We start from the raw sequence: 114,994 nt of genomic DNA on the forward strand, positions 1-114,994 counted from the left end.
AGCGTCGCCTGACCGAGAACGAAGCTCTGCTGAAGAAACTGGCGCGCCTCGAATCGATCACCGTATTGGCTGCAGGCGAAGAAGCACCGCTGTCCGCCACCGCGCTGGTCGGCGAGATGGAAGTGCTGGTGCCAATGGCCGGCTTGATCGACAAAGGTGCGGAACTGGCGCGTCTGGACAAGGAAATCCAGCGTCTGCAAGGTGAAGTGCAACGAGTCGGCGGCAAGCTGTCCAACGCCGGTTTCGTTGACAAGGCGCCAGCCGAAGTCATCGAGAAAGAACGCGCCAAACTGGCCGAGGCCGAACAGGCCCTGGGCAAATTGGCCGAGCAGCATGCGCGGATTGCCAGCCTGTAACGGCAAATCGCAATGAAAGAGGGAAGCCCATGCGGCTTCCCTTTTTTATGCCTGCCACTTTCTTACATCCAATGAAGATTCCCTGTGGGGGCGGCGGTGCGGCGATCCCACATTAGATCGGTGTTGCCCCACAGATGTGGGACAATGCTCGCCACTTTCAGCCATACCCGAATCGACCACCGCCATGACCGCCCCCCGCTCCCCCAAGCCTGCGCGCAAAAAGCCTGCCCCGAAGACCCCGGCCACGGCCGTCGCCCCGAAGGAAAAGGCCAGCCTGCATCCGCGCAATCGCCATCAGGGTCGCTACGACTTTCCGACGCTGATCAAAAGCGCCCCGGAACTGAAGAAGTTCGTGATCATCAATCCGTACGGCAAGGAAAGCATCGACTTCGCCAGCCCGGAAGCCGTGCGGGTGTTCAACCGGGCGCTGCTCAAGTCGTTCTATGGCATCGCTCACTGGGACATTCCGGCCGACTACCTGTGCCCGCCGGTGCCAGGCCGTGCAGATTACTTGCACTTCCTCGCCGACCTGCTGGCCAGCGGCAATGACGGTGTGATTCCCCGTGGCGCCGCCGTGAAAGTGCTGGACATCGGCATGGGCGCCAACTGCGTGTATCCGCTGATCGGTTACAGCGACTATCGCTGGCAGTTCCTCGGTTCCGATATCGATGCGACCGCCATCGCCGCGGCAAAGGCCATCATTCAATCCAATGGCCTGAACAAAGCGATCCAGGTACGCCAGCAGAGCAACTCCAAGCAGATCCTCACAGGCCTGCTGGAGAGCACAGAGCGCTTCGACCTGACCATGTGCAACCCGCCATTCCATGCCTCGCTGGACGAGGCCACGCGGGGCAGCACGCGCAAATGGCGAGCCCTGGGCAAAGCCGATCCGAAACGCAAGCTGCCGGTGTTGAACTTTGGCGGGCAGGCGGCGGAGTTGTGGTGTGAAGGCGGTGAAGTACGCTTCGTCACGCAACTGGTCAGCGAGAGCGTGCAGGTGGCGCAACAAGTGCTGTGGTTCAGCACGCTGGTATCGAAGGCTTCGAACCTGCCGGCGATCCAGACCGCCTTGAAAAAGGCCGGCGCGTTGGACAGTCGGGTGGTGGAAATGGGCCAGGGCCAAAAACAGAGCCGCTTCGTCGCCTGGACCTTCCAGACCGAAGCGCAGCAACAGGCCTGGCGTCAGGCACGATGGTCGAAAGCTGCAGCTGAGTAAAAGCCAAACGAACAAAAGCCGTGCCCGGATGATTTCTGGACACGGCTTTTAACAAACCTCACCGGTTAACAGTAACGCTCAGATCTTTAGCTACTAACTGCCTGACAATTCTTCTGCAATGTCGATAACAGAAAATTCTGGATATCTACATCCTGGAGTTTGTACGAACATTCTCTTTGAATGCACAGGCTCGCGACACTTTGCTATCGCAGTAATACTGGCCATACCATTCCTCCCATGGTCCGCCGGTATCAATACTTACGATTGTTCCCTCCCGCTTGTATCTCATATCCAGCTCGCCTCCCTGTTGTAGCATGTAACCACAACGCAGGATTTCACCGGCAATGGTGACGCCCCCGGCTGCTACGCGAGGTACGAATATCGCCAGTTCAAAATCGGCTACCGGCCCACGTCCGGTTTGCGAAACGCCGTACCATTCCCCGTCGCCACTTGCTGTCGGCGCTTTATACGTACCGACTCCAAACTCCTTGATGTCAGCAGGACTTGGGCAGTACTCGGTAACATTTGCCAAAGCCTGGCCGGACACCAGAAGCGATACACACATCAACAACTGTTTAACTTTCATAAAAACGTCCTTGTAACCAATAACTGAAATTTGGTTTTGGCTGATTACCGCAAAGCCAAGTGCTACGCCTATTGATAGTACCGACCCAAGGCGCACACTCAACTAGCAGTTCTGTAGGAGCGTTCGTTTTATACAGAGAGAAAAGTGCTATTCAGTGCAACCGCGCCATCCCTATCCGGCGGGCATGTAACAACTACTTTCAAACAAATGGACTACTTCAATAATTTACCTTGCGTAAATTGTTTCCAGCGCCCACAAAAAAACCGTGCCCGGATCGCTCCGGTGCACGGTTTTTTTTAACAAGTCTTACTTGTTAACAGCGTCGGTCAGGCCTTTGGCCACAACCAGCTTGATCACTTTCTTGGCAGCGATTTCGATGGCAGCGCCAGTCGAAGGGTTACGGCCAGTACGGGCAGGGCGCTCAGTCACTTTCAGTTTGCCGATACCTGGCAGAGTGATTTCGCCGCCGTTTTCCAGCTGATCGGCAACGATTTGGCCCAGTTGGTCCAGAGCGTTACGCGCGGTGGTTTTCGGCGCGTCGATAGCTTCAGCGATGTCGGCGATCAGTTGGTCTTTAGTAAGAGCCATTTAGTGTTCCTTCCCTATCAAATTCATATGGATTGCACAGTGCAATGTCAGCTATCGAGCCCGATCTTCTGGATCTGGCACCCTCGGCCAAATAACCTCGGGATCGGGGTTATAGATACCGAAATCAGGGTTTGGTTCGACCTGACAAATGCTGACTGCACGCTTAACGCAGTGACTTCGCGCAAGACCGGGCAAAGCTAGCACACAGACGTGGAAATATCCGCCTCTAGCTACCCATTTGGTCAGCTTTATTGCGCTAAAACATGAAAAAAACGCATAAGCGCCGCCGGTCGCCCGCCAATTGCCCTTCGCACCGCGCCAAAACCAGTGGTTGCGGTACACTGGGCGCTTTTTCGGGGGAGCACGCCCTCCTCTCTTCATTCAGCCGAGAAGCCCATGCCGATCCGTCATTGCATCGTCCACCTGATCGACAAAAAACCCGACGGCACACCTGCAGTTCTCCACGCCCGTGACTCTGAACTGGCTGAGTCCGCAGCCATCGAGAACATGCTCGCCGACCTCAACGAAAGCTATAACGCCAAACAGGGTAAAGCCTGGGGCCTGTTCCATCCGGAATCCGGCGCGTTCCCGTTCAGCGGCTGGCTGAAGGAGTACCTTGAGGGTGGCCAGGATTTCACCGCGTTCAGCCGCGTGGCGGTCGAGCATCTGCAAAAGCTGATGGAAGAATCGAACCTGTCGGTCGGCGGCCATGTGCTGTTCGCACACTATCAGCAAGGCATGACCGACTACCTGGCCATCGCCCTGCTGCACCACAGTGAAGGCGTGGCCGTCACCGACGAACTGGACGTGACCCCGTCCCGCCACCTCGACCTTGGCCAGTTGCACCTGGCCGCGCGGATCAACGTTTCCGAGTGGCAGAACAACAAACAATCCAAGCAGTACATTTCGTTCATCAAAGGCAAGAACGGCAAAAAGGTTTCGGAGTATTTCCGCGACTTCATTGGCTGTCAGGAAGGCGTCGACGGTCCGGGTGAAACTCGCACCCTGCTCAAAGCCTTCAGTGATTTCGTTGAAAGCGAAGACCTGCCGGAAGACGACGCCCGCGAGAAGACCAAGACCCTGGTGGATTACGCCAGCAGCCAGGCCAAGCTCGGTGAGCCGATGGGCCTGGAAGAGTTGTCGGGGCTGATCGACGAAGAACGCCCGAAAGCCTTCTACGATCACATCCGCAACAAGGATTACGGCCTCTCGCCAGAAATCCCGGCCGATAAACGCACCCTGAACCAGTTCCGCCGATTCACTGGCCGCGCCGAAGGTTTGTCGATCAGTTTCGAAGCACACCTGCTGGGCTCGAAGATCGAGTACGACGAAGAAGCCGGCACGTTGATCATCAAGGGCCTGCCCACTTCCCTCACCGATCAGCTGAAGCGTCGCAACTGATGCTCGGCGGCGTACTGAAGAAATTCCTGCTGATCCTGCTGGTGGTCGTGGCCTACCAGAACTGGGGCAAGATCGAGCGGGTGTTCAATCCATCGCAAATGGTGCCTGCGCAGACGCAGGCCAAGGCCAACGTCGTGCTCTACGCCACCGAATGGTGTGGTTACTGCAAGCTGACCCGGCGCTTCCTCGATCAGAAAGGCATCCCGTACAAGGAGTTCGATATCGAGAAGGATGCCGTCGCGCGCGAGGACTATCAGGCGCTGGGCGGTGGCGGCATTCCAATTATCGATGTGAACGGGACGCTGATTCGCGGGTATGACCCGGATGCGATTCTGGCTGCACTGAATTAATTGTGGGAGCGAGCTTGCTCCCACAAGGTTTTTTTCAGCAGGCTTCGATCCGGAAACCAAATCGCGGGAAGTGCACATGCACCACACCGCCACGCTCGTCCTCTCGCCGTACAATCAGCTCCTCGCGGCCGGCAAACAGCAATTCCCCCGCCACCGGATCCACGCCGTAGTCCGTGGCGGCGATCACTACCTGCTGCCCCGCCTTGAATCCATTGGGATCGACAAACTGCTCATCCGGCAAGGCCGTTGGTGTGGACGCGCGCGCCATTGCCAGGGCCTCCTCGGAACTCATCTCGCTGGATGCACCATGACCGAAGCCCAATACCCGCTCATGCCATGCATTGACTGCCGGATAAGCTTCGACCAGCGGGGCCGTCACCGGCGTGGCCTTGAGAAACCAGAGGCAATGAGCCAGGGCGAAATCGGCAATCGACGGCTCGCCAAACAGGTAGTCACCCTCCTCGCGCTGCAACTGTTGCTCCAGACGCGACATGATCGTTGGCCACTGATGTTTCGCCTGTTCGGTAGACAATTTTGTCGCGCTACCACCACTGAACAAACCGGCACGGTCGGCCAGAAACGCATTGATCGCTTCCGGCGACAAATTGCCAAAGCGCACCGCAATCGATTCCGGCTGGAACACCAGGCTCACCGCATGCTGGAACACCACGGAGTCGGCCCAGGCTGCAAACGATGCGGTGATCATTTCCTGACCTTCCGGGAAGAACGCAGGCAAGGCTTTTTCCTGCTCCAGTCGCCGGGCAATCAATGCCGTGTCGCAATAAATATCTGCACCGACCTGCAATACCGGTGTCTTGCGGTAGCCACCGGTCAACGCCGTGAGATCCGGTTTGGGCATCACTGGCGAGATCTTCACCGAGCGCCAGGACAAGCCCTTGAAACCCAGCAGCAGGCGAGCCTTTTCGGCAAAGGGGGACGTCGGGTAATGATGCAGAATCAACTCGGACATGCTCGGCTCCGCCGCAAGGATCAGGAATCCGCAGCTTAGCGCGCAATCACCTGGCAGCCTACAGATCTGCCTGATGGGAACTGATCAGTCAGAGTGATGAGACAGGGGCGGCACTCGCCACCAGGCATTCCTTGGCGCTCTTCTTGAGTTTTTTGATCAGCCGCTCCTGACGCAACGCATCGCTTTTGTCGCGACAGCGTTCGGTGTAGACCAGGGCCATGGCAGGACTGGAAAGAAAGAATCGTGCGCCCTTGCCGCTTTGATGCTTGGCGAAGCGACGCACGGGATCATCGCTGATCCCACAATAGAGCGAACCGTTGGCCGCGCGAACGAGGTAGACGAACCAGGTTTTGCTCGTGGGGGTGTCGGCGTCGACAGGGCTTTCGCTGAGGGTGGTCACGTAACGATCAGGGCTTGAAGGAAAACAAGCCGCGATCTTATCAGCGACTGGCCTGGAATGCCTTCAGCCCCTTCAATGCCTGCGCGCGAACGGCGTTTCTCACCAGCGGCGTCCAGCCCAGCAGCAGGCCTTTGAAACCCAACGCCTGACGCGACCAGGTCCATAGATCGAAACTGTCGTGATGTTCGCAAATCTTGCCGTCACGGAAGATGAAACGCGCCTGGATATCGTTGACCACGGTATTGCCGGTCTGACTGAACAGATAGGTCGCGACCCAATGGGCACCGCCGGTGCGCTCGTCGGCGCGAACATGATCGAAGGTCAGGGAAAAATCCTTGGCCCGCGTGGTCAGCATGCGCCACATGTCACTGGCATCGCGACCGCGAAGCTCGCCGAACGCAGGGTCACTGAACACCACATCATCGGTGTAGCAGGCAGCCATGGCTTCGGCATCCAGGCGCTGGAAAGCCTGGTAGAAACGGGTGATCAAGGCGCTATGGACTTCACTCATTTGCGGGTTCCCCTGGATATGCACAATGGCTTCGAAAGATTGCCTGCACGATAGTCTGCAACTGCATCGAACACTATCGGCATTCATGAAGAAAATAACGCGGTGATTATTCACGTCATTTCAGTACGACATTCCGTTGTTCCGGGCGTAGGAAAAAAGATCAACGTCCGTGGAAATACCCAGCCTGTGCATGGCCATGTTCTTTTGTTTACTGATGGTCGACACGCTGCGTTTGAAGTGAATGGCGATTTCGCTGACGGTCATGCCACTGGCGAGCATTCGGACCACTTCGTGCTCCTTGGCCGACAGTGGCGATTCGTGCAGCTGATTGCGAGTGTTGGCCAGCAGCGTGCGCAGGGACTCGCTGAGGTAGCGGCGCCCTTGCTGCACCGCATTGATTGCCAGGGGCAACTCCTTCGCCGATGCAGTTTTGGCGACAATGGCCATCACCCCTTGAGCCAACGTAGCCCTTGCCGTCGCCACACTGGTAAACATCGTTACCAGAATGATCGGCAAGGCCGGGTAAAGGCGTTGAATCGTACTCAACATTTTCAAGCCATCGGCCTGCTGCCCTCCCGGCATGGAGAAGTCAGTGATCAGCAGGTCGCAAGACGTGCTTGAAAGCAGATTCATCAGGCTGTCGGCACTGTCGGCCTCGCCGACGATCACACATTGCCTGCTGCCGTTGATGAGTATGCGGAGCCCGACTCGAACGACGGAATGGTCGTCAGCAATAACGACTCGCATTGTGGGATACCTCCTGTTGGTAGGGAGAAAGCGCGGAAAATAGCGCCGTTATTCCTACTTCCACAACTCCTCCGAAAACACGCCTGACTCCTCCCCCTCAATGTATTCAACGGAATCTCCATTTGCCCATTTGACAAACAGATGGTTCCTACGCAGCAGCGCAATAAAGACTACGCAGTAGAACTACAAACCATAGAAAACGTCACGTAATCCGCAACACATATTCATACACCCCCTCCTCTCTTTTCGTATTAGTTGCATACCAACCAGTAACTTCGATCGATAGATTGAATCCTTTCCGCACCACCCCGGCATTTACTTATTTACGAAACGCTCAACGAGACACGTCATGATGATGTTTTCAACAATCACACGTCGCCTGCTCAGTTCCGGCATCGGCACACTTACTCTCCTCCTGACCGTGCAGGCCCAGGCCGATGGCATGGTGCCGAATACTTCCGTTGTCATCATCAACGAAGCTGACGGCGAAGCGTCCGTTTCAGTAACCAACACTGATTCCACACTCGCCTTGATGCACGTGACCATCGAAGACATCCCCGAGGACACCGAGCCCCTGGTATTTGTCACGCCACCGCTGGCGCGTGTCGAAGCGTCGAAAACGCAATTGGTTCGGTTCATTCTTCAAACGGAAACCCCCTTGCGCACCCAGCGTCTGAAACGGGTGATCTTCGAAGGCATTCCCCAAGGCAAACCTGCAGTCGAAGCCGGGCATGCCCGTGTGGGTGTGACAGTGCGCCAGAATCTGCCGCTGATCCTACATCCCAAAGGCCTGGCGCCTAATCGCGCGCCCTGGACCGACCTGCAATGGTCGCTGAAGGACGCGCAACTGACCGTGCGCAACGACACGCCCTACGTGGTACGTCTGGGCCAGGAAGTGACATTGCTACCTTCTGCCAGCAATGTCCTGCTGCCTAAAACCTATGTATTGCCCGGTGAGCACATCAGTGTTCCGGTGCCAGCAGGTGCCGCCACGCAAGTGCGCTTTCAACCGGCCACCGTCTACGGCTTCACCGTGCCTCACCATGAGGCGCCCATCAAATCCTGAAAACACAACCATTTCACAGCGCCCTCCGAAGGACAGTGAGTGCCGATGTTTCAAGGCGACGGCCCTCTAGCCATTGCCAAGAGCGTGTCTGAAGCCAGAGCAAAACAGGCGAGCACGCCGACCTCACCCAAGCGAACCCGATGAACACAGCATTAATTTACCGTGATGGCGAAGCCGTGCCCGCCATTCAAGCCGCTACTCGCCCTCGTCTATTAGGGCGACCGGCCCCGCTGGCGCTGCTGCTGACCAATGCGTTGGTGATACTCAACGCCCAGGGAGATGTTTCCTTGCCTACTTCGTTCGACAAAAACACGTTGCTGCAGCGAGGCATTGATCCTGCGTTGGCCACGTCGCTGATTCACGCGCCGCGATTCACAGCCGGAAAGCACCCGGTCACCCTCACGGTCAATGGCCAGCGCCATGGTCGGGTAGACGTCAGCTTCAACCGCGAGGGAGCGTTGTGCTTCGATCGCGCCCTGCTTGATGCGGCCAGCCTGAATGTGCCCAGTCGGCTGCTGGATGACAGCCAGTGCCACGATTTTCTCGGCGCCTGGCCGCAGACCGTCATCGAACAGGATCCGGCGAACCTTGCTCTGGCATTGATCGTGCCCACCGACACAATACGTTCCACTGCCCGGGATTTTTCCGGGTATCGCACCGGCGGCTTCGCCGGCCTGCTCAATTACGACGTCACCGGTCTGCACAGTCGTTTTGGCGATCGATCGAGTCGCTACACAGCGGCCAACACCGAAATCGGTTTTAACGCCGGGGACTGGATCGTGCGCAGTCGCCAGGTGCAGAGCTGGCAGGACGAGCGATCTCGAACGACTCATATCGCGGCATATGCCCAGCGCACGTTCGTCAGCCAGGAGGCCGTGCTGCAAGCGGGTCAGATCAACCTCTACAACCCGGTCCTCGCCGGCGCGCAGATCACCGGGGCGCAGATACTCAATGAGCGCGCCTTGCAGGTGGCAGGACAAAACGCCGTCATCGAAGGCGTTGCCAACAGCCAGGCGCAGGTCGAGATTCGGCAGAACGGCTCGCTGATTCATTCGACGGTGGTTCCCGCCGGCCCGTTTGCCTTGAACAACGTGCGCCGCCTCAACAGCCGCTCCGATGTGCACGTCACGGTCAGGGAAACCGATGGCAGCGAGCGCAGCTTTACCATTTCCGCGGCCATGCTCGGCATCGACTTGCCGGCGCCCGGTTATTCGCTGGCGGCTGGCCAGGTTCGCAGTACAGGTGCCGAACAGGGCGATGATCCTTGGGTGATCAGTGGCGGCTGGAGCGCTGCAATCGCTCCGCAAGCGCTGTTCAGTGCAGGCCTGACCGGTGCGGCCGACTACCGCGCGGCAGGCGTCGGCGTGGGTTTGCTGCCCTCGCCCGGCACCCAGGTTCAAGCCACGCTTTCAGCTGCTGACGCCACTGGCAACAAGGCCAGCCAGGGACTTCAAGCCGACCTTAACGTCACCCACCGCTTGAGCGATCAATGGGCGATCAATGGAGGAAGCGCCTACCGAACCTTTGGTTACCGTGAGCTGGAAGATACGGTATTCGACCGCACCTCCGGCTCCAGTCAATCCCGTTACCGCGACCAACAAAGCGCCAGCTTCTCCTGGTCGCATCCCGAGCTCGGCACTTTCAGTGGTGGTTTGAGCCGGTCAAGCACGTTTGACGGCCAAAGCAGCAGCCGCGCCCTCGCCTCTTGGGGCACCCGCATCGCCAGTGTTTCCGTGTCGACGACCGTCGAATGGCAGATCAGTGGCATGAACCGCGCAGACAACAGCGCCTACCTGAATCTAAGCATTCCTTTGGGGGAGAACCGCCGGGCGCGCACCTGGGTACGCAGCTCTGCTGGCGAATCCCGCAGCGGCGTGGGCTTGAGTGAGCAAATCGGCGATCAGTTGGCGTATCGGGTCGGCGTCGAACGGGACACGCGCGACAGGCAGGTGCAATCCACCGCCGGTGTTTCGTTGCTGCCGCGCTACACCCAACTGGACCTGAATTACACCCGTTCCGATGCCGAGCGTTCCAGCTATCAGGCCAGCGCCCGAGGCGGTGCCGTGCTACACGGTGGTGGCCTGACGCTGTCGCCTTACCCGGTGAGCGACACCTTTGCACTGCTTTCGGTCGGTGACATGGGTGCCATCAAGGTGACGACGCCCAGCGGCCCGGTCTGGACCGACTGGCAAGGTCAGGCAGTGATCCCGCAAGTGGCGGCTTACGGCCGCAGCAAGGTGGAAGTCGACCCCAAAAGCCTGCCGCGTAACGTCGACATCCACAACGGGCTGGCGATGATTACGGCCGGTCGCGGTGCCGTCGACAGCGTCGAGTTCGGCGTCAGCCTCACCCGCCGGGCATTGCTCAAGGTCACCACCGCCAACGGCGTGCCCTTGCCGCGCGGCGCCGCGGTGAACACCGTGGATGGCGAATTCATCACCCTGGTGCAAGACGGCGGCCTGGTGTTCCTGCCCAACGCCCTTGACTCCCGCACGTTGTGGGTCACCGCGCCGGGGCTGGAGCGCTGCGAACTGAGCTTCGAATTGCCCCAGGACGTCGACCCCCAGGCGTATTACGAAACCGCCTCCGCCAAGTGCCGAACCCTATGAGGAGGACTTTTATGAATCCATTTGGTTATTGGCTGCCAACCCTCATGTCCCTGGCAGTGAGCGGATTCACCTCGTTCGCCTCGGCGTCCGCTGACGACTGCCAGTTCAACCTGAGCCAGCCATTGCTCGATTACGGGCTGATGAACCGGGCGCTTCGCCCCGATTCGGCCCCGGAGCGAAACCTGGGCGAGCGTCAGCTGAGTCTGAGCCTGAACTGCTCACATCCCACCGATATGAGTCTGTTTTATCGGGCCCTGGCCGAGAATGCCGAACGTTTTCACTTTGCTGAACGCGGCAGCTATCAGATCCGTATTCGTGAAGCGGTGCTGGATGGTCAACCGGTAGCGATCGGGTTGATTGCCGGAGTCGGTCAATCGCCCGCAGAAACGGCGTCGAGCCTGATCTGGCGACCGGCGCACGGGATCGTTCCCGTACTCGCCGGCATGCCATTACAGGGCCGTCAATTCTCGGCGCAGCTTGAGCTGACTGCGTGGGTTCAAGAGCACGGGCTGCAAGTGCGCGACGCGGTCACCTGGCAGACCTCCGGTGTATTCGATGCAGTGGCTATCGGGCGCACCCCGGAGATTACTTTGCGTGCCCGTTTCGCTCCGGCGGCCTGTGAGCCAACGCTGTCCGACGGTGGCGTGGTCGACTTCGGCACGCTGTCCAGAAACGACCTGAACACTGACACAAGCACTCGCCTGCCGCCCAAGTCCCTGACGTTGAGTGTCAGCTGCGATGCGCCCACCGCATTCGCCCTGAGCATGCACGACAACCGCTCAGGCTCGGCAACGGTCAGCAGCGACAGTGACTACGGTCTGGGCACCGACAACCGCAACAACAAGATCGGCATGTATTCAGTGAGCGTCGAACCGACCGGCGCCAGGGCCGACAGTTTTGCCAGCCTTTATCAAACCCACTCCACTACCGCTGGCGCGGCCTGGAATACGTCCAGCATCAACGCACGCTCAATCGGAAAAACCGGTTACCTGGGCTTTACCGACACTGTCGGCACTGGCTCGGGCCCGATCCCGATCCAGAACCTCAGCACTACCTTGACCGTCGACGCCGTCATTGCACCAACCAATAGCCTGGACTTGAGCAGCGCCATCGATCTCGATGGCGCGGGGACGATCGAAATTATTTATTTGTAACACCCAACCCAATCCTGCGGAAAACGGGGCGAAGCAAGCCTCTCGGACCAGTCAGGAAAACAACCACAAAAGTGAGTAAAAAAATGAAAAAGTACTTTGCAGCACTTTCAACCACCGCACTGATCTGCGCCGCACCGCATGCCCTTGCGGCGTCGCATACTGACCTGACTGTCACGGGCAGCATCACGCCGGCCGCTTGTGATATCAGCTTGGCTAGTGGGGGGATTGTCGACATCGGCAAGAAATCGGTGAATGACCTTCATCCCACCAACAACACCTTGATAAATACGACAGCGATGCAACTGACCATGGCGTGCAGTGAGTCGATGCTATTCATGCTTAACCCGATCGATAACAGGCCAGGTACTGCAGCAGGACTAGGCGATTACTTTGGCGTGGGATTGACCCCTAAAGATGAAAAACTCGGCTTCTTTGATATAACGATCAAAGATTCCATCGCAGATACAAACCAGGTACAGGCGATTGGCTCTACTGATGGCGGGGCAAACTGGATCAAGCAAGACCGCATAATGAAAGGCAATCAGTCATCGGTTGCCGCTACCAGTGATCACTCCACGCGAATTGACGTCAAGGATCTCACCATGGACCTGGAAATCAACACCTACATTGCCGGTAGAGATAACTTGACCATAGACAGCGAAGTCCCTATCGACGGCCTCGCAACGATTGAGGTTTGGTACAAGTAAAGTCATGACGCTGAACCGCTCTCAGCGTCAGCAAACGTGAGCGGTTCAGCGCCTGCAGGGACAACCCACTCAAATGAATGAGCATCCATGGATGAAAAATCACTTCGCAGCACTCGCGCTCACAGGGTTGATTGGCCTGGCGCCTCATGCCCTCGCCGCGTCGTCCGTTGAATTGACCGTCAAAGGCTTCATCACCCCACTGGCCTGCACACCCAGCCTGTCCAACAGCGGCCTCGTGGACTTTGGAAAAGTCCCCCGGTGGGATCTGAATGTCGATAAGCGCACGCGGCTGCGTGACCAGGCACTCGACTTCAGCATCCAGTGCACGACCCCCGGCCGCTTCGCCCTGCTCATGCGTGACAACCGCGAGGGCTCGGCCATCGTCAACAGTCAGATTTATTACGGTCTGGACTACGACGGCAGCGGCAACAAAATCGGCTTGTATTCATTGAATTTCAATCCTGAAAATACAGTCGTGGACGACCTGTCGCAGGTCTTTCGCACCGATTCGACCACCGGTGGCTTGGCCTGGAGTACATCGAACGACCGCCCCATACCCATTGCTGCCAGGAGCTATCTGGGCTTCACCGACAGAGCAGGAAGCAACGCCGGCCCGATCGAAATCCGCCATCTGACGAGCCGGGTCATCGTCGAAACCGTTATTGCGCCAACCTCCGAGCTGGACCTGAGCACCGATGTACAAATCGATGGCAAGGCGACGCTGGAGATTGTTTACCTGTAGCGCCGTACTTCAGACTTTCTCGCTTTGTACCTGAACGTACAGCGAACGGCCGGCACCGAGCCCGGCGATGATCGCACCGAGGCCAATGACGCCAAAAATCCAGCCCACGGCTGTCCAGCCGCCGGTCCGGTCATGCACGATACCGACCGCGAACGGCCCCATGGACGCCAGGGTGTAACCGAAGCCCTGGGCCATGCTCGACAGATTCGCCGCAACGTGGGAATCCCGCGAGCGCAGCACGATCAGGGTCAATGCCAGGCTGAACGTGGCGCCCTGCCCCAACCCCAGCACGATCGCCCAGCCCCACAGACCTTCAATCGGGGCGTACAGGCAACCGAACAAACCGCCGAGGGTCAGGGCCATCACGATCACAATCGCCAGGCGCTGATCCTTGCCGCGTGTCGCCAGCCATGGCGCGGCGAGGGAACTGACCAGTTGAACGATCACCGAACCCGACAGCACCAGTCCGGCCTGGGTCGGGGTCAGGCCGCGACCGATCAGGATCGACGGCAACCAGCCGAACACGATGTAGGCCAGGGACGATTGCAAGCCCATGTACAAGGTCACTTGCCAGGCCAGCGGATCGCGCAGCAATCCCCGAACGCGATAGGCGACGTTGTGCGCGCCGTGTTTCTGGCCGACTTGCGGCAACCAGAACAGTGCCGCCGCAAATGCCGGAATAACCCAGAAGCCGAGACCCAACGCCCAGCTCTTGTCGAAATGCTCACTGAGCGGCACGGTCGCACCTGCCGCCATCGCCGCGCCCAGGCACAGGGCCATGGTGTAGACACCGGTCATGGTCCCGGCCTGTTTCGGGAAATCGCGCTTGACGATGCCCGGCAGCAACACGCCGATCACGCCGATGCTGGCACCGGCCAGCACACTGCCGGCAAACAGGCCGATCTCACCGAACGAACTGCGCAGGATGATCCCGCCCGCCAGGGTCAACAGAATGCCCAGCACCACCCGCTCCGCACCAAATCGCCGCGCCAGCACGGGTGCCAATGGCGCAAACAGGCCCAGGCAAAGCACCGGCAACGTGGTCAGCAATCCCGCCGCGGACGCCGACAAGCCAAGGGACTTCGAGACCTCGCTGAGCATCGGCGCCATGCTCGACAGCGCCGGGCGCAGGTTCAGCGCCACCAGAATCAGGCCCAGCAGCAACAACCACGGCCGGCGCAGAACCGGGTGGGTTTGCTGGACCTGTTCGTCATCGGCCTCGGCGTCGATCAGCAGCTCTTCCAGCTCTGCCGAAAGCTTTGGGGCTGTGGATAAATCACTGCGGTGCATGGACTTCTCGGTTTCAAGGTTCATTGATCAACTGCCTCGACAGGGCTTTGGCCCGTTCCGGGTCGCGTTGCTCGACGGCATCGAGCAACTCGATGTGCAGGTCGAACACTTCCTGGCGGCGCGGGACGATATTCAGGGTCTGACGCAATTGCGCGCCGACGATGCTGGAGAAATAGCGATACAACTCGCTGAGCGTCGGGTTGTGCGCGGCGTCCACCAGGCGGCGGTGAAACACCAGATCGCAGGCGATATAGGTGTCGAGATCGCCGTGATAGTGGCTACCGCTGACACCCAGTGCCTCGCGCAATGCCACCAGGTCTTCATCGGTGCGGCGCATGGCTGCCAGGCCGATGGCCTCGACTTCGAGGATGTGCCGGGTTTCGCGAGCCTGTTCAAGAGAACAGCGTGATAGCGCCTTGAGCGTGTCCAGTGGATCGACCACTGCCCGCAGGTAACTGCCATCACCCTGACGAATTTCGATCAACCCGGAAAACGCCAGCACCCGCATGGCTTCGCGCACGGTGTTGCGGCTGATGCCCAGCTCCGCCGACAATTCAGGCTCGGTGGGCAAACGCTGGCCCACGACCCACACGCCCTGGTTGATGCGCAGGCGCAACTGGTCCAGAGCCTGATCAACCAAGGATCGTTTTACTAATGGAGAGATTTCAGACATGGAATTCGCTCTTTCATCCAATCATAGGATGAATTTTCTGACATGGTAGTCAGCTTCATCCAATCAGGCAAGCCACCCTCTCTCGCGTCTCACCCTGAAGCCTGAAGTCTCCTTAAGGCAGAAGATGAAATTCCTGACGACTGAAAGTGATTTCCCACCCAGGCCACACGAAAGAGCTGACATCTGAAATTGAGACAGACCATCAGACTTTCGGACTTTGAATGCGGGCACTTACGCTCGAATATCCAAAGGGAATGGGAGCAGCCAATGGAAGAAGTCATTTTCGGCAAGAAGCACAGCCGCCGTTTTTTACTGGAAAAGGATCGGCAACTGCTCGTTGTACGCAGTCAGGCCGGGAGCAAGCTTGATGAGACGTTACGCTGCGAAAAAGCTCGACAGGCATTGGCCAACAGTGAGTTGGTACTGCACATCGAGGACGCCGACGTTCAGCTATTCAAACTGCCGGACAATTCGGACGTCCGCCAATGCAAGGCGTTGCTGCGCGAGCTACCAGACGTACGCTTCGCCGGCAGTGCTCTGGTCGATCCTCATACCCGGGAACCTGTTTTCTACACCGAAAACATTTTCCTGAAATTCGTCGATCGACTCACTGCGACAGAGTGCCTGGGTATCCTCGATGAGTTGGGTCTGACCATCAAACAGCAGGCTCCCTACGCGACCAATGCCTTCTTCGTACATCACACACATTGTCGCGGCACTGAAGTCTGCTCATTCACCCTTCAATTGCTCGAACGTCAGGACGTCGACTACTGCCACCCGGAAATACTGCGTCCTGGGCAACGCCGGGCGATCCATGACAACCAATGGCACCTGAAGAAAACCACCGTCACCTATCAAGCTCAGGTCGATGCCAGCGCCAATGTCGAGGCAGCCCATGCCTTGGCCCTGGGTGAAGGCATCGTGATCGCGATCATCGACGATGCCTTTGATATCGATCACCCCGAGTTCGCCGGTACCGGCAAAATCATCGGCGCGAAAAACTTTGACCGTCGTAACGCCAGTCAAGACCCACGGCCGAAAAATCCCCTTGAGCGCCACGGGACTGCGGCCGCCGGTGTTGCATGCGCCAATGGTGAAGCCGGCGTCAGCGGCGTGGCCCCTCGAGCCAGTCTCATGCCGTTGAAACTGACCAGGCCACTAGGCACCCGGGCCGAAGCAGACGCGTTTTTCTGGGCCGCGGACCAAGGGGCCGATATCATTTCCTGCAGTTGGGGGCCGCCGGAAGGACATTGGGCTGACCCTACCGACGCGAGACACTCTCAGGAGTTTCCGCTGGCCGCGAGTACCCGCCTGGCCATAGAGTACGCCGCGACCAAGGGCCGCCAGGCTAAAGGCTGCGTCATCTTTTTTGGTGCCGGCAATGGCAACGAGAGCGTGGACAACGATGGCTATGCCAGCCATCCCATGGTTATTGCCGTGGGTGCCTGCAATGATCAAAATCGTCGCAGTGCCTACAGTGACTACGGTAAAGCACTGTGGTGTTGCTTTCCCAGCGGGGACCAGCCACACCCGGATCCAAAGTTTAAACCCGCCACCTCAGTCCCCCAGACCCGAGGTATTCGAACCACGGATCTGAGCGGCCAGTTTGCCGATCCGATCAATGCTGCCTACACCGAATTGTTCAGCGGCACTTCCAGCGCCTGCCCTGGAGCCGCGGGCGTGGCAGCTCTGGTACTAGGGGTCAACCCGGCACTGGACCGCGAGCAGGTTCGACAGCTCCTCGCCGATTGCTGCGACAAAATCAGCCACGCCGACGACGGCCCCCTCGGTCAATACGACCCAAACGGCCACAGTCATTACTACGGTCATGGTCGTCTCAATGCCCTGCGGGCAGTGCAATTGGCACTGGAGCGCGGCAAAACCGCAGGCTGAAACGCAAAAATAAAAAAAAGCCCCACCGATCAATCGGCGGGGCTCTTTGAGACTGTCACAGACCAATCAATGCAGGATCTGGCTCAGGAACAGCTTGGTGCGTTCATTCTGCGGCTTGTCGAAGAAGTCGTTCGGTGCAGCCTGCTCGACGATTTCGCCCTTGTCCATGAAGATCACGCGGTTGGCCACGGTGCGGGCGAAGCCCATTTCGTGGGTCACGCAGAGCATGGTCATGCCGTCTTCGGCCAGGCCGATCATGGTGTCCAGTACCTCTTTCACCATCTCCGGGTCGAGTGCCGAGGTCGGTTCGTCGAACAGCATGATCTTCGGTTTCATGCACAGCGCGCGAGCGATCGCCACACGCTGTTGCTGACCGCCGGACAGTTGCCCCGGGTACTTGTGCGCCTGCTCCGGAATGCGTACGCGTTCCAGGTAGTGCATGGCAATTTCCTCGGCCTTGCGCTTGGGCATCTTGCGCACCCACATCGGCGCCAGCGTGCAGTTCTGCAAGATGGTCAGGTGTGGGAACAGGTTGAAGTGCTGGAACACCATGCCGACTTCACGACGGATCGCTTCGATCTGCTTGAGGTCGTTGGTCAGCTCCACGCCATCGACCACGATGCGGCCCTGCTGGTGCTCTTCCAGACGGTTGAGGCAGCGGATGGTGGTGGATTTTCCGGAACCCGACGGGCCGCACAGCACGATACGCTCGCCCTGCTTGACGTTGAGATTGATGTCCTTGAGTACGTGAAACTGACCGTACCACTTGTTCACGCCCTGCATCTGAATAATGCCTTCAGGGCTCACAGGCTGTTTGATTGCTTCGCTCATCACAAAACTTCCTAAATTAGGTAGCGACTTAGCGCTTGTGGCCAGTGTCGAGCTTGCGTTCCAGATGCATGGAATAGCGCGACATACCAAAACAGAAAATCCAGAACACCAGGGCGGCGAACACGTAGCCTTCGGTGGCCATGCCCAGCCATTTCGGGTCGGCGGCGGCTTGCTTGACGCTGTTGAGCAGGTCGAACAGGCCGATGATGATCACCAGGCTCGTGTCCTTGAACAGCGCAATGAAGGTGTTGACGATGCCGGGGATCACCAGCTTCAGGGCTTGCGGCAGAATCACCAGACCCATGCTGCGCCAGTAGCCCAGGCCCATCGCTGCCGCTGCTTCGTACTGACCTTTGGGAATCGCTTGCAGACCGCCGCGCACCACTTCAGCCACGTAGGCCGACTGGAACAGGATCACGCCGATCAACGCCCGCAGCAGCTTGTCGAAGTTCATGCCTTCAGGCAGGAACAACGGCAGCATCACCGAGGACATGAACAGCACCGTGATCAACGGCACGCCGCGCCAGAATTCGATGAAGGTCACGCAGACCACGCGAATCGCCGGCATGTTCGAACGACGGCCCAGGGCCAGGACAATCCCCAGCGGCAGCGCACCGGCGATGCCGACGGTGGCGATCACCAGGGTCAGCATCAGGCCGCCCCACTGGCTGGTCGCCACGGCGTCCAGCCCCAATACGCCGCCATGCAGCAAGCACCAGGCAATGATCGGGTACAGCACCAGGAAGCTCAGCCCGTACACCGCTTTATGGTGAAAGCGCGAGATGAACAACGGCGCCACGCCGACAATCGCCAGCCACACCGTCAGGTCCACGCGCCAGCGCAGTACCGGCGGGTAGTAGCCGTACATGAACTGGCCGAAGCGCTGCTGGATGAACACCCAGCAGGCGCCTTCCTTGGTGCAGTCAGCCTGGCTGGTGCCGACCCAGTTGGCGTCAAGGATCGCCCACTGCAGGATCGGCGGTACCACCAGGTAGATGAGGTAGAACGCGAACAGGGTCAGCAGGGTGTTGAGCCAGCTGGAGAACATGTTCGCGCGCATCCACGCCACCGCACCGATGCTGCGGTTCGGTGGCGGCATGTCAGGTTTGAAAGTATGAGTACTCATGCGCTTTTCCTTACCGCTCGATCAGCGCAATGCGCTTGTTGTACCAGTTCATCAGCAGGGAAATGCTGATACTGATCGCCAGGTACACGCTCATGGTGATGGCAATCACCTCGATCGCCTGGCCGGTCTGGTTGAGCACGGTCCCGGCGAACAGCGAGACCATTTCCGGATAACCGATACCGGCCGCCAGCGAGGAGTTTTTCGCCAGGTTCAGGTATTGGCTGGTCAGCGGTGGAATGATCACGCGCAGGGCTTGCGGAATGATCACCTTGCGCAGGGTCGGACCGTTGCGCAGGCCGAGGGAATGCGCCGCTTCGGTCTGGCCATGGCTGACCGACTTGATGCCCGAACGCACGATCTCGGCGATGAACGCCGCGGTGTACACCGTCAGGGCCAGGGTCAGCGCCAGCAGTTCCGGGATCAACACCCAGCCACCGACGAAGTTGAAGCCCTTGAGTTCCGGCATTTCCCAGTGCACCGGTGCACCGAAAATCAGCGCGCACAGCGCAGGGATCACCAGGAACATCGCCAGGCCAACCCAGAACTTGTGGAACGGCACACCGGTGGCTTCGAAGCGCTTGGTCGCCCAGCGGCTCATCAGCACGATGGCGACGATGGCGACGACAACGCTGGTCACAAACGGCCAGAAACCGTCCGCCATCAACGCCGCCGGCATGTTCAGGCCACGGCTGCTGACAAAGAAGGTGTCGCCAAAGTTATGACTGTTACGCGGCCCCGGCATCGTCAGGAACACCGCGAAGTACCAGAACAGGATCTGCAGCAGCGGCGGAATGTTGCGGAAGACTTCCACATACACCGTCGCTACCTTGGCGATGATCCAGTTCTTCGACAGCCGTGACACGCCGACGATGAACCCCAGGATCGTCGCCAGGATCACGCCGATGAAGGTCACCAACAGGGTGTTGAGCAGGCCGATGACAAACACCCGGGCGTATGTGTCCGCTTCGGTGTAGTCGATCAGGTGTTGAGCGATGCCGAAACCGGCACTGCGCTCCAGAAAGTCGAAACCGGAGGTAATGCCCCGGTGTTGCAGGTTGGTCTGGGTGTTATCGAACAGATACCAGCCCAGCGAGACCACCGCGATAATCGTGATGATCTGGAATACCCAAGCACGCACGCGTGGATCGCTGAGGCTGAGCCTCTGCTTTGGTGCGCCGATTGAATTTTGCATGAAGTGCCCCGGAAATAATGGAACAGAACATCACCCGGTGGTTGGCCCACCGGGTGATAGAACCATCAGCGCACTGGTGGTGCGTATTGAATGCCGCCAGCGTTCCACAGAGCGTTCAGCCCGCGGTCGATTTCCAGCGGAGTGCCCTTGCCGAGGTTTTTCTCGAACACTTCGCCGTAGTTGCCGACTTGCTTGATGATCTGCACGACCCAGTCTTTCTTCACTTTCAGGTCTTTGCCGTATTCACCGTCGGTGCCGAGCAGACGGGCAACGTCAGGGTTCTTGGTGCCCTTGGCTTCGGCTTCGACGTTCTTCGAAGTGATGCCGGCTTCTTCAGCGTTGAGCATGGCGTAGCCAGTCCAGCGCACGATGGCCAGCCACTCGTCGTCGCCATTACGCACGACCGGGCCCAGAGGTTCCTTGGAAATGGTTTCCGGCAGAACCACGTAGTCTTTCGGCGAAGCCAGCTTGCTGCGCTGGGCGAACAGCTGGGATTTGTCCGAGGTCAGTACGTCGCAACGACCGGATTCCAGCGACTTGGCGCTTTCGTCGGAGGTGTCGAAGGTGATCGGGGTGTATTTCAGGCCGTTGCCGCGGAAGTAGTCGGAAACGTTCAGTTCGGTAGTGGTACCGGCCTGGATGCAGATGGTTGCACCGTCCAGTTCCTTGGCGCTCTTGACGCCCAGCTTGTTGTTTACCAGGAAGCCGATGCCGTCGTAGTAGGTAATGAAGCCCGGGAATTTCAGGCCCATGCCCGCATCACGGGAGCTGGTCATGGTGGTGTTGCGCGACAGAATGTCGATTTCGCCGGATTGCAGCGCGGTGAAGCGCTCCTTGGCGTTCAACTGGCTGAACTTGACCTTGGTCGCGTCGCCGAAGACAGCCGCCGCTACTGCACGGCAGTAGTCAGCATCGATACCGACGATCTTGCCGGTGGAATCCGGAACCGAGAAGCCTGGCAGACCATCGCTGACGCCACACTGCACGAAACCTTTCTTCATCACTGCATCCAGGGTTGCGCCCGCCTGGGCAAACCCGCTGACACCGAGTACTGCGGCTGCAGTCACGATAGCCAGGGTGGATTTCAACATCTTCATTCAAACCTCCAGTTTTGCTCTTGTTGTGTCGGAGCGTGAGTCCTGTCGCACCCTTTTGAGGCGTAGTCGACCCGTGTTGGCTTGTTTTGGGGTCAACCGACGTAAGACGTTAGCTATGAGTCTAGTAGGAGAAAATCCACGTCATGGAAAACTCACTCTCACCAGTCGGCCGAACGGGCTGTAGCCCTTTCACGTTCGCGAAGCCCCGTAGCGGCCCTTGGCGAACATCCATCACCGGATTCATTGCTATCCCACAGTCGGCAGTACACTGATAGTGTTACCGCCGGGCGCGAGATGTGTTGCACCGTTTCTCCATAGCAAAGCCCGTACCACACCGCTCGCCGAAGCGGTTCAGCTGCAGGTCAATAGCAAAACTTGTACGCTTGCGACACTTTCTTAACGGATCAACCTGACGCGCACTTTGATCACGCACTTTTATGTGCGCGCACGCACAACATTGGAGCAGCCATGACCAACCCCTTGATTCTTGAACCCGTCAAGACCGCAGACGCCTGCGTTATCTGGCTGCATGGCCTGGGCGCCGACCGCTATGACTTCCTGCCGGTGGCCGAAGCCCTGCAGGAAACCCTGTTGAGCACCCGCTTTGTTTTGCCCCAGGCACCGAACCGCGCCGTGACCATCAACGGCGGTTACGAGATGCCGAGCTGGTACGACATATTGGCCATGAGCCCGGCGCGCGCGATCAATCGCGAGCAACTGGAAGAGTCGACCAACTGGATCATCGAACTGATCGAAACGCAGAAGGCCAGCGGAATAGACGCCTCGCGGATCTTCCTGGCAGGCTTTTCCCAAGGCGGTGCCGTGGTTTTCCACACCGCGTTTCTGAAATGGCAGGGACCACTGGGTGGCGTAGTTGCCCTTTCTACTTATGCACCGACCTTCAGCGACGAACTGCAACTGTCCGCCAGCCAGCAGCGGATCCCGGTGCTGTCGATGCACGGCCAGTACGACGATGTGGTGCAAAACTCGATGGGGCGCAGCGCCTACGAGCATTTGAAGCTGCGTGGTGTCACCGTGACATGGCAGGAGTACCCAATGGGTCACGAAGTGTTACCCGAAGAAATTCGCGACATCGGCGTCTGGCTCGCCGAGCGCTTGCGCTGAGCATCGATGTTTAAAAGCGCCCTTTGATCCATCCCACTACGCCGCGCCCGATTCTTGCATTACACTGGCCGGCGTACATTCCTTAATCAATTGATGAGATGACCGTGCTCAAAGCACTCAAGAAAATGTTCGGTAAAAGCGAGACTGAGCAACTCGCGCCAGTTCCCAGCCCTGCGTCTCACGCTCCCGGCCACCGCACCGACGGTAATCAATCTGAACGAGCCGCCACCACCGCGGCACCCAAGCATGAGCCGAAGACCCCAATAGCTGCCCAGCCTGCGGCGATAACAGCCCCGGAGCAGCCGCTCAGCGAAACGCCGAAACCCGCCAAACCGCGCCGCGAACCCAAGCCCAAGGCACCGGTCATCCCATGGAAACTCGAAGACTTCGTCGTCGAGCCCCAGGAAGGCAAGACCCGCTTCCACGATTTCAAACTCGCCCCGGAACTGATGCACGCCATCCAGGACCTGGGCTTCCCGTATTGCACGCCGATCCAGGCCCAAGTGCTGGGCTTCACCCTCGCGGGCAAAGACGCCATCGGCCGCGCCCAGACCGGTACCGGCAAGACCGCTGCGTTCCTGGTCTCGATCATCACCCAGTTGCTGCAAACGCCGCCGCCGAAAGAGCGCTACATGGGTGAGCCACGGGCACTGATCATCGCGCCGACCCGCGAACTGGTGGTGCAGATCGCCAAGGACGCCGCCGACCTGACCAAGTACACCGGCCTCAACGTCATGACGTTCGTCGGTGGCATGGACTTCGACAAGCAGCTCAAGCACCTCGAAGCCCGCCACTGCGACATCCTCGTGGCCACGCCGGGCCGCCTGCTGGACTTCAACCAGCGCGGCGACGTGCATCTGGACATGGTCGAAGTGATGGTGTTGGACGAAGCCGACCGCATGCTCGACATGGGCTTCATCCCGCAAGTGCGCCAGATCATTCGCCAGACGCCGCCGAAGTCCGAGCGTCAGACGCTGCTGTTCTCCGCGACCTTCACCGAAGACGTGATGAACCTGGCCAAGCAATGGACCACCGACCCGTCGATCGTCGAGATCGAGTCGCAGAACGTGGCCAACGAAAACGTCGAGCAGCACATCTACGCGGTGGCCGCTGCCGACAAATACAAACTGCTCTACAACCTGGTCAACGACAATGGTTGGGAGCGGGTCATCGTCTTCGCCAACCGCAAGGATGAAGTGCGGCGCATCGAAGAACGCCTGGTGCGTGACGGCATCAACGCCGCGCAACTGTCCGGCGACGTGCCGCAGCACAAGCGCATCAAGACCCTCGAAGGCTTCCGCGAAGGCAAGATCCGCGTCCTGGTCGCCACCGATGTGGCCGGTCGCGGCATCCACATCGACGGCATCAGCCACGTGATCAACTTCACCCTGCCGGAAGTGCCGGACGACTACGTGCACCGCATCGGTCGTACCGGTCGTGCTGGTGCCGACGGCGTGTCCATCAGCTTTGCCGGTGAAGATGACTCCTACCAGCTACCGTCCATCGAGGAAAAGCTGGGGCGCAAGATCAGCTGTGAAACGCCACCGACGCATCTGTTGCGGGCCGTTGAACGCAAGCGTCCTCATTAAGCGACGCTGAAAAGACAAGCGCAGCCGGCAACGGACTGCGCTTTTTTTTCGCCCGGCTTTTTTCAACAGGAGCTTGCCAGAGATATCTAAAAGTCCATAATGGACAAATTAGTTTACTTCCAACTCCGGAGCCGACCATGTCCAGTGCGCCCCAAGTGATCCCCCAAGCCCAGGCTCGCGAGCTACTGGCGCAGGTTGATGTGCCGCAGATCCTGCGCAAACTGTTCCGCGACCTGGCCGCCGGGCAAGCCGTACAACCGGCGCAGCAACTGGTGGAGTTTCCACAGGGCGCCGGCGACTTCATCAACTACCTGGGCGTGCTGGCCGAAGACGGTGTGTACGGGATCAAGACATCGCCATACATCGTCCGTGAACAGGGGCCGCTGGTGACGGCGTGGACGCTGTTGATGTCGATGCAAACCGGCCAGCCGCTGTTGCTGTGCGATGCCGGAGAACTGACCACCGCGCGCACCGCGGCCACCACCGCCGTGGCGGTCGACGCCCTCGCGCCACTCACAGCCAATCGCCTGGCCATCATCGGCAGCGGCAAAGTGGCCCAGGCGCACCTGCATTACGTAAAAGGCCTGCGCGACTGGCAGAGCATCAGCCTGTACTCGCCGAGCTTGAGCGAAGACGCCGAAACCGTGAGCCTGCTGAAAAACATCGAGCCACGCCTGAACATCGTCGACAGTCGCGAAGCTGCCGTTCAGGACGCCGACGTGATCATGCTCTGCACCTCGTCCGCCGGTCCGGTGATCGACCCGTCAAGCCTGTGCAAACCAGCGCTTATCACCTCCATCAGTACCAATGCGCCGCGCGCCCATGAAGTGCCGCCGCAAAGCCTCAGAGACATGCAGGTGTTTTGCGACTATCGCCTGACCACCCCGGACTCGGCCGGTGAAATGCTGATCGCCGCCGAACGGCACGGCTGGGACAAAAGCGCGATTATCGGCGACCTGCCCGACCTGCTCAGCGAAAAAGTCCTGCGCCCCGATTACGATCGCCATGTGTTTTTCCGCTCGATCGGCCTGGGCCTGGAAGACATTGCGCTGGCCAATGCGATCTATCGCCGACATCACTAACACCGCGAAACCTGTGGGAGCGGGCTTGCTCGCGAATAGGGTCCGACATTCACCTGCGATGTCGACTGTCACACCGCTTTCGCGAGCAAGCCCGCTCCCACAGGGGATCACCACAATTTCAGCATCGCACTTCACTGGAGACGTTCATGAGCCAGGCAGATTTCATCATCATCGGCGGCGGGATTGCCGGTGCTTCCACGGGTTTCTGGCTGTCGCAGCACGGCCGCGTGATCGTGCTCGAACGCGAATCCCATCCGGCCTATCACTCCACCGGTCGTTCGGCGGCGCTGTACACCGCGGCCTACGGCACCCCGCAAGTGCGGGCGTTGACCCTGGCCAGCCGGGACTTTTTCGACAACCCGCCCGGCGGTTTCTGCGAACACCCGCTGCTGACCCCGCGCGGCGAAATGACCGTGGACCTGACCGGTGACCCGGACGAACTGCACAGGCAATACCAGAGCGCAAAAACCACGGTGCCGGAGATGCAGTTGCTCGACGCCGACGCGGCCTGCGCGTTGGTGCCGGTCCTGCGCCGGGAAAAGGTCCACGGCGCCATCTACGATCCGACCGCCAGCGACATCGACACCGATGCCCTGCACCAGGGCTATTTGCGCGGTATCCGCCGCAACCAGGGCGAAGTGCATACCGACAGCGAAGTCGTCAGCCTGAGCCGCGACGGCCAAGGTACATGGCAGGTCCAGACCGGCAGCCAGACGTTCAGCGCGCCGATCATCATCAACGCCGCCGGCGCCTGGGCCGACAAGATCGGCGAACTGGCTGGCGCCAAGCCCCTGGGCCTGCAACCCAAACGCCGTGCCGCGTTCATCTTCGCCGGCCCCGAAGGCGTGGACATCCACAATTGGCCGATGCTGGTCAGCCTCGACGAATCCTTCTACATGAAACCCGACGCCGGAATGTTCCTCGGTTCGCCGGCCAACGCCGACCCGGTGGAACCCCACGATGTGCAGCCCGAAGAGCTGGACATCGCCATGGGCATCTACCAGATCGAAGAAGCCACGACCCTGACCATTCGCCGCCCGACCCGCACCTGGGCCGGCCTGCGCAGCTTCGTCAGCGACGGCGACTTGCTGTCCGGCTTCGATTCACAGGTACCGGGGCTGTTCTGGGTCGCGGCACAAGGCGGTTATGGCATCCAGACCTCGCCGGCCATGGGCCAGGCCAGCGCGGCACTGGTGCGCGGCGCCGCATTGCCCGAGTCACTCAGCCATTTCGGCCTGAATGCCGAAATGCTCTCCCCTGCCCGCCTCGGCTGATCCTGATCCTGATCCTCAGGTGACGTGCCCACACGATTACGGCACACTTTCAGCGCCCCTTTGATGGGGCGCTGACGCTGCCCGGAGTTCCACTGTATGAACGCCCCCGAAAAAGACTCGGCCCTGGACGACACGTCCCTGGATAACTTCCACGCGATTGCCGACGCCATCGCCACGCTGTTCTTTCCCCACGCCGAAGTGGTGCTGCACGACCTGCGCACGCAAAAGGTCGACTACATCGCCAACAACCTGTCCAAGCGGGAAATCGGCGACGACTCGGCGCTGGAAGACATGCTCAGCGAAGATGTCAGCGAACGAAACATCGGGCCGTACGAAAAGCTCAACTGGGATGGTCAGAAGATTCGCAGCCTCAGCACCGTGCTACGGGACAGCGAAGATCGTCCGCTGGCGGTGCTGTGCATCAACCTGAATATTTCGTTGTTCGAAAATGCCAAGGCCGCTTTGGACCTGTTCCTGTCGCCGACCAAGCTGATCCCGCAACCGGATTCACTGTTTCGCGATGACTGGCAGGAGCGGATCAACACCTTCCTCCACGCCTGGCTGCGCGAGCGCCAATTGAGCCTGAATCTGCTGACTCGCGACCACAAGCGGGAACTGGTGCTGGCGTTGCACGCCGAAGGCGCGTTCAAGGGCAAAAGCGCATCGAACTACGTGGCCAATGTGCTGAACATGGGCCGGGCGACGGTGTACAAGCATTTGAAGGAATTGAAGGGCTGAGCCCCAAGAGATGTATTGGCTGGCAGGGCCTCATCGCGAGCAAGCTCGCTCCCACAGTGTCCGAGTCGTGCGCAAGAGATATGTACACCACTGAACCTGTGGGAGCGAGCTTGCTCGCGATAGCGGACTATCAGTCGCCGTATATGTCGGACTTGAAGTACTTGTCCGAAATCTTCTGGTACTCACCACTGGCACGAATGCCATCAATGGCCGTGTTCAGCTCGCTGACCAACTCGGCGTTGCCCTTGCGCACGGCAATCCCGGCACCCTCGCCCACATATTTCGGATCTTTCAGCTCCGGCCCGACAAAGGCGTAACCCTTGCCACGCGGCATCGACAGGAAGTCATTCAGTGGAATGGTGTCGGCAAAAATCGCGTCGAGACGACCGGCTGCCAGGTCCATGTAGATTTCTTCGTTGTTGCTGTAGCGCTTGACGTTGATGCCCTTGGGCTCGAACACTTCGGTGGCGTAACGATCGGTGGTGGTGGCACGCTGCACACCGACGTTCTTGCCCTTGAGGCTGGCGTACTGGTCATCCACCACCGCGCCATCCTTCATCACCAGACGCGACGAAGTGAAATAGTACTTGTGGGTGAAGTCCACCGACTTCTTGCGGTCTTCATTGATGGTCATGGACGACAGCGCCATGTCGATTTTCTTCACCTTCAGGGAAGGAATCAGACCGTCGAACTCGCCTTCGACCCACACACACTTGGCCTTCATCTGCGCGCACAGGGCGTTGCCGATGTCATAGTCGAAACCGGCGATTTCGCCTTTGTCGGTTTTCGAGGCGAACGGTGGATACGCCGCTTCGATACCGATGCGCAAGGTTTTCTCGGCGGCGAACACAGAACTGCACGCCAACAGGCTCAGGGCCAGACCGGTGATGAGGGGGAACTTCTTCATGTTCGTTTTCTCGCGGTTGTTGTTGGTTTGGCAAGACAGAAGAAAAAGCTGAAACGGGTGGAAACATTTTTTGTACTTATAATTCCATACTGGACTTTTACGTATAAATCGTCAATGAGGCAAATGCAGCCCGTGCCGGCCGATGGTCGGGTGGTGAATCATCAAGATTTTTTGTGGTGCAGATGACGCCATCGCGAGCAGGCTCGCTCCCACAGGGTTCTGCGTCGTACACAAAATTTATGTTCAACCAGATCCACTGTGGGAGCGAGCTTGCTCGCGATGACTGACTCAAGAACGCCGCAGAAACTACTGCTTCCAGCGATCCGCCGCCGCATGATCACTGTCACGCCCCTCGACCCAACGCGGTCCGTCACTGGTGTTTTCTTTCTTCCAGAACGGCGCACGGGTTTTCAGGTAATCCATGACAAAGGCGCAGGCGTCGAAAGCCGCCTGACGATGGGCACTGGCCGCGCCGACGAAGACAATCGGCTCGCCCGGTTCCAGGGCGCCGATGCGGTGCAGCACTTCCAGCTTGAGCAACGGCCAGCGCTGCTCGGCCTCGATGGCAATCTTGCCGAGGGCCTTTTCGGTCATGCCCGGATAGTGTTCGAGGAACATCCCGGCCACATCGAGGCCGTCATTGAAGTCCCGCACGTAGCCGACAAAACTCACCACCGCACCCACGCCGACATTGGCATCGTGCATGGCGTTGACTTCGGCACCCGGGTCGAACGCCGTGGACTGCACGCGAATCGCCATGGCTCAGCCTCCGGTCACAGTCGGGAAGAACGCCACTTCATCGCCCTCGCTGACCGGCTCGTCGAGCTGGCACAGGTCTTCGTTGCGGGCGCACATCAGGTTCTGTTCGCTCAACACCTCGGCACCGTCACGCTGGGCCAACAGCGCGCGGACATCGTCGACGGTGACGAAGTTGCCTTCCACTTTCACCGAGTCCAGCCCCAGCGCTTCACGATAACGGGCGAAAAACTTCACGGTAACGTTCATGACTGCTCCGCCTGGAAATGTCCGCTCTTGCCGCCGACCTTCTCCAGCAGACGCACGCTTTCGATGGTCATGCCACGGTCTACGGCCTTGCACATGTCGTAGATCGTCAGCGCGGCGACGCTGGCAGCGGTCAGGGCCTCCATCTCGACGCCGGTCTGCCCGGACAGCTTGCAGCGCGCCACGATGCGCACCGAATCGTCGCCTTCGGCACTGAGCTCGACCTTGACGCCGGTCAGCATCAGCGGATGGCACAGGGGAATCAGATCGCTGGTTTTCTTCGCCGCCTGAATGCCGGCAATGCGCGCCACGGCAAACACATCACCTTTGGGGTGGCCGCCGCTGACGATCATCTGCAGGGTTTCGGGCAGCATGCGCACCAGCGCTTGGGCGGTCGCCTCACGGAACGTCACGGCTTTTTCAGTGACGTCGACCATGTTGGCGCGACCTTGGGAATCGAGATGAGTCAGCACGGGATTACTCCTGATCAGGAGCGTCGATTGTAAACCTGCGGGTCAGATTTCCGCACGCACGATTGTCGGCCCACCACAAACCAATGTGGGAGCGGGCTTGCTCGCGAAAGCGGCCTGTCATTAACCCGAGATGTCGACTGACACACCGTCATCGCGAGCAAGCTCGCTCCCACAGGTTCCTCATACGCCCGGACTCGATGGACAGTTTCAGATGCGATTCATTATTAAGTTTTAAAAACACAAATTAAAGTCATACCAAACAACAGAAAGAAATGTAACAAAAGCCTACTGAACATTCGCTTTTTCTGCCATCAGCGATCAGTTTTAATTGGTGCACCAGCCGATAAGTTACTGATTATTCTATAACAAATTTCGACGTGAGAATTTTCCGTAAGTACCCGCTCATGGCCCGCTATGAAACTTCCTACAACTGAATGTTAGACCAATTTGTTAATTCGAGGAAAACTGACCAACAAAGCTAACGATTCTAAAAATTTCAGTACTGAGGTATCGCATTAGGTTTTTTCTACTGACCTCAGGCAGAAGCTCAACGGGGCAGGTCCTACACGTCAACCATGGTGGCACACGGGAGGCTAGTCCATGTCAGCGCGGACAATTTACTCAGGAAAACACATCATAATCTCTCATTGCCGGGACTGTGACATCCCTGGCTACATGATTATTTCTCTTAAGCGGGGCATATTTAAACTCGCAGAACTAAGTTCGGCGGAAAGTGCTGAACTGATGAAAGGTTTGGAATTTACGGAGCAAGCCTTAAACACTCTATTTTCTCCTGAGAAAATATACATAATGCGTATTTCCGAGCTCAATCATGAGCTACATTTTCATGTTTTCCCCAGGTATGCCTCGATGACCAAATTATATTTGGCGGAACACAATGAACACATTATTGATGGCCCCTTATTTTTCAGCTGGACGCGAAAAAAGTTTAATCGCTCACAGCCTGAGCCCACCAAAGAGGTATTGAACGCTCAATCAATTCTGACGGAAACCCTCAAGGGCTATTTTTCGGAATCTCTGTAAACAGCGTACAAAAAACCGGGCGACCTTGCGGCCGCCCGGTTTCGGTGGACAGTTACAAATGCGATTCGGCGTATTCGGCCAGGATCGAGCGTGGTACCCCTTGCAGGGTGATGTGCACCCCGTTCGGGAAGTCCTTGAAGCGTTCAGTGAGGTAGGTCAGCCCGGAGCTGGTCGCGGACAGGTAAGGGGTATCGATCTGTGCCAGGTTGCCCAGGCACACCACTTTGGAACCGGCGCCGGCACGGGTGATGATGGTTTTCATCTGGTGCGGCGTGAGGTTCTGGCATTCGTCGATCAGGATCAGGCTCTGCTGGAAGCTGCGGCCCCGGATGTAGTTGAGGGATTTGAACTGCAACGGCACTTTGCTGAGGATGTAGTCGACGCTGCCATGGGTGCTTTCGTCATCCATGTGCAAGGCTTCGAGGTTGTCGGTGATGGCGCCCAGCCACGGCTCCATTTTTTCCGCCTCGGTGCCGGGCAGGAAGCCGATTTCCTGGTCCAGGCCCTGCACGCTGCGGGTGGCGATGATGCGGCGATAACGTTTGCTGACCATGGTCTGCTCGATCGCAGCGGCCAGCGCCAGGATGGTTTTACCCGAACCCGCGGCACCCGACAGGTTGACCAGGTGGATGTCCGGATCGAGCAAGGCGTACAGCGCCAGGCTCTGATAGATATCACGCGGCTTGAGGCCCCAGGCTTCCTGGTGCAGCAGCGGTTCCTGGTGCAGGTCGAGGATCAGCAAGCGGTCCTCTTCGATCTCTTTGATCCAGCCGACAAAGCCCTGTTCATCAATGATGAATTCGTTGATGTGCACCGCCGGCAGGTTGTCGATCAATTGCACTTGATGCCAGGTGCGGCCGTGGTCCTGACGGGTTTCGACCTTGCTCACGCGGTCCCAGAAAGAGCCGGTCATGTTGTGGTAGCCATTGGGCAGCAAAGACACGTCATCGACCAGTTGGTCGGTGCTGTAGTCCTCGGCCGCGATCCCGCAGGCGCGCGCCTTGAGGCGCATGTTGATGTCTTTGGTGACCAGCACCACGGGCTTCTTAGGGTCGCGCGCGTGCAGGTCGATCAGTTGATTGATGATTTTGTTGTCATTCAGGTGCTCGGGCAGAATCAGGTTCGGCTCGGCATGCTTGCTCATCAGAATTGACAGCAAACCCTTGGGTCCGCTTTTGCCACGCTGGATCGGCACACCCTGCTCGACGTCCTCGGGTGAGGCATCGCCCAGAGTCTTGTCGATCAGGCGGATGGCCTGGCGGCATTCGGCGGCTACGCTGTGATGCCCGCTCTTGAGCTTGTCGAGCTCTTCAAGCACGGTCATCGGGATCGCGACGTGGTGTTCTTCGAAGTTAAGCAGCGCGTTTGGATCGTGAATCAATACGTTGGTATCGAGTACATAAAGGATTGGCTGGTTGGAAGAAGAGCTACGTCCGTGATCATCCATACTCGGTCACCTTTGTGGGAGCCATTCGACGCAATACCTTGACGGTGCTGCGCCTCGAAGTGACTGCCGAATACACCTGCGGGGACTCAAGTGTTCTGCATACATGCGGGGTCTTGGAAGACGCCACCTGTGTTGCAGGTTTCGGCGGTCTGTCTTCGTAATACTCCAAAACGTGTGACAGAAAAAAGTACTTTGACGCTTTTTTGAAGTTTATTTTGCAGATTGACCAATAACACTTGGCGGACTGCCATCACCCGTTTAAAGTCGGAAGTCCACCTGCAACGAATCCCCTTCCAAAATTGCCAAAAACCCAATGTTTACGGGGTTTTGTCGTTTTCAGCGAAACGCATCCTGGCAATCTTCCCAGCCGATCCCGACAGGCGCCGTTTGCGTAACCAGCCACGGCAACGCCGTTTTCACTGCATCCTGTTTCACATTGAAATTGATCACTCCGTGCCGCCACAGCAGCATCAGGGTCAGCACCCGTTGTGCACTCGGGCTGCCCTTGAGTTTGCCGGCACCGTCCTGGGCATCGATGTCCCACAACGCTACCTGCAGCCCCTGAGTCCTGAAGAAGCCTTCGGCATCGGAACGGCGCTGGCCATCGGGCGGACGGAACAGCGGTACGTAGTTCTCCGGCAGCTTGCTCTTGACCAGTTCGGCGCTGCGTCGCACCGAGTCCTGCCAGTCCTGCCAGTGGCTGTGGGAACGGAACTCCCAGCCTTGTACGCCGATGCACTGGCTCGAGTAGGTCGCTTGCAGGTTACTCACCGAATGCTCGGCCAAACGGGCCTGGATGTCCTTGCCAAGGACGAAGAACGTCCCGCTCAGGTTCGACTTGCGCAGGTACTCGGTGACCCAGTCAGTGTTATCCGGCGCGGCGTTGGCGGCGCTGTCGAAGGTCAGCAGAAACAGCCGGTCATGCATCCCGTCGCCGCTGCGCTCATAGTCGCCAAAACGATCGACTTCGCTGCTGGTTTGCGGGGACAAAGCGGCCTTGCGCAACTGTTCGTCCAGGTACTGGGTGTGGAACATACGGCTCGGCTCGGCCCACTTGATGTAGTAACTGTCTGCGCCGACCTGGAACTTGGCGGCCTGCTCGCGCAAGGTGGGCAGGTCTTCGACCAGGAAACAGAAGGAGGCATCCTGGTCGCAACTCTGTTGGGCGAAGTTGTAGTTGGCCAGCAGCCGTTGCCACATGCGCTGGCGAACCCGGTTGACCGACTCCAGATTGATCGTGCGCAGGCCCAGGCGCTGGGCCAGGGCGGGTTCATCCAGCGCCTCGCTGGTCAACAGCACACTGGAAAACATGAGGATCTCGGCCCTGGACGCCACGTCGAACAGCGTCGGGTTGCCGAGCTTTTCCGGCCAGGTGCTGCGATCGAGTGTCGCCACATCGCTTGGTGCCGCAATGGCGCCGAAGCTCAGTAGCCAGATCGAGATGAGAAAAGCGATGCGCAATGGGATGTCTCCATAACAAAACCCGCGCGGCACTATAGCTGATCCAGGCACACCTCCTGCAGCAACACTGAACCACTGTGGGAGCGGGCTTGCTCGCGAATGCGGTATGACATTCACCGAAAATGTCGACTGATACACCGCCTTCGCGAGCAAGCCCGCTCCCACAGGTTTGTGGCGAACCGCTGATCAACTATGACCCTGATAGCTGGAGTCAACACCGACAACCCCCTAGAATCGCCGTCACGATTAAAGGAGACGACTTCATGCTGATGGTGATTTCACCCGCCAAGACCCTCGACTATGAAACACCGCCGGCGACCCAACGCTTCACCCAGCCGCAGTACCTCGACCACTCCCAGGAGTTGATCCTGCAATTGCGCGAGCTGACGCCCGCGCAAATCAGCGAGTTGATGCACGTCTCCGACAAGATCGGCGGGCTCAACGCCGCGCGTTTCGGCAGCTGGACGCCTGCGTTCACCCCGGAAAACGCCAAGCAGGCGCTGCTGGCCTTCAAGGGCGATGTGTACACCGGCATGAATGCACAAACCCTCAGCGAAGCCGATTTCGATTACGCCCAAAAACACCTGCGCATGCTCTCCGGCCTATATGGCCTGCTGCGCCCGCTGGATCTGATGCAACCCTACCGCCTGGAAATGGGCACCAGGCTGGCCAACGCCCGGGGCAAGGATTTGTATGCCTTCTGGGGCACGCGCATCAGCGAATGGCTGAACGAAGCCCTGGTCGATCAAGGCGATGATGTGCTGCTCAACCTGGCGTCCAACGAGTACTTCTCGGCGGTCAAGCGCAACGCCTTGAACGCGCGCATCATCAATACCGAATTCAAGGACCTGAAGAACGGCCAGTACAAGATCATCAGCTTCTACGCGAAAAAGGCCCGCGGTTTGATGAGCCGCTTCGTCATCGAAGAACGCATCAACGACCCGGCCATCCTCAAGCAGTTCGACGTTCAAGGCTATCGCTACAGCGCCGAACAATCCAAACCGGACAATCTGGTGTTTCTGCGCGATCACGCACCAGAGTGATGCATCCGGTCGGCGCACGACCTCCACAACCCTCGTGCGCCGACCCTTGATTCACTTCAGCCTTCCCCGCCTTTTCGCCATATTTGTGGCGCCAAAAATACATCACCCGATTTTCTAACTTTAGTTTCACTCGACTTCGAACATTTTTTTGCGTAGTGGCACTGACTTTTTTTAACAGTAGTGGCAAAAAAATATCCCGCCCAATGATCCGCCTATATATAAAGGGCGAAACGGCAAGTGCTATCAATTTGAGAGCAGTGCCATCTTTCTCAATATTTCAAGAAATTTCAGATTTGACGATGAGCGGACTGGAACTATGTCCAAACGCGCCGCTCATACCACCGGTAACGATTCTCGCCGAGCGTGTACGAGATAACTTACGCAGATAAGCGATTCATGTAGCGAAGTTGTAACACTCACCTGATCGCCGATTTGGACAACACCAGACTGACAGGAGATAACGCAATATGACTATCCCCTACAAGGCCACGACAGCGCCCCTATAAACGTGCTCACCCGAGCACCAAACCGCTTGATCCACGGGCTTTCGGCCTGACATCAAGCGTGCAAGGCCGTTGCACCTGCATCTTTCTGAAAGGAGGATCGGCTGCATAACAGGGCAAATCATAACAACAAGGCCTAGTTGCGCACACCTTGAGTGCATTTATTTAGACACTCGTAACTTATATGCCAGCACACGGCATTGTTGCGCCTGTAAGGCACACTTGCGAGTGCACTAAAACACGCTGAACACCATTAACTCCGGCCATCTAATGGCTTGATCAATACAGAGGTAATTGCGATGCGCATCAGCATTTTTGGTTTGGGTTACGTCGGCGCAGTATGTGCCGGTTGCCTGTCTGCACGGGGCCATGACGTCGTTGGCGTCGATGTGGCCAAAGACAAGATCGATATGATCAATGCCGGCAAATCGCCGATCGTTGAACCAGGCCTGGGCGAACTTCTGGCACAGGGCATCCAGACCGGTCGTCTGCGTGGCACCACCAACTTCGCCGAGGCGATTCGCGACACCGACCTGTCGATGATCTGCGTGGGCACGCCGAGCAAGAAGAACGGCGACCTGGAGCTGAACTACATCGAGGCAGTGTGCCGCGAAATCGGTTTTGTCCTGCGTGACAAGACCACCCGCCACACCATCGTCGTGCGCAGCACCGTGCTGCCGGGTACCGTGGCCAACGTGGTCATCCCGATTCTCGAAGACTGCTCCGGCAAGAAAGCCGGCGTTGATTTCGGCGTGGCCGTGAACCCTGAGTTCCTGCGCGAAAGCACCGCCATCGCCGACTACGACCAGCCGCCAATGACCGTCATCGGTGAATTCGACAAGGCTTCCGGCGACGTTCTGCAATCGCTGTACGAAGAGCTCGACGCACCGATCATCCGCAAGGACATCGCGGTCGCCGAGATGATCAAGTACACCTGCAACGTGTGGCACGCCACCAAGGTCACCTTCGCCAACGAAATCGGCAACATCGCCAAGGCGGTCGGTGTCGACGGTCGCGAAGTGATGGACGTGGTCTGCCAGGACAAGACCCTCAACCTGTCCCAGTACTACATGCGCCCAGGCTTCGCTTTCGGCGGCTCTTGCCTGCCAAAAGACGTGCGTGCCCTGACCTACCGCGCCGGTTCCCTGGACGTGGAAGCGCCGTTGCTCAACTCGCTGATGCGCAGCAACGAATCCCAGGTGCAGAACGCTTTCGACATCGTTTCCAGCCACGACAAACGCAAAGTCGCCCTGCTGGGCTTGAGCTTCAAGGCCGGCACCGACGACCTGCGCGAAAGCCCGCTGGTTGACCTGGCGGAAATGCTGATCGGCAAGGGTTACGACCTGAGCATCTACGACAGCAACGTCGAGTACGCCCGCGTTCACGGTGCGAACAAGGACTACATCGAGTCGAAGATCCCTCACGTCTCGTCCTTGCTGAACTCCGATTTCGACGCGGTGATCAACAACTCCGACGTGATCATCCTCGGCAACCGTGACGAGAAATTCCGCGCCCTGGTGCAGGACGTTCCACACGGCAAGCAGGTGATCGACCTGGTTGGTTTCATGTCCAAGGCCACCAGCACGAATAGCCGGGCCGAAGGTATCTGCTGGTAAAGCAGCCGCAAGCTTCAAGCTCCAAGCCGCAAGTTCAAAGCTCCTCGCTTGGGGCTTGAAGCTTGGGGCTTGCAACTGACTTTAGGATTCCGATTATGCACAGGCTAAAGCACGGCCTACTCCAGGCCGCCGGTTGGCTGTTCTACCTGAGTTTACTGATGGGCCTCGCCATGGCGTTGCCCGTGTCCACGTTCGACTCCGAGTCGAAGGACTTCATTTTCCTGATCGGTATCGTCGGTATCTGGCGCTACTCGATGGGTGCCACGCACTTTGTGCGCGGCATGATTTTTCTGTACATCGTCTACCCGTACCTGCGGCGCAAAGTGCGCAAGCTGGGCAAAGCGGCTGACCCGTCCCACGTGTTCCTGATGGTCACCAGCTTCCGCATCGATGCCCTGACCACCGCGCAGGTCTACAGCTCGGTGATCCGCGAAGCCATCGACTGCGGCCTGCCGACCACCGTGGTCTGCTCCATCGTGGAAATGTCCGATGAGCTGCTGGTCAAAAGCCTGTGGAACCGGATGAACCCGCCGTCCCGGGTGAAGCTCGACTTCGTGCGCATTCCCGGCACCGGCAAGCGCGATGGCCTGGCCTACGGCTTCCGCGCCATCTCCCGACACCTGCCGGATGACCGCGCCGTGGTGGCCGTGATCGATGGCGACACCGTGCTCGGCGAAGGCGTGGTGCGCAAGACCGTGCCGTGGTTCCAGCTGTTCGGCAACGTCGGCGGCCTGACCACCAACGAGTTCTGCGAAGTGCGCGGCGGCTACATCATGAGCGAATGGCACAAGCTGCGTTTCGCCCAGCGTCACATCAACATGTGCTCGATGGCCCTGTCCAAGCGCGTGCTGACCATGACCGGCCGCATGTCGGTGTTCCGTGCCACCGTGGTCACCAACCCGGAATTCATCGCCGACGTGGAAAGCGACTCGCTGCAACACTGGCGCCTGGGTCGCTTCAAGTTCCTTACCGGCGACGACAAGTCGAGCTGGTTCAGCCTGATGCGCCTGGGCTACGACACCTTCTACGTGCCCGACGCCGCGATCAACACCGTCGAGCACCCGCCGGAAAAGAGCTTCATCAAGGCCAGTCGCAAGCTGATGTTCCGCTGGTACGGCAACAACCTGCGGCAGAACTCCCGCGCCCTGGGCCTGGGGATCAAACGCCTCGGTGCGTTCACTTCGGTGGTGCTGTTCGACCAGCGCGTGTCGATGTGGACCTCGCTGCTGGGCCTGACCGTGGCGTTGATCGCCAGCTTCAAGTACGGCACCGCGTTCATCCTGGTGTACCTGCTGTGGATCGGCATCACCCGGTTCATCCTGACCTTGTTGCTGTCGTGCTCCGGTCACCGGATCGGTCCGGCCTACCCGGCGATTCTCTATTACAACCAGATCGTCGGCGCGCTGGTGAAGATCTACGTGTTCTTCCGCCTCGACCAACAGTCCTGGACTCGCCAACCCACGTCTCTGACCCGTGATCTCGCCAGCTTTCAACGTTGGTTCAACACCTGGTCGTCTCGGACCATGACCTTCTCTGCCGGCAGCATTTTTGTCGCCGTGCTGCTGTTGATGGTCTGACCGAACTCGCCTGAATTAACTAGGAAAACGCCCCCTATGAATACCGCCGTCAACGCCAACGTAGTGCACGAATCCGAAGCCCAGCGCCAACACGCCCGAGTGAAAATCCCGGCCAAGTTGCGTTTCTTCGGCCCTGACCGGACGCCGGTCGAAGCCCGGGTGATCGACCTGTCCGCCGGTGGCCTGGCGTTCAACGCCGGTCAATTGCCACTGAAGATCGGTGACGTGTACAAGGCCCGCCTGCAATTCCTGATTGACAACCTCGGCCTGGCCATGGACGTCGAGTTGCAGGTCCGCTCCTTCGACCGCGAGACCGGACGCGCCGGCTGCCAGTTCCAGAACCTGGAACCACGGGACATCTCGACCCTGCGCCACCTGATCACTTCGCACCTGGCTGGCGACATCGTCAGCGTGGGTGAAATGCTGGCGACCCTGCAGCGCGACAACTTCACCAAGGCGCGCAAGATGAAGGACGGCGGCCACGGCATGACCGCGTTCGGCCGCATGAAAGCCGTGACCTTCAGCCTGGGGGTCTTCGTTGTCGGCGTGGCCGCGTTCGGTTTTATTTTCAAATCGGTGTACGGCATGTACTTCGTCAGCCACGCCCAGGCCGGTCTGGTCAGCGTGCCGGGCGTGAACATCACCATGCCCCGCGACGGCACCGTGCAGAGCCTGGTGAAAGCCGACGGCGTGGCCACCAAGGGCGCACCGCTGGCGACCTTCAGCACCAGCATGCTCGACGTACTCAAGGGCCATCTGGACGAAGACCAACTGCAACCGGCCAAGGTTGCAGAACTGTTCGGCAAGCAGATGACCGGCACCCTGACCTCGCCTTGCGACTGCACCGTGGCCCAGCAAATGGTCGCCAACGGTCAGTACGCCAGCAAGGGCGACGTGATCTTCCAACTGGTCCCGCGGGGCAGCGAAGCCAATGTTGAAGCGCGCTTCTCCTATCGCCAGTTCGGCGACGTGCGCCCGGGTACTTCGGTGCGCTTCCAGATCGCCGGCGAGGACAAGAGTCGCACCGGCAAGATCGTCAGCAGCACCAGCCTGAAAAGCGCCGACCTGTCTTCGGACATCCGCGTGCTGATCCAGCCGGACGAATCCCTGGACAGCTCCCTCGTCGGCCGCCCGGTGGAAGTGAACAGCGACCGTGGCCCGAACCTGAACTGGCTGATCGACAAAGCCATGGCTGTCGGTCTTTAAGTCGAGGACATGCCTGTGACTACTCCAACCCTCAACACGCCGCCGACCCTGTGGGAGCGAGCCTGCTCGCGATGGGATCGACGCGGTCTGTCTGATGCACCGAGCCAGCCGCATCGCGAGCAAGCTCGCTCCCACATGGGATTTGCGTTCTGTTCGCTAGCCCTGGCGGTCAGCCTCAGCGGCTGCGCCGGCCTGCCCGACCAGCGCCTGGCCAACGAAGCGCTCAAGCGCGGTGATACCACCACTGCCGCGGCGAACTACCGGCAACTGGCCGACCTGGGCTACAGCGAAGCCCAGGTTGGCCTGGCCGATATCCAGGTCGACAGCCATGACCCGGCGCAGATGAAACAGGCCGAGGCGACTTACCGCGCCGCGGCCAGCGTTTCGCCGCGCGCCCAGGCACGCCTCGGTCGTCTGCTGGTGGCCAAGCCCGGTTCCACCGAAGCGGAACAACACGAAGCCGAAACCCTGTTGAAAAAAGCCGCTGCGGCAGGCGAAGGCAACACGCTGATCCCGTTGGCGATGCTGTACCTGCAATACCCGCACAGTTTCCCCAACGTGAATGCCCAGCAGCAGATCAGCCAATGGCGCGCCGAAGGCAAGCCGGAAGCAGGTCTGGCGCAGGTGTTGCTCTATCGCACCCAGGGCACCTACGACCAGCATCTGGATGACGTGGAAAAAATCTGCAAGGCCGCGCTCAACATCAGCGACATCTGCTACGTCGAACTGGCCACGGTCTATCAGAAACAGGCCAAGCCAGAGCAACAGGCCGAGCTGATCAAGCAGATGCAAGCGGCTCATGCCCAAGGCACCGTTTCGGCGCAGCGCGTCGACAGCGTCGCCCGCGTGCTCGCCGATGCGTCCCTGGGCAAGACCGACGAAAAGACCGCACAGTCGCTGCTCGAACCGATCGCACCGGGCTACCCGGCGTCGTGGGTCACCCTCGCGCAACTGCTCTACGACTTCCCGGAACTCGGCGACGTCGACCAGATGATGAAGTACCTGGACAACGGCCGCGCCGCCGACCAGCCCCGCGCCGAGCTGTTGCTGGGCAAGCTCTACTTCGAAGGCAAACTGGTACCGGCCGACGCCAAGGTTGCCGAAGCGCATTTCCAGAAAGCCGTCGGCCGTGAAGTCGCTGCCGATTACTACCTCGGCCAGATCTATCGCCGTGGCTACCTGGGCAAGGTCTATCCGCAGAAGGCCCTCGACCATCTGTTGACCGCTGCGCGCAACGGCCAGAACAGCGCCGACTTCGCCATTGCCCAACTGTTTTCCCAAGGCAAAGGCACCAAGCCTGATCCGCTGAACGCCTACGTTTTCAGCCAACTGGCCCTGGCCCAGAACACTCCGCAAGCCACCGAGCTTGCGCAAACAATCCAAACGCAATTGCCGCCCGACCGGTTGGCCGAAGCCCAACGCCTGTTGAAACAAGAACAGGCCGTGCGCGGTGCCCTGAGCCCGAACACGCCGGAAATGCATGCCCTGCAAGAAGAAGATGGCGAGGAATCCCAATGAAGTTGAATCCATTCATGAAGGCCGGCATTGGCCTCACATTCGCGCTGATCTGGTCTTGCCCGACGCTTGCTGCGATGACTGAAGAAACCAAGAACTTCGGCCTGGACGTGAAAATCACCGGCCAGTCCGAAGACGACCGTGACCTCGGCACCGCCGACGGCGGCGACGTCAACGGCGTCGGCCTCGACCTGCGTCCGTGGGTCTACGGCGAAAGCGGCGCGTGGAGCGCCTACGCCATGGGTCAAGCGGTGACGTCCACCGACATCATCGAGACCGACACCCTGCAACAATCCGATGGCGCCGAGAACACTGACAACGGTGATCGCGAAACCAAGAAGAACTACCTGGCCATGCGTGAGTTCTGGGTCGGCTACAGCGGCTTCACGCCTTACCCCGGCGAGATCCTGAAGTTCGGTCGCCAGCGCCTGCGCAATGACGACGGCCAATGGCGCGACACCAACATCGAAGCCCTGAACTGGACCTTCGACACCACCCTGCTGCGCGCCAACGTCGGTATCGCCGAACGCTTCAGCGAGTACCGCACCGACCTCAAGGAACTCGCGCCAGAGGACAAGGATCGTCTGCACGCTTACGCCGATGCGGCGTACCAATGGACACCGGGCAACTGGGTCGGCATTCGCGGCCACCACACCCACGACGACGGCAAACTCGACTACGCACAACCGGGCGTGCCGAGCGATTCGCTGGACAAGAAACAGAACGGTGACATCAGCTGGCTCGGCCTCACCGCCGACAGCGACGCCTACAACTGGCGCAACACCAACACCGTCAACTACTGGGGCAGCATCACCGGCATGAGCGGCGACCGCGACACGGTCAACCCACTGAACGCCGATGGCACCGCTCCCGCACAAGCCAAGCGCAGCGGCGATGTCGATGGCTGGGCCACCGACCTGGGTGTTCGCCTGCGCCTCGATCCGCAATGGCAAGTCGGTGCGGCCTACGCCCGTGCCAGCGAAGACTATGAACAGAACGGTCTGGAAAGTAACCGCTCGAACTACACCGGTACCCGCTCGCGCGTGCACCGTTTCGGCGAAGCGTTCCGTGGCGAAATGAACAACCTGCAGAGCGCCACCCTGTTCGGTTCGTGGATGCTCAACGACGAATACGACGCCAGCCTGATCTACCACAAATTCTGGCGCGTCGACGGCAACAAGCCGGTCGGCAGCAACGGCATCGACGCCGTGCAGAACAACACCGACGACGTGACCGGCGCGATCCTCTCCAGTACTTCCCTGCCACTGAACGATGGCGAGAAAGACCTCGGTCAGGAAATGGACCTGGTGGTGACCAAGTACTTCAAGCAAGGCTTGTTGCCGGCGTCGATGAGTCAGGCGATCGATGAGCCTTCGGCCCTGGTGCGCTTGCGTGGCGGCGTGTTCAAGCCGGGCGATGCGTACGGCAAGGAAGTCGATTCGTACATGCACCGCGCGTTCATCGACGTGATCTGGCGCTTCTGATGCACATTGCGAAGGGAGTCTCCCAGATGAATCATCAAGCCATAAAGGGCTCGATCAGCCTGCTGGCCGGCGCGATGCTGCTGGCCAGTGCGACTGCCTTCGCCAATGTGGAGCCAGTTGCAAAGCCGGCAACCGTGGCCAAGGAACTGCAACAGGCCAAGACCTATACCGTCAGCAGCGCACCGACTGCACCGCTGGAACTGGCCACGCCGAAACTGCCGGACGTTTCCGGCTACACCGCCGAGGCCATCGCCGCGAAAATCGTGCGCAGCAAGGCCGGCAAGATCAGCGTGCGCCGGATGATGCAGGAAGACGCCCTGAAGGACTTCATCGGTGGCGACAACAAGATGGCCGAGTGGGTGGTGCGTCAGCACGGCATCCCCCAGGCGATCTTCGTCGACGACGGCTACATGAACCTCAAGGACCTGGCGAAAAAGGTTCCCAAGCAGTACTTCAGCGAAACCTCGCCGGGTGTGTTCCTGGCGAAGTTGCCGATCGTGGTCGGTCGTCACGGCATTCTGGAAATCGACAAGCAGACCCAGGAACTGCGCCTGTCCCAGGAGGCCGGTGCGTTCCTGGTCAACGACGGCCAACTGTTCGTTCGCGATACCAAAATCACTGGCTGGCGCGAGAAGGACAACGGCCCGGCGACGTTCAACTCGCCGAAGGAATTCCGTCCGTTCCTGCTGTCCTGGGGCGGCACCGAGACCTACATCGCCAACAGCAAGATCGCCAGTTTCGGCTACGCCAACAGTAAGTCCTACGGCGTGAGTATTTCCCAATACACGCCGAACATGGCCAAGGTGCTCAAGCGCCCTGAACCGACCGGCTGGATCGTCGGCTCCGAATTCTCGGACATGTGGTACGGCTTCTACTGCTATGAAACCCGCGACTTCGTGGTCAAGGGCAACACCTACAAAGACAACATCGTCTACGGCATTGACCCGCACGACCGTTCCCACGGTCTGATCATTGCCGACAACACGGTGTATGGAACGAAGAAGAAGCACGGGATCATTATTTCCCGTGAGGTCAACGACAGCTTCATCTTCAACAACCGCAGCTACGACAACAAGTTGTCAGGCCTGGTGATCGACCGTAACAGCGTCAACAACCTGATCGCCCACAACGAGATCTACCAGAACCACACCGATGGCATCACCCTCTACGAGAGTGCCGACAACCTGCTGTGGGGCAACAAAGTCGTCAGCAACCGCCGCCACGGCATCCGCATTCGTAACAGCGTGAACATTCGCCTGTACGAAAACGTATCCATGGCCAACGGCCTGACCGGTGTCTACGGGCACATCAAGGACCTGAGCAACACCGACCGTGACATCAAGCTCGACCCGTTTGACGCCCAGGTGTCGCTGATCGTGGTCGGCGGTGAGCTGGCGGCCAACGGCAGCGGCCCGCTGTCCATCGACTCGCCGCTGAGTGTCGAGTTGTATCGCGTGTCCATGCTCGCACCGACCAAATCCAGCGGTATCAGCTTCACCGGCATTCTTGGCGAGCGCCAGGATGAAATTCTCGACCTGCTGGTACGCCAGCAGAAAGCCGTGCTGATCGACCCCGTCGAACGCCAGACCGAAATGCGGGACTGAGGATAATCTTATGCACCCACACTTGATCAAATTACTCAGCCTGTCGGCCTTGACCGCCGGCATTCTCGCGGCCAGCGGCGGCGCGCGTGCCGATGAAGCTGCCGGTAAAGTAAGCCCACCCAAATTCACTGCCGAACCGTGCTGCAGCCTGTGCCCGGCCGCCCACGATGCGAAGAACTACACCACCCGTTATCAGCAGAACTTCACCACGCTGGTACAGGCTCAAGGCGACTGGCTGTTCCGTACGCAAGAAGACTTGCGCACCGAATTCGACACCTCGCCCGCCGGCTACAAACGCATGAAACAACTGCACGATGCGTTCAAGAGCAAAGGCGTGGAACTGGTCGTCGTGTACCAACCGACCCGTGGCCTGGTGAACCGCAACAAGCTCAACCCGGCGGAGAAGGCCAGCTTCGACTTCGACAAGGCGCTGAGGAACTACAAGTCCATGCTCGGTCGTTTCGCGCAGATGGGCTACGTCGTCCCGGACCTGTCGCCGCTGACCGACGAGTCGTTGCCAGACACCCTGCCCGCCCACGACTTCTACTTTCGTGGCGACCAGCACTGGACCCCGTACGGTGCCCAGCGCACGGCGAAAATCGTCGCCGAAAAGGTCAAGCAATTGCCTGAGTTCGCCGACATTCCCAAGCGCGAATTCGAGACCAAAAAGTCGGGTCGCATGGGCAAGACCGGAACATTGCACAACATGGCCGGTCAACTCTGTGGCACCAGCTACGCGATCCAATACATGGATCAGTTCACCACCGAGCCGAAGGGCGAAGCGGGCGATGGCGATTTGTTCGGCGAATCCGGCAACCCGCAAATCACCCTGGTGGGTACCTCCCACAGCGGCAAGAACTACAACTTCTCTGGTTTCCTCGAAGAGGCCATCGGCGCCGACATTCTCAACGTGGCGTTCCCCGGCGGCGGCCTGGAAGGTTCGATGCTGCAGTACCTGGGCAGCGACGAGTTCCAGAAGAACCCGCCGAAGATTCTCATCTGGGAATTCTCGCCGCTGTACCGCCTCGACCAGGAAACCATCTACCGCCAGATGATGGCGCTGCTGGACAACGGTTGCGAAGGCAAGGATGCACAGATGTCCGGCAGCGCCACGCTCAAGCCGGGCAAAAACGAGTTGATGGTCAACAGCAAGAACCTGGACCTGCGCAACGCCAGTCACCAGGTCGACATCCGCTTCGCCGACACTTCGGTGAAAACCCTGCAAGCCACCCTCTGGTACATGAACGGTCGCCACGAGGACATCAAGATCGACAAACCGGAAACTTCCGATACTGACGGGCGTTTCGCTTTCGAGTTGCGCACGGACGAAGACTGGGCCTCGCAGAACCTGCTGGCCGTTGAAGTCCAGGGCCCGGAGCAAGCCGGTGCCGCGCCACAGAAAGTCGAAGCGAAAATCTGCAAACGCAACGTATTCCCGGGCGCTGAGCAACGTACCGCTTCGGCCGGGCAATGAGGTCTGCTATGCGAAATCCGAAACTGAAGCATCTGTTGGCACCGACGCTGTTGAGCCTGGCGATGTTTGCTGGCGCCACACAAGCGGCGGCGCCATTGCGTCCGCCACAGGGTTACTTCGCACCGATTGAGAAAGTCAAAACCGGCGACAAGAGCGAAGGCTGCGATGCGATGCCGACGCCCTACACCGGCTCGCTGCAATTTCGCAGCAAGTACGAAGGCTCGGACAAGGCCCGTTCGACCTTGAACGTTCAGTCTGAAAAAGCCTTCCGCGAAAGCACCGCCGACATCACCAAGATCGAGCGCGGCATCAGTAAGCGCGTGATGCAGTTCATGCGTGACGGCCGCCCGGAACAGCTTGACTGTACGTTGAGCTGGCTGACGGCCTGGGCCCAGGCTGACGCGCTGATGTCCAAGGACTTCAACCACACCGGCAAGTCGATGCGTAAATGGGCGTTGGGCAGCATGGCGTCTTCATACATTCGCCTGAAGTTTTCCGACTCCCGTCCGCTGGCCAACCATCAGCAAGAGTCGCAGTTGATCGAAGCCTGGTTCAGCAAGATGGCCGACCAGGTGGTCAGCGACTGGGACAACCTGCCGCTCGAGCAGACCAACAACCACTCGTACTGGGCCGCCTGGTCGGTGATGGCCACGTCCGTCGCCACCAACCGCCGCGACCTGTTCGACTGGGCCGTGAAGGAATACAAGGTCGGCGCCAACCAGGTTGACGCCGACGGCTATCTGCCCAACGAACTCAAGCGTGAACAACGGGCGCTGGCGTACCACAACTACGCCCTGCCGCCGCTGGCGATGATCGCCAGTTTCGCCCAGGTCAATGGCGTGGACTTGCGTCAGGAAAACAATGGCGCACTGAAACGCCTGGGTGACCGGGTACTCGCCGGGGTGAAAGACCCGGATGAGTTCGAGGAAAAGAACGGCAAGGAACAGGACATGACCGACTTGAAGGTCGACTCGAAATTCGCCTGGCTCGAACCGTTCTGCACGCTCTACACCTGCTCGCCCGAGGTGCTGGCGAAGAAACACAAGATGCAACCGTTCAAGACCTTCCGCCTCGGCGGTGACCTGACCAAGGTCTACGACCCGGCCAATGAAAAGGGCAGCAAGGGTTCTTGAAGGCAGACACAAAACCTGTGGGAGCGAGCTTGCTCGCGATAGCGGTCTGACATTCAACATCGATGTCGACTGACACTCCCTCATCGCGAGCAAGCTCGCTCCCACAGGGTCGGTGTCGAAAGTAGGTTTATTGAGTTAGCCCCCCTGATTTTTGTGGGGGGTTTGGGGGGGCCGTTGGCCCTTGACTGTTGATTCAAACAAGGAGAGATCGGGATGGTATTTTCATCCAACGTGTTCCTGTTTTTGTTCTTGCCGATCTTTCTCGGCTTGTACTACCTGAGCGGGCAACGCTATCGCAATCTGCTGCTGCTGATTGCCAGTTACGTGTTCTACGCCTGGTGGCGTGTGGACTTCCTCGCGCTGTTCGCCGGCGTCACGCTGTGGAACTACTGGATCGGCCTGAAAGTCGGGGCCGCCGGGGTCAGGACCAAACCGGCACAGCGCTGGCTGCTGCTCGGCGTGGCCGTCGACCTGTGCATCCTCGGCTACTTCAAGTACGCCAACTTCGGTGTCGACAGCATCAACGCAATGATGACGTCGGTGGGCCTGGAGCCGTTCATCCTGACCCACGTGCTGCTGCCGATCGGGATCTCGTTCTACGTCTTCGAGTCCATCAGCTACATCATCGACGTCTACCGTGGTGACACCCCGGCGACCCGCAACCTGATCGACTTCGCGGCGTTCGTGGCGATCTTCCCGCACTTGATCGCCGGCCCCGTGTTGCGTTTTCGCGACCTGGCCGACCAGTTCAACAACCGCACCCACACCCTCGACAAGTTCTCCGAGGGCTGCACGCGGTTCATGCAGGGTTTCATCAAGAAAGTCTTCATCGCCGACACCCTCGCGGTGGTGGCCGACCACTGCTTCGCCCTGCAAAACCCGACCACGGGCGATGCCTGGCTCGGCGCCCTGGCGTACACCGCGCAGCTGTATTTCGACTTCTCCGGTTACAGCGACATGGCCATCGGCCTAGGCCTGATGATGGGTTTCCGTTTCATGGAAAACTTCAAGCAGCCGTACATCAGCCAGTCGATCACCGAGTTCTGGCGGCGCTGGCACATCAGCCTGTCGACCTGGCTGCGTGACTATCTGTACATCACCCTCGGCGGTAACCGTAAGGGCACGCTGATGACCTATCGCAACCTGTTCCTGACCATGCTGCTCGGTGGTCTGTGGCACGGTGCGAACATCACCTACATCGTCTGGGGTGCGTGGCACGGCATGTGGCTGGCGATTGAAAAAGCCATCGGCCTGAACACTTCGCCACGCAGCATCAACCCGATCCGCTGGGCACTGACTTTCCTGCTGGTGGTGATGGGCTGGGTGATCTTCCGCGCGGAAAACCTGCACGTCGCCGGGCGCATGTACGGCGCGATGTTCAGCTTCGGCGACTGGTCGCTGTCGGAACTCAACCAGGCCAGCCTCACCGGTCTGCAAGTGGCGACCCTGATCGTGGCCTACGTGACCCTGGCGTTCTTCGGCCTGCGGGATTTCTACAGCAATCAGCCTCCGGTCAAGACCAAGCCTGCCGTGAACGTCGACACCGACGGCCCGGCCGCTGCGACACCGGGAACGATCAAGGCCGTGCCTGGGGATAACCCGGCAAGCATCCATCAGCCTGGCTACACCGTCGGCGTCGAAGCCCAGGTGCAACCGGCCTACTGGACCGCTGACTGGTCGCGCTACGTGATGCGTGCGCTGGTGCTGCTGCTGTTCATCGCCTCGATTCTCAAACTCTCGGCGCAAAGCTTCTCGCCGTTCCTTTACTTCCAGTTCTGAGGGATCTGACCATGACCCGCTCATTACGCATCTTCTACATCGCGCTGTTCCTGGTGACCCTGCTGGTGCTCGGTCTGTGGTCGGTGCGCAGCTTCTTCGGCTTCAGCACCAACGCCGATGCGACGGTGCTCAACGGCCGCTGGAGCAAAGCCGTGGAAACGCACTACGACGACGAGTTCCCGATCAAGCGCCTGGGCACCAACCTCTGGGCCGCACTGGATTTCAAACTGTTCAACGAAGGTCGTCCGGGCGTGGTGCTCGGTCGCGACCAGTGGTTGTACAGCGATGAAGAGTTCCACCCGGTGGTCAACGAAGAGCTGAACCTGCAAGGCAACTACGCGCTGGTCGAAGGCGTACGCCAGACCTTGAAGGAAAAAGGCGTGCAACTGGTGATGGCAGTGGTGCCAGCCAAGGTGCGCCTGTACCCGGAACACCTCGGTGAAGTGAAACCGGCGAGCATCCACGCCAACCTCTACAAGGACTTCCACCAGCGCCTGGCCGCCGACCGGATTCCGGCCCCTGACCTGCTCGGCCCGCTGCAACAGGCCAAGCAGAATGGCCAGCAAGTGTTCCTGCGCACCGACACCCACTGGACGCCGCAAGGCGCCGAGATCGCCGCCAACCGTCTGGCCAGGACCATTGCCGACAAGTACCCGCTGAGCGGCGAGCCGCAGCGTTTCGTCACTGAACCTGCGGAAACCATTACGCACAAGGGCGACCTGCGTCTGTTCCTGCCACTGGACCCGCTGTTCGAAAACCTGATGCCTAAACAGGAGCAATTGCAGAAGCGCAATACGGTCGCGGCTGAAGACCAGCCCGCCGGCGACGACGCGCTGTTCGCCAACACCGAAGTGCCGGTGGCCCTGATCGGCACCAGCTACAGCGCCAACCCCACCTGGAACTTCGTCGGTGCGCTCAAGCAAGCGCTGAACAGCGACGTGGTCAATTACGCCGAAGACGGCCACGGCCCGATTCAGCCGATGCTCAGCTATCTCAAAAGCGATGCCTTCAAGAACAGCCCGCCACAGGTGCTGATCTGGGAGTTCCCTGAACGATATCTGCCCGTGAACAACGAAATCGGCGACGCCGACCCGCAGTGGGTCGCAGAGCTTAAACAAGCCGGCGCCCGCCAACAAAACGTAGCTGCAAACACTAAATCCGAGACGCCCGACCGGGCGCAAAACTGAAAGAGAGGTACACCATGACTTTCACTACAACTCCTCGTCGTCTCGCTAAAAGCTTTGCCCTGGTTGCCGGCCTCAGCGTGCTGTCGGTACAGGCTTTCGCCGCAGGCGACGCCGCCCTGTACGGCCCGGTCGCGCCGAAAGGCTCGACCTTCGTGCGCATCTACAACGCTAGCAACGCCGAAGTCAGCGCCACCGTCGGCAGCACCAACCTGAGCGATGTCGCGCCACTGTCGAGCAGTGACTTCAGCTTCATGCCGGGCGGCGACTACAGCGCCAAGGTCGGTAGCCAGAGCCTGCCGGTGAAACTGGCCGGCGACCACTATTACACCCTGGTCAACAACGCCAGCGGCGCACCGCAACTGATCGAAGAGCCGCCATTCAAGAACAAGCAGAAGTCCCTGGTACGCGTGCAAAACCTCAGCGACAAGGCGCTGACCCTGAAGACCGCCGACGGCAAGACCGACGTAGTCCCGAACGTTGCACCCAAGGGTCGCGGCGAGCGTGAAATCAACCCGGTGAAGGTCAGCCTGGCCTTGTACGACGGCACCACCAAAGTCGGCGACGTGAAACCGGTCGCTCTGGAACGCGGTGAAGCCGCGGTGCTGTACGTCACCGGCAGCGGCAGCAGCCTGTCGCCGGTCTGGGTGAAACGCCCGGTGTCGACGCGCTAATAAATTTTGCCTGATTGACGCAGCTCCCCTTGTGGGAGCGAGCCTGCTCGCGATAGCGGACTGACATCCAATATTGATGTCGACTGACACACCGTCATCGCGAGCAGGCTCGCTCCTACAGGGGACCGCAGCGTCAATCCGGACACGAGACAAAAACAAGAGTGAAACGACAGAACGCAGTAGCTCTAACCAATCGATATTCAAGGAGTAACAACATGATTCCGGTGATCTTGTCAGGTGGTAGTGGCTCACGTCTTTGGCCGCTTTCCCGCAAACAATTCCCTAAGCAGTTCCTGGCCCTGACCGGCGAACACACCCTGTTCCAGCAAACCCTGGAACGCCTGGTGTTCGAAGGCATGGATTCGCCAATCGTGGTCTGCAACAAGGACCACCGCTTCATCGTCAACGAGCAATTGGCGGCGCGCAAACTGGAAACCCAACGCATCCTGATGGAACCGTTCGGTCGCAACACCGCGCCGGCCGTGGCCCTGACTGCGATGATGCTGGTCAGTGAAGGTCGCGACGAGCTGATGCTGGTGCTGCCGGCCGACCACGTGCTGGAAGACCAGAAAGCCCTGCAGCGCGCCCTGGCCCTGGCCACCGTCGCCGCCGAAAACGGTGAAATGGTGCTGTTCGGCGTGCCGGCCACCAAGCCGGAAACCGGTTATGGCTACATCAAGTCGACCAACGACTCGCTGCTGCCTGAAGGCGTCAGCCGTGTCTCGCACTTCGTCGAAAAACCCGACGTGAAGCGCGCCACCGAGTTCGTCCAGTCCGGCGGCTACTTCTGGAACAGCGGCATGTTCCTGTTCCGCGCCAGTCGCTTCCTCGAAGAGCTGAAAAAGCACGATCCGGACATCTACGACACCTGCCTGCTGACCCTGGAACGCAGCCAGCAGGATGCCGACACCATCACCTTCGACGAAGCCACCTTCGCCTGCTGCCCGGACAATTCCATCGACTACTCGGTGATGGAAAAAACCCAACGCGCCTGCGTCGTGCCGCTGACCGCGGGCTGGAGCGATGTCGGCTGCTGGTCGTCGCTGTGGGAAGTCAATGCAAAAGACGCCAACGGCAACGTCACCAAAGGCGACGTGGTGATCCAGGACAGCAAAAACTGCATGATCCACGGCAACGGCAAACTGGTGTCGGTGATCGGCCTGGAAAACATCGTCGTGGTCGAAACCAAGGACGCCATGATGATCGCCCACAAGGACAAGGTCCAAGGCGTGAAACAGATGGTCAACACCCTCAACGAACAGGGCCGCACTGAAACCCAGAACCACTGCGAGGTCTACCGTCCGTGGGGCTCCTACGACTCGGTGGACATGGGCGGGCGCTTCCAGGTCAAGCACATCTCGGTCAAACCGGGCGCGTGCCTGTCGCTGCAGATGCACCACCACCGCGCCGAGCACTGGATCGTGGTCAGCGGCACCGCTGAGGTAACCTGTGATGAAAACGTGTTCCTGCTGACCGAGAACCAGTCGACCTACATTCCGATCGCTTCGGTACATCGCCTGCGTAACCCGGGGAAGATCCCGTTGGAGATCATCGAGGTGCAGTCGGGGAGCTATCTGGGTGAGGACGATATCGAGCGGTTTGAAGATATCTACGGGCGCTCGACGCCGGTTGAGCGTGGGGTTGCGGTGAAGACTATCGCGCAGTAATCCGTAGCCATTCACCCAGCCCAATGCGCTCCCTATCCGCAAAGAGTTGGGTGAAAACATATGAAAAAGCCCTGAAGGCTCGCGCCTCCGGGGCTTTTTCATTTCAAGAAAACCTCTGCAAGCCTCAATTAAAAGTGCTCTGACTCAGTCGCTGCTCAACTTTCAAGTAACGTCGATAATGATCCAATCGATCCTTTACATAGGATTTTTCAAAAGTTGCAAAATTTCCACTAACTGCCCATGTGTAATCAAGCCCAACCAAATCACTCCTGAGAGAAAACCACTCACTATAGATCCCTTTTTTTTCATCGATTTCCAAAAACGCAGAGTCCTCACTTTTCTTTGTCCCTGACTTTACGGGATAATTAAATGACTCACTGCGAGCTAGTATGTTGTCGTCCACTTGGTACGCAGGACCACTGATCCCCACGGGAGCCCACTCTGTGACAGCTCCGATTGCATAGGAACCATGCGCACCTAAATGCGCCTGAGGAAAGGTAACCCATGGATCTGAGAATACAATTTTCTCTAGGCTGACTTCACGGTGATCACCAATAGCGACAAACATATGATCGTTTCTATCAGCCTTAACAAGAGCAATTGGATCAGTTCGTTTCGCACTGGCGAGTAAATTGAAACTCATACGCGCGTGCTCGCCGCAGTTACCGACACCGATGCGTGCGGCTGCCATCCCCCCCTCAGCGCGTGCTTCTGTCAGTTGAGTAAGCAGCTGCTCTTCTCGAGTTCTCCACAAGTCAACTAATTGGTTTGGGGAGCCCTTCGGAAACATCGCCTTTGTAAAATAATTAGCGTTATCCGCCAACTGTAAATTACTCCACTCACGGGCCCCTACCGAGTGAACCGTTTTATTTGGCTTTTTAAGCTTAAGATCCTCGTGCCAACTGACTTTGTTTTCGTACATCGTCTTCCCAACACTAGACCGTTTTGCGTCAAGCCCAACTTTCTTGCGTTGTTCCTTTGTCGGGTTTGAAATATCAATAGGATCCAACCCATCGGGATCCACAAACTGCAATGGACTGTTCCTTACGAATGCAAAGAAATTTAACCCATCTACATCCCCCGCCGGATCCGGATTCAACCACCGCTGCCACCCCGCCACGTAATACCTGAACCCATAGTAATAAAGCCCCGTCGCATCCCGCTCTTTCCCCGAATAACGCACCGTTCTGTAACTCGCCTCCACCTCCCCGCGCCCGGCGAACCAGGCAGTGGTGCCGTACGGGTGATAACGCTCCTGGCTGATCACTTCTCCGTCTCCGTCGAGTTCCAGGGTGCAGGAGCCCAGATGATCAGTCAGGTGGTAGCGGTATTGATCATCGGCGCTGTCCTTCGGCGGCGCTGAGTCCCAATGCAACACCCGTACGCTGCTGCGCCCGGCCTGCACGCTGATCACCTGCAGTACTTCGCCCGTGCCGCTGTGGTGGCGCAGTTCCAGGTTCGGCAGATAACGGGTTTCAGCGATCAGCGTCCGGGCATTGGTGTGGGCCTCACGGACTTTGCGCAGGCGCATGCCGTCGGCGCCGTAGACATAACGTTCGCGGTCATCGAGCCCGGAATCGCGCACCACCGGCCGCACTTCGCCCAGCTGGTTGCGCAGGTCCCAACCCAGGGTTTGTCCCGGTTGCAGGTTGAGTAAGTTACCGTTGCCGTCGAAGCCTCGGCGGAAGTCGTCCTCACCCGGCTCCACACCTTCCAGCACCGGCAGGCAACGGTTGCTGTGCGCCGCCGCGACCATTCGATGTCCATGACTTTGCGGACCTTCGTGGGTCAGTTCCAACAGATTACTGCCCGTATCGTAGTGATAGGTCTGGCGGTAATTGGCGCGGGGCGCGGGATCATCAAACGTCGAAAACTGTGGGCCTTTATTGGCACCGCCCGCTTCCCAGCCGGTGGCTTCGATCAGTTGCGACAGGCTGTCGTAGGCGTAGCGATTGACCGGTTCGATGCGCTGGTTGGCGAAGTAGCGAATCGGCTGCGCGGCATCCTCGATGCTCAGCACGTTGCCCACCGGATCGTAGGCATAGCGCAGGTCTTGCAGGGCTTCGTTGCCGCGTTGCGCCTGGAGGCGGGTCAGTCGGCCATTCTGCGCGTCGTATTCCAGCGTGGTGATCACGTCGTTGCCGGCGACTTCCCGTTCGGTCTGGCCGTGGGCGTTGTAGGTGATGGCGCTGAGTAGCGTTTTCGGGGTGGGTACGCCGTTGAGTTGCAGGCGCACTTCGCGCAACTGGCCGTCGAGGGTTTGATGGAATAACTGGCGGTGCCCCTTGGCATCGGTTTGATGGGAGACCTCGCCCAATGCGTTGATGTGCGATCGGGTGATCGCGCCTTCGCCCGGCTCCCGCAGCAATTCGCGATCGGCTACCGGCTCGGGCCAATCCGGTAGCGTCAACGCTTGCAGAAAATGCCGCGCCTGCTCCACTGCCGCGCCGTGCAAGCCGAACTCGGTAAACCGCTGCGTGCCCGCCGGGTCATCATGGCGAATCAGTTGGCCGCATTGGTTGTGCTCGGCAAAAGTCGGATCGCTCGCACCGTAACTCAAGCGTTCCGTGCAAACCGCTTCGCCGTCCACCGCCTGCTCGAACACCGCCAGCGGACGCAACTGCTCGTCATACTGCATCCAGCGCCGGGAACCCCGGCCATCCCAGTGATGGAGCGGCTGCCCCGCCTCACCCGACAGCGCCACACGCCACCCGGCATCGACGCTGTTGGTACTCAACACCGCGCCGGACAAGGCGTAAACCGTTTGCAAATTAGGCGGTGCCGAAGCGTCCAGAAACAACCGCGGGTCCCACTGCGCAACCGCGCGCCCTGCCCAATCATGGGCCGTGCGGTTGACCCGTGCCTGAGGCGGCACGCCGTCGATGTCACGCCAGTAACCCACGGCGCGGACTGGCAACCCCCGAGGGTCACTTGTGGTCAGGCTCGGGGTGTGGCGGTGGATTGAAAGGGTTGCTGGCACGGTAGCCGCTCCGGAATCACTCCCCTCATCTAAGCCTGTCGATCAAGTGCCTGGCTACTGTCAGAAATTACAGGGCCGACAGACGGACTTCTGTACCATCGCCACGCCCCGCCCATCGCCAACCCCACCTGCGCTTAGGTAGGATGACCCTCTCTATTCCCGAGATTTACGTCATGTTCATCGGCGCCCTGCTGGTCATCACCTGGCTGATCCTGTTGCTGCGCTATCCAGCCAAGGCCTTGCCCGTATCCCTGGCGGCTGCCGTGGGGCTGGGTATCGTCGCCACTTGGGTCATCTGGATGGACCAGCACGAGCTCAAGCAACTGCAACGCCTGGAGTTGCGCATCAGTTACGCACCGCAGCAGTGTCCCGCCGACCGCCCATTGCAATTGACCCTCAACAACGGCAATGACGTGCCGCTGACTGAGCTGCGCTGGCGGGTCGCGGCTTATGCACCGGGCGATACGGTGAACCTGGCCGACAATCAATACTCCGCCCCGCGCTATCGTGGCCCCGGCGAATTGCAGGCCGGAGGCAACTGGGAAGACTGTTTGCCGCTGCCGCCATTGCGCCCTGGCTACCGTCCGGAAACCCTGGAGTTTCGCGCCGAGCGATTGCAGGGTAGTTTTTCCGACTGATCCCTTCCCCATTTTTTGCACAAGGAATGCGCCATGCCCGTTGCGTTGATTACCGGTTGCTCCAGCGGCATTGGCCGCGCCCTCGCCGATGCGTTCAAGGTCGCCGGCTATGAAGTCTGGGCCAGTGCCCGCAAGGCCGAAGATGTCGCGGCACTCACCGCTGCGGGTTTCACCGCCGTGCAACTGGATGTCAACGACACCGCGGCACTCGAAGCCTTGAGCGAGCGAATCAACCAACAAACCGGCGGCCTCGATGTGCTGATCAACAACGCGGGCTATGGCGCCATGGGGCCGTTGCTCGATGGTGGTGTACCGGCCATGCAACGCCAGTTCGAAACCAACGTGTTCGCCATCGTCGGCGTCACCCGCGCCTTGTTCCCGGTGCTGCGTCGGGCCAAAGGGCTGGTGGTGAATATCGGTAGCGTGTCCGGCGTACTGGTCACGCCATTCGCCGGCGCCTACTGCGCCTCGAAAGCCGCCGTGCACGCCTTGAGCGATGCCTTGCGCATGGAACTGGCGCCGTTCGGCGTGCGGGTGATGGAAGTCCAGCCGGGAGCCATCGCTTCCAGCTTCGCCAGGAATGCCGGGCACGAAGCCGAGCAACTGATCAGCGAACAGTCGCCATGGTTTCCGTTGCGCGAAGGCATACGTGCCCGGGCCAAAGCCTCTCAGGACAACCCGACCCCGGCCAATGAGTTTGCCGCCGGTTTGCTCAAGGCTGTGCAGCAGAGCAAACCTGCGCGACTGGTGCGCCTGGGCAATGGCAGTCGTGCGTTGCCGCTGATGGCAAGTTTATTGCCCAAGGGTTTGCTCGAATCCGGGCTGATGAAGCGGTTCGGGTTGCGTGGGCAGCTCTGAAACCGCGTCATCGTTCTTCGCGGGCAAGCCCGCTCCCACAGGTCATGCGCAGATTTTGAAATGGCGCTAATCCTGTGGGAGCGGGCTTGCCCGCGAAGGCGTCAGAACAGGCACCACAGAATTTCAGGAAATAAAATGACCGACTACACCGAATACTTCGACGAAGTGATCCAGGCCCACGTGGCCATCGAACAATGGCTGGCCGAAGAACGCGACGCGTCCGAACTCGAAAAACTGCTGACACGTTTTTCGCCGCAGTTCTCCATGGTCTCACCACTCGGTCGGGTGCTGGATTTTGACGCGCTGAGCGAATTGTTCACGCTGGCAGGCGGCAAGAAGCTCGGGTTCCGCATCGAGCTCAGCGAGTTACGCGGGATAGCGCTGTACGACGGTGGCGCGACCGTGAGTTACCGTGAGCAACAGACCGATGCGACCGGGCTGCACTCGGATCGTCGCTCGACGGTTGTGTTCGAGAAGCAAGCCGATGGCCGGGTGATCTGGCGGCATTTGCATGAGACGTTTTGCAAGGAGTGAAATGTGGACCGAGCCACCCCCATCGCGAGCAGGCTCGCTCCCACACTGGATTTGTGTCCTACATAAATTCATCGGTCACTGAAGATCAAATGTGGGAGCGAGCCTGCTCGCGAAGCAGGCGACTCGGTCTATCGGTTATGCACCATCACCTTGCTTCACCACCACCGTACAAGTAATCCCCGCCGCCAACAGCACACCCTCCGGCACCTCATCGATGTGAATCCGCACCGGCACCCGCTGCGCCAAACGCACCCAGTTGAACGTCGGGTTCACATCGGCGATCAGTTCGCGGCTCTCCGGGTTGTCGCGGTCGTAGATGCCACGCGAGATGCTTTCCACGTGGCCCTTGAGTACTTCGCCGCTCATCAGTTGCATGTCGGCCTTATCACCGACGCGCACATGGGGCAGTTTGGTTTCTTCGAAGAAGCCGTAGACCCAGAACGAGTTCATGTCGACCACGGCCATTTTCGCCTCGCCGATGCGCGCGTAGTCGCCACGATGCACGTTGAGGTTGGTCACATAGCCATCCACCGCCGCACGCACTTCAGTACGCTTGAGGTTGAGTTCGGCGGCTTCCAGTTGCGCCTGGGCCTGCTGGTAATCGGCCAGGGCCGAGTCGGCGAGGTTACTGGCGTCGTCACGGTTTTCCCGGGAGATCACCAGGTTGTCCATATCGGCGCGACGATGGGCGTTGACCTTGCGCATCTCCCAGGTCGCCTTGCGTGATGCCACCAGACTTTGCGCCTGCTTGACTGCCAGACGGTAGTGCTCGGGATCGATCTGCATCAGCAAGTCGCCCTTCTTCACCAGTTGGTTGTCACGCACCGGCACGTCCACCACTTCACCGGTGACGTCGGCGGCGACGTTGATGATGTCGGCGCGCACGCGGCCGTCGCGGGTCCATGGCGTGTTCATGTAGTGCTCCCACAAGGAGCGGCCGATCCACAGCGCGAGGGCCAGCACCAGCAAGGTCGCGAGCAGACTGAAAAACTTTTTCATCGGGGCATTCTTCAGAGATAGAGAGTCAACGGTAGACAGTCAGCGCCATGGCGCCGAACAGACAGGTAAACAGGCTCAGGCGCAGCAACGCCGGGTGCCAGAAAAAACGGTACAGGTCGAACCCGGACAGGAACCGGTCCAGCGCCCAGGCAAGCGCCGCCGCGATGAAAAACATCAGGGTCATGGTCGGCATGTACACGCCGTGGAAGGCGATTTCACGAGGCATGTGCAAGTCCTTGGGGCTGGCTGTTTGCGAAGGCAGCCAGCGGTGATTGCGGATCGAGCAGCGAGGTGCGGATGAAGTGCAGGTAGCTCTTCACCCGGCGCAACGCCGAGGTATCGAAGTGCGGGGCGAAGGGTTCGTCGGTGGACTGCACACGGCTGATCGCGTGATCGACGGCAATCAGCGCGCGTTCGAGGTTGCTGCTGTTCGGTTGCAGGAACAGCCGCACCAGCGCACGACCCATCACCCGGATCGCCTGGCGCCATGGCTGGGATTCGGCATAGGCCGGATGCACCGGCAGAATCGCCTGCTCCTTGCGCAACTCGATGATCGAGTGACCGACTTCCAGCACCACGAACATCCAGCGCAGCAAGTCCCGCTGCACTTGCGGTTGGCCCGCCGCGAAGCCGTAGGCCTGATGCACCAGATCGCGGGTGCGGCTTTCGAAACTCGACGCCAACCCCTTGAGCTTGCCGCTGATGGCGTACACCACCTGACCGCGCAAATCCTGCTCCAGCCGACGCCACAGCCAGCGGCTGTTGGGCGGCAGAATGATCGCACCGGCCGCTGCGCACACCAGCATGCCCAGCACCATGGCGATGTAGTCGTTGATGAAGGTGTAGGGGTTGTAGACCGTGAGGTTGTCCGGCACCGAACCGGTGCTGAAGAAGATCAGCAAGCCCAGGCCGACGCCGACGTATTGCGGTCGCGAGGTCAGGAACGAGCCGAGTACGATCACCGGGGCGAGCATCACGCACAGCAACGGAAATCCGTCGATCCACGGGAAAATGAAAAACATCTCGACGAAGCCGATCAGCGCCCCGAGCAATGTCCCGCACGCCATCTGAAAGGCCATGCGCTTGGGGTTCGGGGTGGCGGCGGACAGGCCCACGGTCGCGGCGGCAATCAGGGTCATGGTCGCGCCGCTCGGCCAGGCGGTTGCCACCCAATAGCTGCCCAATACCACCAGAATGAACGCTGCGCGTATCCCCGATGCAGCCGCCGCCATCCAGTTGGTTTGCGGAGTGAACGGCTCGTCCCAGCGCTCCCGTTCGTGACTGTGATCGGCCAGGGAGGCGTGGGTCTGTGCATAACTGTGCAGGTCGTCGACGAAGCGATAGAGCAGTTCGTACGCCGTGTGGAAGTCCAGCAGTTCGTCGTCGCTCGGTTCGCTCTCCTGAAAGATCGCCCGCAGGCTGCGCACCCGCGCCGGCAACCCTGCCTTGTAGGCGCTCAGCGCCGTAACCAGACGCTCCGCATCGGCGCTGGTCAGCGCACGGCCACTGAAGCCGTCGAGTAATTCGGCGAGGTCTTGCAAGCCCGGTTTTATCGCCGCCACGGCATGATCCGTATTGTTGCTGCGCAAGCGTTCGAGCAACTGATGCAGGGCATTGAAGCGCGTGGTGATGCCCATGAACTCACTGTTCAGGCGGCTGAGGCGGCCATTGCGCCGACGCATGTGCGGGTCTTCGAACACGGTGACGCTGCGCAGCCCTTCGAGTCCGACTGCCTCGGCAATGAAGCGCACATTGCCGGCCTCGAACGCCTCGCGTTGACTGCGGCCACGCAAGCCGTCGGTGACGAACTGGGCAAACACGCCGAAGCGCTGATACAGGGCGTTGCGCATGGCGGCGCTGGCGGTTTGCGGCAGGATTGCAGCGCTGATCAGGGTCGAACAGAGAATGCCCAACGAGATTTCCAGCACCCGCCAGACCGCCGCCATGAACGCGCCGTCCGGGTGGGCCAGCGCGGGCAAGCCGACCATCGCCGCGGTGTATCCGGCGAGTACGAAACCGTAGGCACGAAAGTTGCGGCAGCGGGTGGCGCCGGCCGTGCAGATACCCACCCAGATCGCCAGCGAACCGAGGAACAGTTCAGTGTTCTGCGCAAACAGGGCGATCAGCGCGACCATCACCGCCGACCCGGCCAGAGTGCCGAGAAAACGATAGAAACTCTTGGCGAACACCTGGCCGCTTTGCGGCTGCATGACGATGAACACGGTGATCATCGCCGTGCGCGGTTGCGGTAGCTCCAGGCGCATGGCCAGCCACAGCGTCAGGAATGCCGCGAACAGCACCTTGAAGATGTAGACCCAGGTCACGCCGTCACTGCGTGACCAGTCGAAGAAACCCCGACGCCATTCCAGGGAGTACAGCCAGCGCAAGGGTGCGGGCAAGGGAGTCATCAAATCCTGCTCAGTGAAAAATCAGCCAAAACTCGGAACCTGTGGGAGCGAGCTTGCTCGCGAAGAGGGAGTGTCAGGCAACAAAAGTGTCGTCAGACACACCGCCTTCGCGAGCAAGCCGGATCGCCGCACCGCCGCTCCCACAGGTTTTGTGTTCAACGCAAAAGGCTCGGGGTTTTCGGTGCCTGGGTCTGGCTATCTTTCGGCACATCGTTGCCCGCGCCCAAACCACCGCCGAGTGCCGTCACCAACTCGGCATGGGCACTCAAACGCGCCGCCTGAACCTGCTGCTGCACTTGCTGCTGCTTGAACAACAAGGTCTGGGCATTGAGCACGTTGAGGTAATCGGTCAGGCCACGCTGGTAGGCAATCATCGCGATGTCGTAGGTCTTCTGCGCCGTGGCCACCGACTCGGCGGCGAAAGCCTGCTGCTTGTCCATGGACTCGCGGCGGATCAACTGGTCGGAGATGTTTTTCAGCGCGTTGACCAGGGTTTGGTTGTACTTGGCCACGGCGATGTCATAACCCGCCGAGGCTTCACCCAACTCCGCACGCAAGCGTCCGCCATCGAAGATCGGCAACGAAATCGCCGGACCCACGCTGTAGTTGAGTTTCTTGCCGGTCAAGAACTCCAGGGCCCCGCCGCCGGTGGCCATGTAGCCGAGGCTGCCGACCAGATCGACGTTCGGGTAGAAACCGGCATGGGCGACATCGATGCCCCGCGCCTGCGCCGCCACTTGCCAGCGGCTGGCGACCACGTCCGGGCGTTGGCCGAGCAATTGCGCCGGCAACGACGACGGCAGTTTCAGCGGCGCACCCAGTGACAGCGTTGGCCGCTGCAACTGCGCGCCCTCCCCCGGGCCCTTGCCGGCGAGAGCGGCGAGTTGGTTACGGCTCAAGGCGATTTCTTCGTCGAGGGCGTCGATCTGGCGATGGGTTTCCGGCAGCGGCGTCTCGGCCTGGCTGACTTCGAAATGGGTGCCGATGCCACCATCCAGACGCTTTTGCGCCAGCTCGAAAATCTGCTGTTGTTGCTTCAGGGTCGCCTCGACGATGTCCCGCTGGGCGTAATGCAACGACAACTCGATGTAGACCCGTACGATGTTGTCCTGCAATTCGAGCTGGGCCTGACGCGCTTCGGCAACGCTCATGTGCGCCATGTCCACGGCGCGCTCGGTGGCATTGTTTTCGCGACCCCAGAGATCAAGGGCATAGCTGAAACCCAGCGCCGCGTTATTGTCCCAGGTGGTGCTGTTGGCCAGCTCGCCGGGGCCATAGAACTGGTCGGTAGGCCAGTTGTGACGCTTGAGGGTGGATTCGCCATTGATCTGCAGCGACTCGGCCGCTTCAGCCACGCCGGCCATGGACCGGGCCTGACGCACCCGGGCGGCGGCCATGGCCAGGGTCGGGCTGCCTTGCAGGGCGAGGTCGATCCAGCGGTTCAGTTGCGGGTCGCCATAGGCTTGCCACCATTGCGCGGTGGGCCAGTGCGCCTCTTGCGCGGCGCTCTGGATTGCCTCGTCGGTGGCCAGTGAATTGGCCTCCAGCGCCTTGCCCTGCGGGGCAATACCTCCGGTTCCGATGCAGCCGCTGATTGCCAGGGTTAAAGCCAAAACACTGAGCGGCTGAAGCGCTCTGCTGATGCGACGCGGCACTGCTGCGATTTCCTGAGGTGGGGAGTTTTGCGAGTTGCGCAATTCTATGGGGCGGCCTGAAAGGCGATAAGCTGGGATTCCTGTGAATCTTTGTTACCGTTAACGAGATAATCCCTTGGTCGATCTTTAGTCGCCTGTAAATAAACAGAAACTTCGTGTCACAATTTGCCATTCGCCTAGAGAGCACCCCATGGACACTTTGCAAAACATGCGCGCCTTCAGTTACGTGGCCGAAGCCGGCAGCTTCACCGCCGCCGCCGTGCAACTGGACACCACCACGGCCAACGTCTCGCGCGCGGTCTCCAACCTGGAAGCCCACCTGCAAACCCGCCTGCTCAACCGAACAACCCGTCGCATCGCCCTGACCGAAGCCGGCAAGCGCTACCTGTTGCGCTGCGAACAGATCCTGGCCTACGTCGAAGAAGCCGAGGCCGAAGCCAGCGACGCCCACGCACGCCCGGCCGGACAACTGAAAGTGCACACCATGACCGGCATCGGCCAGCACTTCGTGATCGACGCCATCGCCCGCTACCGCAAGACCCACCCGGACGTGACCTTCGACCTGACCATGGCCAACCGCGTACCGGACCTGCTCGACGAGGGTTACGACGTGTCCATCGTCCTCGCCAGCGAACTGCCGGATTCGGGTTTCGTCTCCCAGCGCCTGGGCATCACCTACAGCATCGTTTGCGCCTCGCCGGCCTACGTCAAAACCAACGGCTGCGCACAAAAACCCAGCGACCTGCTCAACCACGCCTGCCTGCGCCTGGTCAGCCCGGTGATTCCGCTGGAGAAATGGGCCTTCGACGGTCCTGATGGCCAGGAAATGGTCACCATCAACAGCTCACCGTTCCTGGTGAATTCCGCCGACGCGATGAAATCCGCGATCATCAGCGGCATGGGCGTTGGCGTCCTACCGCTGTACGCCGCAATAGAAGGCCTGCGCAACGGCACGCTGGTGCGCGTGATGCCCAACTACCGCTCCCAGGAACTGAACCTGTATGCGATCTACCCGTCGCGCCAGTACCTGGATGCGAAGATCAAGACATGGGTCGAGTATTTGCGTGGATCGTTGCCGGAATTGCTGGCGGCGCATCAGGCGGAATTGGCGGCGTATGAATTGAGCGGAAGTCTGGGTGGGGTTCGGGTGGCGAACTGATGGATGCCCGAACCCGGCTCACATCAGATTGATTCATTGTGGGAGCGAGCCTGCTCGCGATGGCGCTCTCACATTCAACATCTCTGTGTGCAGATACACCGCTTTCGCGAGCAGGCTCGCTCCCACAGTTGGATTTGCATAAATCTGCCAGAAATTGGCTGGCTGTCACGCCGCCTTCGCGGGCAAGCCCGCTCCCACAGAAGAGCAAAAACAGATCGGCGTACACCCGCCGCTTCTTACCACTCATCAGGCCGAGCGTTAGCTCGCCTGCAGCTCTTGATCTTGATCCACCCGCCCCCTCGGAAGGCTGAGTGGAGGCGTTCATCCGGGGATTGGCGCGCAGCGCCGTTCGACGCAGTCGAACTCATTGCATGTAGGTCGTCGCGAAGCAGACCGGAGGGCAATGCCCCCGGATGAATGCCGGAGCGAAGGAACACCGAGCCCCAGCGAGGGGCCGGACGTTCGGGGCGAGCGCTTTTTTTGCTTACTTTTTTTGAGGCGCTTGTTAAAAAAAGTGAGTCGCCGTCAGGGCGAAACCCTAAGTCGCCGTTACCGAAGCAACGGATATGTACACGGTCACCCACAACATGGTCGGCCCAGAGGCCGCCAAGTCCCACAAACTGACAGCGCCGTCAGTTAGCCGTCACCCTCCTGACCGGCAAACAGGTTTATAAAGGAAAATACCAACCGTCTACCCAGCCCCGGCGCCCCACTCGCATGCGAATCCAGAAAAAATCCGCCCTGCTCGTCGCCCTTCTGATCGTCCTGGCAGCGCTGGGCCTGTGGTACGCCAACAAACCGGCCAAGGCCAAACTCGCCACCCCCACCGCCATCCCCGTGCGCGTAGTCGCCGTCGCCGAAAAAGACGTGCCGCGCTACGTCAGTGGCATCGGCTCGGTGTTGTCCCTGCACAGCGTCGTGGTCCGCCCGCAAATCGACGGCATTCTCACCAAAATCATGGTCAAAGAAGGCCAACTGGTAAAAAAAGACGACCTGCTGGCCACCATCGACGACCGGTCGATCCGCGCCAGCCTCGACCAGGCCCGGGCACAACTGGGCGAAAGCCAGGCACAACTGCAAGTGGCGCTGGTCAACCTCAAGCGCTACAAGCTGTTGAGTGTCGACGACGGCGTGTCCAAGCAGACTTACGACCAGCAACAAGCCCTGGTCAACCAGCTCAAGGCCACCGCCCAAGGTAACCAGGCCTCGATTGACTCCGCCGAGGTACAGCTTTCCTACACACAAATTCGCTCCCCGGTCAGCGGTCGTGTCGGCATTCGTACCGTCGACGAAGGCAACTTCCTGCGCATGACCGACACCAAGGGCCTGTTCACGGTGACCCAGATCGACCCGATCGCCGTGGAATTCTCCCTGCCGCAGCAAATGCTGCCGACCCTGCAAGGCCTGATCAACGACCCACAGCACGCCCGGGTCAAGGCCTACATCGGTGCCGACACCGACGGCGAAACCGGCAACCTGCTCGGCGAGGGCCACCTGACCCTGATCGACAACCAGATCAACGCCAGCACCGGCACCATCCGCGCCAAGGCCGAGTTCGATAATCCGAGGCAGAAGCTCTGGCCGGGTCTGCTGGTGACGGTAAAGATTCAGACAGCCCTGGATAAAGATGCGCTGGTGGTGCCGCCGACAGTCGTACAACGCGGCCTCGACCAGCACTTCGTGTACCGGGTCAATGGCGACAAGGTCGAAGCCGTGCAGGTGCAGATGGTTTATCAAGGCAGCGGCCAGGACATCATCAAGGGTGTGAAGCCGGGTGATGTACTGGTCAGCGATGGTCAGTCGCGGCTCAAGCCCGGCGCTACTGTGCAAGTGCTGACCGAGCCGCCTCAAGTGGTGCGATCGGAGGCGGCGCAATGAAGGGCCATGGTTCGGTTTCAGCCTGGTGCATCGACCACCCGGTGGCCACGGTCCTGCTGACGTTCGCCTTGGTGCTGCTGGGTGTCATCGCGTTTCCGCGCCTGCCGGTAGCGCCGTTGCCGGAGGCAGAATTCCCGACCATCCAGGTGGCCGCGCAACTGCCCGGCGCCAGCCCGGAAACCATGGCTTCCTCGGTGGCTACCCCCCTGGAAGTGCAATTCAGCGCGATTCCCGGCGTGACCCAGATGACATCGAGCAGCGCCCTCGGCTCGACCATCCTGACCCTGCAATTCACCCTCGATAAAAGCATCGACACCGCGGCCCAGGAAGTGCAGGCCGCGATCAACACCGCCGCGGGCAAACTGCCCAAGGACATGCCGAACCTGCCGACCTGGCGCAAGGTCAACCCGGCCGACAGCCCGGTGCTGATCCTCAGCGTCAACTCGTCGCTGATGCCAGGCCCTGAGCTCAGCGACCTGACGGAAACCCTGTTGTCCCGTCAGCTCAGTCAGGTCGACGGTGTAGGCCAGGTCGTCATCACCGGTCAGCAGCGTCCGGCGATTCGCGTCCAGGTTTCGGCGGACAAGCTCGCGGCCATCGGCCTGACCCTCGCGGACATCCGCCTGGCGATCCAGCAGACCAGCCTCAACCTGGCCAAGGGTGCGCTGTACGGGGAGTCGAGCATCTCGACCCTGTCCACCAACGACCAGTTGTTCCACCCGGAGGACTACAGCCAGCTAATTGTTTCCTACAAGGACGGTGCACCGGTTCATCTGCGCGATGTCGCCAAAGTCGTCAACGGTTCGGAAGATGCCTACATCCAGGCTTGGGCGGGCTCGCAACCGGGGGTCAACCTGGTGATCTTCCGTCAACCAGGCGCCAACATCGTCGAGACCGTGGACCGCATTCAGGCCGCCTTGCCGGCACTGGAAGCGATGCTCCCCGCCTCGGTGCAAGTCAAGACGCTGATCGACCGCACCCAGACCATCCGTGCCTCGCTGCATGAAGTGGAAATCACCCTGCTGATTGCAATCATGCTGGTGGTGGCGGTGATGGCGCTGTTCCTGCGCCAACTGTCGGCCACGCTGATCGTGTCGGCAGTGCTCGGCGTGTCACTGATCGCCAGTTTCGCGCTGATGTATGTGATGGGCTTCAGCCTGAACAACCTGACCCTGGTGGCGATCGTGGTCGCCGTGGGCTTTGTGGTGGACGATGCGATCGTGGTGGTGGAGAACATCCACCGGCATCTCGAGGCCGGTGACGGCATGCGCGAGGCGGCGATCAAAGGCGCTGGCGAGATCGGATTTACCGTGGTTTCGATCAGTTTCTCGCTGGTGGCGGCGTTCATTCCGCTGCTGTTCATGGGCGGTGTAGTCGGCCGGCTGTTCAAGGAGTTCGCCCTGACCGCCACCTCGACCATCATGATTTCGGTGGTGGTCTCGCTGACCTTGGCGCCAACGCTGGCAGCGCTGTTCATGCGCGCGCCGGTGCATCGCGCCCACGACAAACCGGGCTTCGGTGAACGCCTGTTGGCGTGGTACGAAAAAGGCCTGCGCCGCGCCCTCGCCCACCAGAAAGCGATGATCGGTGTGTTCGCTTTATCGCTGGCTCTGGCCGTCGCCGGTTACATCTTCATTCCTAAAGGTTTCTTCCCGATACAGGACACCGGTTTCGTCTTCGGCACCACCGAAGCTGCTGCCGATATTTCCTATGGCGACATGGTGAAAAAACACCTGGCGATGGCCGAAATCGTCGCTGCCGATCCCGCAGTCGAAACGTTTTCACATTCCGTCGGCGTCTCGGGCAGCAACCAGACCATTGCCAACGGCCGCTTCTGGATCACCCTGAAAAAACGCGGGGATCGCGATGTCTCGGCCAGCCAGTTCATCGACCGGATTCGCCCGCAACTGATGAAAGTCCCGGGAATCGTCCTGTACCTGCGTGCAGGGCAAGACATCAACCTCAGCTCCGGCCCGAGCCGCGCCCAGTACCAATACGTGCTCAAGAGCAACGACGGCGCTACCCTCAGCACCTGGACCCAGCGCCTGACGGAAAAACTGCGCGCCAACCCGGCCTTCCGCGACATTTCCAACGACCTGCAACTGGGCGGCAGCATCACCCATATCAGCATCGACCGCAGCGCGGCAGCCCGTTTCGGCCTGACCGCCAGCGACGTCGACGAGGCGCTGTACGATGCGTTCGGTCAGCGCCAGATCAACGAATTCCAGACTCAGGTCAACCAATACAATGTGATCCTGGAACTGGACACCAAACAGCGCGGCAAGGCCGAAAGCCTCAACTATTTCTACCTGCGCTCGCCCCTGAGCGGGGAAATGGTGCCGCTGTCGGCCCTGGCCAGGTTCGATGCGCCGACCATCGGCCCGCTGTCCATCGCCCATGACGGGATGTTTCCCGCCGCCAACCTGTCGTTCAACCTGGCCCCCGGCGTGGCGTTGGGCGATGCGGTGATCATGCTCAACCAGGCCAAGGCCGACATCGGCATGCCGACCGCCATCAGCGGCAACTTCCAGGGCGCGGCCCAGGCGTTCCAGAGTTCGCTGGCCAGCCAGCCGTGGCTGATCCTGGCGGCGCTGTTGGCGGTGTACATCATCCTCGGCGTGCTCTACGAGAGCTTCGTGCACCCGCTGACGATCATTTCCACCTTGCCTTCGGCGGGCCTCGGCGCAGTGATCATGCTGTGGATCTGCGGTCAGGACTTTTCGATCATGGCCTTGATCGGGCTGGTGTTGTTGATCGGTATCGTCAAGAAAAACGGCATCCTGATGATCGACTTCGCCCTCGAAGCGCAGCGCAATGGCGGACTGTCGCCAGAGGAAGCGATCTTCAAGGCCTGCATCACGCGGTTCCGGCCGATCATCATGACCACCCTTGCCGCCCTGCTCGGCGCCCTGCCGCTGATGCTCGGTTACGGCACCGGCGCCGAGTTGCGCCAGCCCTTGGGGATCGCCGTGGTCGGCGGCTTGCTGGTGAGCCAGGCGCTGACGCTGTTCACCACGCCGGTCATATACTTGTGGCTTGAGCGGCTATTCCATCGACCTAAACCTGCGCCAGAACCGGTGCTGGCGACCACAGACTGAGGCGGGGTCATGCGCGTTCTGATTATCGAAGACGAAGAAAAAACCGCGGACTATCTGCATCGCGGCCTGACGGAACAGGGTTTCACCGTGGATCTGGCCCGCGATGGTGTGGAAGGCCTGCATCTGGCGCTGGAGAGCGACTACGCGGTGATCGTCCTCGACGTGATGCTACCGGGCCTCGACGGCTTCGGTGTGTTGCGCGCCCTGCGTGCGCGCAAGCAAACCCCGGTGATCATGCTCACCGCCCGCGAGCGTGTGGAAGATCGCATCAAGGGCCTGCGTGAAGGCGCCGATGACTATCTGGGCAAACCGTTTTCCTTCCTTGAACTGGTGGCACGCCTGCAAGCGCTGACCCGCCGTAGCGGCGGCCATGAACCGGTGCAGGTGAGTATCGCTGACCTGTGGATAGATTTGATCAGCCGCAAGGCCACCCGCGCCGGTACACGTCTGGACCTGACCGCCAAGGAGTTCTCGCTGCTCAGCGTGCTGGCCCGGCGTCAGGGCGAAATCCTCTCGAAAACCGCCATTGCCGAGATGGTCTGGGACATCAATTTCGACAGCGACGCCAACGTCGTCGAAGTCGCGATCAAACGCCTGCGGGCCAAGCTCGACGGGCCGTTCGAAGAAAAATTGCTGCACACCATTCGCGGTATGGGTTATGTGCTGGAGAGCCGTGGTGTCCAGTAATTCCATTGCGCTGCGCCTGAGCGGCATGTTCACACTGGTGGCGCTTCTGGTCTTTCTGTTGATCGGTTGGGCGCTGTACCAGCAGGTCGACAAGGGCCTGGGCCTGCTGCCCGAAGCCGAACTGGATGCGCGCTACAGCGTGCTCGAATCCACGGTCGGCCGTTACGGCACGCCCGAGCACTGGGTGAAGATCAACAACAAGCTCAACCTGCTGAGCGAAGAAGACAAACGCATCAGTTTCTGGATCATCAGCGGCGATCCACACTACGAATACGGCAACCTGACACCGCAGATCCGCGCCTTTGCCCAAGGGCCCCTGGGCACGCGCGACATGCATCTGCCGGAGCACCCGTATCCGCTGAAAGTGCTGGTCAGCGAATTCCCGGCCAAGGATCAGCGCCCAGCGCTGCGCTTCATGATCGCCATCGACACCGAAACGTTTTTCCATACCCAGCATCACCTGCTGGTCGCGCTGATCAGCTTGGCGATTGTCGGCGTGCTGCTGGCCTCGGCACTGGGTTATTGGGTGGCGCGGATCGGGCTCAAGCCGCTGATCAAACTGTCCCAGGAAGCCCAGCGCCTGGCCCCGCCATTGCGCTCAGGGCGCTTGCGCCTGTCGCCGTTGCCGCCGGAGCTTGATCAATTCGTCAGCTCGTTCAACTCGACCCTGGAACGGGTCGAGCAGGCCTACTCGCGCCTTGAGTCATTCAACGCCGATGTCGCCCACGAACTGCGCTCGCCATTGACCAACCTGATCGGCCAGACCCAGGTCGCATTGACCCGCGGGCGCTCCGCCGAGCATTACTTCGAAGTGCTGCAATCGAACCTCGAAGAGCTTGAGCGACTGCGTTCGATCATCAACGACATGCTGTTCCTCGCCAGCGCCGATCAGGGCAGCAAGGCGACCAAACTGACGTCCACGTCGCTGGCGGATGAAGTAGCCACGACCCTGGAGTATCTGGATTTCATTCTCGAGGACGCTCAGGTCCAGGTTGAGGTCAGTGGTGACGCGCAAGTGCGGATCGAGATCGCCCATCTGCGCCGGGCGTTGATCAACTTGTTGAATAACGCGGTGCAGCACACCGCGCCCGGGCAGGTGATTCAAGTGCGGATCGAAGTCCAGGAGCATCAAGTCAGCATCGGCGTCGCCAACCCCGGCTCGCCGATTGCCAGCGAACATCTGCCGCGCCTGTTCGAACGCTTCTACCGGGTCGATGCGTCACGCAGCAACAGCGGCCACAATCACGGTCTGGGGCTGGCCATCGTCAAGGCGATTGCGTTGATGCATGGTGGGGATGTGTTTGTGCGCAGCGACCATGGGATGAATACGTTCGGCATTCATCTTCCTGCCTGATCCTCTTCTTCCTTTGTGGGAGCGAGCCTGCTCGCGATGCAGGCAACGCGGTGCAACTCAAGGACCGAGGTGCTGCTATCGCGAGCAGGCTCGCTCCCACATTGGATTTGGGTTGAACACATATAGGCGGCCAACCCACTATTGCCATAACCGCAACAGTCCTTTCATGAATCCACTCTTTTTCCCCTCCCCCAAGATCCTTATCTTTGCCCGCACCAAACAGCACTTGCCAAGCAAGAAGGTTTTAAAGATGTCCAACAGTATGGGTATTGCCAGCGCTTTCGTTTTGTCCTCTTTGTTCCTGTCGCCGTTGGCGATGGCGGAAGAATCGCAGACTTTCGTTGCGCATAACGCCGCACGCGCTGCAACGTTCGAAGAGCATCGGATCGAGATGACAGCCAAAGCTGTGCAAGACGCCCAAGCCCCGCAAGCATCCAGCATCCAGGCCCAGCCACGGGTCGAGAAAGACAGCTGATCTGCACCGATCACTCCCGTTTCCCTCGACACTTTTCATCGGCTCTTCCCTTTGAAAAGTTGTCTTCAAAGCCGCTGCTGTCAGCGGCTTTTTTTATAGTGGCGACTCGACCTTCATTGCAATTTCTGCAACGAAAGTCACTGACGCCCACGCCATTGATCAATCGCACGAGCAACAGGAACGATTCACTCGGCTGCTGCGTTTATGCAACTACGCTTACAGCGTCCCTTTAGCAGACGTCAGCCCTATGATCGCAAGCCGTACCGCACATTTTCAAGGCCCGCCCGGGCGACCCGAGATCATGGTGATCGTCGGCAGCACCCTGACAGTCATTTCAATCCTGTGCATCGTCACTTTCCTGCTGATCCGCGAACACGCCAATGCCCAGCAGACCGCCACACGTAGCGCGACCACCATCGCGCAACTGATCGATGCCGATGTCCTGCGCACGGTCGAGCTCTATGACTTGACCTTGCAGGGCCTGATTGCCGCCGCCCAACGGGACGACCTGAAACAGGTTTCTCCGCAGATCCGTCATCTGGTGCTGTTCGACCGCTCTACCACCGCGCGCTACAAGGGCGACATCCTGCTGCTGGACAAGCACGGCGACGTGCTGGCCGACTCATCATTGATCGAACCGAAACCGGGCAACTTCGCTGACCGCGATTATTTCCTGGCCCATACCTTCAATCGCGACTCCGGCATGTTTATCAGCCGACCGTTCAAGCCGCGCTGCGACTGCGATGACAGCGACGAATGGCGTATCAGTTTCAGTCGGCGCATTTCCTCGCCCACGGGTGAATTCCTGGGGGTCGCGGTGGCGTCGATGCGCATGAGCTACTTCGACCAGCTGTTCAACAGCCTCGACATCGGCAACGGCAGTACGCTGGGCATCATCAATGATGACGGGGTTCTCCTGGCGCAGAAGCCGTACCGGGAACAAAACGTCATCGGCAAAAGCTTCTCCAGCCGCCCCAACGTCGTACGCATGCTGCGAGAGCGCAGTGGCACCTTTGAAAGCGTGTCGAGTGTCGACCATCAACGGCGCCTGTACACCTTTACCCGGGTCGGCAATCTGCCGCTGACCGTCATCGTGGCCCTTTCCATCGACGAAGTGTTCGCCACCTGGAACCGCACGGCCTATGCGATCAGTGGTGCAACAGGGGTTTTGTGCATCGGCCTGTTGTGGCTGACCTGGATGCTCTGCCGCGAGCTGCGACGGCGCCAATATGCCGAGCAGGAATTGGCGCAGCTGGCGGCCACCGATGCCTTGACCGGCGTGGCCAACCGTCGATCCCTTGATCAGACCCTGCGCCATGAATGGTTTCGCGCGCAGCGCAGTGGCAAGCCGTTGTCGTTGCTGATGATCGATGCCGATCACTTCAAGGCCTTCAATGACCGGCACGGGCATCAGGCCGGCGACGAAGCCTTGCGGGCATTGGCCGAGGTCATTCGCGCCAATGTCCATCGCCCGGCGGACCTGGTGGCTCGCTATGGTGGTGAAGAGTTTTCAGTGGTCCTGGCCGAAACTGGCAGTGAAGGCGCGCAGCAGATCGCCGAACATATCCGCGAGGCGGTGCAAAAACTGCCACTGGTGGACACCGGTGAGCCGCCGATGAGCGTGAGTATCGGCATTGCCACCTGGACAGCGGCCAGCGATATCAGCCTTGAGCAATTGCTGTTCAGTGCGGACAAGGCGTTGTATCAGGCCAAGGAAGGGGGGCGTAACCGGGTTGTTTGTGCCAGTTGAATTCTATGCTGAATCGACTGGCCTCTTCGCGAGCAAGCCCGCTCCCACAGTTGACCGCGTTTCCCTGTGGGAGCGGGCTTGCTCGCGAAGAGGCCTTCACTGCCACCATAGAAATCAGGATAAAAAAAGGCCACCCGAAGGTAGCCTTTAAAAACTAGAGAGATTTTTTGCTTACACGGCCGCAACCGGACGCATGTAAGAGATCGGTGCAGTGCTGGCGTCTTCGAACGTCACGACTTCCCAGGCATCTGTCTGCTCAATCAACTTGCGCAGCAGCTGGTTGTTCAGTGCGTGGCCGGACTTGAAGCCCTTGAACTCACCAATCAGGCTATTGCCCAGCAGGTAGAGGTCACCAATTGCATCGAGAATCTTGTGCTTCACGAATTCGTCTTCATAACGAAGGCCGTCTTCGTTCAGTACGCCATCGGCGTCGACCACAATAGCGTTTTCAACGCTGCCGCCGAGTGCGAGGTTGTGCTTGCGCAGGTACTCGATGTCACTCATGAAACCGAAAGTACGGGCGCGGCTGACTTCTTTTACGAACGAAGTGCTGGAAAAATCCACGCTTGCACTTTGGGTGCGGTCCCGGAAAACCGGGTGATCGAAATCGATCTCGAAGCTCACCTTGAACCCTTCGAAAGGGACGAAAGTGGCGCGCTTGTCGCCGTCTTCCACTGTCACTTCACGCAGGATGCGGATGAATTTCTTGGCGGCGTCCTGTTCTTCCAGGCCTGCCGATTGAATCAGGAAAACGAAGGGTCCAGCGCTGCCATCCATGATCGGGACTTCGGACGCGGAGAGCTCGACGTAGGCGTTATCGATGCCCAGGCCAGCCATGGCCGAGAGCAAGTGCTCTACCGTGTCCACTTTGACGTCGCCATTGATCAGCGTGGTCGACATAGTGGTTTCACCGACGTTTTCCGCGCGGGCAGGAATCTGCACCACAGGGTCGAGGTCAGCGCGACAAAACACAATGCCAGTGTCGACAGGCGCAGGCTTGAGGGTCAGGTAGACCTTCTCCCCGGAGTGCAGGCCTACACCTGTGGCACGGATAATATTTTTCAGTGTGCGTTGTTTAATCATGGCTTGGGCCGCTTCAGCGCAAATTGCGAACTGGTATCAACAAAGGCTGGCGATGATAGCAGACCGAGCCTTTGCTGAACACCAATCACCTTCATAGCCCTGATACATTCCATCAATCGGCCTGACGACGCAGGAAAGCCGGGATGTCCAGGTAGTCCAGGTCATCTTGCGGATTCATCTTCGCGGCAGTCGCAGCACCGGCCTGGGCCTGGTTGCGCATGACGGTCGGACGGTCCAGGTCACGGTAGTTCACCGCTGGAGCTTCCTGACGAACAGGGGCCTGTTGTTGTGGCTGTGCAGACATCGAAGTGTGAACGGTGTTGTCGATGATCTTCACAGGCTTTTCGATTTTAGCGCCTAAACCTGTGGCAACGACAGTCACGTGCAGCTCGTCGCGCATGTCCGGATCGATAACGGTACCGACCTTGACCATCGCGTGCTCGGAAGCGAAGGCTTCAATGATGCTACCCACGTCGGAGTACTCACCCAGAGACAGGTCAGGACCGGCAGTGATGTTCACCAGGATGCCGCGTGCGCCTTGCAGGTTCACGTCTTCGAGCAGCGGGTTGCGGATGGCCGCTTCGGTCGCTTCACGTGCACGGTTCGGACCGCTGGCGCAGCCAGTGCCCATCATCGCCATGCCCATTTCGCTCATCACGGTACGCACGTCAGCGAAGTCGACGTTGATCATGCCCGGACGCTTGATGATGTCGGAGATACCGCGAACGGCACCGGCCAGTACATCGTCGGCCTTGGCGAAAGCCGACAGCAGGCTTGCGTCTTTACCGAGGATGGTCAGCAGCTTCTCGTTGGGAATGGTGATCAACGAGTCGACGCTTTCAGACAGCAGACGGATGCCTTCGTCGGCGATCTGCATGCGCTTGCGGCCTTCGAACGGGAACGGACGAGTCACGACCGCAACGGTCAGGATGCCCATTTCCTTGGCCACTTCGGCGATGATCGGCGCAGCACCGGTACCGGTACCGCCACCCATGCCAGTGGTGATGAACACCATGTTGGTGCCCTGCAGGACTTCGGCAATGCGCTCACGGTCTTCCAGAGCAGCCTGACGACCTACTTCAGGGTTGGCGCCAGCGCCCAGGCCCTTGGTCACACCGGTACCCAGTTGCAGGATGGTCCGCGCGCCGATGGATTTCAGCGCCTGGGCATCAGTGTTGGCGCAGATGAACTCAACGCCTTCAATGTTGCTCTTGACCATGTGGTTGACAGCGTTGCCGCCGCCACCGCCGACACCGATAACTTTGATTACCGGGCTTGCGGGGATGTTGTCTACGAGTTCGAACATTTTCCCTCTCCTTACATTCTCTAGTTTTTTCGCCTACTGCGTGCTTCGGTGAAACGGTATTACGGTAAAGCTTTAGAAATTGCCCTGGACCCACTTCTTCAGTCGGTCCAGCAACGGAGCCTGTGGCTCTTCGTTGCTGTAGCTGTCGCGGCTGCCGATGCCCGAGAACGAGATGCCGTCGGACTGCTTCTGCAGGCCGTACATCAACAGGCCGACGCCGGTGGAATAGATCGGGTTGCGCACCACGTCATCCAGACCTTTCACGCCGTGAGGCACGCCCAGGCGGACCGGCATGTGGAAGATTTCCTCGGCCAGTTCAGTGGCGCCTTCCATCTTCGCGGTACCGCCGGTCAGCACGATGCCGGCCGGGATCAGGTCTTCGTAGCCGCTGCGGCGCAGTTCGGCCTGGATCAGCGTGAACAGTTCGTCGTAGCGCGGCTCGACCACTTCGGCCAGGGCCTGGCGGGACAGTTCGCGCGGCGGACGGTCGCCGACGCTTGGCACCTTGATGGTTTCACCGGCACCGGCCAGTTTGGCCAGGGCGCAGGCGTAGCGAATCTTGATTTCTTCGGCGTACTGGGTCGGAGTGCGCAAGGCCATGGCGATGTCGTTGGTCACCTGGTCACCGGCAATCGGGATCACCGCGGTGTGACGGATCGCGCCTTCGGTGAAGATCGCGATGTCGGTGGTGCCGCCGCCGATGTCCACCAGGCACACGCCCAGCTCTTTCTCGTCATCGGTCAGTACCGAGTACGCGGAAGCCAGTTGCTCGAGAATGATGTCGTCGATTTCCAGACCGCAGCGGCGCACGCATTTTTCAATGTTCTGTGCAGCGTTGACGGCGCAGGTGACCACGTGGACCTTGGCTTCCAGACGCACGCCGGACATGCCCAGCGGCTCGCGGACGCCTTCCTGGTTATCAATCACGTAATCCTGCGGCAGGGTGTGCAGCACACGCTGGTCAGCCGGGATCGCTACGGCCTGGGCAGCGTCGAGAACGCGCTCGAGGTCCGCCGAGCTGACTTCGCGATCACGAATCGCCACGATGCCGTGGGAGTTCAGGCTGCGGATGTGATTGCCGGCTACGCCGACGAACGCCGAGTGAATGCGGCAACCAGCCATCAGCTGCGCTTCTTCGATGGCGCGCTGGATCGATTGCACGGTGGATTCAATGTTCACCACCACGCCTTTTTTCAGGCCACGGGACGGATGGGTACCGATCCCGACGATTTCCAGCGTGCCGTCGTCCGCGACCTCGCCCACCAGCGCCACCACCTTGGAGGTGCCGATATCGAGACCGACGATCATTTTGCCGCTTTGCACGTTTGCCATGGGTCCTGCCTCTTCTTAATTCTTCGCGACAGCGGGTTGGGCTGCCGTGGGCGCTACAGGTTCCCGCCAGCCAACAGCGAGGCCGTTGGCGTAGCGCAGATCGATGCGCGCAATGTTCGTAATCTGTTCTTTGAGCGTCTTGTCATAGATGGCGATGAAACGGCGCATCTTTTCCACCTGGTTGCCGCGTCCCAGCAGCAGTTCGATCCCGGGACCCGCGCTGCCGGGGCCGGTGGTCAGGAACCAGCTGCCGCGATCACGCAGTTCCAGGCGAGCTATCGAGAAGCCCAGCGGCCTGAGCATCTGGCTCAGCACCTGGTATTGCTGCATCACTTGCTGTTGAGCCCGCTGCGGGCCGAACAGCTGAGGCAAGTGTTCGTAGTTCGCCAGCTCGCGCGGGGTGAAGGCCTGACCCTGATTGTTCAACAGCGACTCGTCGCCCCAACGGGCCACCGGCAGTTGTTCTTCCAGGCGGATCACCACTTGATCCGGCCACACCCGGCGCACTTCGGCGTGGGCAATCCATGGCATCGTTTCCAGCTCGGTGCGCATGCTCGCCAGGTCGATGGTGAAGAAGCTCGACGCCACGTACGGGGCGATCCGCTGCTGCACTGCTTGCTGGCTGATGTAACTCAAGTCGCCCTGCACGTTGATTTTGGTGATCGGCCGGTCGGCATACGGCAACAGCCGTGTCGCGCCCTCGTAAGTACCGAACCCCAAAGCCACCAGCACTACCGGCCAGAACAGGCTTTTCAGAAAGCCGAAATTGGCTTTCGGCAGGCGCGCGGACATCGGCTCTTTGGCCACCATTCGGCTGGCACCCCGCGGTACCGGCTTGCGGCCGGTCGGTGCGGTGGGCTGATGTCTGAGCTGAGCGCCTTGCATGGCCTTAACCTCTCGTCGACTCTTGGTTACCGGCAGCATTGCCGGCAACGCTCTGGGCCAGAATGGCCAGAACCAGTTGCTGGAAGTCCAGACCGGCGGCACGGGCCGCCATCGGCACCAGGCTGTGATCGGTCATGCCCGGTGCTGTGTTGACTTCCAGGAACCAGAACTGCCCGTCGGCGTCCTGCATCACGTCTGCCCTGCCCCAACCGGCGATACCCAGCGCTTCACAGGCTTTCGCCGTGAGGTCCATGAGTTCCTTTTCCTTGGCGCTGTCCAGACCGCACGGAATGCGGTACTGGGTATCGTTGGCGATGTACTTGGCGTCGTAGTCGTAGAAGCTGTGCGTCGTGCCCAGGGCAATCGGTGGCAACACCTGGTCACGCAGGGTGGCGATGGTGAACTCCGGACCGTGAATCCATTGCTCGACCAGCACTTGCGAATCGTAGGTACTGGCCGCTTTCCATGCGTCGATCAATTCGGACGCGGAACTCACTTTGGCCATACCGATACTTGAACCTTCATGGGCCGGTTTGACGATCAAAGGGAAGCCCAGTTCCGTCGCCGCCAAAATACAATCGGCCTCGCTGCTCAGTACCGCGTGACGTGGGGTCGGAATGCCCAGGCTGTGCCAGACCTGCTTGGTGCGCAGTTTGTCCATGGCCAGGGCCGAAGCCAGGATGCCGCTGCCGGTGTACGGAATGCCCAGGCATTCGAGCAGGCCCTGCATGCTGCCGTCTTCACCGCCACGGCCGTGGAGGATGATGAAGGCGCGGTCGATCTTTTCGTTGAGCAGTCGCTGCAGCAGGTCATCGCCCACGTCGAGGCCGAACGCGTCCACACCGGCGCTTTGCAGTGCGTCCAGAACGGCGTTACCCGACTTCAGGGAGACCTCACGTTCGGCACTCTTGCCGCCGAACAGCACGGCGACGCGGCCGAAGTCTTTCGGCGCGATCGTGGAGACCAGGTTGGCGTAGGCAGCAGTCATTTCAACTTCCCCTTCTCCGGCGCGGCAACGGCACCGGCGAACAACTCACTTTTCAACAATTTTGGTGCGAGACCGCCAATATCGCCGGCGCCCTGGCACAGCAGGATGTCGCCGGCGCGCAGCAGCGGCTTGACCACTGGCGCGAGGTCGACACCACGCTCGATGTAGATCGGGTCGAGCTGGCCACGCTGACGGATGCTGTTGCACAGCTTGCGGCTGTCGGCGCCCGGAATCGGCTCTTCGCCGGCAGGATAGACTTCCATCAGCAGCAGTACGTTGGCGTCGGCCAGCACATTGACGAAATCGTCGTACAGGTCACGGGTACGGCTGTAACGGTGCGGCTGGTAGACCATCACCAGGCGGCGCTCCGGCCAGCCGCCGCGTACGGCCTTGATCACGGCCGCGACTTCCGTCGGGTGGTGACCGTAGTCATCGACCAGCATCACATTGCCGCCGTCCACCGGCAGTTCGCCGTAGACCTGGAAACGTCGGCCGACACCCTGGAACCCGGACAGACCCTGGACGATGGCTTCATCGCTGACGCCTTCGTCGGTGGCGATGCAGATGGTCGCCAGTGCGTTCAATACGTTGTGGTTGCCCGGCATGTTCACCGAAACATCCAGCGGCTCACGGTCAGGGCGCAGCACGGTGAAGAAGGTCTGCATGCCTTGCTGGCGCACGTTGATGGCACGCACGTCGCAGTCTTCGCCGAAGCCATAGGTGACCGTCGGGCGTTTGACCTGCGGGAGGATTTCACGCACCACCGGATCGTCCAGGCACACCACCGCCAGACCGTAGAACGGCAGGTTGTGGAGGAACTCGACGAAGGTTTTCTTCAACTTGTTGAAGTCACCGTCGTAGGTCGCCATGTGATCGGCGTCGATGTTGGTGACCACGGCCACCAGCGGCTGCAAGTGCAGGAAGCTGGCGTCGCTTTCGTCGGCTTCGGCGATCAGGTAGCGGCTGGTGCCAAGCTGGGCATTGGTGCCCGCGGCATTCAGGCGTCCACCAATGACGAATGTCGGGTCCAGGCCACCGGCGGCGAACACCGAAGCGATCAGGCTGGTGGTGGTGGTTTTGCCGTGGGTACCGGCAACGGCGATGCCGTGGCGATAACGCATCAGCTCAGCCAGCATCTCTGCACGCGGCACCACCGGTATACGGCGTTCCAGTGCGGTGGCGACTTCCGGGTTGGACGTGTTCACGGCGCTCGACACCACCAGCACATCGGCAGCGGCGGCGTTCTCGGCGCGGTGGCCGATGAAGATCTGCGCCCCGAAGGACTCCAGACGCTCGGTCACCGGCGAAGCCTTCAGGTCGGAACCGGACACTTCATAGCCCAGGTTCAACAACACTTCAGCAATCCCGCACATGCCCACACCGCCGATACCGACGAAGTGGATGCGGCGGATGCGGCGCATTTCCGGTTGCGGCATGGCTTTCTGATTCTCAACCATGGGCCACCTCCAGGCAGCTATCGACCACGTTACGGGTGGCATCGGGTTTGGCCAGGCGGCGTGCTGCAGTAGCCATTTCGTTGAGTCGTTGTGGTTGCATCAGGACCTCTGTCAGGCGAGCGGCAAGATCCGCTGCGCCAGTCGTTCTTTGTGGCATCAGGAAGGCTGCGCCTTCACGGGCCAAATATTCGGCGTTGCGGGTCTGGTGATCGTCGATGGCGTGAGGCAAAGGCACCAGCATCGAGGGCAGACCGGCAGCGGCCAGTTCACTGATGGTCAGCGCGCCTGCGCGGCACACCACCAGGTCGGCCCAGCTGTAGGCTTGGGCCATGTCTTTGATGAAGGGCTGCACCTGCGCCTCGACGCCAGCCGCGCGATAGCGCTCTGCAGTCACTTCATCGTGGTTTTTGCCGGCCTGATGGAACACTTCCGGACGCAGATCGCCAGCGACTTGCGACAGGGCTTCAGGCAGCAACTTGTTCAACGGCTCTGCGCCCAGGCTTCCGCCCAGGATCAGCAAACGCGCCTTGCGACCGGCCAGGGCAGGTCGCGATGTCTCGAGGAACAGCTCGGTGCGCACCGGATTACCGGTGGTCCGGCGGCTGTCCGACAGGGTAAAGGTGTCGGGGAACGCTTCACAGACTCGGGCGGCCAACGGCACCAGCAACCGATTGGCGGTACCGGCCACGGCGTTCTGCTCGTGAACGATCACCGGCACGCCGGCCAGTTTGGCCGCGACACCGCCAGGACCGGTCACAAAACCACCAAATCCGACGACGCAGACCGGCTGCAGACGGCGAATGATCGCCCGCGCCTGCCAGACCGACTTGAACAACATGAACGGTGCCTTGAGCAGGGACAATTTGCCCTTGCCGCGCAGACCGCTGGCGTGGATCCGATGCAACTCGATACCTGCCGCCGGCACCAGATCGTTCTCGATCCCACGCGGGGTGCCGAGCCAGTGCACGGTATAGCCGCGCGCCTGGAATTCGCGGGCACAGGCCAGCGCCGGGAACACGTGACCACCGGTGCCGCCGGCCATGATCATGACGTTAGCGCCCATGGTTCGTCTCCTCGGCGAAGTCGCTCTCATGGAACTCCATCTCTTCACTGCCCAGGTGGGTTCGACTTTCCCACTCGATACGCAACAACAAGCCGAGACAGGCACAGCAGATCACCAACGAACTGCCGCCATAACTGAGGAACGGCAGGGTCAGACCCTTGGTCGGCAGCAGGCCGACGTTCACGCCGATGTTGATCAGGAATTGACCAATCCACAGGAACGACAGACCGTATGCCACGTAAGCTGCAAAAAACTGCTTGGCCTTTTCAGCCCACAAACCGATGTACATGCCGCGAATACACACAAAGACGAACAGTGCCACGGTGCACAACGAACCCACGGCACCCAGCTCTTCGGCCAGGACCGAGAACACGAAGTCAGTGTGGGCTTCCGGCAGGTAGAACTGTTTCTGCACGCTATTGCCCAGGCCAACGCCCAGCCACTCGCCGCGACCGAAGGCGATCAATGCCTGGGACAACTGATAGCCGGCGCCGAACTGGTCGGCCCACGGGTCGGCAAAGTTGGTCAGACGCGCCATTCGATACGGCTGCATTTGAATCAACAGCACCACCGCGCCGACGGCCAGGACCACCATCAGGGAAAAACGGAACAGCCCGACGCCGCCAAGGAACAGCATCGCCGCCGCCGCCCCCATCATCACGACGGTGGCACCGAAGTCCGGCTCCATCAGCAGCAGGCCCGCCATCGGCAGCAGCACGATGAACGGCTTGAAGAAGCCCATCCAGCTTTCACGCACTTCTTTCTGGCGACGCACCAGATAACCGGCGAGGTAGATCACCACGAACACCTTGGCGATCTCGGAAGGCTGGACGTTGAAGAAACTGAAGCCGATCCAGCGCATCGAGCCGTTAACCTCCCGGCCGATCCCCGGAATGATCACCATCACCAGCAAGCCGAACGCACCCAGCAGCATCAGCCAGCCCAGGCGTTGCCAGGTGGCAATCGGGATCATCATGGTGACGATGCAGGCCCCCAGGCCCAGCACCGCATAAATCAGGTGGCGAATCATGTAATACAGGGCGCTGCCCGACTGCACGGCCGCCACTTCGGTCGATGCCGAGGCGATCATGATCAGCCCCAGGCCGAGCAGCGTCAGGCAACCGGCGAGCATCGGAAAGTCGAGGTCGATACCGCGCCCAGTGATGAGCGGCGATGGATACGGCTTGATGATGCCTTTGAGGCTCATGCCAGATCCTCCACGGCTTGGACGAACTGGTGACCACGGTCTTCGTAGTTCTTGAACATGTCGAAACTGGCGCAGGCTGGCGACAGCAGCACTACGTCGCCCGGTTGGGCTGCGGCACGGCATTGCTCGACGGCTTCGACCAGGGAGCCGGCGCGGATCAGCGGTACGGCATCGCCGATGGCCTCGCCGATCTTGTCGGAGTCACGGCCCATCAGCACCACCGCGCGGCAATTGGCCGCCACCGGATCGCGCAGGTCCTTGAACTCGGCACCCTTGCCGTCGCCACCGGCGATCAGCACGACTTTGCCGTCGATGTCTGCGCCCAAACCTTCGATGGCCGCCAGTGCGGCGCCGACGTTGGTGGCTTTGGAATCGTTGTAGTAGCCCACGCCGTCGAGGTCACGAACCCATTGGCAACGATGCTCGAGACCGGCAAAGGTGCGCAGGCTCGACAGCATGGCATCGAACGGCAGGCCAACCGCATGGCCCAGGGCCAGGGCCGCCAGGGCGTTGGACTGGTTATGGGCGCCGCGAATCTTCAATTCGCGCACCGGCATCAGGTTCTGGAATTCGAAGGCCAGGTATTTCTCGCCGTCTTCTTCACGGATACCAAACGCCTTGAAATCGGGTTTGCTCAGGCCGAAAGTCCAGCATGGCTGCCCTTCACCCATCAACGGACGACTCAGGGCGTCCTGGCGATTGACCACGAACTGCCTGGCGCCACGGAAGATCCGGTGCTTGGCCAGGTGATAGGCCGGCAGACCGCTGTAACGGTCCATGTGGTCTTCGCTGACGTTGAGCACGGTCGCCACTTCGGCGTTGAGCTGATCGGTGGTTTCCAGCTGGAAACTCGACAACTCCATCACGTACAGCTCGATGTCGTCGCTGAGCAAGTCCAACGCCGGGGTACCGAGATTGCCACCGACGGCAACACGCTTGCCGGCCGCAGCCGCCATCTCGCCGACCAGCGTGGTGACGGTACTTTTCGCGTTGGAACCGCTGATGGCCACGATCGGCGCCTTCGCGTTACGCGCGAACAGCTCGATGTCACCGGACAATTTCACGCCACGGGTGGCAGCGGCCTGCAGGGCCGGGGTCGCCAGCGCCAGGCCGGGGCTCACGTAGAGCTCGTCGGCACGGCACAGGAATTCGACGTCGAGCTCGCCACAACGCACTTCCACGTGCGGATAGTCACGCTTGAGCGTGGCCAGTTCCGGTGGATTTTCCCGCGTATCGGCCACGGCAAACGCCACGCCCCGGTTCGCCAGGAAGCGAACCAGGGACATGCCGCTCTTGCCGAGGCCGACAACGATGCGGAAGTGGTCAGAAGCGATCAGAGACACGAGTTTCTACCTCAGCTTCAGGGTGGCAAGGCCGACCAGCACGAGAATCACGGTGATGATCCAGAAACGGACGATCACGCGCGGCTCGGGCCAGCCCTTGAGTTCAAAGTGGTGGTGAATCGGTGCCATGCGGAACACGCGGCGACCGGTCAGTTTAAAAGAGGCGACCTGAATGACGACGGACAGGGTTTCCATCACGAACACGCCGCCCATGATGAACAGAACGATTTCCTGACGGACAATCACCGCGATGGTGCCCAAGGCCGCGCCCAGCGCCAGTGCGCCGACGTCACCCATGAAGACTTGTGCCGGATAGGTGTTGAACCAGAGGAAGCCCAGGCCGGCACCGATCAACGCGCCGCAGAACACGATCAATTCGCCCGCGCCCGGCACATAAGGAATCAGCAGGTATTCGGCGAACTTCACGTTACCCGACAGGTAGCAGAAAATCCCCAGGCCACCGCCGACCATCACGGTCGGCATGATCGCCAGGCCGTCGAGGCCGTCGGTCAGGTTGACCGCGTTGCTCGAACCGACGATCACGAAATAGGTCAGGACGATGAAGCCGGCGCCCAATGGAATGCTGTAGTCCTTGAGCATTGGCAGGATCAGCGTGGTTTCCACCGGCGTGGCGGCGGTCACATACAGAAAGATCGCCGCGCCCAGGCCGAATACCGATTGCCAGAAATACTTCCAGCGGCTTGGTAACCCGCGGGAGTTTTTCTCGATGACCTTGCGGTAGTCGTCGACCCAGCCGATGGCGCCGAACAGCAGGGTCACCAGCAACACGACCCAGACGTAACGGTTGCTCAGGTCAGCCCACAACAGGGTGCTGACACCGATGGACGACAGAATCAGCGCGCCACCCATGGTCGGTGTACCCGACTTGGACAGGTGCGACTGCGGGCCGTCATTGCGAACGGATTGACCGATCTGACGGTTCTGCAGGGTGCGGATCATCCACGGGCCATAGCACAGCGACAAGACCAGCGCGGTCAGTACACCGAGAATCCCGCGCAGGGTCAGGTACTGGAAGACCGCGAAGCCTTTGTAGAACTGTTGCAGATACTCCGCTAGCAGCAGCAGCATTAATGTTTCTCCAGACTGGACCCGCACAAGGCGGCGACGACGTTTTCCATCGCAGCGCTGCGCGACCCCTTGATCAAAATGGTGGTGTTTGTGTCTTGCTCGGCGCCCAGGGCCTTGATCAGCTCAGCCTGCGTGCTGAAGTGAAAAGCCTGTGGACCGAATGCGTTCACGGCGTGAGCCATCATTGGCCCGACGGCGTACAGCGCAGAAACCTTGCCACGGGCGTACTCGCCCACGTCGCGGTGCCCCTGCTCCGCCCATTCGCCCAACTCGCCGATATCCCCGAGCACCAGGACGGTGCGACCGGAAAAGCCGGCCAGTATATCAACGGCAGCGCACATGGAGGTGGGATTGGCGTTGTAAGTGTCATCGATCACGCGTATGCCATTGCTGGCCAATTGCGCAACGGTGCGACCCTTGACGGGTTGCACCGCGCCAAGGCCGGCGGCAATACCGAGCAGCGACACACCCAGGGCATGGGCGGCAGCGGCGGCGGCCATGGCATTGGCGACGTTGTGGGTGCCGAGCAGGTTCAGTTGAACGCGCTCCGAGCCTTCAGGGCTGTGCAGGTTGAACGCCGGGCAGCCGCGAGCATCGGTAGCCAGGTCACTGGCGTAGAAATCGGCGCTGGCGTTGCTCAACGCAAACGTCAGCACTTTGCGATCACCGGCGCGTGCCTTCCAGATACCGAATGCCTTGTCGTCGAGATTCAGAACGGCGACGCCATCGGCATCCAGCCCTTCGATGATCTCGCCCTTGGCTTCGACGATTTTGTCCGGACCGCCGAACTCACCGACGTGGGCGGTCCCGGCGTTATTGAGAATGGCCACATGGGGTTTGGTCATGCTCACGGTGTAGGCAATTTCGCCCAGGCGCGAGGCACCCAGCTCGATCACCGCAGCGGTATGTTCCGGCGCCAGTTCGAGCAGGGTCAGCGGAACGCCGAGGTCATTATTCAGGTTGCCACGGGTCGCCAGCACTGCACCGCGCGTGCGCAGGATGCTCGCAAGCATTTCCTTGACCGTGGTCTTGCCGCTGGAACCGGTAATGGCTGCAACGGGTTGGGTGAACGCGGCGCGGTTCAACGCACCGAGCTGCCCCAACGCCTGACGGGTGTCGCTGACCAACAGTTGCGGCAGCGTGCTGTCGGCGACTTCACGCTCGACCAGCGCGGCCACGGCGCCCTTGGCGGCGACTTCATTCAGATAATCATGACCATCGAAGCGCGGACCGGCCAACGCGATAAACAGTTGACCGGGCTTGATTGCGCGGCTATCGATGCTGACACCGTCGAAACTGGCATCGGCGGACACCAGGCGAGCATTCAACGCGCCGGTCAGCTCACTCAGGTTCAAGGCCTTAAGCATGGGCCACCTCCCACGCGGTCAAGGCATGAACGGCCTCGACCAGATCGGAAAAGGCATGACGCTCGCCGTTGATTTCCTGATAGTCCTCGTGACCTTTACCGGCCAGGACAATCACGTCATCCACCGAGGCACTGGCGATCAGCCGGGCAATCGCCTGACCACGACCGGCAACGAACTCCACTTTATCCACAGCCGTGAAACCGGCGCGGATGTCATCGAAAATCACTGCAGGGTCTTCAGTACGCGGATTGTCGTCTGTAACCAGAACACCATCAGCCAAGCGCTCGACCACTTCAGCCATCAACGGACGCTTGCCGCGATCGCGGTCGCCGCCACAGCCGAACAGGCACAGCAACCGGCCCTTGGCGTGTGGACGCAGGGCCAGCAGTACTTTTTCCAGGGCATCCGGGGTGTGGGCGTAATCGACCACCACCAGCGGCTGCGAGCCACCGCCCAGACGCTGCATGCGACCGGCAGGGCCTTCAAGCTTCGGCAGCACCTTGAGGATTTCGTCCAGGGCATAATCCAGACCGAGCAACGCACCGACCGCCGCCAGGACATTGCTCAGGTTGAAGCGACCGAGCAAGGTGCTGCGCAAGAGGTGCTCGCCCTGTGGCGTGACCAGCGTGGCGCGCACGCCTTCGTCGTCGAATTGCGCCTGGCGGCAATACAGGTAGGCGCTGGAATCTTCCAGGCTATAGGTGATCAACCGCGACTCGCACTTGTCGGCGGCCAGTTGCCGACCAAACTTGTCGTCGAGATTGACCACGCGGCATTTCAAATCATTCCAGGCAAACAGCCTGGACTTGGCTTCGCCGTAAGCCTGCATGGTGCCGTGGTAATCCAGGTGATCGCGGGACAGGTTAGTCATCACCGCCACATCGAAGGCCAGTGCCGTCACACGGCCCTGGTCCAGGCCATGGGAAGAAACTTCCATCGCCACGGCTTTGGCCCCGGCCTTCTTCAGGTCCGCCAGGGTCGCTTGCACGGCAATCGGATTCGGTGTGGTATGCAGGCCGCTTTCCAGTGCGCCGTAGAAACCGCAACCGAGCGTGCCGACCAGGCCACAGTGCTGGCCGAGCAGGTCCAGTGCCTGGGCGACCAATTGCGTCACGCTGGTCTTGCCGTTGGTGCCGGTTACGCCCACCAGGTTCAGGTGATGGCTCGGCTCGCCATAAAAACGCCCGGCGATGTCCGACAGTTGAGCCGCCAGGCCTTTGACCGGAATCAGCGGCACTTCCGTGATCGGCAGGACCGTGGCGCCTTCTATTTCATAGGCCACCGCAGCCGCGCCGCGTTGCAAGGCGTCGGCAATATGCGCGCGTCCATCGAATTTCCCGCCTGGCACGGCGAGGAACAGATCACCCGCGCGCACATTGCGACTGTCCAGGGCGAGTTCGCGAATCAGCAGATCGTGGCCGGCGTGAGGGAAAATCTTGTTCAGGCTCAGAGACATCAGCCTCGCCCTCCATTGGCTTTCAGCGGAACGACCGGTGTTGCGTTCGCTTGTTGAGTAGGTGGCAGGTTGTCCGGCGTAATGTTCATCAGGCGCAGGGTGCCCGACATCACGCGACTGAACACCGGCGCGGAAACCAGGCCGCCGAAGTAACCGGCCTTGGTCGGCTCGTCGATTACCACCACGATTGCGTAGCGCGGATCGCTCATCGGGCCGAACCCGGCGAACAGCGAGCGATAGGAATTCTCGGCGTAACCTTTGGTGCCGACCGACGTTTTACGCGCGGTACCCGATTTGCCGCCCACGTGATACGCCGGCACCTGCGCACGGAATACACCGCGCGGGGCTTCGATCACTTGTTGCAGCATGGTTTGCATGGTTTTCGCGACAGCTTCCGGCAATACCTGAGTGGTTTGCGGCGCCTTGTCGGTCTTGATCAGGGTCAGCGGCGCGAGACGACCATTGTTGGCCAGGGCCGAGAAGGCGTGGACCAACTGGATCGCGGTAACCGAGATACCGTAGCCGTAGGACAGTGTGGCGGTTTCTGCCTTGCGCCATTCGCGGTAGTTCGGCAGGTTGCCGACGCGCTCGCCCGGGAAGCCCAGGCCGGTGTCCTGGCCGAGGCCGACTTTCTGCGCGAGACGGAAAATGGTTTCGCCGCCGATATCGAACGCGACCTTGCTCATGCCGACGTTACTGGAGTTGATCAGGATGCCGGTCAGGTCGAGCACCGGACCTTCGGACTTGGAAACGTCCTTGATGGTGTACTTGCCAATCTGCAAGGTGCCCGGATACACCTCGACCGTGTCGCTCGGTTTCCAACGGCCGGTTTCAATGGCGGCGCTCATCGAGATCGCCTTCATGGTCGAGCCTGGCTCGAACACGTCGATCATCGCGCGGTTACGCATCATCGCCGGCTGCAGGTTGCGGCGGTTGTTCGGGTTGTAGGTCGGCTGGTTGACCATCGCGAGAATCTCGCCGGTCTTCACGTCCATGATCACCAGGCTGCCGGCCTTGGCGCCGTTCTCGATGATCGCGTTGCGCAATTCGCGGTTGGCCAAGTATTGCAGGCGCAGGTCAATGGACAACGCCAAGGGCTTGCCGGCCTTGGCGTTTTTGGTGACCTGCACATCCTTGATCAGCCGGCCGCGCCGGTCCTTGATCACCTGACGCTTGCCAGGGACCCCGGCCAGCCATTCGTCGTAGGCCAGTTCGACGCCTTCACGACCGTGATCGTCGATGTCGGTAAACCCGACCATATGGGCAGTGACTTCGCCGGCAGGATAAAACCGCCGGAATTCCTCGATGCCATAGACACCCGGCACCTTCAGGTCGAGCACAGCCTGGCCCTGCTCAGGCGTCAGCCCGCGCACCAGGTAAATGAATTCTTTGTTGGCCTGGGCTTCGAGACGTTCGGCCAGGGCTTTCGGGTCCTGCCCCAAGGCAGCCGCCAGTGCTGGCCACTTCTCTTTGGCCGTTTGCATTTCCTTGGCGTTGGCCCAAAGGGTGGTGACCGGAGTACTCACGGCCAAAGGCTCGCCGTTGCGGTCGGTGATCAGACCACGGTGAGCCGGAATCGGAATATGACGAACACTGCGGGCATCGCCCTGACCTTTGAGGAAAGCACGGTCGACCACTTGCAAATCGATGATGCGCCAGGCAATCGCGGCCACCATGATGCCGAGCAAACCCAGCACCAGACGGAACCGCCATGGAAAGAGCGCGCCTTCGAGTTTCATCATGGCGCCACCATCTTCACGTCAGCGGCACCGGGGATGTGCATTTTCAATTGTTCGGTGGCCAGCACTTCGATACGGCTGTGGGCGGTCCAGGTGCTCTGCTCCAGAATCAACCGGCCCCACTCCGCCTGCGCCTTGTCGCGCACGCTCAATTCGTTGTACAGCGAATTCAACAGCTGACGGTTCCAGTGCGCGCTGTAGGACACGCCGATGGCCGACACGAGCACGCCGACAAACAGCAGCAGCATGAAGAAGCTTCCGCCGGGCAATGGCTTGGCGAAAAGCTTGCTCACCGCAGCTTCTCCGCCACGCGCATGACAGCACTACGGGAACGTGGGTTGGCTTTGAGTTCGGCGTCGGAGGCCGTCTGCGCTTTGCCATGGACTTTGATTTTCGGTTCGAAGGCGACATGCCGAACCGGCAGGTTGCGCGGCAGGTTGTCGGCTTCGCCTTTCACCAGCTTGCGCATGAACAGTTTGACGATACGGTCTTCCAGCGAATGGAAGCTGATCACCACCAGGCGACCGCCCACTTCCAGGCATTCCAGCGCGGCTTCGAGGCCGGTTTCCAGATCGCCCAGTTCGTTGTTGACGTGAATACGCAATCCCTGGAACGCGCGGGTTGCAGGGTTTTTGCCCTTTTCCCACGCAGGGTTGGCGACCTTCAGGACTTCTGCCAAGTCACCGGTGCGCTCGAATGGCTTGATGTCGCGGCGCTCGGCCACGGCGCGGGCCATGCGGCCGGAGAAACGCTCTTCGCCGTATTCCTTGAACACCCGGGTGATTTCTTCCACGGGCGCGGTGTTGACGAATTCGGCGGCGCTGATGCCACGGGACGGATCCATGCGCATGTCCAGCGGACCATCGTTGAGGAAGCTGAAGCCGCGCTCAGGGTCGTCGAGCTGTGGCGAAGACACGCCAAGATCCAGCAGCACGCCGCTGACCTTGCCGGCCAGACCGCGTTCTGCGACTTCCGAACCGAGCTCGGCAAAGCTGCGCTGCACAACGACAAAGCGGCCGTCTTCGGCCGCTAGCGTTTGCCCGGTGGCAATCGCTTGTGGATCTTTATCGAATCCGAGCAACCGACCATCGGGACCGAGCTGGCTGAGGATCAACCGGCTGTGTCCGCCGCGCCCGAACGTACCGTCCAGATAGCAGCCATCAGGACGTACGGCGAGAGCCTCGACGGCTTCGTCAAGCAGTACGGTGATGTGGTTAAAGCCGCTATCAATAGTCACAGGATCAAATCACGCAGTTCATCAGGCATAGCGCCCGGTTGTTGAATGGCAGCCAGGTCAGCGGCAGAAACCGCGTTCCAGGCATCCTCGTCCCACAATTGGAACTTGTTCAGTTGGCCTACCAACATCGCGCGCTTATCCAACTTGGCATATTCACGAAGACGCGGCGGAACCAGAAAACGACCACTGCCATCGAGCTCGAGGTCGACGGCATTACCAATCAGTAAACGTTGCAGGCGGCGGTTCTCTTCGCGAAGCGAAGGCAGTGCGCGCAGTTTGGTTTCAATAATTTCCCACTCATCGAGGGGGTAAACACACAAACAAGGATCAACGGCATCAATTGTCACGATCAATTGACCGGAGCTTCGCGAATCGAGCTCGTCACGGTACCGGCTCGGCATTGCGAGACGGCCCTTTGCATCGAGACTGATAGCGTTAGCTCCGCGAAACACGTCAGCGTCTCTCCAAATTCTAGCGTTTTGAGTTCAAAAAACCCACTTCATGCCACTTTCCGCCACTTACGCACACTATAGGAATGCGCCCACCACACCGTCAAGGCGCGGATTAAAGGAAAACCCTTACAGAACTGAGATTTAGGAGCATTAACGGAGGGGTAACGAGAATCCGGCAGATGAAACTGACCGATAACTTGAATCAGCACAGAAGGCTGTGTTCGAAAGTTAAAGTAATTTATTAAGAGTAAGATTTTTTTGGTATTACAAAAGAGGTTCTGCGGATGAATGTGTAAGGAGGGAAATTGCTATCACCCAACCCCCTGCCTGATGATTCAAGCAGAGGAGAGAAAAAGGTGGAGAGTCGATCTGTAAGCCGGGTTCTGTCTTGAACAGTCATTCGTCTACGATGGCCATCACTGGACATCTTTAGCAACCTACCCGGTCCCAGCGCGGGCCACGCCTTGGGACCCTATTTGGTCTTGCTCCAAGTGGGGTTTACCTAGCCACGAACTGTTGCCAGACGTGCGGTGCGCTCTTACCGCACCTTTTCACCCTTACCGGCGCCGAAGCGCTTAGGCGGTTATTTTCTGTGGCACTTTCCGTAGGCTCACGCCTCCCAGGCATTACCTGGCACTTCGCCCTATGGAGCCCGGACTTTCCTCCCCCCCCTAATTTTCATAGGGGGCAGCGACTGTCCGATCGACTCTCCGCCGCGAAGGTTACCGGCACAGCGCCCGAAGAACAAGCGCCAAGCGCCATTGAGCACGCCTGTGCGTCGGGTTTAATCGCCCTTCTGCTGATCCAGCGCAATCTGATACAGCACATTCTTTCGCTCACCGGTGATTTGCGCCGCCAAAGCCGCCGCACGTTTGAGCGGCATTTCTTCGAGCAACAGGTTGAGGATGCGCATCGCCTCACTGCTGACGGCACCTTCCTCCTCAGGCGCGGACCAGCCCGCCACCAGTACCACGCACTCGCCGCGCTGCTGATTGCTGTCCGACTCGACAAACTCGCGCAGCTCAGCCAGCGGCAACCCCTTGAGAGTCTCAAACGTCTTGGTCAGCTCACGGGCAAGCAGCGCCGGGCGCTCGGGACCGAACACCAGCTCCATGTCTTGCAGGCATTCCAGGATGCGATGAGGGGCCTCATAGAAGATCAATGTGCGAGGTTCTTCCTTTACCTGTTCGAGACGTGCTCGCCGCCCCACAGCCTTGGCCGGGAGGAAACCTTCGAAAATGAAACGGTCGGAAGGCAGACCCGCCGCCGACAACGCTGCAATCAGCGCACAGGCACCCGGAACCGGCACCACATTGATGCCCGCTGCCCGGGCCTGCCGCACCAGGTGATAACCCGGATCGGAAATCAGCGGCGTCCCGGCATCCGAGATCAACGCCACGTTGTCACCGGCGAGCAGACGAGTGATAAAGCGACTACCTTCATCCCGCTCGTTGTGCTCATGGCAGGCCGCCAATGGCGTCGAGATGCCGAAGTGTTGCATCAAGCGCTGGGAATGACGGGTGTCTTCCGCGGCAATCAAGGCCACTTCACGCAGGATCTTCAGCGCCCGCGCACTGATGTCATCCAGGTTGCCGATGGGCGTCGCCACCACATAAAGCGAGCCAGCAGCGGAATTCAAAGCACCTGGAGCAGTCAAAGCGCACACCTCATGATCGGTAAAAGTCGCCATTGTAGCGCGTAGCGAGACTCACGATACCCGCAAGCAAACGAGGTATCGGCGACTGTTTGTGCGCTGGCGCAACATTTACACCAGCTAAATTGATCGATTCACGCCAGTAACATCGCGCCCCGGCCAGTGCTTGGGTACAATTCCACGCTAATTTGATCGAGTATCAGGAACGCTTACATGATCGCTTGCCTGCGGCTGTTATCTGCCCTCTGCCTCGCTGCCTTGCTGGCGGCTTGCGCCAGCTCGCCCTCCTCCAGCCTTGGCGAGCTTCCACGGACACCGGACGCCAGTATCGAGCAACTGCTTGAGAAGGCCTCCCAAAGCAAATCACCGGAAGATGCCGCCCTGCTGCGCTTGAGCGCTGCCGACCTGGCTTATCGCCAGGGCAATGCCGGCCAGTCCGCGCAAATCCTGCAACAGGTTCCTGTCGAACAGCTCAAGCCGGGCCCACAGGTTTTCGCCAACACCCTGGCGGCTGAACTGGCCATGACCCGCAATCAGCCCAAGGCCGCGCTGGCTGCCTTGAGCCACCCAAGCCTGCAATACTTGAGCGAACTGCCCGACGAACAACAGGTCCGCACCGGCACCGTTCACGCCCGCGCACTTGAAGCCGATGGCCAGACCCTCGCCGCCGCTCGCCAGCGCATTTTCATCGCCCCGATGCTCGAAGGTGAAGCCGCGAGCAAAAACCATGAAGCCATCTGGACACTGATCGCTTCGCTACCGACCAATCAGTTGCAGCCAAGTGCCACCGACGATCTCGGCGGCTGGATGGCCCTGGCACTGGCCGTTAAATCCGCCGGCACCCTGGAGCAGCAACAGGCCGCCATCGACAACTGGCGCGCGCAGAATCCGAAGCACCCGGCAGCCGTTCAATTGCCGCAGCCACTGACCCAACTCAAGGAGCTGGCCAGCCAGCCCCTGAACAAGATCGCCCTGCTGCTGCCTCAGGACGGCCAACTGGCCTCGGTTGGCAAAGCGCTGCGCGACGGCTTCATGGCCGCTCACTACCAGGCCCAACAGGCCGGGCAGAAACCACCCGCCATCGAGTTCTATGACAGCTCGCGCCTGACTTCCATGGACGAGTTCTACCGCAAGGCCCAGGCCGATGGCGTGCAACTGGTCGTCGGCCCGCTGGAGAAGCCGCTGGTCAAGCAACTGAGCACTCGCCCGCAATTACCGATCACCACCCTGGCACTGAATTACAGCGAGGGTGATCAAGGCCCGGCGCAGCTGTTCCAGTTCGGTCTTGCCGCTGAAGACGAAGCCCGCGAAGTGTCGCGCCGCGCTCGCGCCGACGGCCTGCATCGCGCAGCCATCATGGTGCCGAAAGGTGAATGGGGCGACCGCGTGCTCAAGGCGTTCAGCCAGGATTGGCAAGCCAATGGCGGCACCATCGTCGCCACCGAACGCGTCGATCAACCGGTCCAGTTGGCCCAGCAGATTGCCGACATGTTCCAGCTGCGCCAGAGCGAAGGTCGCGCCAAGAGCCTGCAAAGCACGGTTGGTTCGCAAGTCGCTGCCCAGCCATCGCGCCGCCAGGACATCGAGTTCATTTTCCTCGCCGCAACACCGCAACAGGCCCAGCAAATCAAACCGACCTTGAACTTCCAGTACGCAGGCGATGTTCCGGTCTACGCCACCTCCCACGTGTTCAGCGCCAGCGGCGACGTCAACCAGTACAACGACATGAATGGTATTCGCTTCTGCGAGACACCATGGTTGCTGGACGCCAATGATCCACTGCGCCGCCAGGTCACTGCCCAGTGGCCACAAGCCGCCGGCAGCCTGGGGCGCCTGTATGCCATGGGTGTGGACGCCTATCGACTGGCGCCACGCCTGGGCCAGCTCAAGTCCCTGCCGGACAGCCGCATCGACGGTGAGTCGGGCAGCCTTGGCATGTCTCAGAGCCAGCGGGTCGTGCGCCAGTTGCCATGGGCCGAGTTCGCCAATGGCCAGGTTCAGCGCCTGCCGGACACCGCTCGCTGATGCCCGACAGGTCACGCCAGCAAAGCGGCAAGGATGCCGAGCGCCATGCGCTCGAGCATCTTCAACAACAGGGTCTGCGCCTGCTGGCGCAGAACTGGTTGTGTAAACGCGGCGAGCTTGATCTGGTCATGCTAGATGGCGATACAGTAGTATTCGTTGAAGTCCGCTACAGAAAAAACACTCAATGGGGTGGCGCGCTCGATAGCATCGATGAGCGCAAACGGCAAAAACTGATTTTCGCCGCGCAATATTTTCTTCAGCGCGAGCCGCGCTGGGCCAATTCCCCTTGCCGCTTCGACGTGATTGCCATCGACAGCAACCTCGATCAATTGAACTGGCTACAGAATGCCTTCGACGGCTGATCGCCGGCATTGCGAACCGGACACTATCACCCAACACTTTTGCTCTTTGCTTTGCGGGCTGCACATTCACGTGCCGAACAGCCGCGCTACTTAAGGTCACACAGATGGACATGCAATCGCGAATTCGCCAGCTTTTTCAGGCCAGTATCGACACCAAGCAACAGGCGATGGAAGTACTTGCACCGCACATCGAGCAAGCCAGCCAGGTCATGGTCAACGCCCTGCTCAACGAAGGCAAAATGCTTTCCTGCGGCAACGGTGGCTCTGCCGGCGATGCCCAGCACTTCTCGTCCGAGCTGCTCAATCGCTTTGAGCGCGAGCGCCCGAGCCTGCCGGCCATCGCCCTGACGACCGACAGCTCGACGATCACCTCGATCGCCAACGACTACAGCTACAACGAAATCTTCTCCAAGCAGATCCGTGCACTCGGCCAACCCGGCGATGTGCTGCTGGCCATCTCCACCAGCGGCAACTCGGCCAACATAATTCAAGCGATCCAGGCCGCACATGATCGCGAAATGATTGTCGTAGCATTGACGGGACGTGATGGCGGCGGCATGGCGTCGCTACTGTTGCCCGAGGACGTCGAGATTCGCGTACCGGCCAACGTCACCGCTCGTATTCAAGAAGTCCACCTGCTGGCGATCCATTGCCTTTGCGACTTGATCGACAGCCAATTGTTCGGGAGTGAAGAATGACCCCTAATCGCCTTGGCCTACTGGCCTTGACCCTGTGCCTCGGCATCAGCGGCTGCACCTCGGTGGTGACTGCCAGCCGTGAAGCACCGATTGAAGATGACCGCGGCACTCGCACACTGGGCAGCAAGATCGACGATTCCCTGATCGACACCAAGGTTGGCGTGAACATCGCCAAGGCCGACCCGGCCCTGGATAAGGATTCGCACATCGTCGTCACCAGCTTCAACGGTGTCGTGCTGCTCGCCGGGCAAACGCCACGCGCGGACCTCAAGGCCAAGGCCGAACAGGCCGCCGCCGCTGTCCAGCGCGTGAAACAGGTGCACAACGAACTGCAAGTCCTGCCACCCTCTTCGTTGCTGGCACGCCAGAACGACACCTGGCTGACCACCAAGATCAAGACCCAGATGCTCGCCGATGCGAACATCCCTGGTTCGCGCATCAAGGTTGTCACTGAAAACGGCATCGTCTACTTGCTGGGCCTGCTGACCAAGCAGGAAGCCGCGCAGGCGACCAATCTGGTACAAGGCGTATCCGGCGTGCAGAAGATTGTGAAGTTGTTCGAGTACATCGACTGACCCGCAATCTCACGCAATAAAAAAGGCGATCCATCTGGATCGCCTTTTTTATTACTTCACCACTTTCAGACTGGGGCGACCGCTTGGACGCGGTGGCTCACTGTCGGGTGGCGGAAGATCGTCATCCGGTTCGATCTCATCGTCCTCGCCCATCGGCGATTCCAGATCGAACACCATGCCCTGGCCATTCTCCCGGGCGTAGATACCCAGGATCGAAGCAATGGGCACGTACAAGGTGTGCGGTACGCCACCAAAGCGCCCTTCGAAACTGACCGCCTCGTTATCCATGTGCAAGTGACGCACGGCTTGTGGCGATACGTTCAGGACGATCTGTCCGTCACTGGCAAACCCCTGAGGCACCTGCACCGACGGGTACTCGGAATTGACCAGCATGTGCGGGGTGCAATCGTTGTCCACAATCCACTCATAGAGCGCGCGGACCAGATAAGGTCGACTGGAGTTCATAACGGCTCCTTAAGCCTTAGCGCATGTCGCGTTCGACACCAGACAGACTCGCCTGGAATGCCTCACGCGCAAACTGGCGCTCCATATAATCAAGCAGCGGCTTGGCCGGCCGCGGCAGTTCTATACCCAGAATCGGCAATCGCCAGAGTATTGGCAATAGGCAGCAATCCACCAGACTTTGTTCCTCACTGAGGAAAAACGGTTTGTCGGCAAATAGTGGCGACACACCCGTCAGGCTTTCACGCAACTCTTTTCGAGCCACGGCACGGGCCGCCTCCTTGGTCCGCGAATCCAGAATCAGATCCACCAGACCACACCAGTCTCGCTGAATGCGGTGTATCAGCAGACGACTGTTGGCACGCGCCACGGGATAAACCGGCAGTAGCGGCGGGTGCGGGTAACGCTCATCCAGATATTCCATCACCACAGTCGACTCCCACAACGCCAGGTCGCGATCGACCAGGGTGGGCAAGCTGCCGTAAGGGTTCACTTCAATCAGTTTAGGTGGCTGGCGACCAGCCTCCACGTAAATGATCTCGGCGCTGACACCCTTCTCTGCCAGTACGATGCGCACTCGGTGGGAATAGTGGTCGGCGGGGTCGGAGTAACAGGCCAACCGATTGGTCACGCCCATGGCGATCCTCCTCGCTTGTAGAAATTATCGAAAGCTCAAAAACGAGCGCGCCCAGAGGGCGCCTCCCGTAACGACTGGATCACCAGTTTCGCTACATCTTCAGAGGCGCCCTTGGGCGCGCGCGATTAACAGCAATAGCTTGAAGCTTTATCAGTGCACGTCTTTCCAGTATTCGCGCTTGAGCAGGTAAGCGAAGACGAAGAAGAACGCCAGGTACAACAATACATACGTACCGATGCGCTGATGTTGCAGCTTAACCGGGTTAGCCGAGTAAGCCAGGAAGGTTACCAGATTCTTGACCTTCTCATCGAACTGCTCTTCAGTCAGAGCACCGCTTTTCGGCACGATGGTCAGTTGATCGCACGCCTCATGAGTCAATGGCGTGCCAGTCAACGGATCAAATTGCTTCTTGCCGTCTTCGACGATCTGAACCTGTTTGCAACCAACCACCTGGCGACCTTGCAGACCGGCCAGGACGTTAGGCATACCCACGTTCGGGAAGACCTTGTTGTTCACGCCCCATGGGCGCGAAGGATCTTCGTAGAACGACTTCAGGTAACCGTAGAGCCAGTCGGTGCCGCGAACACGGGCAACCAGGGTCAGGTCAGGCGGCGCTGCGCCAAACCAGGCCTTGGCGTCCGCTGGCTGCATGCCGATGCTCATGTGGTCGCCGATCTTGGCGCCAGTGAACACCAGCTTCTCCAGCATCAACTCATGGGGAATGCCCAGGTCATCGGCAACACGCTCATAGCGTTGGAACTTGGCACTGTGGCAACCCATGCAGTAGTTGGCGAACGTACGTGCACCGTCCTGCATGGCTGCGTTATCGGAAACGTCGATGTCGACTTTTTCCAGCTCGGGACCACCGTGTTCTGCTGCGAAAGCGAACACCGGCAGCGCAGCAAGCATCAATACAGCAAATAGTTTTTTCATCAGCCAGTCACCCTTTCCGGAACCGGTTTGGTCTTCTCGAGCCTGGTGTAGAACGGCATCAGAATGAAGTAGGCGAAGTACAGGAAGGTACATACCTGCGACAACAGCGTACGGCCTGGAGTCGGAGCCAGAACACCCAGCACGCCCAGGATCACGAACGAGATGCAGAACACCCAGAGCCAGATCTTGCTCAGCCAGCCCTTGTAGCGCATCGACTTGACCGGGCTACGGTCCAGCCACGGCAGGACGAACAGCACAGCAATGGCCGCGCCCATGGCGATCACACCCAGGAGCTTGTCCGGAATCGCACGCAAGATGGCGTAGAACGGGGTGAAGTACCAGACCGGAGCGATGTGCTCTGGGGTCTTGAAGGCGTTCGCCACTTCAAAGTTCGGCTTTTCGAGGAAGTAGCCGCCCATTTCCGGGAAGAAGAACACGATCGAGCAGAAGATGAACAGGAACACCACCACGCCGACGATATCTTTCACGGTGTAGTACGGGTGGAAGGCAATGCCGTCCAGCGGTATGCCGTTTTCGTCCTTGTGTTTCTTGATGTCCACGCCGTCCGGGTTGTTCGAACCGACTTCGTGCAACGCCAGGATGTGCAACACCACCAGACCCAGGATAACGATCGGCAGGGCAACCACATGCAGGGCGAAGAAGCGGTTCAGGGTAATACCGGAAATCAGGTAGTCACCACGAATCCACTGGGTCAGGTCGTTACCAATGACCGGGATCGCACCGAACAGCGAGATGATCACCTGGGCCCCCCAGTACGACATCTGGCCCCACGGCAGCAGGTAACCCATGAAGGCTTCGGCCATCAGCGCCAGGTAGATCAGCATGCCGAAGACCCACACCAGCTCACGCGGCTTCTGGTACGAACCGTAGAGCAGGCCACGGAACATGTGCAGATAGACCACGATGAAGAACGCCGAAGCGCCGGTGGAGTGCAGCAGACGCAGGATCGAGCCGTACTCGACGTCACGCATGATGTATTCGACGGAAGCGAACGCCTCTTCCGCCGACGGGTTGTAGCTCATGGTCAGCCAGACACCGGTAACGATCTGGTTGACCAGAACGAGCAATGCCAGGGAACCAAAGAAGTAGAAGAAGTTGAAGTTCTTCGGAGCGTAATACTTGCTGAGATGGTCTTCCCACATCTTGGTGGCGGGAAAGCGCGCATCAACCCAATCCATGAACTTGCTCATCACGCTTTCTCCGTATCGACGCCAATGATAATAATTTCATCGGTCTCATAGGAATGCGGGGGAACTGGCAGGTTCAAAGGCGCAGGCTGCGACTTGTAGACGCGACCAGCCAGATCGTAGTGGGAACCATGGCAAGGGCAGAAATAGCCGCCTACCCAGTCTTTACCCAGATCCGCAGGTGCCACTTCGGGACGGAAGGTCGGCGAGCAACCCAGGTGCGTGCAGATACCGATCAGCAGCAGGACCTCAGGCTTGATCGAACGGGTTTCCGGATCAACGTAAGTCGGTTGTGTCGAGTTCTTGGAGGTCGGGTCAGCGAGCTGGCCCTCGATCTTCTTCAGATTCCCCAGGATTTCCTGTGTACGGCGGACGATGAATACCGGCTGGCCGCGCCACTCAGCAATCATCTGCTGGCCTGGCTCGATTTTGCTGACATTCACTTTCACCGGTGCACCTGCGGCTTTCGCCTTGGCACTGGGAAACCATGACCCCACGAACGGGACCGCAGCCCCCACCGCTCCTGCAGCACCCACCACGGATGTGGCTGCTACCAAGAAGCGACGCCGGCCTGCATTCACGCCGTCATTGCTCATTCAGTCCTCTCCCATCAGCTTTGTGGCCTGTTAAATCAGGCATCTACTAAGTAAAACTATGTACTTATAAAAATTTTGCCGAATGGTAATGAAAAGCCCCAATTCTGACAAGGTAATTACCCGAGCCCATCACCCCCAAGCCTTGTAGTATAGGGCGTCTGCGGATGTGGCAAGTTGTCACAGCGCAATTCTTTGATAAATCGAAGACACAAAAAAACGCCCAGCTCCGCGAGGAAACTGGGCGTTCTTTTTTGAACGTGAAAGCGAATTAACGCTTCGAGTACTGCGGACGCTTACGCGCTTTACGCAGACCGACTTTCTTACGTTCAACTTCACGAGCATCGCGGGTTACGAAGCCAGCTTTACGCAGGGCGCCGCGCAGAGTCTCGTCGTAATCCATCAGAGCACGAGTGATGCCGTGGCGGATTGCGCCAGCCTGACCACTCACACCACCGCCGATCACGGTGACGTAGATGTCGAACTTCTCGACAGTCTCAGTCAATTCCAGCGGCTGACGAACTACCATGCGGGCAGTTTCGCGGCCGAAGAAATTATCCAGCGAACGGTTGTTGATGGAGATGTTACCAGTACCCGGACGCAGGAAAACGCGTGCGGTTGCGGTCTTGCGACGGCCAGTGCCGTAATTTTGAGTCGCCGACATAATGTACTATTCCGTTAAAACTTCAGTTCTTGGGGCTGCTGAGCAGTATGTGGGTGTGCAGCGCCCGCATAGACTTTCAGCTTACGGTACATGTCGCGACCCAGCGGGTTCTTAGGCAGCATGCCTTTGACCGCGGTCTCGATCACGCGCTCAGGGGCCTTGGCGATCAGCTTTTCAAAGTTGATCGACTTGATGCCGCCCGGGAAACCGGAGTGGGAGTAGTACATTTTGTCAGTGGTTTTAGCACCGGTAACACGAATCTGCTCAGCGTTGATTACGACGATGTAGTCGCCGGTGTCAACGTGAGGAGTGTACTCAGGCTTGTGCTTGCCACGCAGACGGCTCGCGATTTCGGTGGCCAGACGACCCAGGGTCTGACCAGCAGCGTCGACGACAAACCAGTCGCGCTTTACTGTTTCTGGTTTAGCAGTAAAAGTTTTCATTCTTTATAGCCTCAGGGGCCGCCCTGTAAATTAGACGGCGGATCTTACTGAATAGTGCGTACTTTGACAAGTCAAAGGCAGCCGGATACAGACGCTTTCGGGGGCTCGGGTCGGCGCGTCCGTTCAACGGCAAGATTCTTCGGCGGCGGCGCATCACTTCCACTGCAGAAAGAGGTGCGCAATTATGCAGATTGCGAAAAATAATTCAACCTGCTTTTATGATTGTTTTGCCCAAGGAGCACCCGATGGACTATCGCCAGCTAGGCCGAACCAATCTGAACGTGAGTGCCCTCTGCCTCGGAACCATGACCTGGGGCGAGCAAAACAGCGAGGCAGACGCCTTCGCCCAGATTGAGCGGGCCAAGCGTGCCGGGATCAACTTCATCGACACCGCCGAGATGTACCCGGTACCACCCAAGGCCGAAACCTACGCCACCACCGAACGCTACATCGGCAATTATTTCAAAAGCCGCGGTGATCGCGCCGACTGGATCCTCGCCAGCAAGATCGCCGGCCCCGGCAACACCATCGACTACATCCGCGACAAAAACCTGCGCCACAACCGCCAGCACATCACCGAAGCGGTGGACGCCAGCCTCCAGCGCCTGCAGACCGACTACATCGACCTTTACCAACTGCACTGGCCGGAGCGCAGCACCAACTTCTTCGGGCAGCTGGGCTACAAGCACAAGATCGAAGCCAACCTGACTCCGCTGGAGGACACCCTCGAAGCGCTGGACGAGCAGGTCCGCGCCGGCAAGATCCGCCACATCGGCCTGTCCAACGAGACGCCTTGGGGCACCATGCGCTTCCTGGCCCTGGCCGAAGTCCGAGGCTGGCCGCGCGCCGTGTCGATCCAGAACCCGTACAACCTGCTCAACCGCAGCTTCGAAGTCGGCCTGGCGGAAATCGCCATCCGCGAGCAATGCGGCCTGCTCGCCTATTCGCCGCTGGCGTTCGGTTTCCTGTCAGGCAAGTACGAAGGTGGCGCCCGCCCGCCAAAAGGTCGCCTGAGCCTCTACAGTCGCTTCAGCCGCTATTTCAACCCGCAGTCGGAAGCCGCCTGCAGCCGTTACGTGGCCCTGGCTCGCCAGCACGGTCTGGACCCGGCGCAAATGGCCCTGGCGTTCGTGACGCAGCAGCCGTTCGTGACCAGCAACATCATTGGCGCGACGACGATGGAGCAACTGGAGAGCAACATCGCCAGTTTTGATCTGAAACTGTCGGAGGAAGTACTGGAAGGGATCGAGGCGATTCACAAGGACCATCCGAATCCCGCACCTTGATTGATTCATAGGCCCCATCGCGAGCAGGCTCGCTCCCACAGGTTACGGTGATCTCCTGTGGGAGCGAGCCTGCTCGCGATGACGATCTGACAATCACTGCCGAGTCAAAGTGACCGCGCAATAATCTCCTTCATGATTTCATTGGTGCCGGCATAGATCCGCTGCACCCGTGCATCCGCCCACGCCCGGGCGATCGGGTACTCCCACATGAACCCGTAACCACCGTGCAACTGCACACACTCATCGAGCACCTTGCATTGCAGGTCGGTGCCCCAGTACTTGGCCATCGCCGCCGTCGGCACGTCGAGCTTGCCTTGCAGATGCAGCTCCAGGCAGCGGTCGACAAAGACCCGGCCGATCTGGATTTCCGTGGCCATCTCCGCCAGCTTGAACCGAGTATTCTGGAAATCCGCGATCGATTTGCCGAACGCCTTGCGCTCGCGGGTGTAGTCCAGCGTCCATTGCAGCGCCGCTTCGGCTGACGCGAGCCCGCCAATGGCCACGGTAAGGCGCTCCTGGGGCAACTCCTGCATCAGGTAAGCAAAGCCCATCCCGGCCTGGCCCAGCAGGTTTTCCTTGGGCACACGCACGTCCTGGAAGAACAGCTCCGAGGTGTCCTGGGCTTTCATCCCGACCTTCTCAAGGCGCTTGCCCTTGTCGAAGCCCGGCGTATTGGCTTCCACCAGAAACAGACTGGTGCCCTTCGCACCAGCCTTCGGATCGGTCTTGGCGACGACGATCACCAGATCGGCCAGGTAGCCATTGGTGATAAAGGTCTTGGAGCCGTTGATCACGTATTCATCGCCATCGAGCACGGCCGTGGTTTTCACCCCTTGTAAATCGGAACCGGCGCCCGGTTCGGTCATGGCGATCGCGGTAACCATCTCGCCGGACACCAGTTTCGGCAGGTATTTGTGCTTCAGCGCCTCACTGCCGTAATGCAGGATGTAAGGCGCCACGATGTCCGAGTGCAGGGAAAAACCGATGCCAGTCAGGCCCAGTCGCCCCACCTCTTCGATCACCACCGCGCTGTAGAGAAAGTCCGCCCCCAGGCCTCCATATTCTTCCGGCAGGTGCGAGCAAAGCATCCCCGCCTCCCCCGCCTTGTTCCACAGTTTGCGGTCGATATAGCCTTGTTTTTCCCATTGCCCGTGGAACGGCACCGCCTCTTTTTCGAGAAACGTCCGCACGCTGTCGCGGAAAAGCTCGTGCTCGGAACTGAACAGGGTTCTGGGGATCATGCGGCACCTTTTCTTTGTTTTTAGAAGGAGTTGACCTTCAGAGACTAAGCCTCGCTTCCGATACAGGACACTGGACACATCCGACAAAAAATAAGACGATCCAGCCGTCTGGTGACCACTTCCCCCTATAAAAATAAAGTTGAATTATGTCTAACCAAGCCTCCACGCCATTACGGCGCGTCAGCATCCTGGCCATCGACCGGGTTTTCGCTTCCACCCTCATGCAAGCCAAGGATTTCTTCCACCTCGCCAGCCTGCGCTACGGCAAACAGCTGGGCCAGGGCCTGACGCCGGCGTTCGAAACCCGTCTGGTCAGCCCCGACGGCAAACCGGTCAACACCTTCAGCGATGTGATGATTCCGGTGGATGGCGGGCTGGAAAACGCCGACATCATCGTTCTTCCCGCGTTCTGGGACGATTTCGACAGCCTCTGCAAACGTTACCCGCAAGTCCTGCCCTGGCTGCGCCAGCAACATGCGCGCGGCGCCGTACTGTGCGGCGAAGCCACCGGTGTTTTCTGGCTGGCCGAAGCCGGGCTGCTCAATGGCAAGGAAGCGACCACCTACTGGCGCTTCTTCAATGCCTTCGCCGAACGCTTCCCCCAGGTCCAGCTCAATCAGGACAAACACCTGACCGACGCCGATAACCTGTACTGCGCCGGCGGCACCACCTCGGCCTGCGACCTGTACATTTACCTGATCGAGCGTTTCTGCGGCGCCAACGTGTCCCAGGCCGTAGCCCGGGACATCCTCTATGAAGTGCAGCGCAGCTATTCACCGGGACGGATTGGATTCGGCGGGCAGAAGCTGCACCAGGACGTGATCATCCTGCAGATCCAGCATTGGCTCGAAGAACACTTCGCCGACAAGTTCCGCTTCGAAGACGTCGCCCGCGAACACGGCATGAGCATCCGCAACTTCATGCGCCGCTTCCAGACCGCCACCGGTGACAAGCCACTGCATTACCTGCAACGCCTGCGCATCGAAACCGCCAAGGGCTTGCTGTCCGGCAGCCGCAAGAGCATCAAGACCATCAGCTACGAAGTCGGTTACGACGATGCGAGCTTCTTCGCCCGGTTGTTCCGCCAGCACACGGAGTTGTCGCCGAACCAGTATCGGCAGCAGTTTCAGCAGGCTGCATAGCCAAACACCAACCGAATGTGGGAGCGAGCCTGCTCGCTTCCACATAGAATCTTGCGCCGGCCACGCAGTTCTTTTCGCCATGCATTTTCCTACGCAAAAAACGGAATACAGAGCGACGGAGAACCCAACCCGGCCCACAGACGCAGCCCCTTAAAAACTTCAACATCTTCCCCGCAAACACCATCAGGGAAGATCAACCATGACTATCGGATCAAGCTACAACTACCCTTCATACATCGCCAAGGAGGCCGCCCGAACAAAGCGCTCGGCTAAAAACAAATGGGCGGCTCGCTTTCCCAATCCGCCGGATTTGTGCTTTGACTATCGTGCACTGGTAGAACAGGAAAACGGCATCGCCAGGGCAACTGACCCGCAACATAAAATCTGCATCATCGGCGCCGGCGTCACAGGCTTGACCGCCGCCAGAGAACTCTATCGCTGCGGCTTTACCCACATCACTCTCATCGAACAATCCAGACGCATCGGTGGCAGGCATCTGACCGTTCCCGGTAGCCGAAACTCGGCAGAAAGCCATACACCGTTTGAAATGGGCGCCATGCGCATGCCCTTCTTCAACCGGGCGGATGAGCCACCGACAGAAGGTCGGTCGCTAATGGCTTACTACGCCAATCAATTTGAACTGGCGTTTTCAGACTTCGCCAACCCCGGTAGCCAATGGGTTAACTCGACAGGCATCTATCTCCGGGAGGGCAGCATGGGCGGCGGATCGGCGCCGCAAATGTTGATATGGAAAAACGAAGACGGCGTCACACCACCTCCCGGCGATGAATTGCAAAAGGTTTATGCCAAGTGGAAAGCCTTTGCCGATCGCATGACCCGCCACGTTGCTGAGCTCTATGCGAGCCAGGAATGGGAAGCCATATGGGCTTCTATCGTTGAAAAATACGAGAGTGTCTCGTTCCGCGACCTGGTCAGCATGCCAGCACTGGAAGCTTGGGATGGCCGCTCACCCGGGGATTTCGGCGGAATGGGAATGTCTGCGCAAGAGTCCGCAATTTTTTACGCGATAGGTATAGGTGACGGTAGCTGGGGAGCTTTTTACGACGTCTGCTGCCTCTACCCTCTGCGTACCGCGATTTTCGGTTTCAGCAGCCAATTGCAACTGATCCATGGTCGAGTGGACTCAAACGGCGATCCACTGGATTCGCCCTACCTGAATAGCGAAGCCGTTTTTGACTCAATGGGGCAGAGTTTCGACAGGCCCCGCTACATCGGCCTCGCCGCTTTGGACGAATGCCTGCTGTTTGTGAAAACCGACGAAACCGGAAAGTCCATCTACGAACATTGCCTCGAAAGAAGCAATGGGCTTCTCACCGACTCATCCGTCACAAAACTGGAAAAGCTGCCCAATCAAAAAATACGCGTCTATTACAACTGGAAACACAGTCAACCCGAGCAAATCCAGGAGCAATTTGATGACTTTGACTCGGTCATCATGACACTACCCTCCTGGCTGATTGAAACTCGAATCAAGCTCGAAAATTTCACCCGGGAGATGCTGCCTTTCGAGACGATTAACGCCTACAAAACCGCACACTGGGAAACTAGCTGCAAAGTGTTTGCACCGCTGAAAAAATCATTTCTCTCGAAAAACAAAAACATCCCGCAAGCCATCGTAACCGACAGTTTTATCCACGATGTCTATACCTACCGCTACAACGACAATTACAGCTATGACTGCATCCTGCTGAGTTATACCTGGGAAGATGACGCAACCAAGCTCGCCTCATTCAGCGATAAGGAGCTGGTATCAAAATGCGCCGAAGAGCTGGATCGCATACTCATGAACTCTGCCAACGTCCAGGAAAAAATCTCTCCCTACATCGGCATTGATCAAGCGGTTGTTCAGCGCTGGATCACTGATGAAAATGCTCTGGGTTGTGCCAAGCTTTACCGACCGGGCACCTACTACGATGCCGTCGGCCTGATGAAATACAACCGGGACTTTGCTCATGTATCAGGCTTGTATTTGTCCGGCGAGTCATTTTCCGTCGATGCCGGTTGGACGGAGCCATGTTTTCGCGGTGCTGTCGATGCAGTGATTCATATCTGCAACAAAACCGCCGCGACCTTCAATGGCGGATTCTCCTTGAGCGACTACCCGCACTATCAAGTCAAAATCTGATCACATCCCCGTTTTAGAGCCATGCACGCAATACATGGCTCTACCTCTCGCGTCGGCTACCCATTGCCATCAAACATCACTCCGATCCATTTTCGGACAAGGACTACGACCTAAACGGAAATAGCTGACTTACACCCCATTCCTGATTCCCCTCTTATACACACGCCATTTAACAGTTTGAAAAACAATAAAAAGAGGAACGACGGAATGACTGAGCCAACAAGCCCTGTCCGTGTAGCAGTCGTGCAATTCGATCCACAAGTCGGCGTCGAGAAATGTGTAGGTAATCTGCGTCGCAGCCTGGAATTGGCGCTTGAAGCGGTAAACGGCGGTGCGAATCTCATCGTTCTGCCCGAGCTTTCCAATACTGGCTATTTCTTCAGTAATCGACAGGATGCCTTCGCCCACGCAGAAGTGGTTCCCGACGGGCCAAGCGTGCAGTGCTGGATCGACTTCGCCCGCGAACACAACGTTTACCTCGTGGCCGGTCTGGCCGAACGCGACGGCATGCGACTCTTCAACACCGGCGTTCTGGTGGGACCAGACGGTTTTATCGGCAAGTACCGCAAAGCCCATTTGTGGAATCTGGAGAAGCTCTGGTTCACCCCCGGCGACCTGGGTTTCCCGGTTTTCGACACACCGATCGGCCGCATCGGGCTGTTGATCTGCTGGGACATCTGGTTCCCGGAAGTGCCACGGATCCTCGCCCAGCAAGGCGCAGACATCATTTGCAGCCTGAACAACTGGGTCTGGACACCGCCGCCGCTGTTCGACGATGCCGGTAAGTGCATGGCGTCGTATCTGACGATGACCGCCGCTCACGTCAACAACGTGTTTATCGCTGCCGCCAGCCGGATCGGCGAGGAGCGCGGCGCGCGCTACCTGGGTTGCTCGTTGATTGCCGGAACCAACGGCTGGCCGATTGGCGCCGTGGCTTCGGCAGACAGGCAGGAAATCCTGTTTGCCGATATTGACCTGACCAGCTCCCGCAGTGCGCCCATCTGGAACAACCTGAACGATCTGCATCGCGATCGCCGAGCCGATCTTTACGATCAGATGCTCGGCTACACCCAACACCCTTGCCTCCCACGTTGATCAGGAGGCCTATCCCATGGAAGTTACAACCGACAAAAACCAACCATCGCGCAAATCACCGATTGATACAGCCGTCGTCCTGCTAATGATCGGCGCGACACTGCTGATCGCCTGGCTTTCTTTCAGCAACCGGACTTTCTGGGGAGCGCATTGGCCAGGTTACGGCGACATGGTATCGCTGCTACCCGAACCGAGTGCCTGGTTGCGTTGGGTGTTAGGCGACATCAGCGAGGTGGCTTTCTACAAGCACGAGTTCGCCTCGATTGGCCTGCTGGCGGGCGCTTATCTGGCTTACTGGGCGAATCGAACGGGGAAATCCTGGCAAGGGTTTGCCATCTCCTATGGAACGGGACTTTGGCCCTGGCTGGTCACCAGTTCGTTGCTCGGGCTGCTGCTGAGCAATCTGCTGTGGGGCTGGACGGTGACAGCCACAACCTGGCAACCCACATTCGTTGCATTCGTCTCGCTGCCAGCGGCGATGGTGCTGATGTTTGGCGGAGGCTGGAGGGTCACGATCAACGGCGCACTCATGGGCGCCGTACTCGTCACACCAATGTGCCTGCTGATCGTCAACTACGTGTGCCAACCGCTGGCCTTGCCTGCAGTGATTGGCAATGTGCTGGGCATGGCGGTTGCCAGTGTCCTGGCGTTTCTGTTTTGCCGCTATTGGCCGAACCTGGTGAAATCCAGGTCATCGCAAACGCCACCCGCCTCGATTGCCACCGCCAAGGCGCCTGACTATGGCGTCATCTGGAGCCTGCGTCGGATTCTGGCGGACTTTTCCGAAGCACCGTTCTTCGGCAATGAGCTGGCCAGCCTTGGCCTGATACTGGGTGCATTGCTGGCGTACAGCTTGAACCCTTCAAGCCCCGCGTACGGATCGGGCCTGTTGCTGCACATCATCGGCGCGCAGGCATTGGCCTCGGCCATTGGCGTGCTGATCTGGCGTCGACAATGGATGTTGCGCGGCTGGTATCCCACTTACATCCCGCTGGTTTCAGTGGTGCCCGCGGCGATCCTGGCCTATGGCGGCAGCTGGCAGATTATCGTCTCAAGTGCACTACTGGGGGCATTACTCGCACCACCGCTGGCCTGTGTGATTGCCAGGAAATTACCGGCCGACATGCACGCCTACATCGCCAATGTACTGTCGATGGCCATCAGCACACTGCTGATCGTGCCGCTGATCGGTTTTTTGATCGCTGATTAATGCCCCAGCCATTCGGCTGTATCGCAGCCTCACAAGCGGATACAGCCACTTTTCATTACAAACAAGCGAGGTATCCCATGGACCTGCCCAAACTGTCCATCGCGGCACTTGGCGGCACGGTAAGCATGCAAGCGAGCAATGCCGGTGAAGGCGTCATCCCGACCGTCAGCGGCGAAGCCCTGCTGACTTCCATACCGGAACTGACGACACTGGCCGGAGTGACCGTCGAGACCCTCGGCCTGCTGCCCAGTGCGTCCCTGGATTTCGAGTTTTTGCTGAACGTATTGTCCTGGGCTGAGTTTCAGGTCAAACAGGGCGCCGTTGGGGTCGTGATAACCCAGGGCACCGACACCCTCGAAGAAGCCGCGGTGTTTTTGGATTACCTGTGGCCCTACGACACCCCCTTGGTGCTGACCGGTGCCATGCGTTCCGCAGCGCAGCCAGGTGCCGATGGACCGGCCAATCTTCTGGATGCATGTCGCGTTGCCTTGTCGCAGAACAGCCGGCAGCGCGGTGTCCAGGTCGTGATGAACGGACAGATTCATCAAGCGTGCAGCGTACGCAAAACCGATTCGCTGGCATTGCAGGCGTTTTCCTCTCCGGTCGTGGGGCCCGTGGGCCTACTGTTGGAAGACCGTGTTCACTACCTGCGCCCGCCGGGGCCGCGCACGGTGTTACCGTTGCCGCAACAGACCACACAGAAGGTTGCGCTGCTTGAGGCCTCACTTTCGGCCGACACCCTGCTACTGGAAAATATTCTCGCACTCGATTACGACGGGCTGGTGATCGGCGGTTTCGGCGCCGGCCACATCTCGCAGCGCTGGGCGACAATGATTGAGCATATTGCCGAACGAATCCCCGTGATCATTGCGACCCGAACCGGCTCCGGCTCCACCTCACGTGCCTCTTACGGTTTTGGCGGTGGTGAAATGGACTTGATCCGCAAGGGGGCATCGATGGCGGGCTTTCTATGTCCGCGAAAAGCCAGAATTCTGCTCTGGCTGCTGCTTGGTTGCCAACGGCAGCACGAGCTTGCGCAGTATCTCAACGAAGACATTTGACTTCAAAACAATGTACAAACCTGTGGACGGAGGATTTACGCTGACAAAAAAGGCCTGCAATCGCAGGCCTTTTTTATTTTCCGAATCGTCCTACGGCTTGTGCGCCCGGGCCAGGAATTCGTGGGATTGCATTTCCAGCAGTCGGCTGAGGGTACGCTGGAACTCGAAGTTCAGGCGGCCACCTGTGTACAGGTCTTTAAGCTCGACTTCGGCGGAAATGATCAGCTTCACGTTACGGTCGTAGAACTCATCGACCATGTTGATGAAGCGTCGGGCGATGTCGTCGGTGGTGACGCTCATCTGCTCGACATCGCTGAGCAGCACGGCGTGGAAGATCTTGCCCAGTTCGATGTAGTCGTTCTGGCTGCGCGGGCCGTCGCACAGTTCACGGAAGTTGAACCAGGCCACGTCATCGCAGGTGCGCAGGGCACGAATTTCACGGTTTTCGATCATTAGCACGTCATTTTCGACCGCCGCCGTGCATTCCGGCGTCAGCGCACGGAAGCTCTTGCGCAGGCTTTCGTTGGCGGCTTCATCGAGTGGATAGTGGAACAGTTCGGCTTGTTCGAGGTGACGCAGACGATAGTCGACGCCGCTGTCGACGTTGACGATCTCGGTATTCTGCTTGATCAGCGCGATGGCCGGCAGGAAGCGCGCGCGTTGCAGACCGTCCTTGTACAGGCCGTCCGGCACGATGTTCGAAGTCGCGACCAGGGTCACGCCATTCTTGAACAGTTCTTCCATCAGGGTGCCAAGGATCATGGCGTCGGTGATGTCGGAAACGAAGAATTCATCGAAGCAGATGACCCGGGCTTCGGTGGCGAAACGCTTGGCGATGATGGTCAGCGGGTTTTTCTCACCGCCCAGGGTTTTCATCTCTTCGTGCACGCGCTTCATGAAGCGGTGGAAGTGCGTACGGGTCTTTTCCTTGAAGGGCAGTGCTTCGAAGAAGGTATCCACCAGGTAAGTCTTGCCGCGACCTACGCCGCCCCAGAAATACAGGCCCTTGACCGGGGTCTGATCCTTCTTGCCAAACAACTTGCCCAGCAGGCCCGGCTTGTTTTGCTCGGCCGCGACCAGGTCGTCGTACAGGCGCTGCAAATGACGCACGGCAGTTTCCTGTGCAGCGTCATGGAAGAATTCCGGGCGTTTCAGATCAGCTTGATATCGTTCTAGGGGCGTCATAATTCGTTAGCAAGGCAACAAAAACGGGCCGACACTGTAGCGACGGCCCCGAGGAATGGCAATCGGCCCTTGGTCGGGCCGAACCGTTGTTTATTCCTGAACTGGCGTCAGGGCGATACGCAAGGCTTCGATAGCCGCGTCGCGTGCGGCGCTGTCGGCGAAGGCCGGGCTGTCGGCAACGCACTGGCCTTCCAGCCAGACGCTGAAGCCCAGGTCTTCACTGCGCACGTCCAGATCCTGGCCCGCTTGCAGCTGCTTGGTCACTTGCCCTGCAGTTTTACCGTCGGCGAAGTTGCGCGACAGCAGCAGTTGTTCGCCATCGGCCGCCAGCAGACGGAAGCGGAAACTGCCGTCGTCTTCACGGAAGCTGACAAAACGTGCAGCCTTCACGGCTTTCTTCTTGGTGGTCGCCGCCACTTGAGCTTGGGCAACGAAGGAGCGCAGGCCCACCGCTTCACGCAGTTCGTCGAGGAAGGGTGTCGCTACCGAACGGGCCTTTTTCGCGCCGTGTTGCAGGATGTCTTCCAGATCCGCCGGGCGCTCGATCAGCTGGTTATAACGCTCGCGGGATTCGCCCAGTTCGTTGTCGAGCAACTGGAACAGACGATTCTTCGCCTCACCCCAACCCAGGCCCTGTAACAGTTCGCTGCGGAACTCGTCGGCCTGCGCCGGAGTGGCGAACGCCTGGAACAGAGTGAACAGGTGCGAGTTGTCCGGATCCTTGGCTTCGCCCGGCGCGCGGGAGTCGGTGACGATCCGCGAAATCGCGTCCTTCATCTCTTTGGCGCTGCTGAACAGTGGGATGGTGTTGTCGTAGCTCTTCGACATCTTGCGGCCATCCAGGCCCGGCAACGTGGCGACGCTCTCTTCGATCAACGCCTCGGGCATGGTGAAGAACTCTTTGCCCTGGCCAAACAGATGGTTGAAGCGCTGGCCGATGTCCCGCGCCATTTCCACGTGCTGGATCTGGTCACGACCGACCGGCACCTTGTGCGCATTGAACATCAAGATGTCTGCGGCCATCAGCACCGGGTAGCTGTACAGGCCCATGGTGATGCCGGCGTCGGGGTCTTCACCGGTCTCGACGTTCTTGTCCACCGAAGCCTTGTAGGCGTGGGCGCGATTGAGCAGGCCCTTGGCGGCAACGCAGGTCAGCAGCCAGGTCAGTTCGGGGATTTCCGGAATGTCGGACTGGCGGTAGAAAGTCACGCGGTCGACATCCAGGCCACCGGCCAGCCAGGTCGCAGCGATTTCCAGACGCGAGCGCTGGATGCGCAGCGGGTCATCGCACTTGATCAGGGCGTGGTAGTCGGCCAGGAAGTAGAACGAATCGGCATTGCTGTCACGGCTGGCGACGATCGCCGGGCGGATGGCGCCAGCGTAGTTGCCCAGGTGCGGTGTGCCGGTGGTGGTGATGCCGGTGAGGATACGGGTACGAGTCGTCATGGGTAATCGCTTGTCAGACTGCAATCAATTCGAGAGACGCGGCAGGATCAGATCCTTGAGATCGGTCAGCTTGCCATGAAAAAAGTGTCCGCATTCTGCCACTTTCAGCAGCTCATGGGGGCGTTCGAGCTTGTCGGACCATTGGTAAACGACTTGTGGATCGATCACTTCGTCGGTTTCCGGCTGGATCAGGGTCAGTTCGCCCTGTTGCGGCAGCTGATCCTGATCGCCCAGGCGCATGACCGCCGGCGCGACCATGAACAGGTGCTTGATTTGCTCGCCCTTGGCCTCAAGGCGCCCGCCGAGACTTGCGGCAACAAAACCGCCGAAGGAAAAACCGAACAAGGTCAGCGGCAATTCCGGGTGTCTGGCGCGAAACCATTCGGCGACAGCCTGGGCATCATCGACTTCGCCGGTGCCCATATCATGTGTACCTTCACTGGCGCCGACACCACGGTAGTTGAAACGCAAGGTGATCAAACCCGCATCGCGCGCGGTGCGCTGCAGGGTCGAGACCACTTTGTTGAGCATGGTGCCGCCCTGCACCGGGTTCGGATGGCAGATGAGCGCCAGGCCACGTGGCTGCTCGTTGTCCAGACTGTTGTTTTCCAGAAGCAGTGCTTCCAGTTGACCCACCGGGCCATCAATCACTACAGGGGTTTCACGCATAAGCAAGGAAGGAACTCCGTGACCTCGGATCGGGTCGACTCGTCTAGCAAATTGTCTGTGGCTGTCTATTGCGAGTGAATCGCGGTATACAGCGCAGGTTCGAGCCGTTAACGTAAAGCAAAGCCGTTTATAGAGGAAGGACTCGTGGAACACTCGCTCTTAGTTTGGTTGTTACCGACTCTTGCCCTGGTTGTGGGTGTCGCCATTGGGTTCCTGATCGCTCGCGTTGCACCGAACGCCGCGCCCAGCCGCACGCAGCGTCAGCTGGACGATATTCAGGAACGTTTCGACAGTTATCAGAATGAGGTGGTGACCCACTTCAACAGCACCGCGACACTGGTCAAGAAACTGACTCAGAGCTATCAGGAAGTGCAGGACCATCTCGCCGAGGGCGCCAACCGCCTGGCCCTGGACGAACAGACTCGCCAACGCCTGCTGGCCTCCCTGCACGCCGATGCGGCGCAGGCACCTCGTGAACGCCTGACGCCACCGCGCGATCAGGAGCCGCCGCGCGACTACGCACCGAAAGCCCCGAACTCGCCGGGCATGCTCGATGAGCATTATGGCCTGAAGAAGTAATCAGCTTTCGCGCATGGCAAAAAGCCCCCGGACAATCACTTGTCCGGGGGCTTTTTTTGTTTCTGCGTTCTTCGTTGCCTGTACTGGCCCCATCGCGAGCAGGCTCGCTCCCACAATTGATCTTCAGCGGACACAACCTCTACGACCAAAGGAGATCCCCTGTGGGAGCGAGCCTGCTCGCGAAGGGGCCAAAACTGACGACACAAAAAAACCGCTCGACCCCCATAAGGACCGAGCGGCTTTTTTACACCTGGGGTTCAGTCAGATGCTTAGGGGTACTGCTGAACAGTACCTTGCTGCTGAGCACCATACTGCTGGCCCGGAATCGCCTTGAGGTTGACCTCGACACGGCGGTTCTGCGCCCGGCCATTGACGTCGCCGTTGCTGGCAACCGGGCTATCCGGGCCGGCGCCGCGAGCGCTCAGGTTGGCACCGCTGACACCTTGCGAGGTCAGGTAGGTTGCCACGCTCTGGGCACGACGCTGGGACAGGTCCATGTTGTGCTGGCGGCTGCCGGTGCTGTCGGTATAGCCCACGATCTCGATCTGGTTCTGGCTGAACTCTTTCAGCGAGCCCGCCAGGTTGTTCAGCGGCTGATAGAAACCTGGGGCAATATTCGCCGAATCGGTAGCGAACGTGATGTTGCCCGGCATGATCAGCTTGATCTGGTCGCCCTGGCGCTGCACTTCAACACCGGTGTTGGCCATGCTGGCGCGCAGCTTTTTCTCTTGCTGATCGGCGTAGTAGCCGTAACCGGCGGCGGAAGCACCGACCACCGCAGCACCGATCAGTGCGCCCTTGCCACGGTTATCGTGGTTGATCGCAGCACCGGCCAGCGCACCGGCCAGAGCGCCGAGGCCACCGTATTTCGCGGTCTTGCTCATGCCTTCGGAGCCGCTATCCGTCTGGCCCTGAGTCTGACCCTGACCGCCGTAAGGGTTAGGCGAGGCACAACCGGACAAAACGGCCACAGCTGTAGCGACAATCATCAAACGACGCGTGGTGAACATGTAAAGCTCCTACTTTTTTGCATTCTGTGGTGCAACGGACCAAGGCATCAGCCTTTGCGGGCGTTGGATCATGTTAACGGGTAAAAA

Annotated in this window: 102 protein-coding genes and 1 other RNA gene (1 of these 103 cut by a window edge); 50 read left to right on the forward strand and 53 right to left on the reverse strand. The window is 59.6% G+C overall.

Going from position 1 to position 114,994, the window contains the following annotated elements:
- On the forward strand, positions 1 to 356 hold the 3' portion of the coding sequence (locus tag AC3IT9_RS23820; RefSeq protein WP_489271152.1) for a valine--tRNA ligase. The gene continues 2,491 nt to the left of window position 1, outside the view; 356 of the gene's 2,847 nt are visible here — the last part of the coding sequence; its start codon lies off the left edge, out of view; the stop codon is at positions 354 to 356.
- A 184-nt stretch (positions 357 to 540) separates the two neighbouring features.
- Positions 541 to 1,572, forward strand: a complete 1,032-nt coding sequence (gene rlmF, locus AC3IT9_RS23825) for a 23S rRNA (adenine(1618)-N(6))-methyltransferase RlmF (protein WP_489271153.1) — start codon at positions 541 to 543, stop codon at positions 1,570 to 1,572.
- A gap of 145 nt (positions 1,573 to 1,717) precedes the next feature.
- Here rlmF and AC3IT9_RS23830 read toward each other — a convergent pair whose 3' ends face one another.
- Together AC3IT9_RS23830 and AC3IT9_RS23835 are read right to left on the reverse strand one after the other, a co-directional pair.
- Positions 1,718 to 2,158, reverse strand: a complete 441-nt coding sequence (locus AC3IT9_RS23830; RefSeq protein WP_489271154.1) for a DUF3757 domain-containing protein — start codon at positions 2,156 to 2,158, stop codon at positions 1,718 to 1,720.
- Between the two features lie 306 nt (positions 2,159 to 2,464).
- Complete coding sequence (locus AC3IT9_RS23835; RefSeq protein ID WP_007905514.1) at positions 2,465 to 2,746, reverse strand: HU family DNA-binding protein; 282 nt, start codon at positions 2,744 to 2,746, stop codon at positions 2,465 to 2,467.
- Between the two features lie 396 nt (positions 2,747 to 3,142).
- On the opposite strand from AC3IT9_RS23835, the gene yejK reads away from it, so the two are divergent.
- Both yejK and AC3IT9_RS23845 read left to right on the forward strand, forming a co-directional pair.
- Positions 3,143 to 4,147, forward strand: a complete 1,005-nt coding sequence (yejK, locus tag AC3IT9_RS23840; protein ID WP_008018580.1) for a nucleoid-associated protein YejK — start codon at positions 3,143 to 3,145, stop codon at positions 4,145 to 4,147.
- Positions 4,147 to 4,497, forward strand: coding sequence for a glutaredoxin family protein (locus AC3IT9_RS23845; RefSeq protein WP_489271155.1), 351 nt, complete (start codon positions 4,147 to 4,149; stop codon positions 4,495 to 4,497). Before yejK ends, AC3IT9_RS23845 begins: the two co-directional genes overlap by 1 nt.
- A 34-nt stretch (positions 4,498 to 4,531) precedes the next feature.
- On the opposite strand, the gene AC3IT9_RS23850 is transcribed toward AC3IT9_RS23845, so the two are convergent.
- The 4 genes from AC3IT9_RS23850 to AC3IT9_RS23865 form a co-directional block, all read right to left on the reverse strand.
- Entirely contained in the window at positions 4,532 to 5,467 is a 936-nt protein-coding gene (locus tag AC3IT9_RS23850; protein ID WP_489271157.1) for a glutathione S-transferase family protein, read from the reverse strand.
- Between the two features lie 88 nt (positions 5,468 to 5,555).
- The gene (locus AC3IT9_RS23855) at positions 5,556 to 5,867 is read right to left on the reverse strand and encodes a GIY-YIG nuclease family protein (protein ID WP_150754532.1); all 312 of its coding nucleotides are present in this window, start codon (positions 5,865 to 5,867) and stop codon (positions 5,556 to 5,558) included.
- Between the two features lie 40 nt (positions 5,868 to 5,907).
- Positions 5,908 to 6,378 carry a nuclear transport factor 2 family protein gene (locus AC3IT9_RS23860; RefSeq protein WP_489271158.1) on the reverse strand — a complete coding sequence of 157 codons (471 nt, stop codon included), beginning with the start codon at positions 6,376 to 6,378 and terminating at the stop codon, positions 5,908 to 5,910.
- A 120-nt stretch (positions 6,379 to 6,498) separates the two neighbouring features.
- Entirely contained in the window at positions 6,499 to 7,125 is a 627-nt protein-coding gene (locus AC3IT9_RS23865) for a response regulator (protein ID WP_489271159.1), read from the reverse strand.
- 349 nt (positions 7,126 to 7,474) lie between these two features.
- Between AC3IT9_RS23865 and AC3IT9_RS23870 the strand changes: the two genes are divergently transcribed.
- The 5 genes from AC3IT9_RS23870 (at position 7,475) to AC3IT9_RS23890 (ending at position 13,403) form a co-directional block, all read left to right on the forward strand.
- On the forward strand, positions 7,475 to 8,191 hold the full coding sequence (locus AC3IT9_RS23870) for a fimbria/pilus chaperone family protein (protein ID WP_150726816.1): 717 nt from the start codon (positions 7,475 to 7,477) through the stop codon (positions 8,189 to 8,191).
- A gap of 140 nt (positions 8,192 to 8,331) precedes the next feature.
- Positions 8,332 to 10,800, forward strand: a complete 2,469-nt coding sequence (locus AC3IT9_RS23875) for a fimbria/pilus outer membrane usher protein (protein WP_489271160.1) — start codon at positions 8,332 to 8,334, stop codon at positions 10,798 to 10,800.
- A gap of 11 nt (positions 10,801 to 10,811) precedes the next feature.
- The gene (locus AC3IT9_RS23880) at positions 10,812 to 11,954 is read left to right on the forward strand and encodes a DUF1120 domain-containing protein (RefSeq protein ID WP_489271161.1); all 1,143 of its coding nucleotides are present in this window, start codon (positions 10,812 to 10,814) and stop codon (positions 11,952 to 11,954) included.
- Positions 11,955 to 12,037: 83 nt separating this feature from the next.
- Complete coding sequence (locus AC3IT9_RS23885) at positions 12,038 to 12,661, forward strand: DUF1120 domain-containing protein (protein WP_489271162.1); 624 nt, start codon at positions 12,038 to 12,040, stop codon at positions 12,659 to 12,661.
- 91 nt (positions 12,662 to 12,752) lie between these two features.
- Positions 12,753 to 13,403, forward strand: coding sequence for a DUF1120 domain-containing protein (locus AC3IT9_RS23890; RefSeq protein ID WP_489271163.1), 651 nt, complete (start codon positions 12,753 to 12,755; stop codon positions 13,401 to 13,403).
- Positions 13,404 to 13,412: 9 nt separating this feature from the next.
- Here the strand turns inward: AC3IT9_RS23890 and AC3IT9_RS23895 are convergent, their stop codons facing one another.
- Both AC3IT9_RS23895 and AC3IT9_RS23900 read right to left on the reverse strand, forming a co-directional pair.
- The gene (locus AC3IT9_RS23895; RefSeq protein WP_150759572.1) at positions 13,413 to 14,717 is read right to left on the reverse strand and encodes a CynX/NimT family MFS transporter; all 1,305 of its coding nucleotides are present in this window, start codon (positions 14,715 to 14,717) and stop codon (positions 13,413 to 13,415) included.
- Positions 14,707 to 15,366 (reverse strand): FadR/GntR family transcriptional regulator, encoded by a 660-nt coding sequence (locus tag AC3IT9_RS23900; protein ID WP_008018586.1) that lies wholly within the window; start codon positions 15,364 to 15,366, stop codon positions 14,707 to 14,709. The genes AC3IT9_RS23895 and AC3IT9_RS23900 overlap by 11 nt, the downstream gene beginning before the upstream one ends.
- A 267-nt stretch (positions 15,367 to 15,633) precedes the next feature.
- On the opposite strand from AC3IT9_RS23900, the gene AC3IT9_RS23905 reads away from it, so the two are divergent.
- Positions 15,634 to 17,259, forward strand: coding sequence for a S8 family peptidase (locus AC3IT9_RS23905; protein ID WP_489271164.1), 1,626 nt, complete (start codon positions 15,634 to 15,636; stop codon positions 17,257 to 17,259).
- Positions 17,260 to 17,325: 66 nt separating this feature from the next.
- Here the strand turns inward: AC3IT9_RS23905 and AC3IT9_RS23910 are convergent, their stop codons facing one another.
- The 4 genes from AC3IT9_RS23910 to AC3IT9_RS23925 form a co-directional block, all read right to left on the reverse strand.
- Positions 17,326 to 18,090, reverse strand: a complete 765-nt coding sequence (locus AC3IT9_RS23910) for an amino acid ABC transporter ATP-binding protein (RefSeq protein ID WP_007989979.1) — start codon at positions 18,088 to 18,090, stop codon at positions 17,326 to 17,328.
- A gap of 28 nt (positions 18,091 to 18,118) precedes the next feature.
- Entirely contained in the window at positions 18,119 to 19,216 is a 1,098-nt protein-coding gene (locus AC3IT9_RS23915) for an amino acid ABC transporter permease (protein ID WP_095943796.1), read from the reverse strand.
- Between the two features lie 10 nt (positions 19,217 to 19,226).
- Positions 19,227 to 20,408, reverse strand: a complete 1,182-nt coding sequence (locus AC3IT9_RS23920; RefSeq protein WP_150754541.1) for an amino acid ABC transporter permease — start codon at positions 20,406 to 20,408, stop codon at positions 19,227 to 19,229.
- A 65-nt stretch (positions 20,409 to 20,473) separates the two neighbouring features.
- Complete coding sequence (locus AC3IT9_RS23925) at positions 20,474 to 21,505, reverse strand: amino acid ABC transporter substrate-binding protein (protein WP_046041975.1); 1,032 nt, start codon at positions 21,503 to 21,505, stop codon at positions 20,474 to 20,476.
- A gap of 468 nt (positions 21,506 to 21,973) precedes the next feature.
- On the opposite strand from AC3IT9_RS23925, the gene AC3IT9_RS23930 reads away from it, so the two are divergent.
- From AC3IT9_RS23930 to AC3IT9_RS23950, 5 genes are all read left to right on the forward strand, one after another.
- Positions 21,974 to 22,630 carry an alpha/beta hydrolase gene (locus AC3IT9_RS23930; RefSeq protein WP_150726825.1) on the forward strand — a complete coding sequence of 219 codons (657 nt, stop codon included), beginning with the start codon at positions 21,974 to 21,976 and terminating at the stop codon, positions 22,628 to 22,630.
- A 98-nt stretch (positions 22,631 to 22,728) separates the two neighbouring features.
- Positions 22,729 to 24,219: an ATP-dependent RNA helicase RhlB gene (gene rhlB / locus AC3IT9_RS23935; RefSeq protein ID WP_223447211.1), complete on the forward strand. Its 1,491-nt coding sequence runs from the start codon at positions 22,729 to 22,731 to the stop codon at positions 24,217 to 24,219.
- Positions 24,220 to 24,356: 137 nt separating this feature from the next.
- Positions 24,357 to 25,301, forward strand: coding sequence for an ornithine cyclodeaminase family protein (locus AC3IT9_RS23940; RefSeq protein ID WP_489271165.1), 945 nt, complete (start codon positions 24,357 to 24,359; stop codon positions 25,299 to 25,301).
- Between the two features lie 146 nt (positions 25,302 to 25,447).
- Positions 25,448 to 26,575, forward strand: a complete 1,128-nt coding sequence (locus AC3IT9_RS23945; RefSeq protein ID WP_489271167.1) for an NAD(P)/FAD-dependent oxidoreductase — start codon at positions 25,448 to 25,450, stop codon at positions 26,573 to 26,575.
- Positions 26,576 to 26,671: 96 nt separating this feature from the next.
- Positions 26,672 to 27,313 carry a helix-turn-helix transcriptional regulator gene (locus AC3IT9_RS23950; RefSeq protein ID WP_150726829.1) on the forward strand — a complete coding sequence of 214 codons (642 nt, stop codon included), beginning with the start codon at positions 26,672 to 26,674 and terminating at the stop codon, positions 27,311 to 27,313.
- Between the two features lie 130 nt (positions 27,314 to 27,443).
- Here the strand turns inward: AC3IT9_RS23950 and AC3IT9_RS23955 are convergent, their stop codons facing one another.
- The 4 genes from AC3IT9_RS23955 to moaC all read right to left on the reverse strand — a co-directional run bounded on the left by AC3IT9_RS23955 (position 27,444) and on the right by moaC (position 29,695).
- Complete coding sequence (locus AC3IT9_RS23955; RefSeq protein WP_489271168.1) at positions 27,444 to 28,220, reverse strand: ABC transporter substrate-binding protein; 777 nt, start codon at positions 28,218 to 28,220, stop codon at positions 27,444 to 27,446.
- A 306-nt stretch (positions 28,221 to 28,526) separates the two neighbouring features.
- Positions 28,527 to 28,979, reverse strand: coding sequence for a molybdopterin synthase catalytic subunit MoaE (gene moaE / locus AC3IT9_RS23960; protein ID WP_007989960.1), 453 nt, complete (start codon positions 28,977 to 28,979; stop codon positions 28,527 to 28,529).
- Between the two features lie 3 nt (positions 28,980 to 28,982).
- The gene (locus AC3IT9_RS23965) at positions 28,983 to 29,225 is read right to left on the reverse strand and encodes a MoaD/ThiS family protein (protein WP_489271169.1); all 243 of its coding nucleotides are present in this window, start codon (positions 29,223 to 29,225) and stop codon (positions 28,983 to 28,985) included.
- Entirely contained in the window at positions 29,222 to 29,695 is a 474-nt protein-coding gene (gene moaC / locus AC3IT9_RS23970; RefSeq protein ID WP_056726185.1) for a cyclic pyranopterin monophosphate synthase MoaC, read from the reverse strand. The genes AC3IT9_RS23965 and moaC overlap by 4 nt, the downstream gene beginning before the upstream one ends.
- Positions 29,696 to 30,295: 600 nt before the next feature.
- Here moaC and AC3IT9_RS23975 point away from each other — a divergent pair.
- Positions 30,296 to 30,739, forward strand: coding sequence for an HIT family protein (locus AC3IT9_RS23975; RefSeq protein WP_489271170.1), 444 nt, complete (start codon positions 30,296 to 30,298; stop codon positions 30,737 to 30,739).
- A gap of 52 nt (positions 30,740 to 30,791) precedes the next feature.
- Here the strand turns inward: AC3IT9_RS23975 and AC3IT9_RS23980 are convergent, their stop codons facing one another.
- Positions 30,792 to 32,186, reverse strand: a complete 1,395-nt coding sequence (locus AC3IT9_RS23980) for a PhoH family protein (protein ID WP_008050144.1) — start codon at positions 32,184 to 32,186, stop codon at positions 30,792 to 30,794.
- A gap of 336 nt (positions 32,187 to 32,522) precedes the next feature.
- Complete coding sequence (locus AC3IT9_RS23985) at positions 32,523 to 33,647, reverse strand: polysaccharide deacetylase family protein (RefSeq protein WP_489271171.1); 1,125 nt, start codon at positions 33,645 to 33,647, stop codon at positions 32,523 to 32,525.
- Between the two features lie 263 nt (positions 33,648 to 33,910).
- Here AC3IT9_RS23985 and yaaA point away from each other — a divergent pair, with 263 nt between their 5' ends.
- From yaaA to AC3IT9_RS24050, 13 genes are all read left to right on the forward strand, one after another.
- On the forward strand, positions 33,911 to 34,690 hold the full coding sequence (gene yaaA, locus AC3IT9_RS23990) for a peroxide stress protein YaaA (RefSeq protein ID WP_489271173.1): 780 nt from the start codon (positions 33,911 to 33,913) through the stop codon (positions 34,688 to 34,690).
- An 802-nt stretch (positions 34,691 to 35,492) separates the two neighbouring features.
- The gene (locus AC3IT9_RS23995; RefSeq protein WP_046041959.1) at positions 35,493 to 36,809 is read left to right on the forward strand and encodes a nucleotide sugar dehydrogenase; all 1,317 of its coding nucleotides are present in this window, start codon (positions 35,493 to 35,495) and stop codon (positions 36,807 to 36,809) included.
- Positions 36,810 to 36,904: 95 nt separating this feature from the next.
- On the forward strand, positions 36,905 to 38,386 hold the full coding sequence (alg8, locus tag AC3IT9_RS24000; protein ID WP_150726835.1) for a mannuronan synthase: 1,482 nt from the start codon (positions 36,905 to 36,907) through the stop codon (positions 38,384 to 38,386).
- A 36-nt stretch (positions 38,387 to 38,422) separates the two neighbouring features.
- Positions 38,423 to 39,592 carry a PilZ domain-containing protein gene (locus tag AC3IT9_RS24005; RefSeq protein ID WP_489271174.1) on the forward strand — a complete coding sequence of 390 codons (1,170 nt, stop codon included), beginning with the start codon at positions 38,423 to 38,425 and terminating at the stop codon, positions 39,590 to 39,592.
- Positions 39,593 to 39,607: 15 nt separating this feature from the next.
- Entirely contained in the window at positions 39,608 to 41,110 is a 1,503-nt protein-coding gene (gene algK / locus AC3IT9_RS24010; RefSeq protein ID WP_489271175.1) for an alginate biosynthesis TPR repeat lipoprotein AlgK, read from the forward strand.
- Positions 41,107 to 42,591, forward strand: coding sequence for an alginate export family protein (locus AC3IT9_RS24015; RefSeq protein ID WP_150715469.1), 1,485 nt, complete (start codon positions 41,107 to 41,109; stop codon positions 42,589 to 42,591). The genes algK and AC3IT9_RS24015 overlap by 4 nt, the downstream gene beginning before the upstream one ends.
- Positions 42,592 to 42,617: 26 nt before the next feature.
- Positions 42,618 to 44,195 (forward strand): mannuronan 5-epimerase AlgG, encoded by a 1,578-nt coding sequence (gene algG, locus AC3IT9_RS24020; protein ID WP_489271176.1) that lies wholly within the window; start codon positions 42,618 to 42,620, stop codon positions 44,193 to 44,195.
- Positions 44,196 to 44,205: 10 nt separating this feature from the next.
- The gene (locus tag AC3IT9_RS24025) at positions 44,206 to 45,669 is read left to right on the forward strand and encodes an alginate O-acetyltransferase (protein WP_150726840.1); all 1,464 of its coding nucleotides are present in this window, start codon (positions 44,206 to 44,208) and stop codon (positions 45,667 to 45,669) included.
- 8 nt (positions 45,670 to 45,677) lie between these two features.
- Positions 45,678 to 46,802: a mannuronate-specific alginate lyase gene (locus tag AC3IT9_RS24030; RefSeq protein ID WP_489271177.1), complete on the forward strand. Its 1,125-nt coding sequence runs from the start codon at positions 45,678 to 45,680 to the stop codon at positions 46,800 to 46,802.
- 213 nt (positions 46,803 to 47,015) lie between these two features.
- Positions 47,016 to 48,581 carry an MBOAT family O-acyltransferase gene (locus AC3IT9_RS24035; protein ID WP_150726842.1) on the forward strand — a complete coding sequence of 522 codons (1,566 nt, stop codon included), beginning with the start codon at positions 47,016 to 47,018 and terminating at the stop codon, positions 48,579 to 48,581.
- A gap of 11 nt (positions 48,582 to 48,592) precedes the next feature.
- Positions 48,593 to 49,768 (forward strand): alginate O-acetyltransferase, encoded by a 1,176-nt coding sequence (locus AC3IT9_RS24040; RefSeq protein WP_150726843.1) that lies wholly within the window; start codon positions 48,593 to 48,595, stop codon positions 49,766 to 49,768.
- A gap of 14 nt (positions 49,769 to 49,782) precedes the next feature.
- Entirely contained in the window at positions 49,783 to 50,439 is a 657-nt protein-coding gene (locus AC3IT9_RS24045) for an alginate O-acetyltransferase AlgF (protein ID WP_151213846.1), read from the forward strand.
- Positions 50,440 to 50,654: 215 nt separating this feature from the next.
- Positions 50,655 to 52,106, forward strand: coding sequence for a mannose-1-phosphate guanylyltransferase/mannose-6-phosphate isomerase (locus AC3IT9_RS24050; RefSeq protein WP_150754554.1), 1,452 nt, complete (start codon positions 50,655 to 50,657; stop codon positions 52,104 to 52,106).
- 124 nt (positions 52,107 to 52,230) lie between these two features.
- On the opposite strand, the gene AC3IT9_RS24055 is transcribed toward AC3IT9_RS24050, so the two are convergent.
- Positions 52,231 to 55,008 (reverse strand): RHS repeat domain-containing protein, encoded by a 2,778-nt coding sequence (locus tag AC3IT9_RS24055; protein WP_489271179.1) that lies wholly within the window; start codon positions 55,006 to 55,008, stop codon positions 52,231 to 52,233.
- 251 nt (positions 55,009 to 55,259) lie between these two features.
- Here AC3IT9_RS24055 and AC3IT9_RS24060 point away from each other — a divergent pair, with 251 nt between their 5' ends.
- The 3 genes from AC3IT9_RS24060 (at position 55,260) to AC3IT9_RS24070 (ending at position 57,116) form a co-directional block, all read left to right on the forward strand.
- Entirely contained in the window at positions 55,260 to 55,724 is a 465-nt protein-coding gene (locus AC3IT9_RS24060) for a multidrug transporter (protein ID WP_150754563.1), read from the forward strand.
- Positions 55,725 to 55,757: 33 nt separating this feature from the next.
- Positions 55,758 to 56,582: an SDR family oxidoreductase gene (locus tag AC3IT9_RS24065; RefSeq protein WP_489271180.1), complete on the forward strand. Its 825-nt coding sequence runs from the start codon at positions 55,758 to 55,760 to the stop codon at positions 56,580 to 56,582.
- A gap of 135 nt (positions 56,583 to 56,717) precedes the next feature.
- Complete coding sequence (locus AC3IT9_RS24070) at positions 56,718 to 57,116, forward strand: DUF4440 domain-containing protein (protein ID WP_223447771.1); 399 nt, start codon at positions 56,718 to 56,720, stop codon at positions 57,114 to 57,116.
- Positions 57,117 to 57,251: 135 nt separating this feature from the next.
- Here AC3IT9_RS24070 and AC3IT9_RS24075 read toward each other — a convergent pair whose 3' ends face one another.
- From AC3IT9_RS24075 to AC3IT9_RS24090, 4 genes are all read right to left on the reverse strand, one after another.
- Positions 57,252 to 58,115, reverse strand: coding sequence for an efflux RND transporter periplasmic adaptor subunit (locus AC3IT9_RS24075; RefSeq protein WP_057395860.1), 864 nt, complete (start codon positions 58,113 to 58,115; stop codon positions 57,252 to 57,254).
- 25 nt (positions 58,116 to 58,140) lie between these two features.
- Positions 58,141 to 58,341 (reverse strand): DUF1656 domain-containing protein, encoded by a 201-nt coding sequence (locus tag AC3IT9_RS24080; RefSeq protein ID WP_015096751.1) that lies wholly within the window; start codon positions 58,339 to 58,341, stop codon positions 58,141 to 58,143.
- Entirely contained in the window at positions 58,331 to 60,523 is a 2,193-nt protein-coding gene (locus tag AC3IT9_RS24085) for an FUSC family protein (protein ID WP_489271181.1), read from the reverse strand. Before AC3IT9_RS24085 ends, AC3IT9_RS24080 begins: the two co-directional genes overlap by 11 nt.
- Positions 60,524 to 60,678: 155 nt before the next feature.
- The gene (locus AC3IT9_RS24090; RefSeq protein ID WP_489271182.1) at positions 60,679 to 62,178 is read right to left on the reverse strand and encodes an efflux transporter outer membrane subunit; all 1,500 of its coding nucleotides are present in this window, start codon (positions 62,176 to 62,178) and stop codon (positions 60,679 to 60,681) included.
- Between the two features lie 190 nt (positions 62,179 to 62,368).
- Between AC3IT9_RS24090 and AC3IT9_RS24095 the strand changes: the two genes are divergently transcribed.
- The 7 genes from AC3IT9_RS24095 to AC3IT9_RS24125 all read left to right on the forward strand — a co-directional run bounded on the left by AC3IT9_RS24095 (position 62,369) and on the right by AC3IT9_RS24125 (position 72,579).
- On the forward strand, positions 62,369 to 63,337 hold the full coding sequence (locus tag AC3IT9_RS24095) for a LysR family transcriptional regulator (RefSeq protein WP_008050110.1): 969 nt from the start codon (positions 62,369 to 62,371) through the stop codon (positions 63,335 to 63,337).
- A gap of 717 nt (positions 63,338 to 64,054) precedes the next feature.
- The gene (locus AC3IT9_RS24100) at positions 64,055 to 65,215 is read left to right on the forward strand and encodes an efflux RND transporter periplasmic adaptor subunit (protein ID WP_489271183.1); all 1,161 of its coding nucleotides are present in this window, start codon (positions 64,055 to 64,057) and stop codon (positions 65,213 to 65,215) included.
- Positions 65,212 to 68,313 (forward strand): multidrug efflux RND transporter permease subunit, encoded by a 3,102-nt coding sequence (locus AC3IT9_RS24105; RefSeq protein WP_489271184.1) that lies wholly within the window; start codon positions 65,212 to 65,214, stop codon positions 68,311 to 68,313. Before AC3IT9_RS24100 ends, AC3IT9_RS24105 begins: the two co-directional genes overlap by 4 nt.
- 9 nt (positions 68,314 to 68,322) lie before the next feature.
- Positions 68,323 to 69,000: a heavy metal response regulator transcription factor gene (locus tag AC3IT9_RS24110; RefSeq protein ID WP_056726212.1), complete on the forward strand. Its 678-nt coding sequence runs from the start codon at positions 68,323 to 68,325 to the stop codon at positions 68,998 to 69,000.
- Positions 68,990 to 70,354: a heavy metal sensor histidine kinase gene (locus AC3IT9_RS24115; protein ID WP_489271185.1), complete on the forward strand. Its 1,365-nt coding sequence runs from the start codon at positions 68,990 to 68,992 to the stop codon at positions 70,352 to 70,354. Before AC3IT9_RS24110 ends, AC3IT9_RS24115 begins: the two co-directional genes overlap by 11 nt.
- A gap of 250 nt (positions 70,355 to 70,604) precedes the next feature.
- Positions 70,605 to 70,829 carry a hypothetical protein gene (locus AC3IT9_RS24120; RefSeq protein ID WP_150727948.1) on the forward strand — a complete coding sequence of 75 codons (225 nt, stop codon included), beginning with the start codon at positions 70,605 to 70,607 and terminating at the stop codon, positions 70,827 to 70,829.
- A 247-nt stretch (positions 70,830 to 71,076) separates the two neighbouring features.
- Positions 71,077 to 72,579: a sensor domain-containing diguanylate cyclase gene (locus AC3IT9_RS24125; protein ID WP_489271186.1), complete on the forward strand. Its 1,503-nt coding sequence runs from the start codon at positions 71,077 to 71,079 to the stop codon at positions 72,577 to 72,579.
- 171 nt (positions 72,580 to 72,750) lie between these two features.
- On the opposite strand, the gene lpxC is transcribed toward AC3IT9_RS24125, so the two are convergent.
- From lpxC to rsmI, 18 genes are all read right to left on the reverse strand, one after another.
- Positions 72,751 to 73,662, reverse strand: a complete 912-nt coding sequence (lpxC, locus tag AC3IT9_RS24130; RefSeq protein WP_007916984.1) for a UDP-3-O-acyl-N-acetylglucosamine deacetylase — start codon at positions 73,660 to 73,662, stop codon at positions 72,751 to 72,753.
- Positions 73,663 to 73,774: 112 nt separating this feature from the next.
- Positions 73,775 to 74,968 (reverse strand): cell division protein FtsZ, encoded by a 1,194-nt coding sequence (gene ftsZ / locus AC3IT9_RS24135; protein ID WP_150727950.1) that lies wholly within the window; start codon positions 74,966 to 74,968, stop codon positions 73,775 to 73,777.
- Positions 74,969 to 75,040: 72 nt separating this feature from the next.
- Entirely contained in the window at positions 75,041 to 76,300 is a 1,260-nt protein-coding gene (ftsA, locus tag AC3IT9_RS24140) for a cell division protein FtsA (protein WP_007972611.1), read from the reverse strand.
- A 15-nt stretch (positions 76,301 to 76,315) separates the two neighbouring features.
- Positions 76,316 to 77,185: a cell division protein FtsQ/DivIB gene (locus AC3IT9_RS24145; RefSeq protein ID WP_150727951.1), complete on the reverse strand. Its 870-nt coding sequence runs from the start codon at positions 77,183 to 77,185 to the stop codon at positions 76,316 to 76,318.
- 4 nt (positions 77,186 to 77,189) lie between these two features.
- Positions 77,190 to 78,173, reverse strand: coding sequence for a D-alanine--D-alanine ligase (locus AC3IT9_RS24150; RefSeq protein ID WP_489271188.1), 984 nt, complete (start codon positions 78,171 to 78,173; stop codon positions 77,190 to 77,192).
- Entirely contained in the window at positions 78,170 to 79,630 is a 1,461-nt protein-coding gene (gene murC, locus AC3IT9_RS24155) for a UDP-N-acetylmuramate--L-alanine ligase (protein WP_150727953.1), read from the reverse strand. The genes AC3IT9_RS24150 and murC overlap by 4 nt, the downstream gene beginning before the upstream one ends.
- Complete coding sequence (murG, locus tag AC3IT9_RS24160) at positions 79,623 to 80,693, reverse strand: undecaprenyldiphospho-muramoylpentapeptide beta-N-acetylglucosaminyltransferase (RefSeq protein ID WP_150756197.1); 1,071 nt, start codon at positions 80,691 to 80,693, stop codon at positions 79,623 to 79,625. Before murG ends, murC begins: the two co-directional genes overlap by 8 nt.
- Entirely contained in the window at positions 80,683 to 81,900 is a 1,218-nt protein-coding gene (gene ftsW, locus AC3IT9_RS24165) for a putative lipid II flippase FtsW (RefSeq protein ID WP_150756198.1), read from the reverse strand. The genes murG and ftsW overlap by 11 nt, the downstream gene beginning before the upstream one ends.
- Positions 81,897 to 83,243: a UDP-N-acetylmuramoyl-L-alanine--D-glutamate ligase gene (gene murD, locus AC3IT9_RS24170; RefSeq protein ID WP_489271189.1), complete on the reverse strand. Its 1,347-nt coding sequence runs from the start codon at positions 83,241 to 83,243 to the stop codon at positions 81,897 to 81,899. The genes ftsW and murD overlap by 4 nt, the downstream gene beginning before the upstream one ends.
- 6 nt (positions 83,244 to 83,249) lie before the next feature.
- Positions 83,250 to 84,332 carry a phospho-N-acetylmuramoyl-pentapeptide-transferase gene (gene mraY / locus AC3IT9_RS24175; protein WP_108214916.1) on the reverse strand — a complete coding sequence of 361 codons (1,083 nt, stop codon included), beginning with the start codon at positions 84,330 to 84,332 and terminating at the stop codon, positions 83,250 to 83,252.
- A complete protein-coding gene (locus AC3IT9_RS24180; RefSeq protein ID WP_489271191.1) occupies positions 84,332 to 85,699 on the reverse strand; it encodes a UDP-N-acetylmuramoyl-tripeptide--D-alanyl-D-alanine ligase in 1,368 nt (455 codons plus the stop codon). Before AC3IT9_RS24180 ends, mraY begins: the two co-directional genes overlap by 1 nt.
- Positions 85,692 to 87,155, reverse strand: a complete 1,464-nt coding sequence (locus AC3IT9_RS24185) for a UDP-N-acetylmuramoyl-L-alanyl-D-glutamate--2,6-diaminopimelate ligase (RefSeq protein ID WP_489271192.1) — start codon at positions 87,153 to 87,155, stop codon at positions 85,692 to 85,694. The genes AC3IT9_RS24180 and AC3IT9_RS24185 overlap by 8 nt, the downstream gene beginning before the upstream one ends.
- On the reverse strand, positions 87,155 to 88,894 hold the full coding sequence (locus tag AC3IT9_RS24190) for a peptidoglycan D,D-transpeptidase FtsI family protein (RefSeq protein ID WP_191624979.1): 1,740 nt from the start codon (positions 88,892 to 88,894) through the stop codon (positions 87,155 to 87,157). The genes AC3IT9_RS24185 and AC3IT9_RS24190 overlap by 1 nt, the downstream gene beginning before the upstream one ends.
- Positions 88,894 to 89,187: a cell division protein FtsL gene (gene ftsL / locus AC3IT9_RS24195; RefSeq protein WP_007998257.1), complete on the reverse strand. Its 294-nt coding sequence runs from the start codon at positions 89,185 to 89,187 to the stop codon at positions 88,894 to 88,896. The genes AC3IT9_RS24190 and ftsL overlap by 1 nt, the downstream gene beginning before the upstream one ends.
- Entirely contained in the window at positions 89,184 to 90,131 is a 948-nt protein-coding gene (gene rsmH / locus AC3IT9_RS24200; protein WP_489271194.1) for a 16S rRNA (cytosine(1402)-N(4))-methyltransferase RsmH, read from the reverse strand. The genes ftsL and rsmH overlap by 4 nt, the downstream gene beginning before the upstream one ends.
- The gene (gene mraZ / locus AC3IT9_RS24205) at positions 90,128 to 90,583 is read right to left on the reverse strand and encodes a division/cell wall cluster transcriptional repressor MraZ (RefSeq protein ID WP_007917012.1); all 456 of its coding nucleotides are present in this window, start codon (positions 90,581 to 90,583) and stop codon (positions 90,128 to 90,130) included. Before mraZ ends, rsmH begins: the two co-directional genes overlap by 4 nt.
- A gap of 356 nt (positions 90,584 to 90,939) precedes the next feature.
- An RNA gene (rnpB, locus tag AC3IT9_RS24210) (RNase P RNA component class A) lies at positions 90,940 to 91,293 on the reverse strand.
- Between the two features lie 74 nt (positions 91,294 to 91,367).
- Positions 91,368 to 92,273: a 16S rRNA (cytidine(1402)-2'-O)-methyltransferase gene (rsmI, locus tag AC3IT9_RS24215; protein WP_489271196.1), complete on the reverse strand. Its 906-nt coding sequence runs from the start codon at positions 92,271 to 92,273 to the stop codon at positions 91,368 to 91,370.
- A 177-nt stretch (positions 92,274 to 92,450) separates the two neighbouring features.
- Here rsmI and AC3IT9_RS24220 point away from each other — a divergent pair, with 177 nt between their 5' ends.
- The 4 genes from AC3IT9_RS24220 (at position 92,451) to AC3IT9_RS24235 (ending at position 95,897) form a co-directional block, all read left to right on the forward strand.
- On the forward strand, positions 92,451 to 94,262 hold the full coding sequence (locus AC3IT9_RS24220; RefSeq protein ID WP_489271197.1) for a penicillin-binding protein activator: 1,812 nt from the start codon (positions 92,451 to 92,453) through the stop codon (positions 94,260 to 94,262).
- Positions 94,262 to 94,624, forward strand: a complete 363-nt coding sequence (locus AC3IT9_RS24225; RefSeq protein ID WP_008045939.1) for a YraN family protein — start codon at positions 94,262 to 94,264, stop codon at positions 94,622 to 94,624. Before AC3IT9_RS24220 ends, AC3IT9_RS24225 begins: the two co-directional genes overlap by 1 nt.
- A gap of 104 nt (positions 94,625 to 94,728) precedes the next feature.
- Positions 94,729 to 95,322, forward strand: a complete 594-nt coding sequence (locus AC3IT9_RS24230) for a phosphoheptose isomerase (RefSeq protein WP_007972584.1) — start codon at positions 94,729 to 94,731, stop codon at positions 95,320 to 95,322.
- Positions 95,319 to 95,897 carry a BON domain-containing protein gene (locus AC3IT9_RS24235; RefSeq protein ID WP_008045952.1) on the forward strand — a complete coding sequence of 193 codons (579 nt, stop codon included), beginning with the start codon at positions 95,319 to 95,321 and terminating at the stop codon, positions 95,895 to 95,897. Before AC3IT9_RS24230 ends, AC3IT9_RS24235 begins: the two co-directional genes overlap by 4 nt.
- 51 nt (positions 95,898 to 95,948) lie before the next feature.
- On the opposite strand, the gene AC3IT9_RS24240 is transcribed toward AC3IT9_RS24235, so the two are convergent.
- The 7 genes from AC3IT9_RS24240 to rplM form a co-directional block, all read right to left on the reverse strand.
- Positions 95,949 to 96,362: a ClpXP protease specificity-enhancing factor gene (locus AC3IT9_RS24240; RefSeq protein WP_007998247.1), complete on the reverse strand. Its 414-nt coding sequence runs from the start codon at positions 96,360 to 96,362 to the stop codon at positions 95,949 to 95,951.
- 16 nt (positions 96,363 to 96,378) lie between these two features.
- Complete coding sequence (locus AC3IT9_RS24245; RefSeq protein ID WP_007972581.1) at positions 96,379 to 96,996, reverse strand: glutathione S-transferase N-terminal domain-containing protein; 618 nt, start codon at positions 96,994 to 96,996, stop codon at positions 96,379 to 96,381.
- A gap of 150 nt (positions 96,997 to 97,146) precedes the next feature.
- The gene (locus AC3IT9_RS24250; protein ID WP_150727962.1) at positions 97,147 to 97,929 is read right to left on the reverse strand and encodes a cytochrome c1; all 783 of its coding nucleotides are present in this window, start codon (positions 97,927 to 97,929) and stop codon (positions 97,147 to 97,149) included.
- Positions 97,929 to 99,140: a cytochrome b gene (locus tag AC3IT9_RS24255; protein ID WP_150727963.1), complete on the reverse strand. Its 1,212-nt coding sequence runs from the start codon at positions 99,138 to 99,140 to the stop codon at positions 97,929 to 97,931. Before AC3IT9_RS24255 ends, AC3IT9_RS24250 begins: the two co-directional genes overlap by 1 nt.
- Positions 99,140 to 99,733, reverse strand: a complete 594-nt coding sequence (gene petA / locus AC3IT9_RS24260) for a ubiquinol-cytochrome c reductase iron-sulfur subunit (protein WP_046041913.1) — start codon at positions 99,731 to 99,733, stop codon at positions 99,140 to 99,142. Before petA ends, AC3IT9_RS24255 begins: the two co-directional genes overlap by 1 nt.
- A 268-nt stretch (positions 99,734 to 100,001) precedes the next feature.
- A complete protein-coding gene (gene rpsI, locus AC3IT9_RS24265) occupies positions 100,002 to 100,394 on the reverse strand; it encodes a 30S ribosomal protein S9 (protein WP_003205364.1) in 393 nt (130 codons plus the stop codon).
- A gap of 14 nt (positions 100,395 to 100,408) precedes the next feature.
- Entirely contained in the window at positions 100,409 to 100,837 is a 429-nt protein-coding gene (gene rplM / locus AC3IT9_RS24270; RefSeq protein ID WP_007917032.1) for a 50S ribosomal protein L13, read from the reverse strand.
- Positions 100,838 to 101,082: 245 nt separating this feature from the next.
- Here rplM and AC3IT9_RS24275 point away from each other — a divergent pair, with 245 nt between their 5' ends.
- On the forward strand, positions 101,083 to 102,123 hold the full coding sequence (locus AC3IT9_RS24275; protein ID WP_489271199.1) for an NADP(H)-dependent aldo-keto reductase: 1,041 nt from the start codon (positions 101,083 to 101,085) through the stop codon (positions 102,121 to 102,123).
- A gap of 104 nt (positions 102,124 to 102,227) precedes the next feature.
- Here AC3IT9_RS24275 and AC3IT9_RS24280 read toward each other — a convergent pair whose 3' ends face one another.
- Positions 102,228 to 103,364: an acyl-CoA dehydrogenase family protein gene (locus AC3IT9_RS24280; protein WP_046041911.1), complete on the reverse strand. Its 1,137-nt coding sequence runs from the start codon at positions 103,362 to 103,364 to the stop codon at positions 102,228 to 102,230.
- 221 nt (positions 103,365 to 103,585) lie between these two features.
- Between AC3IT9_RS24280 and AC3IT9_RS24285 the strand changes: the two genes are divergently transcribed.
- The 5 genes from AC3IT9_RS24285 to AC3IT9_RS24305 all read left to right on the forward strand — a co-directional run bounded on the left by AC3IT9_RS24285 (position 103,586) and on the right by AC3IT9_RS24305 (position 110,018).
- On the forward strand, positions 103,586 to 104,506 hold the full coding sequence (locus tag AC3IT9_RS24285) for a GlxA family transcriptional regulator (protein WP_178120848.1): 921 nt from the start codon (positions 103,586 to 103,588) through the stop codon (positions 104,504 to 104,506).
- A gap of 199 nt (positions 104,507 to 104,705) precedes the next feature.
- Positions 104,706 to 106,652 carry a flavin monoamine oxidase family protein gene (locus AC3IT9_RS24290; protein WP_150727966.1) on the forward strand — a complete coding sequence of 649 codons (1,947 nt, stop codon included), beginning with the start codon at positions 104,706 to 104,708 and terminating at the stop codon, positions 106,650 to 106,652.
- A 207-nt stretch (positions 106,653 to 106,859) separates the two neighbouring features.
- Positions 106,860 to 107,747: a nitrilase family protein gene (locus AC3IT9_RS24295; protein ID WP_489271201.1), complete on the forward strand. Its 888-nt coding sequence runs from the start codon at positions 106,860 to 106,862 to the stop codon at positions 107,745 to 107,747.
- Between the two features lie 16 nt (positions 107,748 to 107,763).
- Positions 107,764 to 108,957, forward strand: coding sequence for a threonine/serine exporter family protein (locus AC3IT9_RS24300; protein WP_150756206.1), 1,194 nt, complete (start codon positions 107,764 to 107,766; stop codon positions 108,955 to 108,957).
- A 77-nt stretch (positions 108,958 to 109,034) separates the two neighbouring features.
- The gene (locus AC3IT9_RS24305; RefSeq protein ID WP_489271202.1) at positions 109,035 to 110,018 is read left to right on the forward strand and encodes an asparaginase; all 984 of its coding nucleotides are present in this window, start codon (positions 109,035 to 109,037) and stop codon (positions 110,016 to 110,018) included.
- Positions 110,019 to 110,108: 90 nt separating this feature from the next.
- On the opposite strand, the gene zapE is transcribed toward AC3IT9_RS24305, so the two are convergent.
- The 3 genes from zapE to AC3IT9_RS24320 all read right to left on the reverse strand — a co-directional run bounded on the left by zapE (position 110,109) and on the right by AC3IT9_RS24320 (position 113,318).
- The gene (gene zapE, locus AC3IT9_RS24310; protein WP_095943473.1) at positions 110,109 to 111,203 is read right to left on the reverse strand and encodes a cell division protein ZapE; all 1,095 of its coding nucleotides are present in this window, start codon (positions 111,201 to 111,203) and stop codon (positions 110,109 to 110,111) included.
- Positions 111,204 to 111,293: 90 nt separating this feature from the next.
- Positions 111,294 to 112,649, reverse strand: a complete 1,356-nt coding sequence (locus tag AC3IT9_RS24315) for a tryptophan--tRNA ligase (protein WP_489271204.1) — start codon at positions 112,647 to 112,649, stop codon at positions 111,294 to 111,296.
- Between the two features lie 24 nt (positions 112,650 to 112,673).
- A complete protein-coding gene (locus AC3IT9_RS24320; protein ID WP_108228480.1) occupies positions 112,674 to 113,318 on the reverse strand; it encodes an alpha/beta fold hydrolase in 645 nt (214 codons plus the stop codon).
- Between the two features lie 144 nt (positions 113,319 to 113,462).
- On the opposite strand from AC3IT9_RS24320, the gene AC3IT9_RS24325 reads away from it, so the two are divergent.
- Positions 113,463 to 113,897 (forward strand): Z-ring associated ZapG family protein, encoded by a 435-nt coding sequence (locus tag AC3IT9_RS24325; protein WP_008045970.1) that lies wholly within the window; start codon positions 113,463 to 113,465, stop codon positions 113,895 to 113,897.
- Between the two features lie 269 nt (positions 113,898 to 114,166).
- Here AC3IT9_RS24325 and AC3IT9_RS24330 read toward each other — a convergent pair whose 3' ends face one another.
- Positions 114,167 to 114,907: a YiaD family glycine zipper/OmpA-like lipoprotein gene (locus tag AC3IT9_RS24330; RefSeq protein WP_150756210.1), complete on the reverse strand. Its 741-nt coding sequence runs from the start codon at positions 114,905 to 114,907 to the stop codon at positions 114,167 to 114,169.
- Between the last annotated feature and the right edge of the window lie 87 nt (positions 114,908 to 114,994).

Source organism: Pseudomonas sp. KH_046_1 (genome assembly GCF_057839025.1).

Excerpts from the sequence above, each read along its gene's own strand:
- rlmF (WP_489271153.1), top strand. The coding sequence starts at position 541 with ATGACCGCCCCCCGCTCCCCCAAGCCTGCGCGCAAAAAGCCTGCCCCG.
- AC3IT9_RS23830 (WP_489271154.1), bottom strand. The coding sequence starts at position 2,158 with ATGAAAGTTAAACAGTTGTTGATGTGTGTATCGCTTCTGGTGTCCGGC.
- AC3IT9_RS23835 (WP_007905514.1), bottom strand. The coding sequence starts at position 2,746 with ATGGCTCTTACTAAAGACCAACTGATCGCCGACATCGCTGAAGCTATC.
- yejK (WP_008018580.1), top strand. The coding sequence starts at position 3,143 with ATGCCGATCCGTCATTGCATCGTCCACCTGATCGACAAAAAACCCGAC.
- AC3IT9_RS23845 (WP_489271155.1), top strand. The coding sequence starts at position 4,147 with ATGCTCGGCGGCGTACTGAAGAAATTCCTGCTGATCCTGCTGGTGGTC.
- AC3IT9_RS23850 (WP_489271157.1), bottom strand. The coding sequence starts at position 5,467 with ATGTCCGAGTTGATTCTGCATCATTACCCGACGTCCCCCTTTGCCGAA.
- AC3IT9_RS23860 (WP_489271158.1), bottom strand. The coding sequence starts at position 6,378 with ATGAGTGAAGTCCATAGCGCCTTGATCACCCGTTTCTACCAGGCTTTC.
- AC3IT9_RS23865 (WP_489271159.1), bottom strand. The coding sequence starts at position 7,125 with ATGCGAGTCGTTATTGCTGACGACCATTCCGTCGTTCGAGTCGGGCTC.
- AC3IT9_RS23870 (WP_150726816.1), top strand. The coding sequence starts at position 7,475 with ATGATGATGTTTTCAACAATCACACGTCGCCTGCTCAGTTCCGGCATC.
- AC3IT9_RS23875 (WP_489271160.1), top strand. The coding sequence starts at position 8,332 with ATGAACACAGCATTAATTTACCGTGATGGCGAAGCCGTGCCCGCCATT.
- AC3IT9_RS23880 (WP_489271161.1), top strand. The coding sequence starts at position 10,812 with ATGAATCCATTTGGTTATTGGCTGCCAACCCTCATGTCCCTGGCAGTG.
- AC3IT9_RS23885 (WP_489271162.1), top strand. The coding sequence starts at position 12,038 with ATGAAAAAGTACTTTGCAGCACTTTCAACCACCGCACTGATCTGCGCC.
- AC3IT9_RS23890 (WP_489271163.1), top strand. The coding sequence starts at position 12,753 with ATGAAAAATCACTTCGCAGCACTCGCGCTCACAGGGTTGATTGGCCTG.
- AC3IT9_RS23895 (WP_150759572.1), bottom strand. The coding sequence starts at position 14,717 with ATGAACCTTGAAACCGAGAAGTCCATGCACCGCAGTGATTTATCCACA.
- AC3IT9_RS23900 (WP_008018586.1), bottom strand. The coding sequence starts at position 15,366 with ATGTCTGAAATCTCTCCATTAGTAAAACGATCCTTGGTTGATCAGGCT.
- AC3IT9_RS23905 (WP_489271164.1), top strand. The coding sequence starts at position 15,634 with ATGGAAGAAGTCATTTTCGGCAAGAAGCACAGCCGCCGTTTTTTACTG.
- AC3IT9_RS23910 (WP_007989979.1), bottom strand. The coding sequence starts at position 18,090 with ATGAGCGAAGCAATCAAACAGCCTGTGAGCCCTGAAGGCATTATTCAG.
- AC3IT9_RS23915 (WP_095943796.1), bottom strand. The coding sequence starts at position 19,216 with ATGAGTACTCATACTTTCAAACCTGACATGCCGCCACCGAACCGCAGC.
- AC3IT9_RS23920 (WP_150754541.1), bottom strand. The coding sequence starts at position 20,408 with ATGCAAAATTCAATCGGCGCACCAAAGCAGAGGCTCAGCCTCAGCGAT.
- AC3IT9_RS23925 (WP_046041975.1), bottom strand. The coding sequence starts at position 21,505 with ATGAAGATGTTGAAATCCACCCTGGCTATCGTGACTGCAGCCGCAGTA.
- AC3IT9_RS23930 (WP_150726825.1), top strand. The coding sequence starts at position 21,974 with ATGACCAACCCCTTGATTCTTGAACCCGTCAAGACCGCAGACGCCTGC.
- rhlB (WP_223447211.1), top strand. The coding sequence starts at position 22,729 with ATGACCGTGCTCAAAGCACTCAAGAAAATGTTCGGTAAAAGCGAGACT.
- AC3IT9_RS23940 (WP_489271165.1), top strand. The coding sequence starts at position 24,357 with ATGTCCAGTGCGCCCCAAGTGATCCCCCAAGCCCAGGCTCGCGAGCTA.
- AC3IT9_RS23945 (WP_489271167.1), top strand. The coding sequence starts at position 25,448 with ATGAGCCAGGCAGATTTCATCATCATCGGCGGCGGGATTGCCGGTGCT.
- AC3IT9_RS23950 (WP_150726829.1), top strand. The coding sequence starts at position 26,672 with ATGAACGCCCCCGAAAAAGACTCGGCCCTGGACGACACGTCCCTGGAT.
- AC3IT9_RS23955 (WP_489271168.1), bottom strand. The coding sequence starts at position 28,220 with ATGAAGAAGTTCCCCCTCATCACCGGTCTGGCCCTGAGCCTGTTGGCG.
- moaE (WP_007989960.1), bottom strand. The coding sequence starts at position 28,979 with ATGGCGATTCGCGTGCAGTCCACGGCGTTCGACCCGGGTGCCGAAGTC.
- AC3IT9_RS23965 (WP_489271169.1), bottom strand. The coding sequence starts at position 29,225 with ATGAACGTTACCGTGAAGTTTTTCGCCCGTTATCGTGAAGCGCTGGGG.
- AC3IT9_RS23975 (WP_489271170.1), top strand. The coding sequence starts at position 30,296 with ATGTCAGCGCGGACAATTTACTCAGGAAAACACATCATAATCTCTCAT.
- AC3IT9_RS23980 (WP_008050144.1), bottom strand. The coding sequence starts at position 32,186 with ATGGATGATCACGGACGTAGCTCTTCTTCCAACCAGCCAATCCTTTAT.
- yaaA (WP_489271173.1), top strand. The coding sequence starts at position 33,911 with ATGCTGATGGTGATTTCACCCGCCAAGACCCTCGACTATGAAACACCG.
- AC3IT9_RS23995 (WP_046041959.1), top strand. The coding sequence starts at position 35,493 with ATGCGCATCAGCATTTTTGGTTTGGGTTACGTCGGCGCAGTATGTGCC.
- alg8 (WP_150726835.1), top strand. The coding sequence starts at position 36,905 with ATGCACAGGCTAAAGCACGGCCTACTCCAGGCCGCCGGTTGGCTGTTC.
- AC3IT9_RS24005 (WP_489271174.1), top strand. The coding sequence starts at position 38,423 with ATGAATACCGCCGTCAACGCCAACGTAGTGCACGAATCCGAAGCCCAG.
- AC3IT9_RS24015 (WP_150715469.1), top strand. The coding sequence starts at position 41,107 with ATGAAGTTGAATCCATTCATGAAGGCCGGCATTGGCCTCACATTCGCG.
- algG (WP_489271176.1), top strand. The coding sequence starts at position 42,618 with ATGAATCATCAAGCCATAAAGGGCTCGATCAGCCTGCTGGCCGGCGCG.
- AC3IT9_RS24025 (WP_150726840.1), top strand. The coding sequence starts at position 44,206 with ATGCACCCACACTTGATCAAATTACTCAGCCTGTCGGCCTTGACCGCC.
- AC3IT9_RS24030 (WP_489271177.1), top strand. The coding sequence starts at position 45,678 with ATGCGAAATCCGAAACTGAAGCATCTGTTGGCACCGACGCTGTTGAGC.
- AC3IT9_RS24035 (WP_150726842.1), top strand. The coding sequence starts at position 47,016 with ATGGTATTTTCATCCAACGTGTTCCTGTTTTTGTTCTTGCCGATCTTT.
- AC3IT9_RS24040 (WP_150726843.1), top strand. The coding sequence starts at position 48,593 with ATGACCCGCTCATTACGCATCTTCTACATCGCGCTGTTCCTGGTGACC.
- AC3IT9_RS24045 (WP_151213846.1), top strand. The coding sequence starts at position 49,783 with ATGACTTTCACTACAACTCCTCGTCGTCTCGCTAAAAGCTTTGCCCTG.
- AC3IT9_RS24050 (WP_150754554.1), top strand. The coding sequence starts at position 50,655 with ATGATTCCGGTGATCTTGTCAGGTGGTAGTGGCTCACGTCTTTGGCCG.
- AC3IT9_RS24060 (WP_150754563.1), top strand. The coding sequence starts at position 55,260 with ATGTTCATCGGCGCCCTGCTGGTCATCACCTGGCTGATCCTGTTGCTG.
- AC3IT9_RS24065 (WP_489271180.1), top strand. The coding sequence starts at position 55,758 with ATGCCCGTTGCGTTGATTACCGGTTGCTCCAGCGGCATTGGCCGCGCC.
- AC3IT9_RS24070 (WP_223447771.1), top strand. The coding sequence starts at position 56,718 with ATGACCGACTACACCGAATACTTCGACGAAGTGATCCAGGCCCACGTG.
- AC3IT9_RS24075 (WP_057395860.1), bottom strand. The coding sequence starts at position 58,115 with ATGAAAAAGTTTTTCAGTCTGCTCGCGACCTTGCTGGTGCTGGCCCTC.
- AC3IT9_RS24080 (WP_015096751.1), bottom strand. The coding sequence starts at position 58,341 with ATGCCTCGTGAAATCGCCTTCCACGGCGTGTACATGCCGACCATGACC.
- AC3IT9_RS24085 (WP_489271181.1), bottom strand. The coding sequence starts at position 60,523 with ATGACTCCCTTGCCCGCACCCTTGCGCTGGCTGTACTCCCTGGAATGG.
- AC3IT9_RS24095 (WP_008050110.1), top strand. The coding sequence starts at position 62,369 with ATGGACACTTTGCAAAACATGCGCGCCTTCAGTTACGTGGCCGAAGCC.
- AC3IT9_RS24100 (WP_489271183.1), top strand. The coding sequence starts at position 64,055 with ATGCGAATCCAGAAAAAATCCGCCCTGCTCGTCGCCCTTCTGATCGTC.
- AC3IT9_RS24105 (WP_489271184.1), top strand. The coding sequence starts at position 65,212 with ATGAAGGGCCATGGTTCGGTTTCAGCCTGGTGCATCGACCACCCGGTG.
- AC3IT9_RS24110 (WP_056726212.1), top strand. The coding sequence starts at position 68,323 with ATGCGCGTTCTGATTATCGAAGACGAAGAAAAAACCGCGGACTATCTG.
- AC3IT9_RS24120 (WP_150727948.1), top strand. The coding sequence starts at position 70,605 with ATGTCCAACAGTATGGGTATTGCCAGCGCTTTCGTTTTGTCCTCTTTG.
- AC3IT9_RS24125 (WP_489271186.1), top strand. The coding sequence starts at position 71,077 with ATGATCGCAAGCCGTACCGCACATTTTCAAGGCCCGCCCGGGCGACCC.
- lpxC (WP_007916984.1), bottom strand. The coding sequence starts at position 73,662 with ATGATTAAACAACGCACACTGAAAAATATTATCCGTGCCACAGGTGTA.
- ftsZ (WP_150727950.1), bottom strand. The coding sequence starts at position 74,968 with ATGTTCGAACTCGTAGACAACATCCCCGCAAGCCCGGTAATCAAAGTT.
- ftsA (WP_007972611.1), bottom strand. The coding sequence starts at position 76,300 with ATGGCAAACGTGCAAAGCGGCAAAATGATCGTCGGTCTCGATATCGGC.
- AC3IT9_RS24145 (WP_150727951.1), bottom strand. The coding sequence starts at position 77,185 with ATGCAAGGCGCTCAGCTCAGACATCAGCCCACCGCACCGACCGGCCGC.
- AC3IT9_RS24150 (WP_489271188.1), bottom strand. The coding sequence starts at position 78,173 with ATGACTGCTGCCTACGCCAACCTGGTCTCCACGATCGCGCCGAAAGAC.
- murC (WP_150727953.1), bottom strand. The coding sequence starts at position 79,630 with ATGGTTGAGAATCAGAAAGCCATGCCGCAACCGGAAATGCGCCGCATC.
- murG (WP_150756197.1), bottom strand. The coding sequence starts at position 80,693 with ATGGGCGCTAACGTCATGATCATGGCCGGCGGCACCGGTGGTCACGTG.
- ftsW (WP_150756198.1), bottom strand. The coding sequence starts at position 81,900 with ATGAGCCTCAAAGGCATCATCAAGCCGTATCCATCGCCGCTCATCACT.
- mraY (WP_108214916.1), bottom strand. The coding sequence starts at position 84,332 with ATGCTGCTGCTGCTAGCGGAGTATCTGCAACAGTTCTACAAAGGCTTC.
- AC3IT9_RS24180 (WP_489271191.1), bottom strand. The coding sequence starts at position 85,699 with ATGCTTAAGGCCTTGAACCTGAGTGAGCTGACCGGCGCGTTGAATGCT.
- AC3IT9_RS24185 (WP_489271192.1), bottom strand. The coding sequence starts at position 87,155 with ATGTCTCTGAGCCTGAACAAGATTTTCCCTCACGCCGGCCACGATCTG.
- AC3IT9_RS24190 (WP_191624979.1), bottom strand. The coding sequence starts at position 88,894 with ATGAAACTCGAAGGCGCGCTCTTTCCATGGCGGTTCCGTCTGGTGCTG.
- rsmI (WP_489271196.1), bottom strand. The coding sequence starts at position 92,273 with ATGGCGACTTTTACCGATCATGAGGTGTGCGCTTTGACTGCTCCAGGT.
- AC3IT9_RS24220 (WP_489271197.1), top strand. The coding sequence starts at position 92,451 with ATGATCGCTTGCCTGCGGCTGTTATCTGCCCTCTGCCTCGCTGCCTTG.
- AC3IT9_RS24225 (WP_008045939.1), top strand. The coding sequence starts at position 94,262 with ATGCCCGACAGGTCACGCCAGCAAAGCGGCAAGGATGCCGAGCGCCAT.
- AC3IT9_RS24230 (WP_007972584.1), top strand. The coding sequence starts at position 94,729 with ATGGACATGCAATCGCGAATTCGCCAGCTTTTTCAGGCCAGTATCGAC.
- AC3IT9_RS24235 (WP_008045952.1), top strand. The coding sequence starts at position 95,319 with ATGACCCCTAATCGCCTTGGCCTACTGGCCTTGACCCTGTGCCTCGGC.
- AC3IT9_RS24240 (WP_007998247.1), bottom strand. The coding sequence starts at position 96,362 with ATGAACTCCAGTCGACCTTATCTGGTCCGCGCGCTCTATGAGTGGATT.
- AC3IT9_RS24245 (WP_007972581.1), bottom strand. The coding sequence starts at position 96,996 with ATGGGCGTGACCAATCGGTTGGCCTGTTACTCCGACCCCGCCGACCAC.
- AC3IT9_RS24250 (WP_150727962.1), bottom strand. The coding sequence starts at position 97,929 with ATGAAAAAACTATTTGCTGTATTGATGCTTGCTGCGCTGCCGGTGTTC.
- AC3IT9_RS24255 (WP_150727963.1), bottom strand. The coding sequence starts at position 99,140 with ATGAGCAAGTTCATGGATTGGGTTGATGCGCGCTTTCCCGCCACCAAG.
- petA (WP_046041913.1), bottom strand. The coding sequence starts at position 99,733 with ATGAGCAATGACGGCGTGAATGCAGGCCGGCGTCGCTTCTTGGTAGCA.
- rpsI (WP_003205364.1), bottom strand. The coding sequence starts at position 100,394 with ATGTCGGCGACTCAAAATTACGGCACTGGCCGTCGCAAGACCGCAACC.
- rplM (WP_007917032.1), bottom strand. The coding sequence starts at position 100,837 with ATGAAAACTTTTACTGCTAAACCAGAAACAGTAAAGCGCGACTGGTTT.
- AC3IT9_RS24275 (WP_489271199.1), top strand. The coding sequence starts at position 101,083 with ATGGACTATCGCCAGCTAGGCCGAACCAATCTGAACGTGAGTGCCCTC.
- AC3IT9_RS24280 (WP_046041911.1), bottom strand. The coding sequence starts at position 103,364 with ATGATCCCCAGAACCCTGTTCAGTTCCGAGCACGAGCTTTTCCGCGAC.
- AC3IT9_RS24285 (WP_178120848.1), top strand. The coding sequence starts at position 103,586 with ATGCAAGCCAAGGATTTCTTCCACCTCGCCAGCCTGCGCTACGGCAAA.
- AC3IT9_RS24290 (WP_150727966.1), top strand. The coding sequence starts at position 104,706 with ATGACTATCGGATCAAGCTACAACTACCCTTCATACATCGCCAAGGAG.
- AC3IT9_RS24295 (WP_489271201.1), top strand. The coding sequence starts at position 106,860 with ATGACTGAGCCAACAAGCCCTGTCCGTGTAGCAGTCGTGCAATTCGAT.
- AC3IT9_RS24300 (WP_150756206.1), top strand. The coding sequence starts at position 107,764 with ATGGAAGTTACAACCGACAAAAACCAACCATCGCGCAAATCACCGATT.
- AC3IT9_RS24305 (WP_489271202.1), top strand. The coding sequence starts at position 109,035 with ATGGACCTGCCCAAACTGTCCATCGCGGCACTTGGCGGCACGGTAAGC.
- zapE (WP_095943473.1), bottom strand. The coding sequence starts at position 111,203 with ATGACGCCCCTAGAACGATATCAAGCTGATCTGAAACGCCCGGAATTC.
- AC3IT9_RS24315 (WP_489271204.1), bottom strand. The coding sequence starts at position 112,649 with ATGACGACTCGTACCCGTATCCTCACCGGCATCACCACCACCGGCACA.
- AC3IT9_RS24320 (WP_108228480.1), bottom strand. The coding sequence starts at position 113,318 with ATGCGTGAAACCCCTGTAGTGATTGATGGCCCGGTGGGTCAACTGGAA.
- AC3IT9_RS24330 (WP_150756210.1), bottom strand. The coding sequence starts at position 114,907 with ATGTTCACCACGCGTCGTTTGATGATTGTCGCTACAGCTGTGGCCGTT.